The organism is Burkholderia sp. 572 (assembly GCF_040545135.1).
Taxonomy (GTDB): domain Bacteria; phylum Pseudomonadota; class Gammaproteobacteria; order Burkholderiales; family Burkholderiaceae; genus Burkholderia; species Burkholderia cepacia.
The window spans coordinates 274,580-386,725 of record NZ_JBEPLH010000004.1; the positions used below are offsets into that span (position 1 = coordinate 274,580).

At 65.0% G+C, this 112,146-nt stretch carries 106 protein-coding genes, 6 tRNA genes and 1 pseudogene (2 of these 113 only partly in view); 46 read left to right on the top strand and 67 right to left on the bottom strand.

Translation table 11 applies throughout. The annotated features are described in order from the left end of the window. Together ABIC51_RS09895 and ABIC51_RS09900 are read left to right on the top strand one after the other, a co-directional pair. Positions 1-427 carry the 3' portion of a hypothetical protein gene (locus ABIC51_RS09895; protein ID WP_354006457.1) on the top strand. The gene continues 122 nt to the left of window position 1, outside the view, so the window shows 427 of its 549 coding nt (coding positions 123-549); its start codon lies beyond the left edge, outside the window; it ends in the stop codon at positions 425-427. Positions 428-1,158: 731 nt separating this feature from the next. Continuing rightward, positions 1,159-2,397, top strand: a complete 1,239-nt coding sequence (locus ABIC51_RS09900; RefSeq protein WP_354006458.1) for a hypothetical protein — start codon at positions 1,159-1,161, stop codon at positions 2,395-2,397. Positions 2,398-2,668: 271 nt separating this feature from the next. Here ABIC51_RS09900 and ABIC51_RS09905 read toward each other — a convergent pair whose 3' ends face one another. After that, the gene (locus tag ABIC51_RS09905; RefSeq protein WP_354006459.1) at positions 2,669-2,878 is read right to left on the bottom strand and encodes a hypothetical protein; all 210 of its coding nucleotides are present in this window, start codon (positions 2,876-2,878) and stop codon (positions 2,669-2,671) included. Between the two features lie 36 nt (positions 2,879-2,914). Here ABIC51_RS09905 and ABIC51_RS09910 point away from each other — a divergent pair, with 36 nt between their 5' ends. From ABIC51_RS09910 to ABIC51_RS09925, 4 genes are read left to right on the top strand one after another with little or no spacing between them, the layout of a single operon-like run. Beyond that, a complete protein-coding gene (locus ABIC51_RS09910) occupies positions 2,915-3,475 on the top strand; it encodes a hypothetical protein (protein WP_334046166.1) in 561 nt (186 codons plus the stop codon). Next, positions 3,472-3,708 carry a hypothetical protein gene (locus ABIC51_RS09915; RefSeq protein ID WP_354006460.1) on the top strand — a complete coding sequence of 79 codons (237 nt, stop codon included), beginning with the start codon at positions 3,472-3,474 and terminating at the stop codon, positions 3,706-3,708. The genes ABIC51_RS09910 and ABIC51_RS09915 overlap by 4 nt, the downstream gene beginning before the upstream one ends. Further along, positions 3,705-4,085, top strand: a complete 381-nt coding sequence (locus ABIC51_RS09920; protein ID WP_354006461.1) for a hypothetical protein — start codon at positions 3,705-3,707, stop codon at positions 4,083-4,085. The genes ABIC51_RS09915 and ABIC51_RS09920 overlap by 4 nt, the downstream gene beginning before the upstream one ends. Further along, on the top strand, positions 4,082-5,095 hold the full coding sequence (locus ABIC51_RS09925; protein ID WP_354006462.1) for a phage Gp37/Gp68 family protein: 1,014 nt from the start codon (positions 4,082-4,084) through the stop codon (positions 5,093-5,095). Before ABIC51_RS09920 ends, ABIC51_RS09925 begins: the two co-directional genes overlap by 4 nt. Before the next feature lie 5 nt (positions 5,096-5,100). On the opposite strand, the gene ABIC51_RS09930 is transcribed toward ABIC51_RS09925, so the two are convergent. Both ABIC51_RS09930 and ABIC51_RS09935 read right to left on the bottom strand, forming a co-directional pair. Next, positions 5,101-5,334 (bottom strand): hypothetical protein, encoded by a 234-nt coding sequence (locus ABIC51_RS09930; protein ID WP_226112901.1) that lies wholly within the window; start codon positions 5,332-5,334, stop codon positions 5,101-5,103. 55 nt (positions 5,335-5,389) lie between these two features. Next, a complete protein-coding gene (locus ABIC51_RS09935; protein WP_354006463.1) occupies positions 5,390-5,911 on the bottom strand; it encodes a hypothetical protein in 522 nt (173 codons plus the stop codon). Here ABIC51_RS09935 and ABIC51_RS09940 point away from each other — a divergent pair. From ABIC51_RS09940 to ABIC51_RS09950, 3 genes are read left to right on the top strand one after another with little or no spacing between them, the layout of a single operon-like run. Beyond that, complete coding sequence (locus tag ABIC51_RS09940; protein WP_354006464.1) at positions 5,910-6,608, top strand: hypothetical protein; 699 nt, start codon at positions 5,910-5,912, stop codon at positions 6,606-6,608. The genes ABIC51_RS09935 and ABIC51_RS09940 overlap by 2 nt on opposite strands. Beyond that, entirely contained in the window at positions 6,605-6,844 is a 240-nt protein-coding gene (locus ABIC51_RS09945) for a DUF4224 domain-containing protein (RefSeq protein ID WP_060051606.1), read from the top strand. Before ABIC51_RS09940 ends, ABIC51_RS09945 begins: the two co-directional genes overlap by 4 nt. Before the next feature lie 2 nt (positions 6,845-6,846). Continuing rightward, positions 6,847-7,968, top strand: coding sequence for a hypothetical protein (locus ABIC51_RS09950; RefSeq protein ID WP_354006465.1), 1,122 nt, complete (start codon positions 6,847-6,849; stop codon positions 7,966-7,968). A 16-nt stretch (positions 7,969-7,984) separates the two neighbouring features. On the opposite strand, the gene ABIC51_RS09955 is transcribed toward ABIC51_RS09950, so the two are convergent. The 10 genes from ABIC51_RS09955 to ssuD form a co-directional block, all read right to left on the bottom strand. After that, complete coding sequence (locus tag ABIC51_RS09955; protein ID WP_354006466.1) at positions 7,985-8,458, bottom strand: hypothetical protein; 474 nt, start codon at positions 8,456-8,458, stop codon at positions 7,985-7,987. Then, positions 8,448-9,134 (bottom strand): S1 family peptidase, encoded by a 687-nt coding sequence (locus tag ABIC51_RS09960; RefSeq protein WP_354006467.1) that lies wholly within the window; start codon positions 9,132-9,134, stop codon positions 8,448-8,450. Before ABIC51_RS09960 ends, ABIC51_RS09955 begins: the two co-directional genes overlap by 11 nt. Before the next feature lie 144 nt (positions 9,135-9,278). Beyond that, positions 9,279-9,354: transfer RNA gene (locus tag ABIC51_RS09965), tRNA-His, on the bottom strand. A gap of 57 nt (positions 9,355-9,411) precedes the next feature. After that, the gene (gene dusA / locus ABIC51_RS09970) at positions 9,412-10,398 is read right to left on the bottom strand and encodes a tRNA dihydrouridine(20/20a) synthase DusA (protein ID WP_021161571.1); all 987 of its coding nucleotides are present in this window, start codon (positions 10,396-10,398) and stop codon (positions 9,412-9,414) included. Between the two features lie 130 nt (positions 10,399-10,528). Further along, a complete protein-coding gene (locus ABIC51_RS09975; protein WP_011351864.1) occupies positions 10,529-10,774 on the bottom strand; it encodes a hypothetical protein in 246 nt (81 codons plus the stop codon). A 54-nt stretch (positions 10,775-10,828) separates the two neighbouring features. Then, complete coding sequence (locus tag ABIC51_RS09980; RefSeq protein ID WP_027787628.1) at positions 10,829-11,026, bottom strand: hypothetical protein; 198 nt, start codon at positions 11,024-11,026, stop codon at positions 10,829-10,831. A 139-nt stretch (positions 11,027-11,165) separates the two neighbouring features. Further along, positions 11,166-11,381, bottom strand: coding sequence for a TOBE domain-containing protein (locus ABIC51_RS09985; RefSeq protein WP_006476104.1), 216 nt, complete (start codon positions 11,379-11,381; stop codon positions 11,166-11,168). A 57-nt stretch (positions 11,382-11,438) separates the two neighbouring features. Beyond that, complete coding sequence (locus tag ABIC51_RS09990) at positions 11,439-12,398, bottom strand: ATP-binding cassette domain-containing protein (RefSeq protein ID WP_059700123.1); 960 nt, start codon at positions 12,396-12,398, stop codon at positions 11,439-11,441. Then, the gene (gene ssuC / locus ABIC51_RS09995; RefSeq protein ID WP_027787630.1) at positions 12,395-13,207 is read right to left on the bottom strand and encodes an aliphatic sulfonate ABC transporter permease SsuC; all 813 of its coding nucleotides are present in this window, start codon (positions 13,205-13,207) and stop codon (positions 12,395-12,397) included. The genes ABIC51_RS09990 and ssuC overlap by 4 nt, the downstream gene beginning before the upstream one ends. Positions 13,208-13,224: 17 nt before the next feature. After that, positions 13,225-14,382 (bottom strand): FMNH2-dependent alkanesulfonate monooxygenase, encoded by a 1,158-nt coding sequence (gene ssuD, locus ABIC51_RS10000; RefSeq protein WP_027787631.1) that lies wholly within the window; start codon positions 14,380-14,382, stop codon positions 13,225-13,227. A gap of 340 nt (positions 14,383-14,722) precedes the next feature. Here ssuD and ABIC51_RS10005 point away from each other — a divergent pair, with 340 nt between their 5' ends. Further along, positions 14,723-15,151, top strand: coding sequence for a hypothetical protein (locus ABIC51_RS10005; protein ID WP_006484223.1), 429 nt, complete (start codon positions 14,723-14,725; stop codon positions 15,149-15,151). 115 nt (positions 15,152-15,266) lie between these two features. Here ABIC51_RS10005 and ABIC51_RS10010 read toward each other — a convergent pair whose 3' ends face one another. The 3 genes from ABIC51_RS10010 to ABIC51_RS10020 are packed head-to-tail and all read right to left on the bottom strand — an operon-like array spanning position 15,267 to position 17,298. Then, positions 15,267-16,427 (bottom strand): enoyl-CoA hydratase/isomerase family protein, encoded by a 1,161-nt coding sequence (locus ABIC51_RS10010; protein ID WP_175900046.1) that lies wholly within the window; start codon positions 16,425-16,427, stop codon positions 15,267-15,269. A gap of 31 nt (positions 16,428-16,458) precedes the next feature. Continuing rightward, positions 16,459-16,797 (bottom strand): DMT family transporter, encoded by a 339-nt coding sequence (locus ABIC51_RS10015; RefSeq protein ID WP_021161565.1) that lies wholly within the window; start codon positions 16,795-16,797, stop codon positions 16,459-16,461. Positions 16,798-16,800: 3 nt separating this feature from the next. Then, the gene (locus tag ABIC51_RS10020; RefSeq protein ID WP_027787634.1) at positions 16,801-17,298 is read right to left on the bottom strand and encodes a heme-degrading domain-containing protein; all 498 of its coding nucleotides are present in this window, start codon (positions 17,296-17,298) and stop codon (positions 16,801-16,803) included. A 197-nt stretch (positions 17,299-17,495) separates the two neighbouring features. On the opposite strand from ABIC51_RS10020, the gene ABIC51_RS10025 reads away from it, so the two are divergent. From ABIC51_RS10025 to ABIC51_RS10055, 7 genes are all read left to right on the top strand, one after another. Then, positions 17,496-17,572, top strand: a tRNA-Met gene (locus tag ABIC51_RS10025). A 183-nt stretch (positions 17,573-17,755) separates the two neighbouring features. Next, the gene (locus ABIC51_RS10030) at positions 17,756-18,301 is read left to right on the top strand and encodes an NUDIX hydrolase (protein ID WP_021161562.1); all 546 of its coding nucleotides are present in this window, start codon (positions 17,756-17,758) and stop codon (positions 18,299-18,301) included. An 11-nt stretch (positions 18,302-18,312) separates the two neighbouring features. Continuing rightward, positions 18,313-19,077, top strand: coding sequence for a leucyl/phenylalanyl-tRNA--protein transferase (aat, locus tag ABIC51_RS10035; RefSeq protein WP_027787635.1), 765 nt, complete (start codon positions 18,313-18,315; stop codon positions 19,075-19,077). A 33-nt stretch (positions 19,078-19,110) separates the two neighbouring features. Continuing rightward, positions 19,111-19,941 (top strand): arginyltransferase, encoded by an 831-nt coding sequence (locus tag ABIC51_RS10040; RefSeq protein WP_021161560.1) that lies wholly within the window; start codon positions 19,111-19,113, stop codon positions 19,939-19,941. Between the two features lie 99 nt (positions 19,942-20,040). Beyond that, entirely contained in the window at positions 20,041-21,078 is a 1,038-nt protein-coding gene (locus ABIC51_RS10045) for a quinone-dependent dihydroorotate dehydrogenase (protein ID WP_027787636.1), read from the top strand. A gap of 101 nt (positions 21,079-21,179) precedes the next feature. Beyond that, positions 21,180-21,974, top strand: coding sequence for a cystine ABC transporter substrate-binding protein (locus ABIC51_RS10050; RefSeq protein ID WP_027787637.1), 795 nt, complete (start codon positions 21,180-21,182; stop codon positions 21,972-21,974). A gap of 122 nt (positions 21,975-22,096) precedes the next feature. Continuing rightward, positions 22,097-22,789: an amino acid ABC transporter permease gene (locus tag ABIC51_RS10055; protein ID WP_027787638.1), complete on the top strand. Its 693-nt coding sequence runs from the start codon at positions 22,097-22,099 to the stop codon at positions 22,787-22,789. A 52-nt stretch (positions 22,790-22,841) separates the two neighbouring features. Here ABIC51_RS10055 and ABIC51_RS10060 read toward each other — a convergent pair whose 3' ends face one another. The 6 genes from ABIC51_RS10060 to rnr form a co-directional block, all read right to left on the bottom strand. Then, the gene (locus ABIC51_RS10060) at positions 22,842-23,828 is read right to left on the bottom strand and encodes a Gfo/Idh/MocA family protein (protein WP_175900049.1); all 987 of its coding nucleotides are present in this window, start codon (positions 23,826-23,828) and stop codon (positions 22,842-22,844) included. A 101-nt stretch (positions 23,829-23,929) separates the two neighbouring features. Next, on the bottom strand, positions 23,930-24,646 hold the full coding sequence (locus ABIC51_RS10065; protein WP_027787640.1) for a FadR/GntR family transcriptional regulator: 717 nt from the start codon (positions 24,644-24,646) through the stop codon (positions 23,930-23,932). Between the two features lie 279 nt (positions 24,647-24,925). Then, on the bottom strand, positions 24,926-25,621 hold the full coding sequence (rpiA, locus tag ABIC51_RS10070) for a ribose-5-phosphate isomerase RpiA (protein WP_027787641.1): 696 nt from the start codon (positions 25,619-25,621) through the stop codon (positions 24,926-24,928). An 86-nt stretch (positions 25,622-25,707) separates the two neighbouring features. Next, a complete protein-coding gene (locus ABIC51_RS10075; protein WP_027787642.1) occupies positions 25,708-26,580 on the bottom strand; it encodes an N-acetylmuramoyl-L-alanine amidase in 873 nt (290 codons plus the stop codon). A gap of 97 nt (positions 26,581-26,677) precedes the next feature. Next, on the bottom strand, positions 26,678-27,421 hold the full coding sequence (rlmB, locus tag ABIC51_RS10080) for a 23S rRNA (guanosine(2251)-2'-O)-methyltransferase RlmB (RefSeq protein WP_021161555.1): 744 nt from the start codon (positions 27,419-27,421) through the stop codon (positions 26,678-26,680). A 149-nt stretch (positions 27,422-27,570) separates the two neighbouring features. Further along, positions 27,571-30,060 (bottom strand): ribonuclease R, encoded by a 2,490-nt coding sequence (gene rnr, locus ABIC51_RS10085; RefSeq protein WP_027787643.1) that lies wholly within the window; start codon positions 30,058-30,060, stop codon positions 27,571-27,573. 250 nt (positions 30,061-30,310) lie between these two features. On the opposite strand from rnr, the gene ABIC51_RS10090 reads away from it, so the two are divergent. After that, a tRNA-Leu gene (locus tag ABIC51_RS10090) sits at positions 30,311-30,397 on the top strand. A 224-nt stretch (positions 30,398-30,621) separates the two neighbouring features. Here ABIC51_RS10090 and ABIC51_RS10095 read toward each other — a convergent pair. Together ABIC51_RS10095 and ABIC51_RS10100 are read right to left on the bottom strand one after the other, a co-directional pair. Continuing rightward, a complete protein-coding gene (locus tag ABIC51_RS10095) occupies positions 30,622-31,059 on the bottom strand; it encodes a MarR family winged helix-turn-helix transcriptional regulator (protein WP_059682752.1) in 438 nt (145 codons plus the stop codon). Between the two features lie 99 nt (positions 31,060-31,158). Next, the gene (locus tag ABIC51_RS10100) at positions 31,159-32,721 is read right to left on the bottom strand and encodes a DHA2 family efflux MFS transporter permease subunit (RefSeq protein ID WP_175900052.1); all 1,563 of its coding nucleotides are present in this window, start codon (positions 32,719-32,721) and stop codon (positions 31,159-31,161) included. 356 nt (positions 32,722-33,077) lie between these two features. On the opposite strand from ABIC51_RS10100, the gene ABIC51_RS10105 reads away from it, so the two are divergent. The 8 genes from ABIC51_RS10105 (at position 33,078) to ABIC51_RS10140 (ending at position 40,948) form a co-directional block, all read left to right on the top strand. Further along, a complete protein-coding gene (locus tag ABIC51_RS10105) occupies positions 33,078-34,067 on the top strand; it encodes an aliphatic sulfonate ABC transporter substrate-binding protein (protein WP_175855473.1) in 990 nt (329 codons plus the stop codon). A 109-nt stretch (positions 34,068-34,176) separates the two neighbouring features. Beyond that, positions 34,177-34,263, top strand: a tRNA-Leu gene (locus tag ABIC51_RS10110). A 266-nt stretch (positions 34,264-34,529) separates the two neighbouring features. Continuing rightward, positions 34,530-34,616, top strand: a tRNA-Leu gene (locus ABIC51_RS10115). A 371-nt stretch (positions 34,617-34,987) separates the two neighbouring features. After that, positions 34,988-36,235 (top strand): ROK family protein, encoded by a 1,248-nt coding sequence (locus tag ABIC51_RS10120; RefSeq protein WP_146254108.1) that lies wholly within the window; start codon positions 34,988-34,990, stop codon positions 36,233-36,235. Next, positions 36,222-37,775 (top strand): sugar ABC transporter ATP-binding protein, encoded by a 1,554-nt coding sequence (locus ABIC51_RS10125; protein WP_021161551.1) that lies wholly within the window; start codon positions 36,222-36,224, stop codon positions 37,773-37,775. Before ABIC51_RS10120 ends, ABIC51_RS10125 begins: the two co-directional genes overlap by 14 nt. A 40-nt stretch (positions 37,776-37,815) precedes the next feature. Further along, positions 37,816-38,853 carry an ABC transporter permease subunit gene (locus ABIC51_RS10130; RefSeq protein WP_021161550.1) on the top strand — a complete coding sequence of 346 codons (1,038 nt, stop codon included), beginning with the start codon at positions 37,816-37,818 and terminating at the stop codon, positions 38,851-38,853. Positions 38,854-38,935: 82 nt separating this feature from the next. Continuing rightward, positions 38,936-39,880 (top strand): ABC transporter substrate-binding protein, encoded by a 945-nt coding sequence (locus ABIC51_RS10135; protein WP_059700109.1) that lies wholly within the window; start codon positions 38,936-38,938, stop codon positions 39,878-39,880. A 132-nt stretch (positions 39,881-40,012) separates the two neighbouring features. Next, complete coding sequence (locus tag ABIC51_RS10140) at positions 40,013-40,948, top strand: carbohydrate kinase family protein (protein WP_354006468.1); 936 nt, start codon at positions 40,013-40,015, stop codon at positions 40,946-40,948. 22 nt (positions 40,949-40,970) lie between these two features. Here ABIC51_RS10140 and ABIC51_RS10145 read toward each other — a convergent pair whose 3' ends face one another. The 3 genes from ABIC51_RS10145 to ABIC51_RS10155 form a co-directional block, all read right to left on the bottom strand. After that, a complete protein-coding gene (locus ABIC51_RS10145) occupies positions 40,971-42,701 on the bottom strand; it encodes a SulP family inorganic anion transporter (protein ID WP_354006469.1) in 1,731 nt (576 codons plus the stop codon). Between the two features lie 7 nt (positions 42,702-42,708). Continuing rightward, on the bottom strand, positions 42,709-43,335 hold the full coding sequence (locus tag ABIC51_RS10150; RefSeq protein WP_027787652.1) for a ParB-like protein: 627 nt from the start codon (positions 43,333-43,335) through the stop codon (positions 42,709-42,711). A gap of 127 nt (positions 43,336-43,462) precedes the next feature. Continuing rightward, a complete protein-coding gene (locus tag ABIC51_RS10155; RefSeq protein ID WP_175900058.1) occupies positions 43,463-44,005 on the bottom strand; it encodes a GNAT family N-acetyltransferase in 543 nt (180 codons plus the stop codon). Between the two features lie 281 nt (positions 44,006-44,286). On the opposite strand from ABIC51_RS10155, the gene ABIC51_RS10160 reads away from it, so the two are divergent. The 4 genes from ABIC51_RS10160 to ABIC51_RS10175 all read left to right on the top strand — a co-directional run bounded on the left by ABIC51_RS10160 (position 44,287) and on the right by ABIC51_RS10175 (position 49,402). Next, entirely contained in the window at positions 44,287-45,507 is a 1,221-nt protein-coding gene (locus ABIC51_RS10160) for an MFS transporter (RefSeq protein WP_027787654.1), read from the top strand. A gap of 215 nt (positions 45,508-45,722) precedes the next feature. Further along, positions 45,723-46,544 (top strand): TetR/AcrR family transcriptional regulator, encoded by an 822-nt coding sequence (locus tag ABIC51_RS10165; RefSeq protein WP_027787655.1) that lies wholly within the window; start codon positions 45,723-45,725, stop codon positions 46,542-46,544. A gap of 156 nt (positions 46,545-46,700) precedes the next feature. Beyond that, positions 46,701-48,455, top strand: coding sequence for an AMP-binding protein (locus tag ABIC51_RS10170; RefSeq protein ID WP_175900062.1), 1,755 nt, complete (start codon positions 46,701-46,703; stop codon positions 48,453-48,455). 29 nt (positions 48,456-48,484) lie between these two features. Next, positions 48,485-49,402: a DUF1571 domain-containing protein gene (locus ABIC51_RS10175; RefSeq protein ID WP_060172086.1), complete on the top strand. Its 918-nt coding sequence runs from the start codon at positions 48,485-48,487 to the stop codon at positions 49,400-49,402. A 27-nt stretch (positions 49,403-49,429) separates the two neighbouring features. Here the strand turns inward: ABIC51_RS10175 and ABIC51_RS10180 are convergent, their stop codons facing one another. After that, complete coding sequence (locus ABIC51_RS10180; RefSeq protein WP_060084806.1) at positions 49,430-49,714, bottom strand: PXPV repeat protein; 285 nt, start codon at positions 49,712-49,714, stop codon at positions 49,430-49,432. Positions 49,715-50,009: 295 nt separating this feature from the next. Between ABIC51_RS10180 and hfq the strand changes: the two genes are divergently transcribed. Beyond that, positions 50,010-50,594, top strand: coding sequence for an RNA chaperone Hfq (gene hfq, locus ABIC51_RS10185; RefSeq protein ID WP_027787659.1), 585 nt, complete (start codon positions 50,010-50,012; stop codon positions 50,592-50,594). A 77-nt stretch (positions 50,595-50,671) separates the two neighbouring features. Here the strand turns inward: hfq and ABIC51_RS10190 are convergent, their stop codons facing one another. From ABIC51_RS10190 to ABIC51_RS10255, 14 genes are all read right to left on the bottom strand, one after another. Further along, complete coding sequence (locus ABIC51_RS10190; protein ID WP_027787660.1) at positions 50,672-51,379, bottom strand: DUF2968 domain-containing protein; 708 nt, start codon at positions 51,377-51,379, stop codon at positions 50,672-50,674. A 54-nt stretch (positions 51,380-51,433) separates the two neighbouring features. Then, complete coding sequence (locus ABIC51_RS10195) at positions 51,434-52,825, bottom strand: sigma 54-interacting transcriptional regulator (RefSeq protein WP_027787661.1); 1,392 nt, start codon at positions 52,823-52,825, stop codon at positions 51,434-51,436. Positions 52,826-52,842: 17 nt separating this feature from the next. Continuing rightward, positions 52,843-54,717, bottom strand: coding sequence for a TadG family pilus assembly protein (locus ABIC51_RS10200; protein ID WP_060358183.1), 1,875 nt, complete (start codon positions 54,715-54,717; stop codon positions 52,843-52,845). An 11-nt stretch (positions 54,718-54,728) separates the two neighbouring features. Then, positions 54,729-55,058 carry a DUF3613 domain-containing protein gene (locus ABIC51_RS10205; protein WP_059484284.1) on the bottom strand — a complete coding sequence of 110 codons (330 nt, stop codon included), beginning with the start codon at positions 55,056-55,058 and terminating at the stop codon, positions 54,729-54,731. Between the two features lie 22 nt (positions 55,059-55,080). Continuing rightward, entirely contained in the window at positions 55,081-55,968 is an 888-nt protein-coding gene (locus ABIC51_RS10210; protein WP_027787664.1) for a tetratricopeptide repeat protein, read from the bottom strand. Between the two features lie 23 nt (positions 55,969-55,991). Beyond that, a complete protein-coding gene (locus ABIC51_RS10215) occupies positions 55,992-57,002 on the bottom strand; it encodes a type II secretion system F family protein (protein WP_146254112.1) in 1,011 nt (336 codons plus the stop codon). 4 nt (positions 57,003-57,006) lie between these two features. After that, positions 57,007-58,002 (bottom strand): type II secretion system F family protein, encoded by a 996-nt coding sequence (locus ABIC51_RS10220; protein ID WP_027787666.1) that lies wholly within the window; start codon positions 58,000-58,002, stop codon positions 57,007-57,009. Next, positions 57,995-59,359, bottom strand: a complete 1,365-nt coding sequence (locus tag ABIC51_RS10225) for a TadA family conjugal transfer-associated ATPase (RefSeq protein ID WP_027787667.1) — start codon at positions 59,357-59,359, stop codon at positions 57,995-57,997. The genes ABIC51_RS10220 and ABIC51_RS10225 overlap by 8 nt, the downstream gene beginning before the upstream one ends. 3 nt (positions 59,360-59,362) lie before the next feature. After that, positions 59,363-60,643, bottom strand: coding sequence for a fimbrial protein (locus tag ABIC51_RS10230; protein ID WP_027787668.1), 1,281 nt, complete (start codon positions 60,641-60,643; stop codon positions 59,363-59,365). A gap of 45 nt (positions 60,644-60,688) precedes the next feature. After that, a complete protein-coding gene (locus tag ABIC51_RS10235) occupies positions 60,689-62,023 on the bottom strand; it encodes a type II and III secretion system protein family protein (protein ID WP_027787669.1) in 1,335 nt (444 codons plus the stop codon). Positions 62,024-62,089: 66 nt separating this feature from the next. Further along, positions 62,090-63,001, bottom strand: coding sequence for a Flp pilus assembly protein CpaB (gene cpaB, locus ABIC51_RS10240; protein ID WP_175900065.1), 912 nt, complete (start codon positions 62,999-63,001; stop codon positions 62,090-62,092). Positions 63,002-63,086: 85 nt separating this feature from the next. Next, positions 63,087-63,557: a TadE/TadG family type IV pilus assembly protein gene (locus ABIC51_RS10245; protein ID WP_027787671.1), complete on the bottom strand. Its 471-nt coding sequence runs from the start codon at positions 63,555-63,557 to the stop codon at positions 63,087-63,089. Continuing rightward, positions 63,554-64,054, bottom strand: coding sequence for an A24 family peptidase (locus ABIC51_RS10250; RefSeq protein WP_027787672.1), 501 nt, complete (start codon positions 64,052-64,054; stop codon positions 63,554-63,556). The genes ABIC51_RS10245 and ABIC51_RS10250 overlap by 4 nt, the downstream gene beginning before the upstream one ends. 82 nt (positions 64,055-64,136) lie before the next feature. Beyond that, a complete protein-coding gene (locus tag ABIC51_RS10255; protein ID WP_027787673.1) occupies positions 64,137-64,307 on the bottom strand; it encodes a Flp family type IVb pilin in 171 nt (56 codons plus the stop codon). A 678-nt stretch (positions 64,308-64,985) separates the two neighbouring features. Between ABIC51_RS10255 and ABIC51_RS10260 the strand changes: the two genes are divergently transcribed. From ABIC51_RS10260 to ABIC51_RS10275, 4 genes are all read left to right on the top strand, one after another. Beyond that, a complete protein-coding gene (locus tag ABIC51_RS10260; protein ID WP_175900068.1) occupies positions 64,986-66,659 on the top strand; it encodes a collagen-like triple helix repeat-containing protein in 1,674 nt (557 codons plus the stop codon). A 40-nt stretch (positions 66,660-66,699) separates the two neighbouring features. After that, positions 66,700-68,121: a collagen-like triple helix repeat-containing protein gene (locus tag ABIC51_RS10265; RefSeq protein WP_136470426.1), complete on the top strand. Its 1,422-nt coding sequence runs from the start codon at positions 66,700-66,702 to the stop codon at positions 68,119-68,121. Positions 68,122-68,265: 144 nt separating this feature from the next. Then, complete coding sequence (locus ABIC51_RS10270) at positions 68,266-69,954, top strand: ShlB/FhaC/HecB family hemolysin secretion/activation protein (RefSeq protein WP_146254115.1); 1,689 nt, start codon at positions 68,266-68,268, stop codon at positions 69,952-69,954. A gap of 166 nt (positions 69,955-70,120) precedes the next feature. Then, positions 70,121-70,582, top strand: a complete 462-nt coding sequence (locus ABIC51_RS10275; RefSeq protein WP_027787677.1) for a DUF2147 domain-containing protein — start codon at positions 70,121-70,123, stop codon at positions 70,580-70,582. Between the two features lie 116 nt (positions 70,583-70,698). Here the strand turns inward: ABIC51_RS10275 and ABIC51_RS10280 are convergent, their stop codons facing one another. The 6 genes from ABIC51_RS10280 to typA all read right to left on the bottom strand — a co-directional run bounded on the left by ABIC51_RS10280 (position 70,699) and on the right by typA (position 80,380). Beyond that, the gene (locus ABIC51_RS10280) at positions 70,699-71,109 is read right to left on the bottom strand and encodes a transposase (protein WP_027787678.1); all 411 of its coding nucleotides are present in this window, start codon (positions 71,107-71,109) and stop codon (positions 70,699-70,701) included. Positions 71,110-71,253: 144 nt separating this feature from the next. After that, entirely contained in the window at positions 71,254-72,351 is a 1,098-nt protein-coding gene (zapE, locus tag ABIC51_RS10285; RefSeq protein WP_027787679.1) for a cell division protein ZapE, read from the bottom strand. Positions 72,352-72,449: 98 nt separating this feature from the next. After that, positions 72,450-73,880, bottom strand: coding sequence for a dihydrolipoyl dehydrogenase (gene lpdA, locus ABIC51_RS10290; RefSeq protein WP_048020748.1), 1,431 nt, complete (start codon positions 73,878-73,880; stop codon positions 72,450-72,452). 81 nt (positions 73,881-73,961) lie between these two features. Beyond that, positions 73,962-75,236, bottom strand: a complete 1,275-nt coding sequence (odhB, locus tag ABIC51_RS10295) for a 2-oxoglutarate dehydrogenase complex dihydrolipoyllysine-residue succinyltransferase (RefSeq protein WP_060084790.1) — start codon at positions 75,234-75,236, stop codon at positions 73,962-73,964. A gap of 135 nt (positions 75,237-75,371) precedes the next feature. Continuing rightward, positions 75,372-78,236, bottom strand: a complete 2,865-nt coding sequence (locus tag ABIC51_RS10300; RefSeq protein WP_027787682.1) for a 2-oxoglutarate dehydrogenase E1 component — start codon at positions 78,234-78,236, stop codon at positions 75,372-75,374. A 317-nt stretch (positions 78,237-78,553) separates the two neighbouring features. Then, positions 78,554-80,380: a translational GTPase TypA gene (typA, locus tag ABIC51_RS10305; protein ID WP_027787683.1), complete on the bottom strand. Its 1,827-nt coding sequence runs from the start codon at positions 80,378-80,380 to the stop codon at positions 78,554-78,556. Between the two features lie 326 nt (positions 80,381-80,706). On the opposite strand from typA, the gene ABIC51_RS10310 reads away from it, so the two are divergent. The 4 genes from ABIC51_RS10310 to ABIC51_RS10325 all read left to right on the top strand — a co-directional run bounded on the left by ABIC51_RS10310 (position 80,707) and on the right by ABIC51_RS10325 (position 85,643). Beyond that, positions 80,707-81,198 (top strand): MarR family winged helix-turn-helix transcriptional regulator, encoded by a 492-nt coding sequence (locus tag ABIC51_RS10310; protein WP_027787684.1) that lies wholly within the window; start codon positions 80,707-80,709, stop codon positions 81,196-81,198. Positions 81,199-81,285: 87 nt separating this feature from the next. After that, positions 81,286-82,782: an efflux transporter outer membrane subunit gene (locus ABIC51_RS10315; protein WP_060084789.1), complete on the top strand. Its 1,497-nt coding sequence runs from the start codon at positions 81,286-81,288 to the stop codon at positions 82,780-82,782. A gap of 52 nt (positions 82,783-82,834) precedes the next feature. Further along, positions 82,835-84,055 carry an HlyD family secretion protein gene (locus tag ABIC51_RS10320; RefSeq protein WP_059700077.1) on the top strand — a complete coding sequence of 407 codons (1,221 nt, stop codon included), beginning with the start codon at positions 82,835-82,837 and terminating at the stop codon, positions 84,053-84,055. Between the two features lie 28 nt (positions 84,056-84,083). Continuing rightward, positions 84,084-85,643, top strand: coding sequence for a DHA2 family efflux MFS transporter permease subunit (locus ABIC51_RS10325; RefSeq protein WP_021162400.1), 1,560 nt, complete (start codon positions 84,084-84,086; stop codon positions 85,641-85,643). Positions 85,644-85,728: 85 nt separating this feature from the next. On the opposite strand, the gene truB is transcribed toward ABIC51_RS10325, so the two are convergent. From truB to ABIC51_RS10370, 9 genes are all read right to left on the bottom strand, one after another. Beyond that, complete coding sequence (truB, locus tag ABIC51_RS10330) at positions 85,729-86,661, bottom strand: tRNA pseudouridine(55) synthase TruB (protein ID WP_059682794.1); 933 nt, start codon at positions 86,659-86,661, stop codon at positions 85,729-85,731. Between the two features lie 13 nt (positions 86,662-86,674). Then, positions 86,675-87,073 (bottom strand): 30S ribosome-binding factor RbfA, encoded by a 399-nt coding sequence (gene rbfA / locus ABIC51_RS10335; protein ID WP_021162402.1) that lies wholly within the window; start codon positions 87,071-87,073, stop codon positions 86,675-86,677. Between the two features lie 114 nt (positions 87,074-87,187). After that, positions 87,188-90,115: a translation initiation factor IF-2 gene (gene infB, locus ABIC51_RS10340; RefSeq protein WP_027787688.1), complete on the bottom strand. Its 2,928-nt coding sequence runs from the start codon at positions 90,113-90,115 to the stop codon at positions 87,188-87,190. 91 nt (positions 90,116-90,206) lie between these two features. Continuing rightward, positions 90,207-91,682 (bottom strand): transcription termination factor NusA, encoded by a 1,476-nt coding sequence (nusA, locus tag ABIC51_RS10345; protein ID WP_006476166.1) that lies wholly within the window; start codon positions 91,680-91,682, stop codon positions 90,207-90,209. Beyond that, complete coding sequence (rimP, locus tag ABIC51_RS10350; RefSeq protein ID WP_014897219.1) at positions 91,682-92,140, bottom strand: ribosome maturation factor RimP; 459 nt, start codon at positions 92,138-92,140, stop codon at positions 91,682-91,684. Before rimP ends, nusA begins: the two co-directional genes overlap by 1 nt. Positions 92,141-92,599: 459 nt before the next feature. Next, the gene (gene rluB, locus ABIC51_RS10355) at positions 92,600-94,357 is read right to left on the bottom strand and encodes a 23S rRNA pseudouridine(2605) synthase RluB (RefSeq protein WP_175900077.1); all 1,758 of its coding nucleotides are present in this window, start codon (positions 94,355-94,357) and stop codon (positions 92,600-92,602) included. A gap of 60 nt (positions 94,358-94,417) precedes the next feature. Beyond that, positions 94,418-95,455 carry an SMC-Scp complex subunit ScpB gene (scpB, locus tag ABIC51_RS10360; protein WP_175900080.1) on the bottom strand — a complete coding sequence of 346 codons (1,038 nt, stop codon included), beginning with the start codon at positions 95,453-95,455 and terminating at the stop codon, positions 94,418-94,420. A gap of 272 nt (positions 95,456-95,727) precedes the next feature. Then, complete coding sequence (locus tag ABIC51_RS10365; protein WP_354006470.1) at positions 95,728-96,930, bottom strand: pyridoxal phosphate-dependent aminotransferase; 1,203 nt, start codon at positions 96,928-96,930, stop codon at positions 95,728-95,730. A gap of 74 nt (positions 96,931-97,004) precedes the next feature. Continuing rightward, the gene (locus ABIC51_RS10370) at positions 97,005-97,907 is read right to left on the bottom strand and encodes a LysR family transcriptional regulator (protein ID WP_027787692.1); all 903 of its coding nucleotides are present in this window, start codon (positions 97,905-97,907) and stop codon (positions 97,005-97,007) included. 430 nt (positions 97,908-98,337) lie between these two features. Here ABIC51_RS10370 and ABIC51_RS10375 point away from each other — a divergent pair. Both ABIC51_RS10375 and ABIC51_RS10380 read left to right on the top strand, forming a co-directional pair. Next, positions 98,338-98,733: pseudogene (locus ABIC51_RS10375) on the top strand (transposase); the annotation flags it as partial. Between the two features lie 197 nt (positions 98,734-98,930). Next, entirely contained in the window at positions 98,931-99,182 is a 252-nt protein-coding gene (locus tag ABIC51_RS10380) for a hypothetical protein (RefSeq protein ID WP_027787693.1), read from the top strand. A gap of 193 nt (positions 99,183-99,375) precedes the next feature. On the opposite strand, the gene ABIC51_RS10385 is transcribed toward ABIC51_RS10380, so the two are convergent. Next, complete coding sequence (locus tag ABIC51_RS10385) at positions 99,376-99,693, bottom strand: hypothetical protein (protein ID WP_011351791.1); 318 nt, start codon at positions 99,691-99,693, stop codon at positions 99,376-99,378. Positions 99,694-99,850: 157 nt separating this feature from the next. Between ABIC51_RS10385 and ABIC51_RS10390 the strand changes: the two genes are divergently transcribed. The 3 genes from ABIC51_RS10390 (at position 99,851) to ABIC51_RS10400 (ending at position 101,463) form a co-directional block, all read left to right on the top strand. After that, complete coding sequence (locus tag ABIC51_RS10390) at positions 99,851-100,567, top strand: YdcF family protein (protein WP_060172040.1); 717 nt, start codon at positions 99,851-99,853, stop codon at positions 100,565-100,567. 224 nt (positions 100,568-100,791) lie between these two features. Next, a complete protein-coding gene (locus ABIC51_RS10395) occupies positions 100,792-101,070 on the top strand; it encodes a hypothetical protein (protein ID WP_175900083.1) in 279 nt (92 codons plus the stop codon). Positions 101,071-101,205: 135 nt separating this feature from the next. After that, positions 101,206-101,463 (top strand): hypothetical protein, encoded by a 258-nt coding sequence (locus ABIC51_RS10400; protein WP_021162409.1) that lies wholly within the window; start codon positions 101,206-101,208, stop codon positions 101,461-101,463. Between the two features lie 40 nt (positions 101,464-101,503). Here the strand turns inward: ABIC51_RS10400 and ABIC51_RS10405 are convergent, their stop codons facing one another. From ABIC51_RS10405 to ABIC51_RS10425, 5 genes are all read right to left on the bottom strand, one after another. Continuing rightward, positions 101,504-101,794, bottom strand: a complete 291-nt coding sequence (locus ABIC51_RS10405) for a putative quinol monooxygenase (protein WP_027787696.1) — start codon at positions 101,792-101,794, stop codon at positions 101,504-101,506. 525 nt (positions 101,795-102,319) lie between these two features. Further along, positions 102,320-103,528, bottom strand: coding sequence for an NlpB/DapX family lipoprotein (gene bamC, locus ABIC51_RS10410; RefSeq protein WP_059700059.1), 1,209 nt, complete (start codon positions 103,526-103,528; stop codon positions 102,320-102,322). Between the two features lie 140 nt (positions 103,529-103,668). Beyond that, positions 103,669-103,745, bottom strand: a tRNA-Pro gene (locus ABIC51_RS10415). A 161-nt stretch (positions 103,746-103,906) separates the two neighbouring features. Continuing rightward, entirely contained in the window at positions 103,907-104,620 is a 714-nt protein-coding gene (locus ABIC51_RS10420) for a class I SAM-dependent methyltransferase (protein ID WP_027787698.1), read from the bottom strand. Between the two features lie 127 nt (positions 104,621-104,747). Continuing rightward, a complete protein-coding gene (locus tag ABIC51_RS10425) occupies positions 104,748-104,981 on the bottom strand; it encodes a hypothetical protein (protein WP_175899727.1) in 234 nt (77 codons plus the stop codon). An 86-nt stretch (positions 104,982-105,067) separates the two neighbouring features. On the opposite strand from ABIC51_RS10425, the gene ABIC51_RS10430 reads away from it, so the two are divergent. Together ABIC51_RS10430 and ABIC51_RS10435 are read left to right on the top strand one after the other, a co-directional pair. Next, positions 105,068-105,835: a tyrosine-protein phosphatase gene (locus ABIC51_RS10430; RefSeq protein ID WP_279609831.1), complete on the top strand. Its 768-nt coding sequence runs from the start codon at positions 105,068-105,070 to the stop codon at positions 105,833-105,835. Positions 105,836-106,180: 345 nt separating this feature from the next. Further along, positions 106,181-108,391, top strand: a complete 2,211-nt coding sequence (locus ABIC51_RS10435) for a hypothetical protein (RefSeq protein ID WP_175900088.1) — start codon at positions 106,181-106,183, stop codon at positions 108,389-108,391. An 80-nt stretch (positions 108,392-108,471) separates the two neighbouring features. Here the strand turns inward: ABIC51_RS10435 and ABIC51_RS10440 are convergent, their stop codons facing one another. The 4 genes from ABIC51_RS10440 to pheS all read right to left on the bottom strand — a co-directional run. Then, positions 108,472-108,885: a MerR family transcriptional regulator gene (locus ABIC51_RS10440; RefSeq protein ID WP_027787702.1), complete on the bottom strand. Its 414-nt coding sequence runs from the start codon at positions 108,883-108,885 to the stop codon at positions 108,472-108,474. A gap of 62 nt (positions 108,886-108,947) precedes the next feature. Next, complete coding sequence (locus ABIC51_RS10445) at positions 108,948-109,334, bottom strand: integration host factor subunit alpha (protein WP_006486093.1); 387 nt, start codon at positions 109,332-109,334, stop codon at positions 108,948-108,950. A 72-nt stretch (positions 109,335-109,406) separates the two neighbouring features. Next, on the bottom strand, positions 109,407-111,836 hold the full coding sequence (pheT, locus tag ABIC51_RS10450; RefSeq protein WP_175900091.1) for a phenylalanine--tRNA ligase subunit beta: 2,430 nt from the start codon (positions 111,834-111,836) through the stop codon (positions 109,407-109,409). Positions 111,837-111,932: 96 nt separating this feature from the next. Beyond that, positions 111,933-112,146, bottom strand: partial view of a phenylalanine--tRNA ligase subunit alpha gene (gene pheS, locus ABIC51_RS10455; protein WP_021162419.1) — the 3' portion only. Its footprint extends 800 nt past the window's final position; only the last 214 of its 1,014 coding nucleotides appear in the window; its start codon lies beyond the right edge, outside the window; its stop codon occupies positions 111,933-111,935.

A 112,146-nucleotide genomic window follows, 5' to 3' on the forward strand; every position in this document is an offset into this window, starting at 1 on the left:
CGTCAAGATCGTGCGCGACCTGCTCGACGCCATCGAGCCGCAGCAGGACGGAGATCTCCTGCGCCCGATCGCGCGCTGGGTCTACAACGCGGTGCGCGTGAATCTCGACCTGCTCCACGGTATCTGCGGCGAATTCGGTTGCCCGCAGGGCGAAGACGTTGCGGCGTGGCTGCGCGCGCGGCTCACGCAAGCGCCGGCGCCGTTCCAGCAGCGCGTGCAGCCGTGGATGCTGGCGTGCTTCGGCGCCAAGATCTCGGCGGACAAGCTCGAGCGCAATCACCGGTTCTTCGAAGAGGCCGGCGAGCTCGTGCAGGCATGCGGGATGACGCGCGAAGAAGCACACGCGCTGGTCGCCGTCGTGCTGGTTCTCGCCGCCACCCAGCAGTGGGATGAATCAGCACGCTGCGCATCGACCTACTGCACCTAGCTATGGGAAGGCCTAGCTTTCGTCGGGCATATGGAAGGTTCGACGGACAGGCTGCAGGAACTCTCCACCGAGCCCCCAACCGGATTCGTATAGCAGCGCTGGAGAATATCCCGTCGTTGCCGTTGGACTCGAAGATTTACATCTCGCTATCCCGCCGCCAAGGCTGTACGAAATCAACAGCCCCGGCCCTCTGGGCTTCTCAACGTATGTCAGAGATCCCGGAATGTTAACGATCAAGTAGTCGTCATGCGCAAACGCGCTCATCGACGTACTGAGGAGGATCGCGGCAAGCAATGCCGCAATGTACTTGAAAGGACCATGCACGATCGCACCCCCGCGTGTTTCGGTGCGAATCGTAGCACGACCACCTTCCCCCAAGCCGCGCAAATTCCGGTGCCTCGGATGCGCGGCTTTTCTTGTGGGCGGCTTGTATAGCGCCCAGTTTTTTCAATCTACTTCGAAAAATTGAGTCCTCGGGTGACCGCGTCGCCATATGACGCACCGGCTTTCGCATTCGCAGCGCACTCGCCTAGCATCTGCTCCTGGCGCGCCCTATCGGCGGGATCCGAACTACCCACCGTGTCGTGCAGATACACAGCTGCGTCCATGCAAGTCTTTTCCGTTTTGGTGTACATCTGGAACATCGGATAGGCGATTGCAAAAATCATAGCCAGAACGGCGAAGTACAAGATTCTCACCACAGCTCTCCATCATTGGCCGAAGGAATATTCATGACGACTGGGAACGAAAATAGCCCGCTCACGCGAAGCGCGAGCGGGCAAAAAAACGGAACAGCAATCGATGCACGAGGACTGTCCTCCGCAGATAACGGCATGACGGCAGAAAACATTAGGCAACGAAAGAGCCCCGCTCCCGAACTGGCGAGCGAGGCGGCAGATCAGCGGCCGAGTACGGAGAACTCGACCGCCGTGGGCATTGTCGACGCGCAAGCAGCCAGCGGCAATGGGACGAGTTCGAAAGTTGGCCGCGCTGATGCGCTGACGCGTGAATCGATCGAAGCAATCGCGCGCAAATACGCGGGAGCCTACTTCTCCGGCCTGCTGTTTCAGGATGCGGATTCGTTCGCGCGATTCTCCGACGATCTGATCCTCGCCGCATCCCCTCTCGAGCAGCCCGCAGCAGCGCCGAACGACTCGGGCACGGTATCAGTCGCGTGTTTTTCGGGAAGCTACCCGCACGGTACGATTACCTACAGTCAGCTCGCACCCTCGCCAGCGGACGAGCGGGCGGCGTTTCCGCGCTACGCCGAATGGCTGCACCTGCGTACGCATGGCGAATGGTCGAGCGGCGTACCTGAGTGGGCGCGCGACCATTCCGGCCGCATGAACGACTTCACTGCCGCGAGCGCAGTGATCGAAGAACTCGCTGCCGCCCGCGCCGCATCTGCCACCGAGACGGTGACGGAAGGGGCGACTTGCCGGACATGCAGCGGCCGCGGAATGATCGGCGGACCGTCCTACTATGCGCCGGACGAAGGCGGCGAGCCGTGTCCCGATTGCGCCGCCCCGCAGCCCGCGCAGGCAGCAACGCCCGTATTGACGAACGCCATGCGCGCGGTCATCACGAACGAATCCGGAGCATATCAATCTGCCGATGACCTCTACGCTGCGTTGTGTGCGGCGGCCGGCGATGAACGTCCCGCGCAGGCAGACGCTCGGGTCGGGATGACGGACGAGCAGCGCGAAGCAATGCACGAAGTTATAAGAGCGGCTGGCGGATACACGCGTGGGCTACTGGATGCAATGTTTTTTGCAGCCCATCCGGGCCAGCCGGAGCCGCGCGCCAAGGTGACGGACGATGACAAGGAAGACGCCGCGCGGTGGCGCCATTTTTACGGCGGCCATTACATCATCTGCAAGGTCCACACAGACGGAACGGTGAAGAACTTGGGAGGCGGATACGTCGCGAAATACGCCATCGACGCCGCCCGCACCGGAGCCTCATCATGAAAGAGCCGATTCAGTCGCGCGAGGAAGTTGCGGCGCAGCAACCGACTACGACCAGTTCAGTGGCGCACACCGTCGACTAGAAACCAAGTCCGCGCCTCAAGCGCTGCGGCAACGGCCCGGGCTAGCGATGCGCCGCAATTGGGGCACTCATAGTGCTCCTCGAATGGAGCGCTCCTCCGTGTAACAACCGCAACCAATTCGAGATGCCGCGGCTGCAAATCGGCAGATTCGCCATGGATAGCGACGCACTCTCTGCATGGGGTCACGGTCTTCATGAGTACCGGCTTAACCATTCTTCGGAAAACTGCTTCGCGTAGGCGACCGCTTCGGCCTCGGTGTCGAACTCGCCGAGTTTCCGAAAGGCCGCCTCGCGGCTGAATCCCACCTTCGTCACTTCCACCTGCGCGGCGAACTCGTCGTCGTCGGTCAGGCGTGGCGTGCAATTCATCTCATACCCACGCATCAGGAAAACCGTCTTCATCTGGTGCTCGCTGGAAAATACCGGAGGAATCGTAGCATGTCGACGTCGACACGGAACCCGTGGACGACCGGCGAGATACGTCTGCTCGCCCGCCTCTATCCGTCCCACATCCCATCCAAAGCGCTCTACGCGGCGTTTCCGCGACATCCACGGAAGTCGGTGCAGACCTATGCGCGGACGGTGCTAAAGATCTCGCGGCCGCCGCGCGACCACAAGTCGGTCGCGGCGCCGGCATGGAATCACATGCGCGCCATTCTCAAAACGGAACAGCTGTCGGTTCGCGAGCTGGTGAAGCGCTGCGGAGTCTCGCAGCAGCGCGTCAGCGAACTGCTGACGATCCACCGCACCGAGGTGCACATCGTCGATTGGATTCCGCCCGTCGGTCGAGCGCAGTGGCGCCCTGTTTGGGCTGTCGGAAATGCGCCGGACGTGCCGTGCCCGGCTGCGATCAAATCGAAGGCAGCGCGCGCCGCCCGAAGCGCCATGAAGCGCAATCCGTTTCTCACTGCGGCCGGCCTCGTGACGATCCCAGTCGGCGAGCCCGGCCGGATCTTTCAACAATCCATGGACGACACCGACGAGGAGCTTGCGGCATGAGCACCCGAACCATCATCGAGATCAACCACGACTTCCTGCTTCGGCTGCTGGCCGATCCCCTCGCCCTCGCCGACACACTGCGCTCGGTTTGCTGCGACCACCAGTCCGAGTTGAACGAAGACAACGGCCGCGGCCGGCCGCTCGACCTCGGCGACGGCCTCCGCATCATCTACCGCCGGCATCACTCCGAGGATGTGCGGTTCATCACCAAATACGTGGACATCCAGATATGAGCGCTCTTTTCTATGTTCAGGACAGCCGCTCGTTCGTAGGCAACGACGTTCTGTGGTGGGCTCAGGGCGGTAGCGGATACACGACCGATCTGCGCAAAGCGCACGTGTACACGCAGGAAGAAGCGCAGGCACGCCACAACGAGCGCGCGACTGACATCCCGTGGCCGAAGGATTACATCGACTCGAAGTGGCGACCGGCCGTCGATTTCCAGCATATCAAGCGCGACCAGGCGCTCGCTGGCACCGGAATCACGGTGACCAAGCCTCGGAAGCAGCGCGCCGATCTCGTGAACTGCGTCGGCTGCGGCCGGTTCCTGCGAGACGCTGACCGATATTCACTCGACTGCCCACACTGCGGCGCAGACAACAGACCATGAGCGAGAACAGCAAAATCGAATGGACGGACTCGACGTTCAATCCGTGGGAAGGCTGCCAGAAGGTCGGCCCCGGATGCGACCACTGCTACGCCGAAGCACGTAACGCGCGGTTCGGCGGCGGTACGGCCGTGAACTGGGGCCCCGGCGCGCCACGCCGCCGCACGTCGGCCGCGAACTGGCGCAAGCCGCTCGCTTGGAATGCTGCGCACGCCGACTTCTTCGCCGAGCACGGCCGTCGCCAGCGCGTGTTCTGCGCGTCGCTCGCCGATGTGTTCGACAATGCCGTCCCGGACGCATGGCGCGCGGACCTGTTCGATCTGATCTGGAACACCCCGCACCTCGACTGGCTGCTGCTCACGAAACGCATCGGGAATGCCCGGCCGATGATCAGCCGGGCGCTCGAACTCGCCGGGCGCGGCGTCAACACACCGTGGCCGTGGTCGAATGTCTGGATCGGCGCGACGATCGTCAACCAGGAAGAGGCCGACCGCGACATCCCGAAGCTGTTCACGGTGCCCGCGCACGTGCGCCTCCTGTCGATGGAGCCTTTGCTCGGACCTGTCGACATCTCGCGCCACCTCGACTACTGCGAAAAGCTGGACAAGCACGGCATCAGCCGACGCGTCGGCGGTCAACACATCAAGTGCGACGAGCATTGCGGTATTTCCTGGGTCATCGTCGGCGGCGAGAGCGGCCCTGGTGCGCGGCCGATGCATCCCGACTGGGCCCGCTCGCTGCGGGACCAGTGCGCGGCCGCCGGTGTGCCGTTCCTGTTCAAGCAACACGGCGAATGGGCGCCAGGCTCTGGCGACTTCGGCGCGGGCCGTATTGAAACGGCGGCTATCGCGCTTGACGGTCGAGTCGCCGTGGGCGGCTACCGCGTAGATGACTACCCGCGCGGCGCCACGAGCGGCGATGGCTGGTCCATGGTTCACCGCGCAGGCAAGCGCACTGCCGGCCGGCTACTCGACGGTCGCACGCATGACGAATTCCCGGAGGTCATCCGATGACGCAATTACTTTGTCGGCAACCCTTCAAAGTCATACTCCTCGAAGATCTTCGCATCCGTGTCCGCGAGCACGCCGCGCGCCGCGGGCGGCCCTTCGAGATAGATTCCGCTCGCATGCTCCGGCGCAATACCCTTCGGATAAAAGTGGACATGCATTTCCCTCGTGTACTCCGGATGTCCGCGCATGCGCTCGTTCACCATTTCGATGTATTGGACGCGCGTCAAACTGGGCTTTGCCATATCGATCTCCGTGATCGTTGTTCGGGAATCCTAGTATGACCGAACGCCTTCCTTCTTATATCGAGACAGCCGTACTCGTGATCTTGTTTGCCAAGTCGAAGCACAATTTATTCGCTTCTCGAATGGTCCTGAACAATCCATCGAAGTCGGCCGCATCCATCTTGCGATGTCTGGCAATTGCCTCTTCAAGATCATTTCGCAGCTGACGGATGGCGGACCTAAGCATCAGTGTTGGCCTGACGAAGTCCGGCGAAGGGAGATCGTGAAGCGGAATTTCATTAAGAACCCGCTCCATACCGCGAACCTCGTCCATTTCAAAGCGCGCCATTCCGCTGGCAACACGGTGCAATGCTGCGCGATCTGGCAATTCGCGTTGAACATAGCTTGTGACACTCGTCACGCTTTCGGCTATTTCTCGAAGAATAGACGCGACTTCTTTTCGCCTACGTCGCTCGCTCGCGACCTGCAGTCTGCGAGCGCTGTAGCCGGCCCACACAATTGCGACAACCGACGCAACGGCCTGAACCCACGATGCCGTACCTGGATGACACTCAATCCAACCGTCAATGCATACCATGCGTGAACTCCCGATTTTATTTTCCGGCCCGATGGTACGGGCCATCCTCGAAGGTCGCAAGACGCAAACGCGGCGCGTCGTGAAGCTGCCGCACAACAACCCGCTCGGTGTGTGGGAACCGACGAAAGCCGGCGGCGGCTCCGTGAAGTATGTCGGTGGGACGCCCGCGCCAGAGCTGGCCGCGATCTGGCACACGCGTACCGGCGATTGCTACGTCTGTCCGCATGGTGACGTCGGCGACCGTCTATGGGTTCGCGAAACGCACGAGGTGCGACGCATTGGCACCGAGACGTTCGAAGGCGGCCGCTCGGTACGCCGCTATGCCGGCCTGGCTTACCAGGCTGACGACGGCCGCGCCGAGGTCGACATCGATCTCAACACATTCCAGGCGCTCGACGCCAAGGAATCCCGCGGCTGGTCACCGTCCATCCACATGCCGCGATGGGCGTCGCGCATCACGCTTGAGATCACCGGCGTGCGCGCCGAGCGCCTGCAGTCGATCAGCGAGTCGGATGCTCGCGACGAAGGCGTAACGATCGAGGACCATCACATGCGCGGGTACTGCGACGGAGCTTTCCGGCCGCCGAGCATCCGCGCTTTTCACGATCTCTGGGACAGCCTGAACGCCTCGCGCGGGTACGGCTGGGACACGAACCCATGGGTCTGGGTCGTGGCATTTCGAAGGATTGCATCATGAGCCTCTACCTCACCACCCCGGAGCTGGCCGAGCTGGTCGGTTGCAAGCCACGCAGCCACGCGTGCATGAAGCGCTGGCTTGAGCGCAATCACTGGCCGTTCGCGGTCAACATCGCCGGCGTACCGCTCGTCGCGCGCGAGTACTATGACGCCCGCATGAACGGCACCGCCCCCTCGACACCCGCGCGCCGGCACCGTACCGCCGCATCAGAAGAACCGAACTTCGCCGCACTGTAATCATGATCGGACGACGAAAACGGCCGGACGGGTTGCCCTTCCGGCTCTACGCCCATTACGGGAAACACAAGGTCAGCTTCGGCTACAAGCTGCCCAATGGCAGATGGGCATTCCGCCTGTCGGCCCCGGCCCACAACAAGGAAGCCCTCGCCGAGATCCGCAAGCAGGCGATCGAGCGCGCGGAGGCGCTCAACGGGAACGCGATCGAACCTGGCACGGTCGAGGCGCTCGTCGCCCGCTACTTCGAATGGCAGGATGGTTTGCCGCACACCGACGAGCGCCGCAAGGCTCAGTCCACGCTCGACGAGAACCGCGTCGAGTCGAAGCGGCTGGTCAAGGTTTTCGGGAAGATGGCGCCGGCCGCGATCAAGCCGGAGCACGTGTACGGCTACCTCGACAAGCGCGCGCAGCTCGGCGCGCCGGCGAAGGCGAACAAGGAAATCGCCCTCCTGTCCGCAGTCCTCGAATACGGCCGGCGCCGCGGCGAGCTCGAAACGAACCCGTGCCGCGGCATCGAGTACAACCCCACGCGGCCGCGGCAGAGGTACGTGACACAGGACGAAATCGAGCTCGCCGTCGAGGTCGCGCGATCGCGTCGCAGCGTGGGCGACCAGCATGCCAGTTCGACGTACGTGATCCTCGCCCTCTGCGTGAAAGCGGCGTACCTGACCGTCAGCCGTCCGACCGAGATGCGCGAGTTGCACCGCCAGTCGATCACGGCCGACGGCGTCGAAGTGCCGATCGCGAAGCGCAAGGCCGGTGAGCAACAACGCGTGAAGCTGGTCCTGTGGTCACCTGAGCTGAAGGCAGTGATCGACGAAGCACTCGCGCTGCAGCGCACGTCGAGTGTGCACGTGTTCGGCAATACTGCCGGCCAGGTGTACACGCGCAGCGGGTGGAACACGAACTGGTCGCGCTTGATGGGTTATTGCGAGAAGGAGGCGCAGGCGCGCGGCGTGCCGTTCGAACGGTTCGCGCTGCGCGACATGCGCCCGGCGGCCGTGACCGATCGCCAGGAGGAAGGCGACGACCGGATTATCGACGCGACCGGCCATGCGGACGAGCGCATGGTGCGAAAGACGTACGACCGCAGGCGCCAGAGAAAAGTCCGTGCGACGCGTTGATCTCAGTGCGAACGAATTACGAGGCTGCCTTGTTGGCCTCGCAGTACGCATTCCGGCCAATCTTAAGGGCCGCCATGAGCAAAAGCGTTACCGCGCCCGCAAGCACACCCACTGGAAGTGAATATTGCGAAGAGGCAGCTGTCGCGATAATCGTAATCAAATTTTTCACAGTACTGAGCCCCTCTTTGCGTTCATTCTTATACCGTGCTGAATTTGTGCATAGCAGGTCTATGATCTCGCGCTTGACGTAGCCTGTGATCGGCGCGGTATTTTCCGGATCAGAACCTGAAGTTCGCGTCGGGACAACGATACCGACAACCCGAGACTCGCCCAAGAGACTCATCGCCAACGCATCAATCTGCACCACTTCTACTGTGGGGTTACGGACGATCTCCAGTAGTTGGTCCCTCTGGTACGGCGCAACCACGTCAGTGATTGCCTCGTAGAATTCCGCCTCATTGAAGGGCGCATCCAGCGTTTCAGCGCACATCCAACCCCTCCGCCCTCATTAGATCAATCCCATATGAGATTGACGTTCCGAATCCGATTGCCGTATCACCACTGGGGTCGATACCGAAGATTTGTACGCCACCCTGTCGAATCGGGGAAAAACGGCCGGATACAACTCCCACAACTTTGTTCGTAGCTATATCAACAAGCGGGCCGCCACTGGTTCCGCCGTGGATGGTCGCATCTAGCTGAAATTGCTTCGTGCCACTTTCGGAGAGGACTTTTGCACTTACGATTGATGCGCCGAGATGGCGTACATGCAGCGATTGACCCGAGAACGGGAAACCTGCGTAAGCAACCGAAGCGCCGATGAGCAGATGATCTTCTTCAAGGAAGATGTCATCTGGCATTGTGATGTCTAGGTTGGCTTTGACTTTCAAGAGCGCAAGGTCACGCGTCGCATCGAATTGTTTGACCTCGACGTCCAGCAGGTTCATCGCACGTTGACTCAACGGCACGAATGCATTTTGCGGTCCAAACGGGAAATAGATTCCCAAGCTGTCGGTAAGATTGAAGGAATGAGCGCACGTCAAAATATAGCCAGCGCGGTGGCAAATGAACGCACTCCCCAATCCCAAAGCAGCGTGCTTCTGTCTATCGAGGCGCATCAGCATCCCCGTGAGGCCTGCAATCGACTGCGCGAACTGCCTGAGCATTTCCACTCCCCGTTGCGATACAGAAGACGCAAAAAAGCCCGCTCATCGGCGGGCTCTTGCTTCACTATCTTCCAAATTTTGGAATCTCATCTTCCAAAACCTGTAACACATCAGCTTAATTCTGCTGCAAGTGCTTGAATTTGTTGGGGTGGCTGATGGGACTCGAACCCACGACGACAGGAATCACAATCCTGGACTCTACCAACTGAGCTACAGCCACCACTGTTACTGCTTTTTGTTCTTCGCTGCTTTTGTGTTTCAGCAGCGAAGAACAAGATTATACGAACACTTTTGAATCTTGCAAAGCTTTTTTTTCAAAAACTTCTTCGGCCTCGTTCAGATGCGCGCGCGCCTCGTCGAACACGGCCAGATCGCCGCGTGCGAGCTTCTTGTTGTCCGACAGCACACGACGCCAGCCACGTGCACCGGGCATGCCGCGATACAGTCCGAGCGCATGCCGCACGATCGCGCCGAGGTAGGTGCCGCGCTTCAGTTCGGCCGCGCAGTATTCGATCAGCTTCGCCTCCGCCTCTTCGCGCGTCGGCGTCGCTGCCGTCGATCCGTAGAAGCGTGCATCGACCTCCGCGAGCACGTACGGGTTGTGATACGCCTCGCGGCCGAGCATCACGCCGTCGACATGCTCGAGATGCTGCGCAACCTCGTCGAGCGTCGTGATGCCGCCGTTGATGACGATCTCGAGCGAAGGAAAATCGCGCTTCAACCGATACGCATAGTCGTACTTGAGCGGCGGGATCTCGCGGTTCTCTTTCGGCGACAACCCTTTCAGGATCGCATTGCGTGCATGCACGACGAACGTTTCGCAGCCAGCCTCGGCCACCGTGCCGACGAAGTCGCGCACGAATGCGTAGTCCTCGACCGCGTCGACACCGATCCGGTGCTTGACCGTAACCGGCACCGACACCGCATCGCGCATCGCCTTCACGCAGTCCGCGACGAGCTGCGGCTCGTTCATCAGGCACGCGCCGAACGCGCCGCGCTGCACACGCTCGGACGGACATCCGCAATTCAGGTTGATTTCGTCGTAGCCCCACTGCTCGCCGAGCTTCGCCGCGCGCGCCAGATCGTCGCGCTCGCTGCCGCCCAACTGCAGCGCGACCGGCGATTCGTTCGGCGTGAACGCAAGATGCCGCTGGGCATCGCCGAACAACAGCGCGCCCGTCGTGATCATCTCCGTATACAGCCACGTATCGCGCGTCAGCGTCCGGTGGAACGAACGGCAATGACGGTCGGTCCAGTCGAGCATAGGCGCGACGGATACGCGGCGAGGGGGAAGCGAGGACGGTACGGACATGGATTTCGGGCAACAGGCCAGACGGCGCGGAAACAACCCGGCATTTTACCGCAACAGCGGGCAGGCCTGCCCGGCATGCACGCTACCCCTCGCCCAGCTCCGCATCGACCGCCCGCCGCGCCTCGTCCAGCACGCGCTCGATCACGCGTCGTTCGGTCAGCAGGATCCCGTCCACCTTGACGAGCCGCCAGTCGATCCGCACGGCATCGCCCTGCAGCACGCGGTAATGCGCATGCTCGCCGTCCCAGACCTGCTCGGTCTTCACCTCGATCTCGAAGCCGCGGTACGGCTCGCTGAAATCGCCGAGGTCGCTGCCTCTCGGTTCCATCGCACGCTCCGTGGCGACGCAGCGCCGGCCGCCCGCGCGGCCGGCGCCGTGCGCTCAATCGTATTCGTCGGACAAAAAGGATTTGCCATCGGCCGTCAGGTCGACCCGGTCGGCCGCCGCCTGATAGATCAGCCCCTCGTTCAGCAATGCGTAGACGACGTCGTCGAACGCAGCGGGAACCGGCCGGCTTTCACCGAACTGGTCGATCCACTTCAGCGCCTCGATGGCTTCGGGGGAAAGGATGGGGGTCATGCGTGGCCTCCGGCATCGGTGTCGCTCCATCCTAGCACTTCGTCCGGACGTCGAATACCAAGGCAAACGCGCTGCGCAAATGCCGGGCGGCGCCAACGGGCAGGCTGCCCGCGGCGCCGCACCGGCGCGGGACACGCGCTCAGAGGCGTGCGATCGATACTTCGGTCGATTTCACGAGCGCGACGACTTCCGCGCCGACCTTCAGTTCGAGTTCGTCGACCGAACGGGTCGTGATCACCGACGTGACGATGCCGAACGGCGTCTCGACGTCGACCTCGGAGACCACGGATCCGCGAATGATCTCCTTCACCTTGCCCTTGAACTGGTTACGTACGTTGATTGCAGTGATGCTCATCAGGTTGATCGCTCCGAAGAAAAAGATCTCAGAACGGGCGGCCGCTGCCGCCCGGATTTAAACGGCCCAGCGGATCTGCCCGACCGGTCGAACGTTGTCTGCCTCGTGCACCTCGCCCTGTGCGTCCGTACCGGGCCCGCCGGCGAGCACGCGTTTCAGCACGCGGTCCTCCAGCGCCGCAAACGCGGCCGATGCGCGGGCGCGCGGCCGGTCGAGCGGCACCGGCTGATCCAGCGCCACGCGCCCCTGCTCGATGAGCAGGATGCGGTCGCCGAGCGCGACGGCTTCCTGCACGTCGTGCGTGACGAGCAGCGCGGTGAACCGATGCTCACGCCACAACCGCTCGATCAGTGCATGCATCTCGATGCGGGTCAGCGCGTCGAGCGCGCCGAGCGGCTCATCGAGCAACAGCAGTTGCGGCCGGTGAACAAGCGCGCGGGCCAGTGCCACACGCTGCCGCTGGCCGCCCGACAGTTGCGCGGGCCAGTCGTTCGCACGCTCCAGCAGGCCGACTTCGTCGAGCACCGCGCGCGCTTTGTCGCGCGCGCCGCGTCCGAGGCCCAGCATCACGTTCTGCAGCACGGTCTTCCATGGCAGCAGGCGCGCATCCTGGTACATGATCCGCGTGTCGAGCACGCCGCCGCCTTCGCCACGCGTCACGAGCGCGCCGCTGCTCGGCTGCTCGAGCCCGGCGACGAGACGCAGCAGGGTCGACTTGCCGCAGCCGCTGCGGCCGACAATCGCGACGAAGCTGCCGCGTGCGATGCCGAGCTCGACGTCGTCGAGCACCGTGCGTGCGCCGAAGCGCTTGCTGACACCCGACAGCGTCACCGCATCGTCGGGTGCCGGGCTTCCTGCCCGCCGCCGCGCGAGCGGAACGATGGACGCACTGCCGTCACGGTCGAGGATCGCCGCATCCCGCGCGTCGCCGTCCGTGACACGCGCCTGCGCCAGTTCGACCTCGAGGTCTGCGCCGGCAAGCGGGCCGTAGGCGGCCGCCGAAGTCGTCGCATTCATGCCTTTGCTCCTGATTGATAAGCCGGGTGCCAGCGCAGCGTCACGCGCTCGAGCCATTTCGCCAGCACGTCGGCCAGCTTGCCGAGCACCGCGTACAGCAGGATGCCGACCACCACCACGTCGGTTTGCAGGAATTCACGCGCATTCATCGTCATGTAGCCGATGCCCGACTGCGCCGAGATCGTTTCCGCGACGATCAGCATCACCCACATCAGCCCGAGCGCAAAGCGCACGCCGACGAGAATCGACGGCAGCGCACCGGGCAGGATCACGTCGCGGTACAGCGCAAAGCCGCGCACGCCGTAGCTCTTCGCCATCTCGATCAGGTTGGCGTCGACCGAGCGGATCCCGTGGTACGTGTTGATGTAGACCGGAAAGAATACCCCGAGCGCGACGAGGAACAGCTTCGCCTTCTCGTCGATGCCGAACCACAGGATCACGAGCGGAATCATCGCGAGCGCCGGGATGTTGCGGATCATCTGGATCGTCGAATCGAGCGCGACCTCGGCCGCCTTCGACAAGCCGGTCGCAAGCCCCAGCGCGAGGCCGACACCGCCGCCGATCGCGAAACCGAACAGTGCGCGCCATGTGCTGACTTTCACGTTCGCCCACATTTCCCCCGACGTCACGAGCGACCACGCCGCTCGCACGACCGCCACGGGTTCGGGCAGCACGCGGGTCGACAGCCAGCCGACGCGGGCGCCGACTTCCCATGCCACCAGCAGCGCGAGCGGCACGAACCACGGCGCGACGCCGCGCCATGCGCGGGCGGCCAGGGCCGCCCCCGTCGCCGACGTTTTCGTTGTCATCGCAGGCCTCCTGTCACTCAGCTCTGGGCTGCCTTCGGCAGATAGCTGTTGCCGACGATCTCGCCGAACGGGCCGGACAGCGGGCCGGTCGCCTTCGCCGCGCCGTTGCCCTTGATCAGCGGGAACACGAGTTCCGCGAAACGGTACGACTCCTCCAGGTGCGGATAACCGGACAGGATGAAGGTTTCGATGCCGAGATCCGCGTATTCGCGCATGCGCTCCGCGACCTGTTCCGGATTGCCGACGAGCGCGGTACCCGCGCCGCCGCGCACGAGGCCGACGCCGGCCCACAGGTTCGGATACACCTCGAGTGTCTCGCGGCCGCCGCGCTTGCCGCCGTGCAGCGCGGCCATCCGGCGCTGGCCTTCCGAATCCATGTTCGCGAACGCCTTCTGCGCGCGGGCGATGGTTTCGTCGTCGAGGCGGCTGATCAGGCGCTCCGCGTCGCGCCATGCTTCGTCCTCGGTCTCGCGCACGATCACGTGCAGACGAATCCCGAACTTGATCTTGCGGCCGCGGGCTTCCGCGCGGGCCCGAATATCGGCGATCTTCTTCGCAACGGCCTCGGGCGGCTCGCCCCAGGTCAGGTAGGTGTCGATGTGATCGGCGGCGATCTGATGCGCGGCCGGCGACGAACCGCCGAACCACAACGGCGGATGCGGACGCTGCACGGGCGGATACAGCGCCTTGCCGCCCTTCGACTGCAGGTGCTTGCCGATGTAGTCGAACCCGCCGTTGTCGTGCGACGCGGACAGCAGCCCGCGCCAGATGTTCAGGAAGTCGTCGGTGATTTCGTAGCGCGTGTCGTGATCGGCGAACAGGCCGTCACCCTCGAGTTCGGCGGCATCGCCGCCCGTCACGACGTTGATCAGCAGGCGGCCGCCCGACAGACGGTCGAACGTCGCGGCCATCCGCGCCGACAGCCCGGGCGACGCGATACCGGGACGGATCGCGACCAGGAACTTCAGGCGCTGCGTCGCCGGGATCAGGCTCGACGCAACGACCCACGCATCCTCGCAGGAACGGCCGGTCGGCAGCAGCACGCCCTCGTAGCCGAGCGTGTCGGCCGCAACCGCCACCTGCTTGAAGTAATCGTAATCCGCGGCGCGTGCACCTTCGGCCGTACCGAGATAGCGGCTGTCGCCGTGCGTGGGGATAAACCAGAACACATTCATCTGCTGCTCCTGCTTGACTGTCCTTGCCGGAATTTGAAAAAACACCGCCCTGCTCGCGTCGTGGATCAGCGGCGCATGCATGGTGTGCGTTCGAATCGGGATGGTTCGCCGGTCAGGCCGTGCAGCGGGCGAGGACGCGATTGCACGGCTGTTTCTGGGAAATCAGTCTAGGGATCGGTACAGGGCTTTGGAACGATTTTTTTGAGCTTAGGTTTTCCGCTTTCGTGATTAGCACGACGCTGGAGCGAATATCACCGCGGGCGGGCCCTATAATGGCGCACCTATCCGAATAACTCCGCGCGTACAGCCCCGGCCGTGCGCGCCCGCGGTGCACTCATCGATGCAGAAAGTCATCCTGCCATTCCTGTCCGGCTTCCTGGCCGCCCTGTTCTTCCGCGAAGCCACGCTCGCACTCCTTCATACGGCCGACCTGATCGCCGCAACCGGCTTCTCCACGCAGCCGTTCGCGCCGCTCGGCATTCCTGAATTTGTCGCGAATGCGCTGATCAGCGCGTGCTGCGCGATCCCGATGGCGTGGCTGCTGCGCGTCTCGCCGGAACGCGAGGCATCGTGGATCGGCGCGCTGGTGTTCGGCGGCATCGTGCTGACGGCCGCCCGCGTGTTCGCGATCGATCCGCTGCGCGGGATCTGGCCGTCGGGCAACATGATGCCCGTGCTCGCCGCCGGCTTCGCGGCAAACGCGGTATGGGGCTTCGGCGCGCTCGTGTTCATGCGCGCGTTCATGTCGGACGACGCCGGCGACGAGTAACGCGGGCGCAAGCGCCACGCCCTTCGGCCGCCGGGCGGTCGACATCCATGCAAAAGGCCGCCTGCACCTGCAGGCGGCCTTTTCGTTTCCGGCTCGCGCGTCGGTCGGCCCGACGTCAGTCCTGCAGATTCCGCAGCGGATGCGTGTCAGGTGTCCACGGGCTGTCGAACATCGCGAGCACGTCTGCACGATCGATATCGGCGGACGACTTGAAGCGCCAGACCGGCTGGTGGTCCTTGTCGACGATCAGCGCGCGCACGCCTTCGATCACGTCGCCGCGCGCGAACGTCGAGCGTGTGAGGTCGAGATCGCGCCGCAGGCAATCGGCCATCGTCGCGCCGCGTGCACGTTCGACGACTTCCAGCGACACGGCCATCGACAGCGGCGACAACTGTTCGCGCATCGCATGGGTCGCCTTCTCGACCCATCCGTCGACGGCCGCGCAATCCTGCTCGGCGTCGAGCGACGCGAGAATCGCGCCGATGTCCGGCTGCGCGAAATGCCGGTCGATCCCCGCGCGCGCGTCGGCGAGCGCCGACGTGTCGGGCGTCGGCACGACCTTGTGTGCGGCGGCCGCCTCGGCTACGCACGCGACGGCCTGCTCGCCGCTGTCGATGCGCGCGTGGCGCAGCGTGTCGAGCAGCGCCGGCAGCGCGGCATCGGGCAGATAGACGTCGGCGAGCTGCGCGTACAGCGCGCCGGCCGCGTCGAGCGTCGCGCCGGTCACGGCGAGATAGCGGCCGATCGCCCCGGGTGTGCGCGCGAGGAACCAGCTCATCCCGACGTCCGGGAACAGGCCGATACGCGTTTCCGGCATCGCCATCTTCGTCGAGTCGGTCACGACACGCAGGCCGCCCGTGTGGCGCGCCGCCTGCGAAATGCCCATGCCGCCGCCCATCACGACGCCGTGCATCAGCGCGATGTAAGGCTTCGGATAGGTGAAGATCGCGTGGTTCAACGTGTATTCGTCGATGAAGAACGAATCGACCGCATCGCGGTCCCCGCGCTGCCATGCGTCATGGAAGAAGCGCACGTCGCCGCCCGCGCAGAACGCGCGCGGATGCGGGCTGTGCACGACGATCGCGACGACCTCGGGATCGTCGCGCCACGCGTCGAGCGCCTGCTGCATCAGCCGGATCATGCCGACCGACAGCGCGTTCAGCGCCTTCGGGCGGTTCAGTTCGAGAAAGCCGATGCGGTTCACGACATACGCGCATACGTCGGGCTGGGCGGATTCGGCGGAAACGGCAGCGGAAGTGGGAGTGGAATCGGTCATGAGGGCCATCCGGCAAATGGCAGTCGCACGCTCAGTGCGCCTGCATCTTCGAAAACAGGTTCAGCACCACGACACCCGCGATGATCAGGCCGAGGCCGATCACGGCCGGCAGGTCCGGCACCTGGCGATAGAGCAGCATCGCGACGAGCGTGATCAGCACGATGCCGGCGCCCGACCAGACGGCATAGATGATGCCGACGGGCATCGTGCGCAACGTGAGCGACAGGCAGTAGAACGCGATGCCGTAGCCGGCGACGACGAGCGCCGACGGCCAGAAGCGCGTGAAGCCGTCCGCCGCGCGCAGCGCGGACGTGCCGACCACTTCCGCGACGATCGCGATCGCGAGCCATGCGTAACCGGGAAGCTGCATCGCTCAGTTCCTTGCGAGGGCCAGCACGGCGTAGTCGTGGCCGAGCTCGGCACACAGCACCTCGACGACGAATTCGTGATCCGCGCGCTGCGGCAGCCCGGACGCGGTGATCGAGCCGATCACGCCGGCGCCGGCGACGGTCAGCGGAAACGATCCACCGTGCGCCGAATATTCGGCGATCGGCAGCCCGTGCTTGTCCGCCAGCGTCGCGCCCGCCTGCTGCATGCGCAGGCCGATGGCGTACGAACTGCGGCGGAAATGGGCGACGACGTTGCGCTTGCGGCGCACCCAGTCAGCGTTGTCGGGCGTGGCTCCGGCGAGCGCTGCGTAGAACAGCGGCTGGCCGAACGTGACGATGTCGAGCGCGACCGCATGGCCGCGAGACGCCGCGAGCGCATGCATCCGGTTGCCGAGCGCCCACGCGCGGGCCGGGTCGAAATGGGGAAACACGAGCGCCTGTTCCTGCGCGCCGATCGATTGCAGATCGTGAGCGATGTCCATGAATCCGTCGATGCAGTAATGAGAGTTGCAACGGCGCCGATGCGATCGCGCATGGCGTCGCTGGCGAAGAGGCGAAACAAACCGTTCGATTCTAGCGCACGCGCCCGACGTACCGTCCCTACAAGACACGACACGCGATTGTCAGAAAGTGCTTGCACACGTTCGGGTAACTCCTTATAATTCATTTCTTCGACGGACGCGGGGTGGAGCAGTCTGGCAGCTCGTCGGGCTCATAACCCGAAGGTCGTAGGTTCAAATCCTACCCCCGCAACCAACGCCCCGATTCATGCAAAAAGCCCGGCTCAGTGCCGGGCTTTTTGTTTTTCCGTCGCATTTCCCTCCCCTCTTCGCGCATCGGCACCTTCCGCTTCGCGCGACACGCGGCCGGCATGCGCAGGCGTTCAAGAATGCCGCGACCCGGTGATACACTCGCATCACCTCGTCCCTTCCACTCGACATGAAATTCTGCTCCGTCTGCGGTCACGAAGTCATCGCGCGCATTCCTCCGGGCGACAACCGCGAGCGCTTCGTCTGCGATCACTGCGGCACGATCCACTACCAGAATCCGCGCAACGTCGTCGGAACGGTCCCGGTCTGGGGCGATCAGATCCTGCTGTGCCGCCGCGCGATCGAACCGCGCTACGGGTTCTGGACGCTGCCCGCGGGCTTCATGGAAATGGGCGAGACAACGGCCGAAGCCGCCGCGCGCGAAACGCTCGAGGAAGCCGGTGCGCGCGTCGAGGTGCAGAACCTGTTCACGCTGCTCAACGTGCCGCACGTGCACCAGGTCCACCTGTTCTACCTCGCGCGGCTCACCGATCCGGGATTCGAAGCCGGCGAGGAAAGCCTCGAAGTGAAGCTGTTCGACGAAGCCGACATCCCGTGGGACGAAATCGCGTTCCCGACCGTCAGCCAGACCCTGCGATTCTTCTTCGCCGATCGCGCCGCCGGCGACTACGGGGTGCACACCGGCGATATCTTCCGCTCGCTGCGCAACGGCTGAGCCCTCGCCCCATGGTCCCCTGGCTCGGCCCGGACGATCCGTTTCCGTCCATCGAACGCGCGCTCGGCCCCGCGACCGGCGCGCCGGGGCTGCTCGCCGCGAGCGCCGACCTGCTGCCGTCGCGCCTCATCGACGCATACCTGCGCGGCATCTTCCCGTGGTATTCGGACGGCCAGCCCGTGCTGTGGTGGAGCCCCGACCCGCGCATGATCCTCGTGCCGGCCGAGTTCAAGGTGTCGCCTTCGCTGCGCAAGACGCTGAAGCGCGTGCTGCGCGAGCCCGAATGGGAAGTGCGCGTCGACCACGACTTTCCGGGCGTGATGCGCGCCTGCGCGCAGGCGCCGCGCCGCGGGCAGCGCGGCACATGGATCACGGCCGAGATCATCGATGCATACACGTCGCTCTACCGGTCCGGCAACGCGCACAGCATCGAGACCTGGCACGACGGGCGACGCGTCGGCGGCCTGTACGGCGTGTCGTTCGGGCGGATGTTTTTCGGCGAGTCGATGTATGCGGACGCGACCGACGCATCGAAAATCGCGCTGGCCACGCTCGTCGCGCACCTTCGCGAGCAGGGGCTGGAAATGATAGACTGCCAGCAGAATACGTCGCATCTAGCGTCGCTCGGCGGCCGCGAGATCGCACGCAAGGCCTTTGTCGCTCACGTGCGCAGCGCGGTAGCCGAACCGCCGATTCCGTGGCAGTTCGACAAGCGTGTGCTCGCCGCGCTGACGGGCCGCGCCGAAACGGTGCCCCCCTCCGGGATCGAGCGCTAGCGCGGCACTCCCTCCCTGCAACGAGAGCTGCCCATGACTCATCCGACTGAGCTGCCGCTTTCACCGCTTTCGGCGCTGCAATTCTATGCAACGGCGCCCTATCCGTGCAGCTATCTGGACGGCCGCGTCGCGCGCTCGCAAGTCGCGACGCCGAGCCACCTGATCAATTCCGACATCTATACCGAGCTCGTGAAGGCCGGCTTCCGGCGTTCGGGCGTCTTCACATACCGCCCGTACTGCGACGGCTGCCGTGCCTGCGTGCCGGTGCGCGTCCCCGTCGACGCGTTCGCGCCGTCGCGTACGCAGCGCCGGATGTGGAAGCGGCACCGCACGCTCGTCGCGACGGTTTCGCCGCTGCACTACGACGAAGAGCACTACGCGCTCTACATGCGCTACCAGTCCGCGCGCCACGCGGGCGGCGGCATGGATCGCGACAGCCGCGACCAGTACGAGCAATTCCTGCTGCAGAGCCGGATCAATTCGCGCCTCGTCGAATTCCGCGACCTCGACACACCGGGCGGCGAGCCCGGCAGGCTGCGCATGGTCAGCATGATCGACATCCTCGGCGACGGGCTGTCGTCCGTTTACACGTTCTTCGAGCCCGACGACCAGCACACGAGTTACGGCACCTACAACATCCTGTGGCAGATCGAACAGGCCAAGAGCCTCGGCCTGCCCTACGTGTATCTCGGATACTGGATCCGCGAGAGCCCGAAGATGGCCTACAAGGCGAACTTCCACCCGCTCGAAGGGCTGATCGACGGCCGCTGGAAGATACTCGATCCGGATCGGATCGACCTGCCGCCCGTCGACGCGGCACTGGCCCGCGCGCCATTGCCGGGCGGACATTCCGGCTCGGGCTGACGCGCGCTGCGGGGGGCAAGGACGCGAAGCGCGCCCCTGCCGCTCAACTCCCGGTAAAATAGCGGGTTGTCATCCATTCCGGCTGTCCGCCCTATTCCCGTGTTCAGTTCCCTTTATCCGCTGGCCCGCGCATCCCTGTTCAAGATGGATGCGGAAGACGCTCACCACCTCACGCTGCGCGCGCTCGGCGCGGCCGGCCGCACGGGCCTTGCCTGCGCGCTGTCGGCCCGCGTGCCCGACGCGCCGCGCACCGTGATGGGGCTCACGTTCCGCAACCCGGTCGGCCTCGCGGCAGGCCTCGACAAGGACGGCGCGGCCATCGACGGCCTTGCGGCACTCGGCTTCGGCTTCATCGAGGTCGGTACGGTCACGCCGCGCCCGCAGCCCGGCAACCCGCGCCCGCGGATGTTCCGCCTGCCGCAGGCCGAGGCGCTGATCAACCGGATGGGCTTCAACAATCACGGTGTCGACCAGTTCGTGAAGAACGTCCAGGCCGCCCGCTATCGGGGCATCCTCGGCCTGAACATCGGCAAGAACGCCGATACGCCGATCGAGCGTGCCGCAGAGGATTACCTGTACTGCCTCGAGCGCGTGTACCCGTTCGCGAGCTACGTAACGATCAACATCTCGTCGCCGAACACGAAGAACCTGCGCCAGCTGCAGGGCGCGGGCGAGCTCGACGCGCTGCTCGCGGCGCTGAAGGACAAGCAGCAGCGCCTCGCCGACCTGCACGGCAAGCTCGTGCCGCTCGCGCTGAAGATCGCCCCCGATCTCGACGACGAACAGGTCAAGGAAATCGGCGACACGTTGCTGCGCCACAAGATCGAGGCGGTCATCGCCACCAACACGACGCTGTCGCGCGCGGCCGTCCAGGGCCTGCCGCATGCGGACGAAGCCGGCGGCCTGTCGGGCCGCCCCGTGTTCGACGCGTCGAACGAAGTGATCCGCAAGCTGCACGCCGAAGTCGGCAGCGAAGTGCCCATCATCGGTGTCGGCGGCATCTTCTCGGGCGAGGACGCCCGTGCGAAGCTCGCGGCCGGCGCAGCGCTCGTGCAGCTCTATACGGGCTTCATCTACCGCGGCCCCGCGCTCGTCGCGGAGTGCGTGAAGGCCGTCGCCAGCGAACGCGCCGCGTAATATAGGCATAAACAAACGATATTTAGAGGTCGATTGCATTTTTGCTATCATCGGCCCTCATTATCAGAATCAATGACCCGGACAGGGCAAGGAAACACACGATGAAGATTGCGCTGCTGAAGAAGCTGCTGGTTGCCGGCCTGATCGGCACGTCGCTCGCTGCCGCCACCGCGCATGCGGCCGACCTCCTCGACCAGGTGAAACAACGCGGCACGCTGCGGGTCGGCCTTGAAGGCACGTTCCCGCCGTTCAACTCGAAAAACCCGCAAGGCGAGCTCGTCGGCTTCGACGTCGACATCGCGAAAGCCGTGGCCGCGAAGCTCGGCGTGAAGGCGGAATTCGTGACGACCGAATGGAGCGGCATCATCGCGGGCCTGCAGGCCGGCAAGTTCGACGTGATCTCCAACCAGGTCGGCATCACCGACAAGCGCAAGGAAACGCTCGACTTCTCGCCGCCTTACACGTTTTCGTCCGCGCAGCTGATCCAGCGCAAGGACGACACGCGCGAGTTCAAGTCGCTGGATGACCTGAAGGGCAAGAAGCTCGGCGTCGCGCTCGGCACGAACTACATGGACATGGCGAAGTCGGTGCCCGGCATCGACGTGAAGACGTACCCGGGTGCGCCCGAGTACCTGCGCGATCTCGCGGCCGGCCGCCTCGACGCCGCGCTCAACGACCGCCTGATGCTCGCGTACCTGACGAAGAATTCGCAACTGCCGCTGCGCCCGGGCGCGAACGTCGGCTCGGCGAACCCGTCGGGCATCCCGTTCAAGAAGGGCAACCCGAAGTTCCAGAAGGCGATCGACGACGCGATGGCGCAACTTCAGGCCGACGGCACGTTCACGAAGATCTCGGACAAATGGTTCGGCATCGACGTGACGAAACCGATCAAGTAAGCACGCCTGCATTTCCCGCCTGACGGCGGGCCGGAAAGGGCGGCATCCGCGACGATGCCGCCCTTTGTTTTATTCGTCCGGTTTATGATTGCGCTTTCGCGCACGCATTCGATTCGTATTCCATGTCGACAACGTCCCTGCTCGTCCAATCGCTGCCGGTGCTCGCCCAGGGTGCCGTGCTGACCGTCAAGTTCGCCGTGCTGTCGATGGTGTTCGGCCTGCTTGGCGCCGTCGTGCTCGCGATGATGAGCATCCGGCAAAGCGAAGCGCTCGACGGCTTCGAACGCATCTGGGTCAACGCGCTCGCGTGGCTGGCACGCGCGTACGTGAGCCTGATGCGCGGCACGCCGCTGCTCGTGCAGATCTTCGTCATCTATTACGGGCTGCCGAGCCTCGGCATCTCGCTCGACCCGACGCCCGCCGGCGTCATCGCGCTGTCCGCGAACGTCGCGGCTTACATGTCGGAAAGCATGCGCGGCGCGATCAACGGGATCGCGCGCGGTCAATGGCTGGCTGCGTACAGCCTCGGGCTGTCGTGGGGGCAAACGCTGCGCTACGTGATCGGTCCGCAGGCGCTGCGCATCGCGGTGCCGAGCCTGTCGAACAGCCTGATCAGCCTGATCAAGGACACGTCGCTCGTGTCCGTGATCACCGTGACCGAACTGCTGCGCAGTGCGCAGGAAGTGATCGCGGCAACCTATCAGCCGCTGCCGCTTTATCTCGCCGCAGCGGCCGTGTACTGGATCCTGTGCCAGATCCTCGAATGGGTGCAGCGCTGGTACGAAAAACGCCTGTCGCTGCCGTCGCGGCACTGAGCACCGGCCGTTCGCCGGGCCGCCCGCGTGCGCCCGGCGCCTTCCTTCCCGCTTACTCGCCCGAATAGCGCACGCCGAGCGCCGCTCGCGCGGCATCGGTCATCGCGATCATCTGCCGCGAATGATCGTGCGTCATGATCGGGCTTTCGGTCTTGCCCGCGCGCAGCAGGTCGCAGAAGTGTGCGGTCTCGTAGTTCAATCCGCCGCCTTCAGCCGGCGCGTCGAGTTCGACGGTGCGCCCGTCCGCATAGCTGATCGTCGCGCGCACCGGGTTCCACCACTTCTCGTGAATCGTCACGTGGCCGCCGGCTGCGGCGATCAGCGCGTCGCCACGCCCCATCACGTCGAGCCCGCAAAAAAGCTGTGCGATCCCGCCGTGCGCATGCACGCTGTTCAGGCTCGCGAACAGGTCGACACCCGTCGCGCCGACGCGGCCGAGCGTCTGTACGTCGAGCGCCGCACCGAGCCAGTCGACCGCGAGAAAGGCCTCGTAGATCCCGATATCGAGCAGCGCACCGCCCGCGCGATCGAGGCGATAGACGGAATGATCGCCGGGTACCGACGACGACGCGCACCCTGCCCGCACGAGCCGGATCTCGCCGATCGGATCGTCCTGCAGGTGCGCGCGCAACTGACGGTACAGCGGGAAGAACGGCGGCTTCATCGCCTCCATGAAAAGCTGCCCGGCGTCGCGTGCCGCCTGCAGCACGGTGTCGAGCTGCGCCGCGTTCAGCGTCGCGGGTTTTTCACACAGCACGGCCTTGCCAGCGGCGAGCGCGGCCAGCGTGTACTGCGCGTGACTGTCATGGAGCGTCGCGATGTAGACCGCGTCGATATCGCTCGCGAGGAGTGCTTCGAGGCTTGCGGCAGGCGAACCGCCGTGCGCGCCGCAAAAGGCTGCCGTGGCGTCTGCGCGGCGGGCCCAGGCACCGGCGAGCGTGGCGCCCGGCACATGTGCGAGGCTTTGCGCGAAGCGGCGCGCAATGCTGCCTGCGCCGATGATGCCGAAGCGCACCGGGCGATGGTCGTTGTCGTTCATCCTGATCTTCCGTGTCGGTCGTATGACGGTGGCCGGCACGCTGCCGGCCGGACGTCATGATAAACGGCCCGGCGGCACACGGATGAGCGAAACGCGCCGCGTCAGGCGCGCATGGGCACGTCGACGGAGAAGTCGCGCGAGATCTCGTCGGCGCTGAAATCGATCAGCGCGAGCGAAGCGGCTTCGGCTTCGCGCGGATCGCGCCGCTCGATTGCGTCGACCACACGCGCGTGCGCCTTCACCACGACGTCGTGCGCGCCCTCCTTCTGCACGACACGCGGATTCACGAGGCGTACCGCGCCGCGTACGATCGCCGCCATCTGCTGGAAGAACTGGTTGCCGCTCGCCTGGACGATCCGCGTGTGCAGCAACTCGTCCGCCGTGTCGTAGCCGGAATCGCCCGGCTGCAGCACCTTGAATGCATCGAACGCTTCACGGATGCCGGCGATGTCCGCCGCCGTTGCGCGCACCGCCGCCTGCGCGGTCGCGCGCGGTTCGATCAGCATCCGGAATTCGATGACGTCGCGCATGAACTGCGGATCGGGTTTCGCCCGGAAGCGCCAGCTCACCACGTCTTCATCGATCATGCGCCAGTCGCGCATCGGCCGCACGCGCGTGCCGACTTTCGGACGCACGTCGAGCATGTCGCGCGCAAGCAACATCGACAACGCTTCCCGCATCACGGTGCGACTCACATCGAACTCTTTCGACAGCACGTCCTGCGGCGGCAAGATGCCGCCGTACTTGTCTTCGACGATACCCGAGACAAGCCCATCCATCACTTTGGCGACCAGTGACCGGTCTTTGCCCTGCTCCATGACACCTCCCCGTGCGTCGATTTGCGAACACCTGCTCCGCAGTTCCGCCGGCCCTGGTTACGACTGTTCTTATGATCTATAAGTTGATGAGTTCGAGGACATTTCGCTATCTGGTAAACACCTGACAGGGTTATCCCTCTTTTTGACGGGGTGATTTATACGGCTAAAAATAAGGCCCGGGAAGCGCATTGCGCCTACCGGGCCCCGAATTCCACAAGATTTAAACATTCAGTTCATTACAGTACATGGCGCACCGTTACGGACTGCTTTCTATATCTTTCAATTAGCCGAATAAACGATCGTTTCAACGCCGTTTTCCGTGCCGAGCAAGCACAGATTCGCGCCGCGCTCGGCGAACAGGCCGACCGTCACGACGCCCGGCCATGCGTTCACCTGCGCTTCGAAGCCGCGCGGGTCGGCGATCTGCAGCCCCTTCACGTCGATGATCTCGTTACCGTTGTCGGTGATGTACGGCGCACCGTCCTTCGTCACGCGCAGCACGGGCACGCCGCCGAGTGCGGTCACGCGCCGGCCGATCGCCGTGCGCGCCATCGGCACGACTTCGATCGGCAGCGGGAACGCGCCGAGCACCGGCACGCGCTTGCTGGCGTCAGCGATGCAGACGAACGTGTCGGCCACCGATGCGACGATCTTCTCGCGCGTGAGCGCACCGCCGCCGCCCTTGATCATCGCGCCGCCCGCGTCGATCTCGTCGGCGCCATCGACGTACACCTGCAGCGAGTCGACCTCGTTCAGGTCGAACACCTTGATGCCGTGCGATTTCAGGCGTTCGGTCGTGGCGACGGAGCTCGACACGGCGCCGCGATAGCGTGCCTTGACGACGGCGAGCGCGTCGATGAAGCAGTTGGCGGTCGAGCCGGTGCCGACGCCGATCACGGCGCCTTCCGGCACGTTCTGGATCACGTAATCGGCGGCGGCCTGGCCGACGAGGCGTTTGAGTTCGTCTTGAGTCATGGAGTGGTAAAGCTGCGGGATTGCGGAAAACCGCCAGTTTACCGGAGTCGGATGGCGGCCCGCGTTTTTCGGCGTGCGGTGCGGGTTCAGGGCTCACCTGCCGCGGGCGCATAGTCCGCGGGTTGCGTGCCGGCGAAGTACTTGTCGAGCAACGCCTGCGCGATCGCATCGGTTTCGGCGTCCGGATCACCTGCGTAGTCGGCCGGCCTGAAATGCATCTGAAACGCCGCGAACACGCGTCGCGTACGTGCGTCGAGCACGCCGTCGGTGGCCACGTCGTAGCCGTAGCGCGCGAGCTTGAGCTGCAGTTCGCGCACGTCGACCGGCGCATGCGGATCACGACCGGCGAGCCGCGCCGCCACGGTCGCGGCGTCCGGCCACGCACCGACGCCGGCCTGCGCCAACGCGTGCCACGGGAACAGCGGCCCCGGATCGATCTTGCGTTGTGGCGCGATGTCGCTGTGCCCGACCACACGCGTCGGCGGAATCGCGTAGCGCGTGACGATGTCCTTCGACAGCCGGGTCAGTGCGGCGACCTGCTCGGGCGGATACGGCTGCCAGGTGCGGTTCTGCGGATCGAGCGGGCCGCGGTTCACGTTCTCGATGCCGATCGACACCGCGTTCAGCTCGGTCGTGCCCTGCCACTCGCTGACGCCCGCGTGCCACGCGCGCTCCGATTCCGGAACGAGCTGGTAGACGACGGGCAGCCCGCGCTCGATGCGCGGCTGCGGCGGGATCACGTAATGCACGCTGACCGAATCGCCCGTCAGCGTGCGCAGCGATTTCGCCTCGTCGCTTTCGGTGTAATGCATCACGAGAAAGCGGATCCGCGAATCGGCACCACGCGCGTGCAGGCTCGTGTCGGCATAGTAGGTGCCGCGTTCGACGAGCGTCGGCGACGTGCAGGCAGCCAGCAGGCACAGCACGGCGCAGGATGCGCCTATGCGGAACAAGGTCATCGGTCGCGTGCTCCGGAGGGCCGCGTGCCGCACCGGATCGCGGCACGCGTCGTTCGGGTCATTCGAGGCCCGCGCAAGCCGCGCGGGACGGGCTGCGTCAGCCCTTCACGCGCCGCTGGCGCACGGCTTCGTACAGGCACACGCCGCTTGCGACCGACACGTTCAGGCTTTCGACGCTGCCGGCCATCGGAATGCTCATCACTTCGTCGCAGGTGTCGCGCGTGAGCCGGCGCATGCCTTCGCCTTCCGCGCCCATCACGAGCGCGACGGGGCCGTCGAGCTTCGTTTCGTAGAGCGTTGCCGAGGCTTCGTCCGACGTGCCGATGACCCACACGCCGGCGTCCTTCAGCTCGCGCAGCGCACGGGCGAGGTTCGTCACCGTGATGTACGGCACCGTATCGGCCGCGCCGCTCGCCACCTTGGCGGCGGTCGCGTTCAGGCCGACCGCACGGTCGCGCGGCGCGATCACCGCGTGCGCACCGGCCGAATCGGCGACACGCAGGCATGCGCCGAGGTTGTGCGGATCGGTGACGCCGTCGAGCACCAGCAGCAGCGCGGGGCCCTGGATGCCGTCGAGCAGCTCGGACAGGTTCTGCGCGAGCGGGATGTCCTCGACACGCGCGACGACGCCCTGGTGGCGCTCGGTATGCGCGAGGCCCCACAGGCGCGTTTCGTCGGCCGCGATCAGCCGCACGCCCGCTTCCTTCGCGGCGTGCAGGAAGTCCTGCATGCGGCGGTCGCGGCGCGTCTGGTCGTACAGCACCTCCGCAACCGTCGATGCATCGTGCCGCAAACGTGCGGTCACCGCATGAAAACCGTAAAGAACCTTCAGACGTGACATGACTGGAACAACCTTCGATCAAACGTGCGGCCGCGCGACGCGCGCAGCCGCGATCCATGGAAAAGGAAAGCGCCGCGTTGCCGGCCGATGACCGGTGACGCGGCGTCTCTCGATACTGCAGGGCGTGCACATGGCGCCGCCCCGAACGCTCAATACTTCTTGCGGGCGCGGGTCTTCTTCGCGGTCGGCTTCGCCGCCGCACCGCCGCCGCCGTTGCCGGCACTACCGCCCTTCTTCTTCGCGGCGGCACGCGCGGCGCGCGCGTCGTTCACCGCGACGCTCGGCGCGCTCGCGGCCTTCTTGCGGCGCGGCGCGGGTTCTTCCGCCTGCGGCAGAGCACGGACACGCGGGCCGTTACGGTCGATACCGCCGCCAGCCGAAGCCGGCGCGGGCGACGGGCGCGGCGCCTTCACCGGCGTATCGCGCACGAGGCGGAAGTCGATCTTGCGCGCGTCGAGATCGACACGGCTCACCTGTACGCGCACGCGATCCGACAGGCGATAGCGGATGCCCGTCCGTTCGCCGCGCAGCTCGTTCTTGATTTCGTCGTACTGGAAGTAGTCCGAGCCGAGTTCGGTGACGTGCACAAGCCCTTCGATGAAAAGCGTGTCGAGCTGCACGAAGATGCCGAACGACGTGACGCCGTTCACCATCCCGCCGTACTCCTCGCCGAGCTTGTCGCGCATGAAGTAGCACTTGAGCCAGGCCTCGACGTCGCGCGATGCTTCGTCCGCGCGGCGCTCGTTCGCCGAGCAATGCAGGCCGAGCTCTTCCCAGATCGCCGTATTCGGGCGCGAGCGGCCGCGCGTTTCGTCGTCGGCCTGCTGCATCGCACGGGCGCGCGGCGACAGCGCGGTGTTCAGCTCGAAGCCATCCGGCGCCTTCGGCACGTATTTCCTGCCGGACAGGATCGCGTAGATCGCGCGGTGCGTGAGCAGGTCCGGATAACGGCGGATCGGGCTCGTGAAGTGCGCGTACGCCTCGTAGGCCAGGCCGAAGTGACCGATGTTGTCCGGGCTGTAGACGGCCTGCTGCATCGAGCGCAACAGCATCGGCTGCAGCATCTGCGCATCGGGCCGGTCGCGGATCTGCGCCATCAGCGCCGCGTAGTCGCTCGCATGCGGCTTGTCGCCGCCGCCGAGCGACAGGCCCATGCCGCGCAGGAACGCACGCAGGTTCTCGAGCTTCTCCGGCGTCGGCCCCGCGTGCACGCGGTACAGGCCCGGATGCTTGTTGCGCTTCAGGAAATCGGCCGCGCAGACGTTTGCGGCCAGCATGCACTCCTCGATCAGCTTGTGCGCGTCGTTACGCTGGCGCGGCACGATCTGCTCGATCTTGCCCTGCGAGTTGCAGACGATGTAGGTCTCGGTCGTGTCGAAGTCGATCGCGCCGCGCTTCTGCCGTGCGGCGAACAGCGACTTGTAGACGCCGTACAGATCCTGCAGGTGCGGCAGCAGGTCCGCGCGGCGCGCGGCCTCCGGCCCCTTCGTGTTCGACAGCACGGCCGCGACTTCGGTGTACGTGAGGCGCGCAGCCGAATGGATAACGGCCGGGTAGAACTGGTACGCCTTGATCTCGCCGCGCCCGGTGATCACCATGTCGCACGCGAGCACACAACGGTCGACCTGCGGATTCAACGAGCACAGGCCGTTCGACAGCTTCTCCGGCAGCATCGGAATCACGCGGCGCGGGAAGTAGACCGACGTGCTGCGCTCGAGCGCGTCGGCATCGAGCGCGCTCCCAGGCTGTACGTAATGCGACACGTCGGCGATCGCGACGATCAGCCGGTAGCCGTCGCCGCGGCCGACCTTCACCGGCTCGCAGTAGACGGCATCGTCGAAGTCGCGTGCGTCCTCGCCGTCGATCGTCACGAGCGGCACGTCGCGCAGGTCGACGCGGAAACGCAGGTCGGTCGGCCGCACCTTGTCGGGCAGCGCGGCGGCTTCGTCGAGCGCCGGCTGGCTGAATTCGTGCGGCACGCCGTACTTGCGCACCGCGATTTCGATTTCCATGCCCGGATCGTCGATGTCGCCGAGCACCTCGACGACACGGCCGAGCGGCTGCGAATGGCGGCTCGGGAAATCGGTCAGCTCGACGACGACGACCTGCCCGACCTTCGCCTTCTTCACGTTCTGCGTGATCAGGATGTCGTGGCCGATGCGCTTGTCTTCCGGTGCGACGATCAGCGCGCCGTTCTCGTTGAGCAGGCGGCCGATCACGCGCTTGTTCGCGCGCTCGGTGACTTCGACAACGTGCCCTTCCGGGCGGCCGCGGCGATCGTAGCCGACGATCCGCGCGAGCACGCGATCGTTGTGCATCACCTTCTGCATTTCGCCGTTCGGCAGGAACAGATCGTCCTGGCCGTCGTCGCGGATCACGAACCCGTAGCCGTCGCGATGCCCTTGCACGCGCCCGGCGACGAAGTTCGACGGATGGGTCAACTGGTAGTGGCCGCGCTTGTCGAGGCGGATCTGGCCGTCGCGCTCCATCGCGGCGACACGCCGGAAGAACCCCTCGCGCTCCTGACGCTTGATCGACAGTGCTTCGGCGATGTCGTTGGCGGCCAGCGGCGCGTCGCTCGTACGCAGCACGCCGAGAATTTCTTCACGGCTCGGAATGGGGTACGGATATTTGCTCAAGGGTTTGTCGATGATTGTTCTCGTTGCGTTGACTGATGGTGCACGGCATCAACATAGAGGTGTCCTTCAGACAGTTCTATATTGACGGCGGCGGGTCATTCTATCACCCGCCTGTGTCGCCAAATGACGGGGAATGCCGCCGGCAGGCGCGGCGGAGCCCGGTTTGCGGTGCATCGCAAAAAAGTGTTGACACGATTAATTGGGGCGCTATAATTTCGCTTCTTTGCAGCAAGCAGCTACTGCAAAACGTGCCCAGGTGGCGGAATTGGTAGACGCACTAGGTTCAGGTCCTAGCGGTGGCAACATCGTGGAGGTTCGAGTCCTCTCCTGGGCACCATCTGTTTTTAAAAAGGTCGGCTTCTAGCCGGCCTTTTTTCATTTCAAGCCCAGGAAGCAAAGCGCCTGCGCGCTTTGCGCGAGGACTCGAAAGGCTGCGCTTGCAAGCGCAGCCGGGGTCGCGCATGTGTGACCGAGTCCTCTCCTGGGCACCATCTGTTTTTGAAAAGGTCGGCTTCTAGCCGGCCTTTTTTCATTCTCAGCGCCAGGAAACAGGCGCCCGGCTTACTCGCCGATGAACTTGCGCAACAGCCGGGTCAGCTCGTCGAATTCGGCCTTCGAAAATTTCCGCAAGCGGGCATTGAGCACCTTCGGCGCAATCTCCGGAATCTGCGCGGCAACCGCCTGCCCCGCTTCGGTCAGCGCGAGGTTCACCACCCGCCGATCGCTCACGCTGCGCGAACGCTCGACGAGCCCCTTGTCCTCCAGCTTGTCGAGCACGCGCGTCATCAACCCGGTATCGACGCCGAGCAGCTTCGACAATTCGAACGGCGTCGCCGCGCTGCCGGTCCGCAAGGACAGCAGGATGCCCATCTGCTGCGCCGTGATATCGAGATCCTTCAACGCCGCATCCATCTCGGACGTGATCAGGTTGCGCGCTTTCACGAGCACAAACCCCACGCTTTCGGTGTGCAGGAAATTCTTCGGCGTGTAGTGTTCCATCGTGCTCGCTGAGTCGCATATTGTTGACCCACACAATAATTGCGACATCACGATTTTTCAAGACACGCGGCATCCCGCATACGCGCCGCCCGCGCCGGCTCAGTGCCCGCCGGCCGCCGCGGCTCCGGCTGCCACCCCCTTGCCCGGCTTCGTCACCCAGACCAACGGGATGATCAGCACGAAAATCACCGACGACAGCCAGAAAACGTCGTTCAGCCCCAGCATCGTCGCCTGCGCATTCAACGTCGCCTCGAGAAACGTCAGTGCCTTCGGCGCACCGGCATCGAGCGCGCTCTGCACGCCGGCAACCGCGCTCGCGAAGATCGGATTGTTCACACTGCCCTGCTCGGCGAGTTGCGCGTGATGCAGGATCGTGCGGTCGTTCCAGGCGGTGCTCGCGAGCGACGTGCCGACCGCACCCATGAAGACGCGCGCGAAATTGGACAGGCCGGCCGCCGCCGGGATGCGCTCGGGCGGCAGCCCCGACAGGATGATCGACGTGAGCGGCGTCATGAAGAACGCCGTCGGAATGCCCTGCAGCAGCGTGGGCACCACGAGCGTCCATGTATCGACGCCCGTCGTATAGCGCGAGCGCATGAAAAACACGCCGGCAAACCCGAGAAACGCCAACGTGACGAGCACACGCATGTCCGATTTCGGCATCACCTTGCCGACCATCGGCGCGAGGATCACCGCGAAGATACCGAGCGGCGCGGTGACGAGGCCCGCATTGACCACCGGATAACCGAGCGAGCCCTGTATCCATTGCGGCAGGATCACGAGGTTGGCGAAAAATACCGCGAACGCAATCGAAATCGCCACCGTTCCGCCGAGGAAATTTCGTTGTGCAAACAGCCTGAGATCGACGATCGGACGCGCCTCGGTCAACTCCCAGATCAGGAAGAACACGAAGCCGACCACCGCCACGATGGTCAGGATCCAGATCGTCGACGAATTGAACCAGTCGAGATCCTTGCCCTTGTCGAGCATGACCTGTAGCGCGGCGACCCACACGACCAGCGCGATCAGCCCGACCTTGTCGATCGGCAGCTTGCGGGCCGGCGTTTCCCGGTTGCGATAGAGCGCCCAGATCACGGCGGCCGCGAACAACCCCACGGGCACGTTGATGTAGAAGATCCACGACCAGCTGTAGTTGTCCGTAATCCAGCCGCCGAGCGCGGGGCCGGCAATCGGCCCGACGGTCGCCGTCATCCCCCACAGGGACAGGGCGCTCGAACTCTTCTCCTTCGGGAACGACGCCAGCAGCAACGCCTGCGACAACGGCACGAGCGGCCCGGCCACAGCACCCTGAACGATCCGGGCGGCGAGGAGCACGGTCAGGTTGGGCGCGAGCCCGCACGCAGCCGACGACAGCACGAACAGCAGGATCGCGCAGACGAACAGCCTGACCTGCCCGACCCGCTGCGTCAGCCAGCCGGTCAGCGGGATCGACACCGCGTTGGCCGCCGAGAACAGCGTGATGACCCACGTGCCCTCGTCGATGGACACGCCCAGATTGCCGGAAATGGTTGGAATCGCGACGTTGGCGATCGACGAATCGAGAACGTTCATGAACGTGGCGAGCGCCACTGCCAGCGTTCCCAGCATAAAGCGGGCGCCGGTCAGGGGCGCCGGCGTACCCGGACTTTTGGACGGCTTCATCGGATGTCCTTCTGATCGGGCGCCACGCGAACAGCCCCGGCGCCGAGCGAAATTAACTGACAAGTCAGATAAGTGATTGAAAAAAAGCGATCGACGTGCCGCGCGGATGTTGCTCACGCTTACGTCAATCGCTGACTTTGATATTTCTGCGCTGACTATATTTGACTATGCAATCAAATGCAACCCGAAGGCGTCGATCGACCGCACATGCATGGACGCGCCGCGATCACGCGCGGCCCCGCCCTTATGCCCGCCAGCAGGATCGATAGCAGAATTTATCGGTTATCGTCCGCTTGCCCTGTTGGTACGTTAGCCGGCTCGCTTCAATGCAACGAACCAGACAAGGAGCACGATCCATGACGCCGATGAACCGCCGCGCATTCGCGCGCGCGATGCTGGCCGCAGGCCTCACTGCCGCCGGCGTCCGAGTGCGCGCCGAGAACGCACCCGATGTGCTGCGCATCGGCTACCAGAAGTCGTCGACACTCATCACGCTGCTCAAGACGCGCGGCGCGCTCGAGCAGGCGCTGGCGCCGCTCGGCTTGCGCGTGTCGTGGCATGAATTCGCGAGCGGATTGCCGCTGACCGAAGCGCTCAACATCGGCGCCGTCGATTTCAGCGCCGACGTGGCCGATACGGTCCCGGTCTTCGCACAAGCGGCCCATGCGCGCTTCGTGTACGTCGCACAGGAAGCGCCTTCGCCGAAAGCGCAGGCGATCATCGTCAAGCAGGACAGCACACTGCGTACGCTCGCCGATCTCAAGGGCAGGCGCATTGCGGTCACGAAGGCGGCCGGCAGCCATTACCTGTTGCTTGCCGCACTCGCACGCGCGAAGCTCGGGCCGGCCGATGCGACGATCCACTACCTGACGCCCGCGGACGGCCGCGCGGCGTTCGAGCGTGGCAGTGTGGACGCATGGATCACGTGGGATCCCTATGTCGCATCGGTCGACCGCAATCCCGACGTACGGATTCTCGCCGACGGCAACGGACTCGCGTCATACCAGCGCTACTACCTTGCGTCGACCAGCTTCGCCACTGCGCGGCCCGACGTCGTCCAGATCCTGTTCGACCAGTTGTCGCAGGCCGGCACGTGGCTGCGCGACCACCCGCAGGACGCAGCGAATACGCTTGCGCCGATCTGGGGGCTCGACGCGGCGACGATCGCACGCGCGAACGCGCGGCGCAGTTATCTCGTTCGCGCCGTGGTCGCGCAAAACTTCGGCGAACAGCAGAAGATCGCCGACACGTTCCTCGCGGCCGGACTGCTGCCGGCGCGAGTCGACACGAGTCAGGCGCAGCGCTGGAACTTCGACGCGAAACGCGCGATTCCGGTCGGCGCGTGAGAATCCGTCGCACGAGGGGCAACATTTTTATCGCTTTGAATGAAATTGTGTTGACAGGCTGCGCCGACACGCTAGAATAGCGGTCTTCGCATCGCAGCAAGCGAAACGTGCCCAGGTGGCGGAATTGGTAGACGCACTAGGTTCAGGTCCTAGCGGTGGCAACATCGTGGAGGTTCGAGTCCTCTCCTGGGCACCATCTGTTTTTAAAAAGGTCGGCTTCTAGCCGACCTTTTTTCATTTCAAGCCCTGGGAGCAATGCGCTTGCTCCGATCAGCCCGCGCGCACCCGCCCATCACAAGTTCAACGATGCACGTCGGTCGCCCCCGCGATGTTTGCGCACCTCGCTCGATGCCCAAACAAATCCGTCAAATTATTTTCGTTCGCGACCTCAAATCCTGTTGACAGCCGCCAAAGACGCGCTATAATTTCGCTTCTTTGCAGCAAGCAGCTACTGCAAAACGTGCCCAGGTGGCGGAATTGGTAGACGCACTAGGTTCAGGTCCTAGCGGTGGCAACATCGTGGAGGTTCGAGTCCTCTCCTGGGCACCATCTGTTTTTAAAAAGGTCGGCTTCTAGCCGACCTTTTTTCATTTCCGGCTCAGGAAAAACCTCCCCCTCATCTTCGCGAGCAGACCCAGCCGCTTCGATTTGCGCCGCCAGCGCAAGCAAACTGCGACGGCATGCTGCGAATCCGGCGACAACCCACTACCCCGGGTTCATGCCACCACCCACGCCACTTTCCGCCTGAATGACCGGACTTCCGCGATCCATCCTCGATTCCGGACACCCCGCACTACCATCCCCGCTCCCACCTCAAACCGGGATTTCCCTAGGCTGACATGTCGGCGTTCACGCGGTTAAATAAATCAACGTGATTTATTTAATGCGCCGCTGCACGGCGCGCCATGGAAGGAGACGCCATGAGAAGCCCGCACTTCGGCCAGGGCAGCAATTCGGCCAACGTGCGCCGTTACAACGAGCGCCTGCTGCTGAAGACGCTGCGCCGCGCAGGCAGCGCGTCAAAGGCCGACCTCGCCCGCCTCGCGAACATGACGGGCACGGCGGTCGGCAGCATCATCACATCGCTCGCCGACGCGAAGCTGATCGAATTCGCGGGCCGCACCGAAGGCCAGCGCGGTCAGCCGGCTTCGCTGATTCGCCTCGACCCGCGCGGCGCGTTCGGCATCGGCGTCCATCTCGACCGCATGCGCATCGAAACGGCGCTCGTCAACTTCGCGGGCGACGTGCTCGGCCGCCGCTCGCACGACACGCTGCTGCCCCCGCCCGCCGACGTGCTCGAGATCGTCCGCCACGACATCGAAGCGATGCAGGCCCTGCTTCCCGACCACGAGCGCGCCCGCCTGACCGGCGTCGGCGTCGCGCAGCCCTACAACCTCGGCGCGTGGATGCGCGAACTCGGTCTCGCACCCGACACGTTCCGCGCGTGGGAAGACGTCGATTTCGCAAGCGACCTCGGTCGCATGCTGTCGCTTCCGGTATTCGGCGAAAACGACGGCAACGCGGCCGCGATCGCCGAGCTCTTCTACGGATACGGCCGGCAGTGCGACGACTTCGTCTATCTGTTCATCGGGCCGGCGATCGGCGGCGGCATCGCGATCGACGGCGACTGCCTGCGCGGCGTGACCGGCAACGCGGGCGACATCGCCGTGATTCCCGTGCAGCCGAGCCGGCTCGCTTCCGCGCCGCCGCCGCGAGGCCCGTGGGACATCCTGCTCGCGCGCGCGTCGCTGCATGCGCTCGCGCGCCATCTGCGCCATCACGGCGAGACGGTCGACAACCGGGCCGATCTCGAAGCCTGCATCGCTCGCGGCCTGCCCGCCGTCGACGAATGGATCGACGATTGCGTCGACGCGCTCGCACCTGCGTTGCGCGCGGTGCTGTGTGTGGTCGATGCGCCGGTGGTCGTGCTCGACGCCGATACCGACGCAGGCCTGCTCGACGCGGTGACAACGCGCCTGCGTGCCGCGCTCGTGGCCACCGCGCCCGAAGCGCGCGGCACGCCGGTGCTCGTACGCGGCACGTTCGGCGCCGACGCCGGCGCGATCGGCGCGGCCACGCTGCCGATGTATTTCAACTTCTCCCCGCGGGCCGGCATCCTCAAGGGCGCCCGCACCGACTCGCAGGAGGTCAACCATGTCGCGATCTGAGTCGCCCCGTCCGCTGCTCGAGATGCGCGGGATCAGCAAGACGTTCCCGGCCGTGCGCGCGCTCGACAACGTGAGCCTGACCGTCTATCCCGGCGAGATCCACTCGCTGATGGGCGAAAACGGCGCGGGCAAATCGACGCTGATGAAAATCCTGTCGGGCGCATACCGCGCCGACGCCGGCGGCGAGATCCTGATCGACGGCGAACGCATCGACATCGACGGCCCGCTTGCCGCGCGCGATGCGGGCGTCGCGGTGATCTACCAGGAGCTGTGTCTGTCCCCGAACCTGAGCGTCGCGGAAAACATCTACATCGGCCGCGAATTGCGGCGCGGCAACCGGCGCTGGGGCACGATCGACCGCGCGGCAATGGCACGCGGCTGCGAGGACGTGCTCGCGCGCCTGGGCGCATCGTTCGGGCCCGACACGCTCGTCGGCACGCTGTCGATCGCGGAACAGCAGCTCGTCGAGATCGCGCGCGCCGTGCACACCCGCGCACGCATCCTCGTGATGGACGAGCCGACCACGCCGCTGTCGTCGCGCGAGACCGAACACCTGTTCCGCCTGATCCGCCAGTTGCGCGAGGAAGGTCTCGCGATCATCTACATCAGCCACCGGATGGCGGAGATCTACGAATTGTCCGATCGTGTGTCGGTGCTGCGCGACGGCACGTATGTCGGCACGCTCGAGCGCGCCTCGCTGTCGGCCGAGCGTCTTGTCGCGATGATGGTCGGCCGCGACATCTCCGGCTTTTACAAGAAGGAACACGCGCCGTACGACCCCGGCCACCTGCTGCTGTCGGTACGCGACATCGCCGACGGCGCGCGCGTGCGCGGCTGCAGCCTCGACCTGCACGCCGGCGAAGTGCTCGGCATCGCGGGGCTCGTCGGCGCAGGCCGCACCGAGCTCGCGCGGCTGATCTTCGGCGCGGAACCGCGCGTGCGCGGCAACGTGAAGGTGGGCGAACGCACGTTCGGCGCGCACTCGCCGCGCGACGCGATCGACGCCGGCCTCGTCTACCTGACCGAAGACCGCAAGCGCCAGGGCCTGTTCCTCGACATGAGCGTACGCGACAACATCAACATCTCGGTCTGCAACCGCGATGCGCGGCTCGGTGCGCTCGACCTCGCGCGCGGCGCCGAACGTGCACGCGACGCGATTGCATCGCTGTCGATCCGCGTCCCCCACGCGAACGTCAACGTCGGCGCGCTGTCAGGCGGCAACCAGCAGAAAGTGCTGCTGTCGCGCCTGCTCGAAACGAAGCCGCGCGTGCTGATCCTCGACGAACCGACGCGCGGCGTCGATATCGGCGCGAAATCCGAGATCTACCGGATCATCAACGAACTGGCCCGCGCCGGCGTGGGTGTGATCGTGATCTCGAGCGAACTGCCGGAGATCATCGGCGTCGCCGACCGGGTGCTCGTGATGCGCGAAGGCGAGATCGCGGGCGAGCTCGGCGGCCACACGCATACGCCCATCACGCAGGAAGCCATCATCGCGCTCGCCACCGGCTCGCAGGCCGAACTCGCCGACGCGCACTGAGCCCGCCCTTTCAGTTCACTCTTACATTCAGGTTACCGACATGATCAACCCGACCAAGCAGCGGAACCTCGCTTCCGCGACGGCCCATCCGGTGGGCAACCGTACGCCGCTGTTGCGCGGCGCCGATCACCGCGCCCGCATGCAGTCGCTGATCCGCACCGCCGGCATGCTGCCGGTGCTGCTGGTTCTGTGCATCGGCTTCGGCTTCCTGACCGACGGCTTCTTCACGCTGCAGAACCTGTCGATCGTCACGCAGCAGGCGTCGATCAACATCGTGCTCGCCGCCGGCATGACCTTCGTGATCCTGACGGGCGGCATCGACCTGTCGGTCGGCTCGGTGCTCGCCGCCGCGGCCGTCGCGGCGCTGCTCGCGTCGACCATTCCGGGCTGGGGCTGGCTCGGCGTACCGTTCGCGCTCGTCGTCGGCCTCGTGTTCGGCGCGATCAACGGCGGCCTGATCTCGTTCCTGCGCCTGCCGCCGTTCATCGTCACGCTCGGCGCGATGACGGCCGTGCGCGGCGTCGCGCGCCTGATCGGCAACGACACGACCGTGTTCAATCCGCAGTTGCCGTTCGCGTTCATCGGCAACGGCACGATCCTCGGTGTGCCCTGGCTCGTCGTCATCGCGTGCGCGGTCATCGCGATCTCGTGGTTCATCCTGCGCCGCACGGTGCTCGGGATGCGCATCTATTCGGTGGGCGGCAATCCGGAAGCCGCGCGCCTGTCGGGCATCAACGTGCGGGCGATCCAGATGTTCGTCTATGCGGCGTCGGGCCTGCTCGCCGGGCTCGGCGCGGTGATGTCGGCCGCGCGGCTTTATGCGGCAAACGGCCTGCAGCTCGGCCAGTCATACGAACTCGACGCGATCGCCGCGGTGATCCTCGGCGGCACGAGCTTCGTCGGCGGCGTCGGCTCGATCGTCGGCACGCTGATCGGTGCGCTGATCATCGCGGTACTGACGAACGGCCTCGTCCTGCTCGGCGTGTCCGACATCTGGCAGTACATCATCAAGGGCCTCGTGATCATCGGCGCCGTTGCGCTCGATCGCTATCGCCAGCGCGACTCGGCGCGCACCTGACCCTTCCCGTCGATTCAACCTTGCGGCGCTGGCCGGTTCGCCTGCGCCCGTTCACCAACAAACCTTTCGGAGACACAACGACATGCTCAAGCACAAAGCCGCCCTGACCGCCGTCGCCTGCGCACTCGCCTTCGGCGCTTCCGCCGCACACGCGGCCGACAAGCCGCTCAAATCGATCGGCGTCACGGTCGGGTCGCTCGGCAATCCGTACTTCGTCACGATCGTCAAGGGTGCCGAAGCACGCGCCAAGCAGCTCAATCCGAATGCGAAGGTCACGGCCGTCTCGGCCGACTACGACCTGAACAAGCAGTTCACGCAGATCGACAACTTCATCTCCGCGCACGTCGACATGATCCTGCTCAACGCGACCGATCCGAAGGCGATCGAGCCGGCGGTGAAGAAGGCGCAGGCGGCCGGCATCACGGTCGTCGCGGTCGACGTCGCCGCGGCGGGCGCAAACGCGACCGTGCAGACCAACAACGTGAAGGCCGGCGAACTCGCGTGCGACTACATCGCGAAGAAACTCAACGGCAAGGGCAACGTGATCATCGAGAACGGCCCGCAGGTATCGGCCGTGATCGATCGCGTCAACGGCTGCAAGGCCGTGCTCGCGAAAAACGCCGGCATCAAGGTGCTGTCGAGCGACCAGGACGGCAAGGGTTCGCGCGAAGGCGGAATGAATGCGATGCAAGGCTACCTGACGCGCTTTCCGAAGCTCGACGCGGTGTTCACGATCAACGACCCGCAGGCGATCGGCAGCGACCTCGCCGCGAAGCAGCTGAACCGTCCGGGCATCGTGATCACGTCGGTCGACGGCGCACCCGACATCGAAGTCGCGCTCAAGTCCAACACGCTCGTGCAGGCGTCGTCGAGCCAGGATCCCTGGGCCATGGCGCAGCAGGCGGTCAACGTCGGCTACGGGATCATGAACGGCCAGAAGCCGGCCAATCCGATGATCCTGATCGAGCCGACGCTCATCACGCGCGACAACGTGAAGACCTACAAGGGCTGGAGCTCGCCGCGCTGATCGCGCCGCCTGTCCGCCCGCGCAACCGGGCGGTGCCGGGCCGTGTCGCCATGCGCGACGGCCCCGCACTGCCCGCCTTTTCGGATCAACCGCTGTACGGCCGTGCGCAACGCCACGGCACAAGGTTTCGACATGACGACGACGTTCCCCCGCCTGATCGTATTCGGCGAAGCGCTGACCGATTTCATCCGCGACGACGCGCAGCACTGGCACAGCATCGCCGGCGGCTCATGCTGGAACGTCGCGCGCGTCGGCGCGCGACTCGGCGTGCCGACGGCCTTCGCCGGCACGGTCAGCCGCGACATCTTCGGCGACGAACTGATGCGCAAGAGTGCCGACGCCGGGCTCGACCTGCGCTTCATCCGGCAGGTCGATCGTGCGCCGCTGCTCGCGATGGTCGTGTCGAAGCAGCCGCCCCACTATTTCTTCATCGGCGAGAACAGCGCCGATCTCGCGTTCGATCCGGCGGACCTGCCCGACGGTGCGCTCGATGCGGCCGAGATCGTGCACGTCGGCTCGCTCGGCGTCGTGCGCGAGCCGCTCGCGGCGCGCCTGATCGAAGTCGCGCAGGCCGCGCGAACGGCCGGCAAGCGAATCTCGTTCGACCCGAACTTCCGTGCGCCGATGGCCGCGCCGTCGTACCGCGACACGCTGCGCCGGCTTGCCGGGCTCGCCGACTGGATCAAGGTGTCCGACGAGGATTTGCGCGGGCTGTTTCCCGAACTCGATGAAGCCGCCGCGCTCGCGCAACTGCGCACGTGGGCGCCCGACGCAACGATGCTCGTCACGCGCGGCGCATCGGGCATGCAGCTCCTGCATCGCGACACCGCGCTGTTCCAGCCCGCGTTCCCGACCGAGGTGGCCGACACCGTCGGCTGCGGCGACGCGAGCATCGGCGGCTGGCTCGCAAGCCAGCTGGCGCGTCCCGATGCGTCAGCCGCCGAGCATCTGCGCTACGCGGCCGCGTGCGCGGCGGTCGCCTGTGCACATGCAGGCGCCTATGCGCCGACGGCGGCCGAAGTGACCGACATGATCGATCGCACTACCGACACTGCAGTTTCGCAATAGCACCTACCGGTGCACCGCACCGTCACGCGGCGGTCGGTCCGCCACTGCCGTCCGGCGGCGTCCCGGCCTGCAGCAGTTGCAGGCTCTCGTCGACGCTCAGTTCGGACATCGCATCGTCGTGAAGCGTATCGTCGGCCGCGCGGCGCAATGCATGCAGCGTGTGCACCTTGAGCCGCACGAGCGCGAGCCGCAACCCGCGCGCCGCGCATTCGGCCGCAAAGGTGCGCAACGATTCGATCGTCGTGCCGTCGACATCCGGCGTTTCCTCGAGGCTCAGCATCACGGTATGCGTGTCCGGCGCGGCCTTCATCAACGCACGCACACGGTTCAACATCCGGTCCGCATTCGCGAAGAACAGCTGCGCCTCGGGCCGCACGATCAGCACGCCCGGCACCGGCTTCGCGTCGGCGTGGCTCGCGACGTCGACGAAATCATGGCTGTCGCGCAGCCTGCCGAGCACGCTGACGTTCGGCTCGGACAACTTGCGCAGCGTCAGCAACAGGCTCACGCCGATGGCCGCGAGCAGCCCGTGCAGCACACCGAGCACGAGCACCGCGAGCAGCGCGGCGATCACGACGAGCCGGTCGCGACGCCAGTCCCAGTACGGCCGGAACACCGACGGATGCAGCGAGTGGCTGACCGCGAAGATCACGATCGCCGCGAGCACAGGCTCCGGCGTGCGCGCGAGCTGCGGCAGCAGCAGCCACACGATCAGCGCGACCACGGCCGCCGCCCACAGGCCCGCGAAGCGCGACTGCGCGCCGGCCGCTTCGTTCGCCGAGGTCGCCGAATAACCGGCGCCGACCGGCATCCCGTGCAGCAGACCGGACACGAGATTCGCACAGCCGAGCGCGACGAGGTCGCGGTTCGGCGACACGCTGTCGCCATGCTTCAGCGCGAAGTTGCGGATCGATCCGTACGACTCCGCATACAGGATCAGCATCAGCGCGAACGCAAGCTCGACGGTCTGCATCCATGCGTTACGGTCGAGGGTCGGCAGGCCGAACTCGATATGCCGGAAGTCGATGTGGCCGACGATCGCAATGCCGTATCGCCGCCAGTCGACCGCATAACCGGCCGCGATCGACAGCACGATCACGACGAGCGTCGCGGGCACCCGCGTGCTCCGTCCGAGTGCGAACAGCAACGCCAGCGCGGTCGCGCCGAGCACGACGCTCGCGAGATTCGCGTGCGGCGCACCGCTGATCAGGTCGAGCGCGACATGCGGCGCATCGCTGTGCTGCACGGAAATCGCGAGAATCTTCGGCAACTGCTTGATGACGATCGTCAGCGCGAGGCCGAACGTGAAGCCGCGCAGCACCGGCCGCGCGACGAAATCCGACATGCCGCCGAGCCGCGCGGCACCCGCCAGGATGAACAGCACGCCCGTCATCGCGACGAGCGCCGCCGCCAGCGCGAGCTGCGCGGCAAGCGCCATTCCCGACTCCGCGAGCACGGTCGCCGCGAGCACGGCAGCCGACGACGACGTCGACGACACGATCGCGAAACGGCTGCTGCCGGTGAGCGCATAGACGACGAGCCCCGACAGCAACGCGATGAGACCGGCCTGCGGCGGCAGGTTGGCCAGCCCCGCGTACGCGACCGCCTCGGGGATCAGCAAGCCCGCGATCGACAGGCCGGCCAGCGCGTCGAGGCCGATGCGCCGCGTCGGCGGCGGCGCGGCCGCGTCGAGCGCGGAGAAATGCTCGGCATGCTGCGGGCCGGCATCGGGGCGGATCGGGGCGGTCGTCATGAGGTGCTCAGGGCCTGACGGCGATGACGCCCGACCAGCCGGGCAGATAGCGTGCATCCTGCTCGTGTGCGCGATGCAGCGCGATATCGAGCGCCTTCGCGAAGTTCTTGCGGATCTGGTCGAGCGACACGTGCTGGCGCAGGTAGTCGGCCCACAGGAATTCGCTGAACGGCGTCGCGTCCTTCGCGTAGCCGCCGGCGGTGCGCAGCTCGCCGGCGAGGCTGCGGTACGGATCGTCCACGAGCCCCGTCAGCACCTTCGGCAGATTCGCGTAGTCGCGGCGCGTGCCGTCCGCGCCGAACGGATGCACCCACTGGTTGTGTTCCATCATCCGCCAGAAGATCGTGTCGTCGAGCCACGACAGGTCCTTCAGCAGCATCGCGTTCACGCGCGCCTCGCCTTCCTCGATCAGTGCGAGACCGAGATGATGATGATCGGTGATGTAGTGCAGCCCGCCCGGGCCGAGCACGGCCGGGAACCAGTGCGATTCGATCGCGGTCTTGCGCGCGCGCTTGCTGAGCCCCTTCCAGTGCTTGCGCTTCGCCTTGACTTCGCGATAGCCGACCGTCATCTGCGTGGGACGCAGTTCTTCCAGCTTGACGGGAATCAGGTGAACATCGGTGCCGAGTGCCATGGTCGTACCCCATGTTGCGAAATTCCGGCAACGATACTCCTGAACGCACGAGCCGTTAATACGTCATGACCTCGATACGCATCCGGTTGACGATCCACGACAACTGCCCGTGTACGCGCGCGCCGCGCTACACGCGCAGGTCGTTGCGTTCGAGACGATGTCGAATGTAGGGAATGCCATCGTGCACGACGCTCACCCGGCGCATCCCGAGCTTGCGCGCGACGTTCAACGAGCCGCCGTTGGCCTCCGCGATATCGGCGATCACGCGCGGCAGGCGCACGGTGTCGAAGGCGTGGCGCACGACGGCCGACGCGGCCTCGCTCGCGATGCCGCGCCCCCATGTTGCACGCACCAGCCGCCAGCCGATCTCGACGTCGCGCGCGCCATCCGCATAGTCCGGAATCAGCAGGATCCAGCCGATGAACGCATCGGGTGCGGCCTTCTCGAAGATCGACCAGTAGCCTAGGCCCGGCGGATAGTCGCGCGTGATCCGGTGCGTGACGAAGCGCCGGTGCTCGACGGGATCGTGCCACGGGCCCGCGATGTGCCGCGTGACCTCGGGATCGCGATCCATCGCGATGCAGGCATCGAGATCGCCCAGTACGCGCGGACGCAGCCACAGCCGCGCAGTTTCGAGCACGGGCAGCGTGGCGGCGGAAGGTTCAGTCATCTGGACTCCTGATTCGGTGACGATGCTCACCGGACGCATTACAAAACAGATACAAACAGCCTTCCGGAATGATACAGAGGCCTGCCGCCGGTTTCGCGCAGCGCCGTTGCCGAATCCGAAACAGTTCATTTCCTAGGGATTATTCCCGATTCGGCGTTATCGCGCCCCACATCGCCAAGCGCCGCGGCCTACACTCGATCCATGCCCCCGCACCGCGCGCAAGCCGGGCCGGCATCCGCATGCACATCGTAAGCGCGCAAGCCAACGAGGAGACTTCGGACATGAGCTGGACCCGCGAACAACGCAACGTGACGATCGCCGCCTACCTGGGCTGGACACTCGATGCGTTCGATTTCTTCCTGATGGTCTTCGTGCTGAAGGACATCGCCGCCGAATTCGGATCGACGATTCCCGCCGTCGCGTTCGCGCTCACGTTGACACTCGCGATGCGTCCGCTAGGCGCGCTGATCTTCGGCCGGCTCGCCGACCGCTTCGGCCGCCGCCCGACGCTGATGGTCAACATCGCGTGCTACTCGCTGCTCGAACTCGCATCGGGTTTCGCGCCGAGCCTGACCGCGCTGCTCGTGCTGCGCGCGCTGTTCGGCGTCGCGATGGGCGGCGAATGGGGTGTCGGCTCCGCGCTGACGATGGAAACCGTGCCGACCCATGCACGCGGCTTCGTGTCAGGGCTGCTGCAGGCCGGCTATCCGAGCGGCTACCTGCTCGCGTCCGTCGTGTTCGGCCTGTTCTACCAGTACATCGGCTGGCGCGGGATGTTCATGGTCGGCGTGCTGCCCGCGCTGCTCGTGCTGTACGTGCGCGCCCACGTGCCCGAATCGCCGGCGTGGAAGCAGATGGAGAAACGCCCGCGCCCGAGCCTCGGGGCCACGCTGCAGCAGAACTGGAAGCTCACGATCTACGCGATCGTGCTGATGACCGCGTTCAACTTCTTCTCGCACGGCACGCAGGATCTCTATCCGACGTTCCTGCGCGAACAGCATCATTTCGATCCGCATACCGTGTCGTGGATCACGATCGTGCTGAACATCGGCGCCATCGTCGGCGGCCTGTCGTTCGGCTCGATCTCGGAGCGGATCGGCCGGCGTCGTGCCATCTTCATCGCTGCGTTGATCGCCCTGCCCGTGCTGCCGCTGTGGGCGTTCTCGAGCGGCCCGGTCGCCCTCGCCGCGGGGGCGTTCCTGATGCAGATCTCGGTGCAGGGTGCGTGGGGCGTGATCCCGGTTCACCTGAACGAGATCTCGCCCGACGAGATCCGCGCGACCTTCCCCGGCGTCGTCTACCAGCTCGGCAACCTGCTCGCGTCGGGCAACGCGACGATGCAGGCCTCGCTCGCCGTTTCGCACAACAACAACTACAGCTTCGCGCTCGCGCTCGTGGCCGGCATCGTCGCCGTCGTGATCGCCGTGCTGATCCTGTTCAGCCGCGAGCGGCGCGGCATCGACATGACGCAATCGGTCAATACGCGTAGCACGGTCGCCTGATCCCGCGCATTGCCGCATTGCACCATCGCGCGTGCCCCGCCCTGTCGAAGGCACGCGCGATACTTTCCGCATTCGCACATCGAACTAGAGGAATTTGTCCAGATTCCCCGCTTGCCCGCTCCGCTCGCCCTTTTTTATCTTAATAAAAACGACTGTTTGAATCAGATAATCAAATCACCAGTTCGCGGCCGGGCGACCGGCATGGGAGGCGGGACATGGCAGTAAGTCAGGAGGGGCGGCCATCCGCGGGACGGCCGTCCGGGGCACGGTCATCCGGCACTCGGCAGACCGGCGGGACGAAGGCGCGCATCCTCGATGCGGCCGAGGACCTGTTCATCGAGCATGGCTTCGAGGCGATGTCGATGCGCCAGATCACCTCGCGCGCGGCGGTCAACCTCGCCGCGGTCAACTACCACTTCGGCAGCAAGGAAGCGCTGATCCACGCAATGCTGTCGCGCCGGCTCGACCAGCTCAACCAGGAACGCCTCGGTATCCTCGACCGCTTCGATGCGCAACTCGGCACGCACATCACCTGCGAGCACGTGCTCGGCGCGATGTTCATTCCCGCGCTGAAGGCATCGCGCAATCCCGAACGCGGTGGGCCCGGGTTCCTGCGGCTGATCGGCCGCGCGTACACCGATCCATCGCCGTTCGTGCGCAACTTCCTGACCGCGCACTACGCAAGCGTCGCGGGCCGCTTCTTCGACGCATTCCAGCGCGCGTTGCCGCACCTGCCGCGCACGGAGCTCGGCTGGCGGCTGCACTTCGCGATCGGTGCACTCTCCGGCGCGCTCGCCGGCGCCGAAACGGAAAGCCTGATCGACGAGTTCTCGCAAGGCCGCACGATGAACGACGTGCAGATGATCGCGCGGCTGTCGTCGCTGATCGTCGCCGCGCTGAAAGCGCCGATGCCCGACAGCGCGCAACTGTCGATCTTCGCGGCCGTGCTCGACGATGCAGGCGCAAGCGAGGCGTTCGGGCTGCCGTCGTCGGGCGCGGCCACCGCCGATACGGCGACCCTGCATTCCACGAACTGAGCGCGCGAGGCCGCGCGCGGCTTCCTGTTCACGATTTGATTGAAACGCGCGGTCATGCGGAGCGCCGAGGCGCCCCGTCGATCGACCGTGCGGCACGGGGCACGGGCCGGCGCTGAAGCGCCGGCCTTCGCCGAGAGCAAAGACCGGAGACATGTCATGTCATCTTCCGCAGCAACCGCAGCGGCCCAGGTTCCGCCGAACACCGACGGCATCTGGTACGCGTCATATCCGCCCGGCGTCCCGCACGACATCGACGTCACGCAATACGCATCGCTCGTGCAGTTCTTCGACGAATGCACGAGCCGCTTCGCCGAGCGCGTCGCCTATGTGAGCGCGGGCGCATCGATGACCTATCGCACGCTCGCGCAGAAAGTCGACGCGTTCGCATCGTATCTGCAAAGCCTCGGCGTCAAACCCGGCGACCGCGTCGCGATCATGCTGCCGAACACGTTCCAGTACCCGGTCGCGCTGTTCGGCACGCTGAAAGCCGGTGCGATCGTCGTCAACGTCAATCCGCTCTATACCGCGCGCGAACTCGCGCACCAGCTGAAGGACAGCGGCGCGCAGACGATCGTCGTGTTCGAGAATTTCGCGCGCACGCTGCAGGATGCGCTGCCGGAAACGCAGGTGAAGAACATCGTCGTCACCGCGCTCGGCGACCTCCTCGCCGACGGCTTCAATGCGAAAGGACGCCTGATCAATTTCGTGCTGAAGCACGTGAAGAAGCTCGTGCCGGCCTACCACCTGCCGCAGGCCATCCGGTTGCGCTCCGCCCTCGCGCTCGGTGAGCGAAGCAAGCCGCAACCCGTGCAGACGACGCGCGACGACCTCGCATTCCTGCAATACACGGGCGGCACGACGGGCGTCGCGAAAGGCGCGATGCTCACGCACGGCAACCTGATCGCGAACCTGCTGCAGGCGAAGGCCTGGATCGCCGACCAGGTATCGGGCGACGTCGAAACCGTGCTCACGCCGCTGCCGCTGTATCACATCTATTCGCTGACGGTGAACGCATTCATCTTCATGGGGCTCGGCGGGCGCAACATCCTGATCGCGAACCCGCGCGACATGACGATGGTGATGAAGATCATCCGCAACGAGACGTTCACCGGGATCACCGGCATCAACACGCTGTACAACGCATTCCTCGACAACGAGGAATTCCGCAAGCGCGATTTCTCGAAGCTGAAGCTCGCGATGGCGGGCGGGATGGCGATGCAACGCGCGGTCGCGGAACGCTTCCAGCAGGTGACGGGCCGGCCGGTCGTCGAAGGCTACGGCCTGACCGAATGCTCGCCGATCGTCACGATGAACCCCGTCAACCTGAACGACATGGCCGCGTTCAGCGGTTCGATCGGCCTGCCCGCGCCGTCCACCGTCGTGCGCTTTCGCCGTGAGGACGGCACCTGGGCGCCCGTCGGCGAGCCGGGCGAGCTGTGCGTGCGCGGCCCGCAGGTGATGCGCGGCTACTGGCAGCGCCCCGACGAGACGGCCAAGGTGATCGACGCCGACGGCTGGCTCGGTACCGGCGACATCGGCGTGATGGACGAACGCGGCTTCATCCGCCTGATCGACCGCAAGAAGGACATGATCCTCGTGTCGGGCTTCAACGTGTACCCGAACGAGATCGAGGAAGTGCTGGTGATGCATCCGGGCATCAGCGAAGCCGCGGCGATCGGCATTCCGGACGAGGTACAGGGTGAACGGATCAAGGTGTTCGTCGTGCGCCGCGACCCGTCGCTGACTGCCGACGATGTGCTCGCGCACTGCCGCAAGAACCTCACCGGCTACAAGATGCCGAAATTCGTCGAGTTCCGCGACGCGCTGCCGCAGACGAACGTCGGCAAGATCCTGCGCCGCGCGCTGCGCGACGAGGAACTCGCCAAAATCAAGGCCACGAAGCAAGGTTGAACGATCCGTCGCCCAGGGAGACGCCGTCGATGAACGAAGGAAAGAAGCACCACGCGCGGCATGCCGCCGCCGTGGCAGTCGCCTGCCTGCTGTCGCTCGGACAGGCGGGCCTGCATGCACAGGAAACGGCCGACGCCGCAAGCGCGGCCGCGGGCATCGCGCTGCCGGCGGACCTCGCGAAAGTCGCCCGCGAGCCGGTCGCGCAGCAGGCGCGCTGGCTGCGCACGGCCGCACAGCGCGGCACGCTCGCGCAACTCGACGACGCGACGCTCACGGCGCTCTTCAAGGCACTCGATCCGCTCGCCGTGCCGCTCTATATCCGTAACGGCCCCAACGGCTATCCGTCGTACCAGTTCACGATGGTGCGCCAGGAGCGCATCAGCGGAAAGTGGTCCGATACGCCCGACCGCATGCTCGTGAAGACCACCCGCGAGCCGCTGCGCGTCTATGCGAAATGGCTGCCGGGCGGTGCGCATGCCGGACAGGAGACCATCTACGACACGACGCAGCGCAAGGACGAGATGTACGGGCACCTCGGCGGCCTGCTCGGCAAGATTCCGCTGTGGACGGCGCTCGACGGCGCACTCGCACGCGCGCAGTCGAATCACCAGGTGAAGGATCTCGGTACCGAGTTCATCACGAACCTGTACCTGACCGAAGGGAAGAAATACGTGGAAGCCGGCGTGCAGCGGCCGACCGATGTGGAAGCCAGGACGATCGGCGGCGTGCGCGTGGTCGCGCTCACCTACGAAACACCGACCGGCCGGCCGCAGTTCTACGCGAAGAAGGAAGTCCTCGGGCTCGATCTGCACGCGCCCTATTTCCGGACCGTCGAGTCCTATGACAACGACGGCAAGATCTTCGAGCGGATCGTCATCGAGAAAATCGCGCCGGCGACGCTCGACGACACCGCATTCGACCCGAAAAACCCCGACTACGCGTTCTGATGCGCGCCGGCGGGGCTGGCCTCGGGCTCAATCGTCATCGTCGCCGCCATGGTGCCGGTGCCAATGCTTGTAATAGTGCTTGCGCCACTTGCGATAGCGATCGTCGTCCTCGTCGCCGTAGTAGCCGTATCCATAGCCCGGATAGGCGACCACGGCCGGCTGCGGCGCCACATAGACCGGCGCCGGCTCGACATAGACCGGCGCGACCGGTACGCCGATGCCGACCGACAGGTCGACATGCCCCGCCATCGCACTGCCGGAAGCCAGCAACGCCATGACCCCGACCCACCCTGCCCATCGTCTCTTGTCCATGTTCTCAATCCCTGATATACCGGCCCGCCCGGCTCGCGCAGCCAATGTACGCGTCGGGCGGGAACCAAGGTGATACGGCGCTGCGAGAGTCGTAACGCGGCGTAACGAAATGACATTGACCGTTCGGCCGAATCGCGAAAATACGCTGGAACGTCTATAGTGGGTTACGGTTCGACACAATCACGACTGCGCGTTTCCCGATTGAACAGGGTAGAATCCCGCCAAACACCTTGTGGACGCACACGCCACACACACGCACAACATATTCTCTGACGCAGGCTCCTGCCGCACCTCAATGGCCAATCCCGCAGAATCCCATCCGCAAAACGACTTCATCAATTCGGCGCGCAAGGAACGTAAGCGTGTTGAAATCTATCTCGTCAACGGCATTCGTCTGACGGGGTGTATCGAGTCGTTCGACCAGTACCTGGTGATGCTGCGCACCCCCGTGGGTCTGCAAGGCATCTACAAGCGCGCGATTTCCACGATCCAGCTCGACACGGGCGGCTCGCGCCCGGGCGGCAGCGGCGGCCCCCGCGGGCCGCGCACCGGCGGGCGCCCGGGCGGCCGTGAAGGCGGCGGTCACAGCCCGTACGGCTCGCACGGCGGCCCGCGTGAATCGCGCGGCGACGGCGGCGGCTACGGCTCCCGCGAACCGCGTGAAGGCTATGGCTCGCGCGAACCGCGCGAGGGTTACGGCTCGCGTGAGCCGCGTGAGGGCTACGGCGCCCCGCGCGAACCCCGTGAACCGCGCGAAAGCTACGGCGCACCGCGCGATGCCGGCGACGCATCCGGCAACGCTTCGCCGTCGGATTCCCGCGGCGGCAACGGTCCGGTGATCGTGACGCGCCGCCGGCGAATCGTGCCGGACGGCCAGTAAAACAAAAGGGCAAGCCAACCGGCTTGCCCTTTTTACTTGTGCGGCCGGCGCGGCATGTCGCCGCACCGCTGCCGGGTTCAGCGTGCCGTCGTCGGCAAACCGGCGTCGGCCTCCCGCTGCAACGAACGCACCTGCTGCTGCAACGCCCGCAGTTGCGACTGAAGCTCGGCCTGCTGCGCCTGCAATGCGGCCGTCTCGTTACGTACGCTCTTCTGACGATCCGCGACTGCCGCCTGCTGCTGGCGTGCGATCGAGATATCCGCCTGCAGACGCCGCGCGCGATCCTGCGTGACCTCGATCTGCTTGTCCATCTGCGCCTTCTGCGATTCCAGCTTCGCTGCCCGCAGTTCGTTTACGGCCAGCCGCTCCGCCTGGTGCGAGAAATCGCGGTAGATCGCTTCCGCACGCGATTCGTCGTAAGTCTTGATCACGCGCCAGAACGCCTTCTGCTGGAACAGCGCGACGAAATACGCACCGTCCTTTACGTTGAACAGCAGGCTCGCACCGTAGCTGCCGTTGTAGCTCGTGCGCATTTCCGTCAGCGAGTGCGCCTGGATCTGGCGCTGCAGGTCGTCGACCGTGCTCGGCCCCGTCGACTCACCTGCCTGCGGCTGCACCGACGTCTGGACCTGCGGATCGACCACCGGAATCGCGGCCACCGGCGCCGACGCCTGCTGTACTGCCGGCGACCCGCTGTCCGCCAGGCTCTGCGCATACGCGCCCTGCATGCCTCCCACCACGGCGAGCAACACGCACGCCTTTCCCAACCCCGTCATATGGCTCATGAAGTTCTATTCCCGCCCGTGTCGTTGTAATTCAGCGCGATTTTATCTCATTAATTACTCACTTTCGCGGGTCTCGGGCTCCTCGTCAAAGATCTGATATTTGCGCATTTTTTCCCACAATACCTTGCGGCTGATACCGAGCTGCTGCGCCGTATCCTGACGCCGCCAGCCGTTGGCGTCGAGCGCCGCAATCACGCGGTTGCGCTCGTTCATGTCCCACTTGCTGCGATCGACGAAGACCTCGGCCGCGCTCTCCGCCGGTACCGGCTGCGCCGAACTGCGCGCATGCGCGATCAACCGCTGCAACCGCGCGGCATCCCACCCGCCCGTCTGCCGCACCGTCACACCGACGCGCTCGGCGAGGTTGCGCAGTTCGCGCACGTTGCCGGGGAAATAGCTGTCCGCGACAGAGTCCGTCAGCCAGTACGGCAGATCGGACAACTGCGCGAGCCGTGCCTCGCCGACGACCTGTGCGACGAACGACTTGAACAGCGCGATCTTGTCGACGGCGCCGCGCTCTTCCAGCGACGGAATGCTCAGCTCGATCACCGCGAGCCGGTAGTAGAGATCGGCGCGGAACAGGCCATCCTTCACGAGTTGCGGCAGCTTCTTGTTGCTCGCCGCGACCAGGCGGAAATCGACCTTGACCGGCGACGTTGCGCCGACGCGCAGCACCGCGCCGTCCTCGAGCACGCGCAGCAGCTTGACCTGCTGGTACAGCGGCAGATCGCCGACTTCGTCGAGGAACAGCGTGCCGCCGGCCGCCTGTTCGAAATAGCCTTTATGCGCAACAACCGCGCCCGTGAACGATCCTTTCGCGTGACCGAAGAACAGCGATTCGAACAGGCCGTCGGGAATCGCACCGCAGTTCACCGGCACGAATTCGCCGTGCCGGTAGCGCGAATGCTTTTCGTGCAGCAGTTGCGCGATGCGCTCCTTGCCGACGCCGGTTTCTCCGTGCAGCAGCACGTTGGTGTCGCAGTCGGCGAATGTATCGACTTCGTGCAGCAGTGCCTGCATCGATTCCGAGTGCGCGACGAGCTCGGTCGGATGCGACGTTTCGGCCGTATGCGCCCGCAGCTGCGTGACGAGCTTGCCGATCATGCCGCGCAGCTCGGCGCACGTGAAATCGAGCGGCAGGATGTGCGAATACTCGGGCGGATACTGCGAAGCGTCGTGATCGCGCGCCGCGCCGACCCAGACGACCGGCATGCCGATATTGGCCTGCCAGTCGCGCAGGAACGCTGCGCCGATTTCGATCATCGTCACGCTGATGATCGCCAGTGACGGCCGCAATGCGGCGCGCTCGGGCGAGATCTCCGCGTTGTCGGCGCGGATCACTTCGACGTCGAAGCTCGCCATGCACCGGGCGACGCGGTCGACAATGTCCGCCTTGCCTTCCCAGACGTACAGGTCGAGCTCTTCGATTGCGGGCGTGGTTCTCATCGGATGGTCTTGCTTCTCTAATTGCTGACTGTTTGCGCGACGCCGCAGGTCAGCGACATCTGATGCACCGTGGCGGCGCCAAGCTGGACGCCGAGCAGGTCCAGCAGCGGATCGATGATACCGTCGAGCGCGGTCAACAGCGGGCTCAGAACGGTGGTCAGGACCGACAACAGCGACGAAATGAAATCCGGCGTGATCGTGACCGAGATGAGCCCGAACAGCAGACTCACGGTCGGCGTGATCTGCGCGTTTTTCAGGCCCGCCAGCGCATTGTTCACCGCCGAACCCAGCGCATTCGTGTTGGTCGTCCAGTAGTACGACGGATCGCTGCCACCGCGTCCGTAGAACGTATTGGTTGCCGGATTACCGGCCAGATCCACCGACACGTTGGAAACGGTCGCGGACACCTCGACTGCACCAGCCAAAACCAGGACGTCAAGCACCTTGGCTGGCGACGTGCAGCTATAGTTTGCCGGCAGGTTCAGCAGATTGCCGGACGTGAGCGGCGGCTGGCCGATGCAGAGATTGGCAACGCTCGGTTGCGCGGAAATCGTCGCGGAATTCGGGGACGTCAGGCAGTTGGTCGACAACAACGTCGCGCTTCCGGCGCCCAGCTGCACGTAGAGCGGCAGATAGACGTTCGCGGAAACCACGACCGGCAGCGGGTTCACGCCCAGGTTGACGACGAGATACAGGCCGACCTGCGCATTCGTCGCGACCGTCCGCCACGCGCCGTTTTTATCCTTCCCGCCTTCGCCGACCGCGATGGTCGGTGGGCTGATGACCTGCGCCTGCAGTTGGACGATTGATACCGAGCTGCCGTTCGGCAACGTCAGCGGCACATTGGCGCCGATCACCACGCCGGGCTTGCCGGCCTGTGAGATCTGGGCCATCGCCATCACGAGATCGAGCACGTTAACGGTCGCGTCTGCCGCCGCCTGCGTGTTCGCGAGCCCCAGCGTCAACAGCGACGTGGCGCCCTGTCCGGTCAGGCTCGCGACCTTGATCGCCGTGTTGCTGAGCAGGTTCAGGCCGAGCAGGTTGGTCAGTGCACCGGTTGCGCTTGTCTGCAGCGTCGTACCCAGCGTGGTCGACTTGTTGACGGCCGCCACCATCGCGTTGAGCAAGGTGCCGACCGACGCGTTGGCATTGACGAGCCCGCCGATCGTCCCGTTGCCGACCGACAGCGACTGCAGCGCGACGGCGATGTCGCCGAGCTTGACGTTCGCACAGGCGAGCCCCTGGTACGACACGAGATTGAGGTTCAGCGGCGTGCCGCTCTGCCCCTGCAGCAACGAGCCCAGCAACGCGTTCACCAGGCCGGGGTTCCCGCTTGGCACGCCCGAGCAGCCGACGCCGCCCACCGCGGCCAGCGTCGCGCCGATAGAAAAGGTATCGATGTTGGTCGCCTTCGCGGTCGACGTTGCAGTCACCGTACGTGTCGGCCCGAAGAAGAAATACGGCAGCGTCTTGGAGACCGTCACGCGCACCGCGTTCAACTGCGTCGCGAGCGGCACCGTCGATTTCGACGAATAGAAGGAACTCGCCGTTCCGGTCGCCGACGGTGCCCAGTAACCGCATTCGGCCGACAGCGACGTGGTGCCGCTGCCGTCAATCGTGAAGCCGTTTGTCGACGCGTTGCTCGTGGCCGCGGAGGTCACGTTCGCACATGTATCGTCGAGCTTCTGAACCGCAGCGAGTGCAGCAAGATCGGCCACGCGCTGCATGTCACGGCGCGTGAAAAAGACGTTGCCGATGTCGATCGAACCGAGAATCACCATCGACAGCAGTATCCACACGGCCGCCGTGACGACGACCGAACCCCGCTGCCGCCGCGGCGACGCGCGACCTGGTCCGGCCATCCGACTCGATGCATGTCGAGCAGTGCTCATCGCTGCTCCGCTCAATACGATTGCGATGAACTCTGTCCGCCGGACGATCCGTTGCCGTTCGTATTGACCGGCGACCCCATCGATTCCGGAATCTTGTGCTTGAACGATTCGAGATAGCGTTGATAGGAAAGCGATGCGGCATCGCCCAGTACCGGCAAGGCCGGGCCGGCCGCGCGCCCGTCACGCTGGAATGCAAGCAGCGCGTTGGTTGCATGACCGATTTCCGACGCGTCGGGCGCCGGCTGATCGCTATACGCCGCGGTTGCGGCCCCCATGAGCACGAGAAGCGCGACACCTTGGCACACGCGTGCCACGCGACCTGGATTCTTGTTGTTCGTCATGTCAGTTCCCCCTATGCCCTTTTCATTGTGCAAACCGCTGCAGCAAAGGCGCAGTCGGATCGAATCCCTGGATGTTCGCAACCGGCGACGGACGCTTCGCGACATTCGAGCCCGACACGTCGACCACGCTTCCCGAACCGGTCGGCGTCAAAACGGAAGCCGAAGCCGGTGACTGGGACGCACGACGCCAGGTACGTGCCGCCGTGGCGATCTTCGTCGCGTCGTTGCGGATATCGTTGCGAACGTCCATCGACAGCTTCTGCTGCGCCATCAGCTTCTGCGCATCGTGGGTTCGGCCCGAGGCGAGCAGGTACAGCACCAGGTTGCTGATGATCTTCGGATTGCTCTGGTCGAGCTCGGCCGCCTTCATCAGCGGAATGCGCGCCCCCTCGATATCGCCGCAACGCAGCTTCGCGTAAGCGAGATCCGAAAGCGTCGATGCATCGGTCGGCGCCAGCACGGTTGCCTGCGACAACGCCTGCGCGGCGCGCGGAAAATCGCCCGCGCCGCCGGCAATCAGCCCGAGCCCGCGATAGCCGCGCGCGGCGAGCGTTGTGTTGAGCAACTGCGTATAGACCGCAGTGCTCGCGGCAGGCTGGTCCGTCATGCGCAATGCATCGGCGCGCAGCAGGATCGTTTGCGGCGACGCACCGTACTGTTTCTCGTATGCGTCGATATGCGCCAGCGACGCGTAATACAGCCCTTGAGCCTGCATCCGCTCGATCAGGCCGAGATACATGCCCGGCGTATCCGGCGCCGCCTGCTTCTGCGCCGCCGCGTCCATCAGCGCCGCGCGTTCCGCCTGCGGGCCGACGCCGTACCCGCTTTCCTTGAATGCCGAGCACGCGCCGAGCAAGCCCACCATTGCCAACACGCCCACCACTTTCACAATTTCATCGATGCGTCTCATCTTGCTTCCTTTGCATCCCGGCATCAGGGCTGCGCCTGGCTCAGCGCGCGCAACACGGAGATCATTCCCGGTCCGGCCGTCACGATCAGCAGTGCCGGCAGCAACGTCAGGATCATCACGCCCGTCATCTTTACCGTCAGCTTGCCGATCCGTTCGCGCAGCATCGCACGGCGCGCCTCGCGCAACCGGTCGCCGAACTGCTTGAGCGGCTCCTGTACCGCGCCGCCGTGCTTGTCGACCTGGATCAGCAGCCGCACGATCGCACGCAGATCCTCGTTCTCGAAACCGGACGACAGCCGCTGCAGCGATTGCTCGCGCGTCCGGCCGGCAGCGAACTGCCGCTGGGCGATTTCCATTTCCAGCGACAGCACGGGCATCATCCCCTTGAAGTCGTTCGTCAGGACCTGGATGCTCTGGTCAAGCGACAATCCGACGCCTTGCAGCAAGCGAAGCATGTCGACCAGCAGCGGCAGTTCGTCGATCACCGCCTGCCGGCGCTTTGCAGCACGACGTCGCAGGTACAGCTTCGGCAACATGAAGCCGGTGACGAGCGCAATGCCCCCACCCGCCCGCCATTGCGCGCCGGTCAGTTGAGAGCCCATCAGCATGAGGAAAAGCAACGGCACGACAATCGCACAGGCGAGTCGCGCGCTCAGGAACAGTCCGCGGGTGCGCGTGTCGGCGTAGCCGCACTGCTCCAGCAGCAGCCGATCTTCGTCGGCGACAAGATACCGGCCCAGGCGGGTATCGAGCAGGCGCGCCCCGACCATCGACAGACGGTCCAGCCATTGCACAAGATACGATCGCCTGTCACCCGCATTCCGTCCTAACGGATTCTGCCGGGATTCATCGGACTCCTGTGCAGCGCGCGTACCCGCTGCCTCCAACGTCGCTGAGCGCCGCTCGAGCGCGCTGGCCAGCGTGCGATCGCTGCGCGTCTGCGCACTTGCGCGGCGTACTGCAAGCAGCGCCAGCAGCACGACGCCGAGTGCGCCGAGTGTCAGTGCGAGCGAACCGAGTTGATTGGCTGTCATGCCGTCACCTGAGCTTGGCCATGTGGTACAACCAGATCCCGCCCGCGAACTGCAGCATGAAGGCGATGAACAACAGCTGACGTCCCGTGTAATCGTTCCACATCGACTGGAGATAGAGCGGATTCGTCGCGATCACAAAGCTGCCGATCGCGATCGGCAACATGACCAGCACCCATGCGGACAGTCGCGTTTCCGACGACATCGCAGCCAGTTCCCGTTCGGCCTGCTCGAGATCGCGCATGAACGTCGACATCCGATCGAGCATGACGTCGGCGCGGCCGCCGTACCGGACCGAGAGCCGCAGCACCGAACCGACCAGTTCGAATTCCTTGGTTTGATAGACGCTCGCGATGTGTCCCATCGCGCGATCGATCTCGACACCCGTGCGCAACATCCGCGATACGTGGTCCAGACAACCGCGCAACGGCGCCTCCGTCGTCAGCAGTGCCGCCTGGAACGCCGCCGGCACGCTGTTGCCGAGCGTGACGAGACGCACGATGCCGTCGAGAAACGACGGCAACTGGCGAACGATCGTCAGGCGACGCCGCTGAATGCGGGACACGAGCCAGAACACGAGCAGCGACGCGCCGCACACGAGCGCGGCGACGCAAGCCAGCCAGCCGCCCCGATTACCGGCGACGAGCCCGAGCGCGACCAACCCCAGCAGCGCGAGAAGCGCCTTGCCGCGCGCATCCTCGATGCCTGCACGGCTCGCCACGTTGACGAGGTATTCCGTACCGATCTCACGCCACTGCGCCCAGCGCGAAGCCGGCGCAGCGGACTGCGCGCGGGCCGCACCGGGCACAGACGCGACATTCTGGACCGGTCTCGCGTCAGGCTGAAGCGCACCCGCCGCTCGCGCGGCCGGCTCGATGCGGCTGTCGATGAAGCGCTGCACGTCGGCGCGGCCGCGTTTCACCTCGCCATGCCGCCACAGCATCAACGCGGCGGCAACGCAAAGGAGTGCCATTGCAAGCGCGCCAGCCATCAGGCTATACATTGAAACCCCCGCCCCCGCGGCCGAATCCGCCACCGAATCCGCCGCCACCGCTACCGCCAAAGCCCGCGGCCTGCAACGACTGACGGAAACGCGCGAGCTTCGGCGAATGCGGATGAATGCCGAGCGACTCCCAGTTGTCGACCTCTTCGCCCTCGGGTGTCACGCGCGCTTCGTAGCGATAGAGTTCCTGCGTCGCGATGATGTTGTCCGACAGGCCGGTCACTTCGGTAATCGAAAGAATCCGGCGTCGACCGTTCGACAGACGGCCGATCTGCACGATGAAGTCGATGGCATTCGCAATCTGCCGACGCAGGCTCGATTCCGTTCCCTGGAAACCTGCGAAACCGGCCAGCATCTCAAGACGATACAGACACTCGCGCGGCGAACTCGCGTGGACGGTGCCCATCGATCCGTCGTGCCCCGTATTCATCGCCTGCAGCATCTCGAGCACCTCGCCGCCGCGTACTTCGCCGACGATGATGCGATCCGGCCGCATCCGCAGCGTATTGCGCAGCAGGTCGCGGATCGTCACGACGCCGTTACCGTCGAAACCGCCCGGGCGGCTTTCGAGACGCACGACATGAGGGTGATTCAGCGACAGTTCTGCCGTGTCCTCGATCGTCACGACCCGCTCGTGCTCGGGAATGTAGAACGCCAGCGCGTTGAGCAGCGACGTCTTGCCGGAACTCGTGCCACCCGACACGAGGATGTTGCAGCGCGCCTCGACCGCCGCTTCCAGCAACGTACCGATCTCCGTATTGAACGTGCCGTTGGCGAGCAGGTCGGCAGGTTTCAGCGGGTCCTTGCGGAATTTCCGGATCGATACGACCGGCCCGTCGATCGACAGCGGCTCGATCACGACGTTGACGCGTCCGCCGTCCGGCAGCCGCGCGTCGACCATCGGGTTCGATTCGTCGAGACGTCGGCCGATCGGCGCGAGGATGCGGCGCACGATCCGCAGCAGGTGCGCGTTGTCGGTGAAACGGATCGGCAGCTTCGCCAGGATGCCGTGGCGCGACACGTAGATGTCGTTGTAGCCGTTGATCAGGATGTCCTCGACGTGCGGATCGGCGAGCAGATCCTCGATCGGACCGAACCCGGCGAGCTCTTTCGTCAGCGCCTCCGCGATCGCCCTGACCTCGGTCTCGTTCAGCGGAATGCGCCGTAGACGCACGAAGCTGTCGATTTCCAGATCGACGAACTGGTTGATCGCCTGGCGCGACCAGCGGCCGAATTCGGCGCCGAGTTCCTCGATGCGCGTCAACAGATGCTCGTGCGCGGCATTCTTGATGTCGTGAAACTGCTGCGACTGGGAGAACGGCGCTGCGCCGTCGGCAAATTGGATGTCGTGTGCCATCGCTTACGATCGCCTGGACGAAGGTTGAATGAAACGCTTGAGGGCGGACAGGCCCAATGCACCGCGCTGGCCGGCGGAGATCGGGCCGGCCAGTCGATCTGCGAGCGGCTCGAGGGCACGCACATACGGATCGCGTTCGGCCGTTTCGACGATCAGCCGCCCCTGATTGGCCGCCTGGCCGATGGCCACGCGACGCGCCGGCAGCGTCGCCAGCAGCGAAATGCCGAGCCGCTCTGCGATCTGGGCCGGTGTCAGGCTCAGCGTCGCGTCGTACTGGTTGACGACGAGACGAATCTTGCCGATGTCGACGCCCGCATCGCGCAGCCCTTCCAGCAGGTCCACCGCAGAGACGATCGATGCGACGCCCTGGTCGCACACGAGCCACGCTTCGTCAGCCACGGCAGTGATCTGCGCAACGAATTCATGATTCGTGAATCCGCCGAGATCGACGATCTGCTGGTCGAAGAACGCACGCAACCGGTTCAACAGGCCGACGCAAGCCGCATACGACACGTCGCGCAGGTCGGCGAGATTGGGCGGCAAGGTGGTCAGCGCGACGCCGCTCGCGTGACGCGTCAGCGCCGTGTTGACGAAGGTCCGGTCGATGCGCCGCAGGTTGCGCACGGCTTCGACGAAATGGAATTCGCAGCGCGTGTTGAGGAACAGCGCACTGTCTCCCGCGGGAAGCCCGAGGTCGACCAGCGCCGTCTGCCGCGCGTGAGGCGCGGCGACTCCGAACGCAGGCGTGCCCGCTTCCGGGGTGCCCGAACCCGTACGCTTGTGCAGCCACACCGACAGATTCGCGGCGAGCGTGCTGACGCCCATCCCCGCGCGAGCGCCGAGCAACGCGACGAGTTTGCCGTGCCGGTTGGCCGGTTCGGTACCGGTATGCTCGAGCAACCCGCGGGTGATCCGCAAAGCGTCCTCGGCACTACCGGACACGTCGATGAAATCGCGTACGCCGGCCCGCAGTGCCGCAAGCGCGCTTTCCGGCTCCGAAAGCGTGCCGAGCGCGACGACCGGCAGGCCCGGATGGGCAAGCCGCACGGCGGCCGCAGCAGCGCTCGCCGCGCCCTGCGCACGAGAAAAATCGATGAAGACGATCGCAGGATTGAGCCCCGTGATGCGCTGGCTCAGCGCACCTGGGTCAAGCGACAACGCTTCCACCGTGCCGGCCGACACCAGTGTCTCGCCCAGCCAGCGGGCATGTTCATCCTGCTGCGATGCGCACACGAAATAATCGGTCACGGCAGGCTCAGCCAACGATAGGGTTCTCGCGTTCATGTTGAACACCCCCGGTTACATTTCGCGCGACATCTCGTCCCGCATTCATTTCGAAAATCCGGGCGCTGCATCGGGTGATGCGATACCGCCAAGATACGACCGCCACACCGGCCCATCGCGCTGTTCGGACAGTTCGCCCGGCGTAGTCGGCAACGGCGCGCCCTTCGCGATCGGCGCAACGAGATGCGGCGTCACGATGATCACCAGTTCCTTGTCGTTCTGCTGATAATTCAGCGACTTGAAGAAGGCGCCGATGATCGGCAGATCGCCCAGGACCGGCACCTTGTTGATGTTCGACATCGTTTCGCGGTCGATCAGGCCGCCAATCACGAAGCTTTCCCCGTCACCCAGCTCGACCGTCGTATCGGCGCGACGGGTCGTGATCGCCGGCACCGATACGCTGTTGATCGTGACGCCATGCTGGAAGTCGAGTTGGCTCGATTCCGGCGCCACCTTGAGCGCGATGCGGCGCTGGCTCAGCACGGTCGGTGTCAGGGTGAGGCCGACGCCGTACTGCTTCCAGTCGATTGCCGTGGAGCCAAGCGCCTGCGGCACCGGCACGGGGATCTCGCCGCCGGCGAGGAAGCTCGCGCTTTGCCCGGACAACGCCACCAGGGTCGGCTGCGCAAGTACCCGGGCAAGGTTGTTCGCCTCGAGAATCGAAATATTGCCGAAGATGCCGCGGCCCGCCGAATTCACCACCAGGTTGAACGCGGACGCGATCGGAATGCCGGCAGTCGCCTGGAACGCCGCCGTTCCGCCACCAGTCACCGACTGGAGACCGCCCGGCGCAAATGCGCCGAATGCGAATCCGTTGCTTTGCTTGAAGAAATTCAGCCCGGCTTCCTTCAGCACCGAGCGGCTGAATTCGACGACCCGCACGTCGACTTGCACAACGCTCCGGTTACCGACTGTCGACGTATCGATCACGGTCGCATCTTTGCCGCCCATCCGCTTGCCGACTGCAACTGCCCGCTCATGCGCGTCGAGCGAAGCCGCCGAGCCCGACACGACAGCGGCACCGCCATACGCCTTCACGGACGGTCCCGCGCCGTCCAGCACGGCCTGCGCGGCCGCATCGACGACATTGACATTCCACACCGTCGGCTCGTCGCGCCCCCGCTCCCACAGCATCACGTTCGTCGAACCGGGAGCCTTCGCAACCAGCAGTACGTTGCCGGCGCGACTGCCCTTCATGACCAGCACGTCGACGACCGAAGGATCGCCCACCGCGATCCGCTGCAACGTACGGCCGGTAGCGACCTGCCGCTGCGAGCCGACCGCAAGATCAATCGACCCGTTTGCGCCGGCAGCCTCGGCCAACACGGCGAAGGTCATGGCCCAGATGGCAATCGCGTATGCAATCAGTTTTTTTGTCATTGTTTCGGAGACCGTCGTACGGCCTTCTCCCTTCCGTTACTGCTGTCGATGACCGTGCTTGGATTGTCAATAAGCGACCGTTTCGGTCCGCCCACCCCGGATCACTTCAATGCTGCTTCCGCCTTCGCGCGCGACGATCGGCGCACGCGGGGCACGCGGCGGCGCCTGCACGCGGGGTGCGGTGCGCGCACGCCCACCCGACAGTTCATCGAGCCATACGCCGGCGGCCGCCTGGCCGGAAGGCGTCAGATCGCCGGCCGTGCGGATCGCAACCGTCTGTGCCGCGACCTCGTCGTCGCGCGGATTGCGGAGCGCGAGCGTCAGGCGGCCGCTCGCTTCCGCGAGCGTCAGTGCATCGACCTGTGCCGTCGGCACCGCGAGCACGGCGGTCCGTACCGCACCACCCGGGCCACCGCTACCGTCGCGGTCGGGCGTCGCGTCGCCGAACGACAGGATCCGCAGCTTCGACATCAGCAGTCGCGCCTGTGAATTGGGAATTTCCGATCCGGCTTGCGCCATCCCCGAGTTGTCGCGTCGCAAATTCAGGAACACGTCGACAAAATTGCCGGGGCGCAACCGGTTTCCGACCGCATTCGTCTCGTCGACCTTGATGGCCACGGCCCGCTCGCCGGGCGCCACCTGGCTCGCCAACCCCGACGTCAAGCCGCCCTCGACGACCGGCGCGGCGGCAAGGATGTCGTTCGCCGGGATGCGACCGACCAGCAGCGACGGATCGCTGAATCCACCAGTCGGCATCATCGGTGCCGACGCCAACTTCAGCGCATCGACCGGAATCGGTTGACCGGCCGGCAACAGACGCGTCGCCACGACCACCGGCACCGTCTGGACCATTGCCGCGGCAGGCACCGCGGCCGGCGGATGGGCCGGAGCGCGGCCGAGCATCCACGCATAGATCCCGAGCAGCACGGCGAGCGCAATCAGCAGCCCGGCGATGATCTTCGTCAAGTTGTTGCCCATGGTGAATGTTGAGTGCCGTAAATGTTGTTATGTCGACATGTGAACGCCGCTTGCGCCTGTTGCCGCGCACTGGCCGGCGTCCGTTTCATAAAATGGTCGCCGGATTGATCTGCACGGTTGCCGTGCCGGTCAACTGCGTCGGCGTAACGAGCCCGAGCAAGGGCAGCGACGGAACCAGCGGATTGGTCTTGTACGGATACGTCACCGTGACCGTCACGCAATACATGGTCGCGTCGTAACTGCATGCCCCCGACACGGGTGTCGGAATCTGAACGTTGGCCAGCCACGACGTCAGCCCGATCGCGGTCGACTGTGCCGCCTTCGCCCGGTCGGTCAGCGCCTGCGCCCCCGACCCGTTGGACTCGTAGACATAATTCAGCGCCGTGCGCGCACCTTCGGTCGCAGCAAGCGTCAAGCCTTGCTGAACCGCGAAGATCAGCCCGAACGTCACGATCGCGTACATGATCAGGAAGAACAGCGGAAACACCAGCGCGAACTCGACCGCCGTCGCCCCCTTCTGACGCCGCCATGACCGTAGCTGGTACTGTCGCTTCATTGCAGCCCCCCGGTAACGACGAGATAGGCCAACCATATCGCTGCCGGAGCGACAAGACAGGCTGCGTAAGGTGTTGCCCGCCGTGCGCCGAGCGAGAGCGTCGGCGAACCGCGCGACCACAGCGCGCCCAGCGACGTATGGGTCAGCGTCATCAGCGCGAGGACATGTATACCGGCCGCAAGACTGGCGACAACCCACAGCCATGGCAGTATCGACAAACCGCACCACGCGCCGAGAACCGCAAACACCTTTACGTCCGCCGCGCCCATGACGCGAAATGCAAAAAGCGGGAAAAAGCTCACGAAACCGACGAGCATGCCGATCAATGCCTGCTCGACTGAAACACGAAACGGATTTGCATCAACCAATGCGCTGCCAAGCGCCGCCAAAAGCCCGACGACGACAAGCGGATTCCGAACAAGCCGAAATCGAATATCACCGACGGCAACGAGCGTCGCCCAGGCAAAAAAAATGCTGGTGCTGAGAAGATGTGCCATATCGCGATCGACCGACCAAGTCGACGTAAGGGCGAGCGGTCCGCAAAAACGGACCGCTCGCCGCCCACCGGACTACCGAGGATCAGCCGCCCGGCAACGAACTGGCAATCGTGGAGAACAGCGTCGAGATCTTGGTGCCGATAGTGGTGACACTACCGATGATCAAGGCCGCAATCAGACCCGCAATCAGACCATACTCGATCGCGGTAACCCCGTCTTCTTCCTTAAGGAAGCGCTTGATGAGTGCTTTCATTTTATTCCTCGTGCCTGTATTTACGTTCTTTGGCCTTTTATACGTATACATCCCCGCATATCCGGCCGGTTGCCCCGCGCTGTTCGCCACATCTGCTGTAACGACAACCAGGTGCACTTTCTTTATAGATTGCCCCGAGGGGCATGGCTCACCATTTGATGCAAGTTAACATTCGCGATAGCAACCCTCCTCGAACGTTGTGTACCGAACCGTACATTTCCTTACATCTGCTCCGGATTCTATATCCGATCCTATTTAAGTTCCAACCTCTTTTAACGACTTGGATCGAAAAAAATGACCGTGAGCACAGCGTATTTGTACGGCGTTTCGGTACGACTTACACATAGGATTTACGATAGGTTAGATGTGCACACCTAATCCACCTGTAAAACAGTTGCCTCGTCCACCAAGCCTGCGCGGCCTCCCACGTTACGTCGCACGCGTAACGCCAATGTTGTGACGTTACGTTACGAAACGATCGAAATCGTTCTCATTCGTCTGCACTTAAACAGATTCAACAATCTTTCAATTCCCATAACTTCCTTTTCCGACAAGGAATTGCCCCGTTTAAAACCTGTTGCCGAACCGTCGGGCATCGAAATGGCACGACAGTTGCAGAGTAGTCCTCGCACCACTCAACACAACGCAGTTCACAACACATTTTAATGCGAGGACAAAATGGACATTAAGGTTATCCCTCATGGCGTGTTCCGGACGACTCTGATCGCGGCCACCGTTGCAGCCATGCTTTCCCTCTCCGCGTGCGGCGGCTCGGGTTCCATCAGCCAGGGTCTTGGCGGCGGCTCGAGCTCGGGCGGCGGCGATACGATCTCCACGTCCGGCACGAGCGGCACATCGGGCACGTCGGGCTCGAGCGGAACTTCGGGTACGAGCGGCACCAGCGGCACCTCGGGTACGAGCGGTACGTCCGGCACAAGCGGGACCTCCGGTACCAGCGGTACGTCGGGCACGAGCGGCACGTCCGGTACTTCCGGCACGTCGGGCGTGTCGTCGAACCCAGTGGGAACTGTCCTCGCAAGCAGCAGCAACATCTTGACGGGTGTCGGCGGAACCGTCTCGGGCCTCGGTTCCGTCATCGGCAGCCAGACGCTGCCGGGCGTCAACCCGGCCACCACACAAGCCGCGGGCGGCATCGTGCAAAGCGTCGGCGGCGCAGTGACCGCACTCGGCAATGGCCTCGGCAACGGTCTCGGCCAGCTCGGCGCGACGAAGGATCCGGTCGGCACCACGCTCGCCAGCACGGGTGGCGTGGTCAACCAGCTCGGCAGCGCAGTCACGCAAACGGGGACCCTGGTCTCGAGCCTCGGCAGCGGCCCGCTCTCGCCGCTCGCACCGGTCACGGGCGCCGTCGGCGGCCTCGTGTCGACGCTCGGCGGTGCCGTCTCGAACGGCGGCAACACCCTCACCAACGCACTGTCGACCGGCCCGATCCAGCAGGTCACGCAGACGGTCAGCTCGGCCATCACGCCGATCACGACGATGGTCGGCCAGACGACCCAGACGATCGGCACGGCAACCGGCCTCGGCGCGCCCGTCAACACGCTGCTCGGCACGGTCGGCAACGGCCTGAACCAGGCCGGCGCCCTGCTCGCGTCGACGGGCGGCAACCCCGTCACGACCGGTCTTGGCAACACGGTCTCGTCGACGGGCAACACCGTGAAGGCCGTCGGCGGCCTGCTCACCGGCGGCACCGGCGGCGTAACCAACCCGCTCGCGCCGCTCACCGGCCTCGTCTCGACGGTCACCGGCGCACTCGGCGGCGCAACGGGTGGCGGCAGCGGCCCGCTCGCACCGGTCACCGGCCTCGTCTCGACGGTCACGGGCGCGCTCGGCGGCGCAGCAGGCGGCAGCAGCGGCCCGCTCGCACCGGTCACCGGCCTCGTCTCGACGGTCACGGGCGCGCTCGGCGGCGCAGCAGGCGGCGGCAGCGGCCCGCTCGCACCGGTCACTGGCCTCGTCTCGACGGTCACGGGCGCACTCGGCGGCGCAGCAGGCGGCAGCGGCGGCCCGCTCGCCCCGGTCACCGGTCTCGTCTCGACGGTCACGGGTGCACTCGGCGGCGCAACAGGTGGCAGCGGCGGCCCGCTTGCCCCGGTCACGGGTCTGCTCGGTACCGTGACGGGCGCCCTCGGCGGCGCAACAGGCGGCGCCGGCGGCAGCAGCCCGCTCGCCCCGGTGACGAACGTCGTGTCCACGGTAACGAGCGCGGTCGGCGCCCCGGCATTGACCGGCGGCACGGGCGCCGTCACGAACTCGGGCTCGGCGTCGAATCCGCTCGCACCGGTCACGTCGCTGATCGGCGGCCTGCTCGGTGGCACGCACGGCAAGTAAACCAACATCCATCAATCGACAAGACAGCGAGGAGTCAATCATGTCCCAGCAACGTTCTCTCACGACAGCCGCCCTGCACCAGTGGCGCGTGCCCCTCACGGCCTTCGCCGCAGCCTGCCTGCTGGCCGCCTGCGGCGGCGGCGGCGTGAGTTCGCCGCCGACCAGCAGCAACAACAACCCCAGCAGCACGAGCGGTACACCGAGCACGAGCGGCACCAGCGGCACGTCCACCGGCACCAAGGGCGTCGTCAGCACGGTTGGCCAGACGGCCACCGACCTCGGCAGCACGGTCGGCAACATCACCGTGCCCGGCCTCGGCGACGGTGTGACGAAGGGCGTCGGCAGCACGCTCTCCAGCACGGGCACGATCGTCGGCGCAGCTGCCGATGCCGTGAGCAACGGGCTGGGACAGATCGGTACGACTAAGGATCCGGTCGGCACGACCGTCGCTGGCCTCGGCAACGTGGTCGGCGCGACGAGCAACACGGTGTCCGGCCTGAGCTCGACGGTCAAGGCGCTCGGCACGGGGCAACTCGCGCCGCTCGCGCCCGTCACAACCCCGGTCGGCACCGTGCTCGACACGGTGGCCAATGGCCTGACGGCTGCCGGCACGACGATCGGCTCGACGCTGTCGTCGGGCGCCGTGCAGCAAGTGACGCAGCCGCTCAGCTCGGCGATCACGCCGCTCGTGATCACCGCGGGCCAGGTCACGCAACAGGTCGGCACGACGACCGGCCTCGGCCAACCTGTCTCGGGCCTGCTCGGCCAGGTCGGCGGCGCGATCAGTTCGGCCGGCAAGCAGGTTGGCGGCACGTCGAGCCAGCCGCTCGTCGGCGACGTCGGTCAGCTCGTGACGGCGGTCGGCAACACCGTGACCAACGCGGGCGGCCTCGTCAACCCGAACGGCCCGAACGGCGCGGCGCCGATCCCCGGCCTGATCACGAGCCTCGTCGGCGGCTCGACGGCGACCGTGCAGAACGGCACGTCGTCGGGTTCCGGCTCGACGAATCCGCTCGGCGGCCTGCTGTCGGGTCTCGGCTCGACGCCGCTCGGCTCGCTCACGGGTGCACTCGGCGGCGCGACCGGCGGTTCGGGCAGCAGCCCGCTCGCGCCCGTCACGGGCCTCGTCTCCACCGTTACCGGCGCACTGAGCGGTGCGGCGGGCGGTAGCGGCGGCCCGCTCGCCCCCGTCACGAATCTCGTGTCGACGGTCACGGGCACGCTCGGCGGCGCAGCGGGTGGCGCAGGCAGTGCAAACCCTCTCGCGCCTGTCACCGGTTTGCTGAATACTGTCACCGGAGCAGTTGGCGGCGCAGCGGGATCCGGGGGAGCGAGCCCGCTCGCGCCGGTCACGTCGCTGGTCGGCAGCGTCACGGGAACGACAACGTCGGGCGGCGGCTCGACGGGCCTGCTGGCACCGGTAACGGGGTTGCTGGGTACGCTGGGTAGCGTTGGCAAGTAAGGAGGACGGTCGCACCTTCGCAGCCGGAGCGGATGGTGCGACCGTACAAACACAACCGGCATTGCGGCACGCGGCGCGCGGCACCCTGGTGTCGCGCGCCGGCATTACAAAGAAGACGAAAAGCAAGGCCTACGAGGAAGAACAATGAAATCCAGACTCGACAGATGGATGATGCTGCTCGCCGCCATCGCGGCAGCCAGCACGGCACAGGCACAAACGCGCGTCGGCGGTAACCCGCTCGACTCCCTGCCCCAGATCAACGCGCCGAAAACCGGCCCGAACGTAACCGTGCAGGTCGCGCCCCAGGCGCCGCAACTGCAGGAGTTGCTGTCGCGCCACCTGACACCGACGACATTCCAGGTCGAAGGCGTAAAGTCGGTACCGTTCGAGGAAATCTCGCGTCGCTTCACCCCCCTCGTCGGCAAGGACATCACGATCGGCGATCTGATCGAAACCGCCAACGGCGTGACGAAGCTTTACCAGGAACGCGGTTACGCGCTGTCGTTCGCGTTTGTTCCCGCGCAGACGTTCGAGAACGGTGTCGTGCGCATCACGGTTGTTGAAGGTTATGTGTCGGACGTCAAGGTCACCGGCAAGCCCGGGGCAATGGAATCGAAGATTCGCGCGATCGCAGCGCATATCACCGACGATCGCCCGCTGCGCCGCGCAACGTTCGAGCGCTACGTGAACACGTTCGGCCTCTTGCCCGGCCTCACGGTGAAGGCGAACGTACCACCGCCGCAAACCACCGACGGCGCCACGACGCTCGAACTTGCCGTCGACCGCAAGGCATTCAACGTCAGCACCGGTATCGATTTCAACCACCCGGGCGTACAGGGCCTCATCACCGCGACCGAAAACGGCCTCACGAAGTTCGGCGAGCAGCTGAGCATCTCCGCACTGGCGCCGCCGGGGCGTGACAAGCAGACCTACTTCGCGTTCAGCGGCGCGGTGCCTGTCGGCAGCAGCGGCCTGATCACGCGCCTCGATGCAAGCACCTATCGCGGCAAGCCTACTGACAATCCGGGCCTGCCGTCGTCCGTCGAACGCACCGTCAAGAACGAGAAGCTTGGTCTTTCGGCATCCTATCCGATACTGCTGAACAACCAGCGCAGCCTGCTCGGCACTGTGTCGGGTTATGCCGCACACAACGAAGACCGCTACCAAAGCCAGATCAACGGCAATACCCTCGAAAACCGGTCACAGGTCCGCGTGATGCAATTGCAGCTCGACTACACGAGCGTCGAACCGAAGCAGGTGCGAAAACTGAGCGTCAACGTCGCCAAGGCATTCGACATCCTCGGTGCATCGAAATCGCAGACTGGCGTGGTTAACGGTGTGGGGATTACATACGCCGACCCGACGTCGCTGACCTTCGTCCGTACCGGCGCGACCTTCACGCAAACCAACGAATGGCCGTTCCGGATCGGCACGTCAGTCTCGCTGACCGGGCAATACAGCCCTGACTCACTGCCGACGTCCGAGCAGATCTCGTTCGGCTCGACGCGCTACGCGCTCGGCTATCAGCCGGGCGAAGCGTCGGGCGACTCGGGATGGGGGATGTCGCTGGAGGTCAACCGCGGCTTCACGCCGGGCTGGACGTATATGAAGTCCGTGACGCCGTACATCGCCTACGACATGGCGCGTGTGTACCTGCATTCAGGCACGCCGTCGCCCAACCGCATGTCGTCGGTCGGCATCGGTGTGCGTTTCACGGACAGCCGCTTCTACAGCCTCGACCTGAACGTCGCGAAGCCGGTGGGTGACGCGCCAGTCGAAAGCGCATCACGCAGCCCGCGCATCAACGCCGCATTCTCGTATCAGCTCAACTGATCGGTCACCAAACAGCCCGCGCCATGCGGGCTGTTTCGATTAGAGTCCCCTCTATCAAACGTGGCGCGCGGTTTCACGTATTCTGGCGAAGCTCGCAACATGCCCGCCCCATGCAGACGGTCGTGCGGGCAAATCGAACACGACATGCAAAACAAGGAGGATGACAATGATTCAACTGACCCGCCCGTTGCGTGCAATCGCCATCACCGGCGCACTGCTGGCTTGCGCCGCCCCCACGTTCGCACAGGCAGACAGCCCCATCGGTATGTGGCAGACGATCGACGACAACACCCATCAGCCGAAGGCACTCGTGCAGATCGCCGAGGACGGCGACGGTGCGCTGACCGGCAAGGTCGTCAAGGGCCTCGGCGCGAACGATACGCCTGATCGCCGCTGTACCGCCTGCACGGACGAGCGCAAGGATCAGCTGATCAAGGGCATGACGATCATCAAGGCGATGAAGAAGGAAGGCGACCACTGGGACGGCGGCAACATTCTCGACCCGGAGAACGGCAAGGTCTACAAGTGCAAGATGACGCTTGAAGACGGCGGCCAGAAACTCGTCGTGCGCGGCTATATCGGCGTATCGCTGCTCGGCCGGTCGCAGACCTGGGTTCGCCAACAATAACGTGGCGCGCGCTGAAACGCGCGGCTTTATGAAAAAACCGGCCTGACGAATTCATCGTCAGGCCGGTTTTCTTTTGGTGCGCGCGTCGGCACAAACAACGCAGTAAACAGCGGACATCAGGCTGCGTGCTTCATCGCATCCGGCGCATAACTGCTCGGTGAGCGACCCACGGGTACCACGCCGCTACGCGCTTCCGCCGCCTTCGATTGCGTATGCTTGCGCATCCGCACCGACAATTCGTTGCACAGGTTCACGCCCGAGTCGCCGTAGAGTTCACGCATCACGCTCATCAGCGTGCCCGTCTCATGCCAGACCTTGAAGCGGCGATGGCACGTCTGATACGAAGGGTAACGGCGCGGCATCGCCGACCACGTTGCGCCGCTGTATATGACCCAGAGCACGCCGTTCATCACGGCACGGGTATTGGCTAGCGGCCGGCCGCGCAACTCGGTGCGCGGCTGCATTTCGGGCAGAAGCGGCGCGACGCGGCGCCACTCGTGGTCGGTCAGATCGCGATACGGTGTCATGGACATCTCCAGCCTTGGTAACCATGACACAACGATATCGGCTCACCTCAACCGTGAATATAAGACAAGTCCGAAAATACCCCGAGATCGCCTGAATTTGACCGGAATTGACGTTTGAATACCGCCAATTGCCGGAAATCGCACTCAGGTCAGCGACGTATCGACGATGCGGCGCGGTGTTTCGAGATACTCCTTCGACTGCATCTCGACGATGCGCGAGACCGTACGCGCAAACTCGTTGGCCATCGGACCTTCGACGTACAACTGCTCCGCCGGCACCGCCGCGGACATCAGCAGCTTGACCTTGTGGTCGTACAGCACGTCGATCAGCCACGTGAAGCGGCGCGCTTCGGACGCCATCCGCGGCGACATCTGCGGCACCTCGGACAGCACGATCGCGTGGAACCGGCTCGCGAGTTCGAGATAGTCGTTCTGCGAGCGCGGGCCGCCGCACAGCGTCGCGAAATCGAACCACACGACGCCGTCCGCCTTGCGCAGCGCCTTCAGCTCGCGCTTCTCGATATGCAGGAGCGGGCTTTCATCGGGTACCGCCGCGAGCTTGCCGAACGCATGGCGCAATTCGCGATCGGCGTCCGCGCCGAGCGGCGTGTGATACATCTTCACCTGCGCGAGCGTGCGCTGGCGATAATCGACGCCCGCGTCGACGTTCAGCACGTCGAGCTTGTCCTTGATCAGCGCAATCGCCGGCAGCATGCGGTCGCGATGAAGACCGTCCGGATACAGGTCGTCGGGATCGTAGTTGGACGTCATCACGAACTGCACGCCGTTGTTGAACAGACGGTCGAGCAGACGGTACAGGATCATCGCATCGGCAATGTCCGACACGTGGAACTCGTCGAAGCAGATCAGACGGTAGCGCTTCGCGATACGCCGCGCGAGTTCGTCGAGCGGATCGGCCTGCCCTTTCAGTTCCTCGAGCTCGCGGTGTACCTCGCGCATGAATTCGTGGAAATGCAGGCGCGTCTTGCGCTGCACGGGCACGACCGCGTAGAAGCTGTCCATCAGGAAGCTCTTGCCGCGACCGACGCCGCCCCACATGTAGACGCCGCGCGGGAGGTCGGGATGATTGATGAGCTTCTTGAATGCGTTCGAGCGGCGCGCCTTGTACTCGACCCACTCGTCGAAACATTGCTGCAGGCGATCGACGGCCGCGCGCTGCGCGGGATCGGACTGATAGCCGCGCGTGGTCAGCTCGCGCGTGTAGTATTCGGTGACGTTCATCGGGCAAACCGGAAAAAACGAAGGCGGACGGGAAACCCCGCCCGCCCTCGTCATGAGACGGCTGCGCCGGCCGATGGCCGGCCGGCGCTATACCGCGCTCAGCTGTTCAGCGAGCGCTTGTCGACGGCGAGCGCCGCTTCGCGCATCACTTCCGACATCGACGGGTGCGGATGGCAGATACGGGCGATGTCTTCCGACGCCGCCTTGAATTCCATCGCCACCACGGCTTCCGCGATCAGGTCCGACGCGTTCGCGCCGATCACGTGCACGCCGAGCAGTTCGTCGGTCTTCGCATCCGCGATCATCTTCACGAAACCGTCCGGCGCGTTCATGCCGAGCGCGCGGCCGTTGATCGAGAACGGGAACTTGCCCGACTTGATCTCGCGGCCTTCCGCCTTCAGCTGCTGCTCCGTCTTGCCGACCCATGCGATTTCCGGGTACGTGTAGATCACCCAAGGAATGCAGTTGTAGTCGATGTGCGGCTTCTGGCCGTCGATCACTTCCGCGACCAGCACGCCTTCGTCTTCCGCCTTGTGCGCGAGCATCGGGCCGCGCACCACGTCGCCGATCGCGTAGACGTTCGGCACCGCCGTGCGGCAGTGGTCGTCCACGTCGATGAAGCCGCGCTCGTTCGCCTTCAGGCCGATTGCCTCGAGGCCGAGGTTGTCGGTGTTCGGCACGCGGCCGACCGACACGATCAGGCGGTCGGCGTCGAGCGTCTGCGCGTTGCCGTCCTTGTCCGTGTAAGCGATCGACACGCCGTCGGCGGTCGTCTTCACTTCGCCGATCTTCACGCCGAGATGGATGTCGAGGCCCTGCTTCTTGAACAGCTTGGCCGCTTCCTTCGCGAGCGCTTCGTCGGCTGCGCCGAGGAATGCCGGCAGCGCTTCGAGCACCGTCACTTCGGCACCCAGGCGACGCCACACCGAGCCGAGCTCGAGGCCGATCACGCCTGCGCCGATCACGGCGAGCTTCTTCGGCACCGAGTCGAACGTCAGCGCACCTTCGTTGTCCGACACGATCTTGTTGTCGACCGGGATGCCCGGCAGGTGACGCGCCTTCGAACCCGTCGCGATGATCACGTTCTTCGCGGTGACGACTTCGGTTTCACCCTCGCCGCTCACTTCGATCTGCACGCCGGCGTCGGTCTTGCCGGTGAACTTGCCATGGCCCTTCAGCCAGGTGATCTTGTTCTTCTTGAACAGGAACTCGATCCCGCTCGTCATCTTCTCGACGATCGCGTCCTTGCGGCCGAGCATCTTCGCGACGTCGATCTTCACGCCGTCGACCGTGATGCCGTGGTCGGTCAGGTGATGCGACGCGTTCTCGAACTCTTCCGACGACGCGAGCAGCGCCTTCGACGGGATGCAGCCGACGTTCAGGCAGGTGCCGCCGAGCTTCAGCGCGCCGGCCGGGTTCTTCCACTTCTCGATACAGGCAACGGTCTTGCCGAGCTGCGCGGCGCGAATCGCGGCGATGTAGCCGCCGGGGCCGGCGCCGATCACGACGACGTCAAATTCCTTGGACATGACAATCCTTTCTACTTGTACGCCTGCACGTTCGCGCGCGAGCGCGAACGTGCAGAACGGGTCGATGCAGTGAGACTCGGCTTACAGGTCGAGCAGCAGGCGTGCCGGATCTTCCAGCGCATCCTTCATCGCGACGAGCGACAGCACGGCTTCGCGGCCGTCGATGATGCGGTGGTCGTACGACAGCGCGAGGTAGTTGATCGGACGGATCACGATCTGGCCGTTTTCAACGACCGGACGCTCCTTCGTCGCGTGCACGCCGAGGATTGCCGATTGCGGCGGGTTGATGATCGGGGTCGACAGCATCGAGCCGAACACGCCGCCGTTCGAGATCGAGAACGTACCGCCCGTCATTTCCTCGATCGACAGCTTGCCGTCCTTGGCCTTCTGGCCGAATTCGGCGATCTTCTTCTCGATCTCGGCGAGGCTCAGCTGATCCGCGTTGCGCAGGATCGGCACGACCAGGCCACGCGGCGAGCCGACGGCGATACCGATGTCGAAGTAACCGTGGTAGACGATGTCGTTACCGTCGATCGACGCGTTCACGAGCGGGAACTTCTTCAGTGCGTGGACAGCGGCCTTCACGAAGAACGACATGAAGCCGAGCTTCACGCCGTGTTCCTTCTCGAACTTGTCCTTGTACTTGTTGCGCAGCTCCATGACCGGAGCCATGTTGACTTCGTTGAACGTCGTCAGGATCGCGTTGGTCTGCTGCGATTCGAGCAGACGCTCGGCGATACGCGCACGCAGACGCGACATCGGCACGCGCTGTTCCGGACGGTCGTTGAGCCACGTCGTCGCCGACGCCGGCACCTTCACTTCCGGCAGCGACGGCTTCGCCGCGGCCTTTGCCGGTGCGGCAGCCGGAGCGGCCTTCGGTGCGCTGCCTGCGGCCAGCGCGTCGCCCTTCGTGACGCGGCCGTCGCGGCCCGAACCTGCGACGTCGCCTGCCGACAGGCCCTTCTCGGCCAGCAGCTTCGATGCGGCCGGCGATGCCGTACCCGAGCTCGATGCCGTTGCGGTAGCCGGCTGTGCTGCCGGTGCGGCTGCAGCAGGCGCTGCGGCCGGCTTGACTTCGGCCGCGCCCGCCGCGGCTTCGGCTGCACCTGCCTTCGCTTCCGTATCGATCGTAGCGATCAGTTGATCGGCAACGACGGTGTCACCGTCGTTCTGCAGCACTTGCGCGAGCACGCCCGCGGCCGGTGCCGGCACTTCGAGCACGACCTTGTCGGTCTCGAGTTCGATCAGGATTTCGTCCTGCGCGACTGCTTCGCCCGGCTTCTTCTTCCACTGCAGCATGGTGGCTTCCGAAACCGACTCCGAAAGCTGGGGGACTTTGACTTCTACGATAGCCATGTGATTTTCCTGGATGCTTAATCTGGGGTGTGACGAGGTTCGTGCGATTCCTTCGGCCGGTGCGGCGCGCAGCGCGCCCGGCGGGCCAAAGGAGACGGGAAAGCGCGCTGCGCCTTCCCGTTTCGCTTCCGTCGGTTATTTCGCGATCGATGCGCTCTTCAGGCGGCCGAAAGCACCTTCGATGAGGGCCTTCTGCTGCTCGTAGTGCTTCGCGTAGTAGCCAACCGCCGGCGAGGCCGAAGCCGGACGGCCGCTGTATGCCAGCTTCTGCCCTTCCTTCATGCCTTCCTTCAGGTGGTGCTCGACGTAGAACCAGGGGCCCTGGTTCTGCGGCTCGTCCTGCACCCAGACCACTTCAGTCGCGTTCTCGTACTTCTTCATTTCGGCTTCGAACTGCTTGTGCGCGAACGGATACAGCTGCTCGATACGGATGATCGCGACGTCGTTCGCCTTCGCTTCGCGGCGATGTGCGACGAGGTCGTAATACACGCGGCCCGAGCATGCCAGCACGCGCTTGACCTTCTTCGCGTCGATGCCGCCGTCGGTTTCGCCCAGCACCGGCTGGAACGAACCCTTCGCGAGCTCCGACAGGTCCGATACGGCTTCCTTGTGGCGCAGCAGCGACTTCGGCGTTGCGACGATCAGCGGCTTGCGGAACAGGCGGATCATCTGGCGACGCAGCAGGTGGAAAATCTGCGCCGGCGTCGTCGGTTGAACGACCTGCATGTTGTGATCGGCACACAGCTGCAGGAAACGCTCGATACGCGTCGACGAGTGTTCCGGACCCTGGCCTTCGTAGCCGTGCGGCAGCAGCATCGTCAGACCCGACACGCGACCCCACTTCACTTCGCCCGACGAGATGAACTGGTCGATCACGACCTGCGCACCGTTGACGAAGTCACCGAACTGGGCTTCCCACAGCACGAGCGTGTTCGGCTCGGCGGTCGAGTAACCGTATTCGAAGCCCAGCACCGCTTCTTCCGACAGCACCGAGTCGATCACCGTGAACTTCGCCTGACCGTCGGCGATGTTCTGCAGCGGCACGTACGTGCCGTCGTTCCAGCGCTCGCGGTTCTGGTCGTGCAGCACCGCGTGACGGTGCGTGAACGTGCCGCGGCCCGAGTCCTGGCCCGTCAGGCGCACCGAGTAGCCCGATGCGACGAGCGACGCGAACGCGAGGTGTTCACCCATGCCCCAGTCGAGCGGCTGGTCGCCACGCGCCATGTTGCGGCGGTCGTTGATCACGCGCTCGACGAGCGGGTGAACCTTGAAGTTTTCCGGGACCGTCGTGATGCGTTCGCCCAGGCGCTTCAGTTCGGCGAGCGGCACGGCCGTGTCGGCTGCATCCGTCCACTTGCGGTTCAGGAACGGAACCCAGTCGACCGCGTACTTGCTCTTGTAGTTCGACAGGACCGGATCGACCGTGTGGTGACCGTCGTCCATCGCCTTGCGGTACGCCTTCACGTAGTTGTCGGCGTCTTCCGCGGTGATCACGCCCTGCTGCACGAGCTTCTCGGCGTACAGCGCACGGGTGCCCGGGTGCTGTGCGATCTTCTTGTACATCAGCGGCTGCGTGACCGCCGGCGTGTCCTGCTCGTTGTGACCCAGCTTGCGGAAGCAGACGATGTCGATCACGACATCCTTGTGGAACTGCATCCGGTAGTCGATCGCGATCTGCGTCGCGAGGATCACGGCTTCCGGATCGTCGCCGTTCACGTGCAGCACCGGCGCCTCGATCATCTTGACGACGTCGGTACAGTACAGCGTCGAGCGCGCGTCGCGCGGGTCGGACGTCGTGAAGCCGATCTGGTTGTTGATGACGATGTGCAGCGTGCCGTGCGTGCCGTAACCGCGCGTCTGCGCGAGGTTCAGCGTTTCCATCACGACGCCCTGGCCAGCGAAGGCCGCGTCGCCGTGGATCTGCACCGGCAGCACCTGCAGGCCGTCTTCGTCGCCGCGACGGTCCATCCGCGCCTTCGCGGAACCTTCGACCACCGGGTTCACGATTTCGAGGTGCGACGGGTTGAACGCGAGCGACAGGTGGACCGGGCCGCCTTCCGTCGACACGTCCGACGAGAAGCCCTTGTGGTACTTCACGTCACCTGCCGGCAGGTCGTCGACGTGCTTGCCTTCGAATTCGGCGAACAGGTCGGCCGGCATCTTGCCCAGCGTGTTGACCAGCACGTTCAGACGGCCGCGGTGCGCCATGCCGATGATGATTTCCTGCACGCCGCGCTTGCCCGCGTGCTGGACGACTTCGTCCATCGCCGCGATGAAGCTTTCGCCGCCTTCGAGCGAGAAGCGCTTCTGGCCGACGTACTTGGTATGCAGGTAACGCTCGAGGCCTTCGGCGGCCGTCAGGCGATTCAGGATGTGCTTCTTCTCGTCTGCCGAGAAGTTCGGCGTCGCACGGGTCGATTCCAGACGCTCCTGCCACCAGCGCTTCTGTTCCGGGTCGCTGATGTACATGTACTCGGCGCCGATCGTGCCGCAGTACGTGTCACGCAGGCCCTTGACGATGTCGCGCAACGAAGCCTGGTCGAAACCGAAATACAGGTTGCTTGCGCTGTACGTCTGGTCGAGGTCGCCTTCGGAGAAGTCGTAGAACGCGGGTTCGAGTTCGGGAATGGCGGGACGTTCGCGACGCTTCAGGGGATCGAGATTGGCCCATTGCGAGCCAAGGAAGCGATAAGCGCTGATGAGGGACTGCACGTGCACTTGCTTGCGCGCTGCAGCAAGGTTGGTGCTGCTTTCGCGCGGGATGAAGGCATTGGCCTTCGCACGCTCGGCGAACGATTCGACGATCGGGAAATGAGCGACGTCATTGGCATTCGAGCCGTCCGTTGCAGGCACGTTCTGCAGCGCGTCGAAATACTCTCGCCAGTTCTCCGGCACCGATGCCGGATTGTTGAGATATGCATCGTACAGTTCTTCAACGTACGAAGCATTGCCGCCGAACAGATAGGAGTTCAGCTGAAACTGCTTCATTACATCTGACATTTTACGCTCACCTTTCTTCGAGCTTCTCGAGAAATAGCGGGTTACTCAACCTTCCGCGACACGGCCTGACCGTTTAGCGGATTGCGAATCAAGTCTTGCTTGGAAGGACCTAAAACTTGCGTGCGCGCAGCATATCACAGAACCGATACCGGAGTTCACGGCGAAATGTGCCTGAAAGCACCGCGCGACGGGGTTTTGCCGGATTGCCACAACCCGCGGGAACAGTGTTTTGCAGCGCCCCCGATTGCACATCGGGCAGATGCAAAAAAGGCCACCCGAAGGCGGCCTTTCTCGTCCTGCACGGGAACGATCGATGCTTAGTCGACCGCGCCTTCGCGGCTCGCGCGGCGACGCTCGTGCTCCTTCAGGAAGCGCTTGCGCAGGCGGATCGACTGCGGCGTCACTTCGACAAGCTCGTCGTCGTCGATGAATTCGACCGCGTACTCGAGCGACATCTGGACCGGCGGCACCAGGCGCACGGCTTCGTCGGTGCCCGACGCGCGCACGTTGGTCAGCTGCTTGCCCTTGATCGGGTTCACGACGAGGTCGTTGTCACGGCTGTGGATGCCGATGATCATGCCCTCATAGAGCGCATCGCCCGGCTTCACGAACATGCGGCCGCGATCCTGAAGCTTCCACAGTGCATAGGCCACGGCAGCGCCGTCGTCCTGCGAGATCAACACGCCGTTGCGGCGCTCGAAGACCGAACCGTCCTTGACCGGTGCGTACGAGTCGAAGATGTGGCTCATCAGGCCCGTGCCGCGCGTGAGCGTCAGGAATTCGCTCTGGAAGCCGATCAGGCCACGCGCCGAGATCTTGTACTCCAGACGCGTGCGACCACGGCCGTCCGATGCCATGTCGAGCATCTCGCCCTTGCGGCGGCCGAGCTCTTCCATCACGCCACCCTGGTGCTCGTCCTCGACGTCGACGGTCAGCAGTTCGTACGGCTCGTGACGCACGCCGTCGATTTCCTGCATCACGACGCGCGGACGCGACACGGCCAGCTCATAGCCTTCACGGCGCATGTTCTCGACGAGAATCGTCAGGTGCAGTTCGCCGCGGCCCGACACTTCGAACACCGTTTCGTCGCCGGTGTCCTTCACGCGCAGCGCGACGTTGTGGTTCAGTTCCTTCATCAGGCGGTCGCGGATCTGGCGGCTCGTGACGAACTTGCCTTCGCGGCCGGCGAGCGGCGACGAATTGACGAGGAAGTTCATCGTCAGCGTCGGCTCGTCGACGGTGATCATCGGCAGCGCTTCCGGCGTATCGACCGCGCAGATCGTTGCGCCGATGCCGACGTCTTCAATACCGTTGATCAGCACGATGTCGCCCGCTTCGGCGGATTCGACCTGCACGCGCTCGAGGCCCGTGAACGACAGCACCTGGTTGATCTTGCGGTTCAGCACTTCGCCTTCCGGGCCGAAGCGCATCGCGACCGGCTGGCCCGGCTTGATGCGACCGCGCGTGATGCGGCCGACGCCGATCCGGCCGACGTACGTCGAATAGTCGAGCGACGTGATCTGCAGTTGCAGCGGCGCGTCCGGATCCGCCGGACGGACCGGCACGTGCTCGAGGACTGCCTCGAACAGCGGGCGCATGTCGCCTTCGCGCGCGGCCGGGTCGAGCGACGCATAGCCGTTCAGGCCCGATGCGTAGACGATCGGAAAATCGAGCTGCTCTTCGGTTGCGCCGAGCTTGTCGAACAGGTCGAAGGTCTGATTGATGACCCAGTCGATCCGCGCACCCGGACGGTCGATCTTGTTGACGATGACGATCGGCTTCAGGCCGAGCGCCAGCGCCTTCTTCGTGACGAAGCGCGTCTGCGGCATCGGGCCCTCGACCGCGTCGACGAGCAGCAGCACCGAGTCGACCATCGACAGCACACGCTCCACCTCGCCGCCGAAGTCCGCGTGCCCCGGCGTGTCGACGATGTTGATGTGCGTGCCTTCGTACTCGACCGCGCAGTTCTTCGCGAGAATCGTGATCCCGCGCTCTTTTTCGATGTCGTTCGAGTCCATCACCCGCTCCGCAACCTGCTGGTTCTCGCGGAAGGTGCCGGACTGGCGGAGCAGTTGGTCGACGAGCGTGGTCTTGCCGTGGTCGACGTGGGCGATGATGGCGATATTGCGAAGGGCGCGGGTCATAGAAACCTGGAAATCGTTTGAACGCGCAAAAGCGCCCGCTCGTTTTTCACGGGCGCGCGCATTGCAGCTTGGAAAGCCGCAAATTATAGCACGTGAGAATGTCGGTAACCGACGGGCACGTTGCAACGCAGCAGGCAGGCCGGCGCACCCTCCTCTCGAACGCGCCAATCCGTCGAAGCCCGTGTCGCCGTCGGGCACAAAAACCTTATTGATATGAGGGATTTTTGAGATGCAAAGCGCGCCCCTTGCCGTTCGATTAACATTTGCCGCGGCAAGCAACTGTGCCTATACTGCTGCCTAGTCAACTATTGCAGCTTCAGGGTTTTATGTCGGATTCTTCTACCCCATCCCCCGTTTCGCCGCTGTCCTCGTACCAGATGAACGACAGCGTCGGTTATCTGATGTCGCGCGTGAAGTCGGTGATGACCAACCTCGTCACGCAACGCACGCAGGAAGAGCTCGGCATCACGGGCACGCAGGCGAGCATGCTGTTCATGATCGCGGTCGGCAAGTGCTCGACGGCCGCCGAGCTTGCCCGCGAGTACGGGATCGACGCGAGCGCAGTCACGCGGCTGCTCGACCGGGTCGAAAAGCGCGGCCTGCTGTCCCGCGTCCGCAGCATCGAGGATCGACGTGTCGTGCGCCTCGAGCTGACCGACGAAGGCCGTGCGCTCGCCGAACGGCTGCCGCCGATTTTCCGCAGCGTGCTCGACCAGGTGCTGGACGGGTTCACGCCGGAAGAAGTCGGGTTCCTGAAGAGCATGCTGCGTCGCATTCTCAGCAACTATTGCGAGACCGCCGGCGGCAGCATCACGTAATAGTTGCCATAACAATTACTTTTGACAGATTAATGTAAGGAAATCCTTGCAGTGTCCATCATTCATTCCGAGTCAGGGATCAGCGCGATGAAATCCTCCCCGTTGTCCGTGCGCGCCGGGTCGTGCCGCACCGCCGTCGCCGTCGCGGTCGCCGCACTGGCGCTGGCGGGCTGCGCGAACTACATCGGCATCAAGAGCGACAAGCAGATCGCCCCCGCGTCGCAATTCGAATCCGCCCAGAGCCTGCCGGCCCAGGGCGGCCAGTGGCCGGCGCTCGACTGGGCCAGCCAGTTCGGCGATCCGCAGTTGCCGAAGCTGATCGACGAAGCCCTGCAGGGCAATCCGTCGATCGCGCAGGCACAGGCGCGCATCGCAAAGGCGTCGTCGTACATCGAATCGTCGCGTTCGAACTTGATGCCCAAGGCGGAAGCCAGCTATTCGTGGACGCGTGAGCTGTATTCGTCGAACGCGCTGTTCCCGCCGCCGTACGGCGGCCAGTGGTACAGCGAGAACAACGCGCTCGCGAGCGCGTCGTGGGAACTCGACCTGTGGGGCAAGAACCGCGAGCGCCTGCACACTGCCGTGTCGCAGGAAAAGGCGGCCGAAGCCGACATGCAGCAGGCACGCATCACGCTCGCGTCGTCGGTCGCACGCACCTACAACTCGCTCGCGCAGCTCTATGCGCTGCGCGATATCGCCCAACGCGAGATCGCCAACCGCGAGACGGTCGGCAAGATCACCGACGGCCGCGTGTCGGCCGGCCTCGACACCAACGTCGAACGCCAGACGGCCCGCGGCAATATCGCGACGACCCAGGCTTCGCTGTCCGATCTCGATGGGCAGATCACGACGGTGCGCTACCAGCTCGCGGCACTGCTCGGCAAGGGCCCGGATCGCGGGCTGCAGATCGCGGCGCCCGTGATGAACCCGAGCGGCGATGTCGCACTGCCCGGCAACCTGCCGGCCGATCTCGTCTCGCGCCGCCCCGACATCGTCGCCGCGCGCTGGCAGGTCGAAGCCGCGATGCACGACGTGAAGGAAGCGAAGGCCGAGTTCTACCCCGACGTGAACCTTGCGGCCGGTTTCGGCTTCGATGCGTTCGGCTGGGGCAAATTCCTGAACTTCGCGAGCCGCCAGGCGCAATTCGGCCCGGCGATCCACCTGCCGATTTTCGACGCCGGCGCGCTGCGCGCGCAGCTCAAGGGCCGCTACGCGGACTTCGACCTGTCGGTGGCGAACTACAACCAGACGCTGATCAGCGCGCTGAACGACGTCGCGACGCAGGTCGCGTCGATCCGCGCAGTCGATCGCCAGATGGGCGATGCGCAACGCGCCCTCGACGCATCGACGCGCGCATACGACCTCGCGGTCATCCGCTACAAGGCCGGCCTGTCGCCGCAGCTGCAGGTGCTGACCGCGGACAGCAACCGCCTCGCATCGGAGCAGACGGTGACCAACCTGAAGATGCGCCGGCGCGACATGCAGCTTGCACTGATCAAGGCGCTCGGCGGCGGGTTCGACGCGACCGGCACGCCGCTTGCCGCGCCCGATGCCGACAAGCCGACAAAACAGGCCGCCAACTGATCCGGCGCCACCACTACGCAGACACTCGAAATAACGGACGGAGAAAATCGCCATGAGCGACCAACAAAACGCCGCCAGCGCACAGCCGCAGAACAACGGCAAGCGCAAACGGATGATGACGCTGCTCGTCGCGGTCATCGTGATCGCGGCCATCGCGTATGGCCTGTACTACTTCCTCGTCGCCCGCTTCCATGAAGGGACCGACGACGCGTACGTGAACGGCAACGTCGTGCAGATCACGCCGCAGGTCACCGGCACCGTGATCGCGGTGAAGGCCGACGACACGCAGACGGTGAAGGCCGGCGATCCGCTCGTCGTGCTCGACCCGGCCGACTCGCAGGTCGCGCTGCAGCAGGCCGAAGCCAATCTCGCGCAGACGGTGCGCCAGGTGCGCGGCCTGTTCGTCAACGACGACCAGTATCGCGCGCAAGTCGCACTGCGCCAGTCCGACCTGTCGAAGGCCGAGGACGACCTCCGTCGCCGCGTGGCCGTCGCGCAGACGGGCGCCGTGTCGCAGGAAGAAATCTCGCACGCACGCGACGCCGTGCGCGCCGCCCAGGCATCGCTCGACGCCTCGCAGCAACAACTCGCGTCGAACCGCGCGCTGACCGCAAACACGACGATCGCATCGCATCCGAACGTGATGGCCGCAGCCGCGAAGGTTCGCGACGCGTACCTGGCGAACGCGCGTAACGTGCTGCCCGCACCGGTCACCGGCTATGTCGCGAAGCGCTCGGTGCAGGTCGGCCAGCGCGTGTCGCCGGGCACGCCGCTGATGTCGGTGGTGCCGCTGAACGCAGTGTGGGTCGATGCGAACTTCAAGGAAGTCCAGCTCAAGCACATGCGCATCGGCCAGCCGGTCGAACTGACGGCCGACATCTACGGCTCGTCGGCGGTCTATCACGGCAAGGTGGTCGGCTTCTCGGCAGGTACGGGCTCGGCGTTCTCGCTGCTGCCGGCGCAGAACGCGACGGGTAACTGGATCAAGGTCGTGCAGCGCCTGCCGGTGCGGATCGAACTCGATCCGAAGGATCTCGCCAAGCACCCGCTGCGCATCGGCCTGTCGATGCAGGTCGACGTGGACATCAAGGACGAACGCGGCGACCAGCTCGTGAACGCACCGAACACCGTCTACGAGACCAATGTGTTCGCGAAGTACGGCGACGAAGCCGACGCCGAAATCGCCCGCATCATCGCCGAGAATGCCGGCGGCAACGCACCGGCGCCGGCTGCGGCTGCGGCGAAGTCGAATGCCGTCGCGAAGATGATGTAACCGCTCCGACTCCGGAAAGACAACCGACATGGCACAGGCACCTGTCTCTCACCCGCCCTTGCAGGGCGGGCAGCTCGTGATCGGGACGATCGCGGTATCGCTCGCGGTGTTCATGAACGTGCTCGACACGTCCATCGCGAACGTCGCGATCCCGACCATCTCGGGCGACCTCGGCGTGTCGTCCGACCAGGGCACGTGGGTCATCACGTCGTTCGCAGTCGCGAACGCGATCTCCGTGCCGCTGACCGGCTGGCTGACCGACCGCTTCGGGCAGGTTCGCCTGTTCCTCGCGTCGATCATCCTGTTCGTGATTTCGTCGTGGATGTGCGGGCTCTCGCCCAACCTGCCGTTCCTGCTTGCGTCGCGCGTGCTGCAAGGCGCGGTGGCAGGCCCGATGATTCCGCTGTCGCAAGCGCTCCTGCTGTCGAGTTATCCGCGCGCCAAGGCGCCGATGGCGCTCGCGCTATGGGCGATGACGACGCTGATCGCGCCCGTTGCCGGCCCGATCCTCGGCGGCTGGATCTCGGACAACTACTCGTGGCCGTGGATCTTCTACGTCAACATCCCGGTCGGCATCGCCGCCGCCGCCGCGACGTGGGCGATCTACCGCAATCGGGAATCGGCCGTGCGCCGCGCCCCGATCGACGGCGTGGGCCTCGCGCTGCTGGTCGTCTGGGTCGGCTCGCTGCAGATCATGCTCGACAAGGGCAAGGATCTCGACTGGTTCGCGTCGACGACCATCATTGTGCTCGCGCTGACCGCGGTCATCGCGTTCGCGTTCTTCGTCATCTGGGAACTGACTGCCGAGCACCCGGTCGTCGACCTGTCGCTGTTCCGCATGCGGAACTTCACCGGCGGCACCGTCGCGCTGTCGATCGGGTACGGCCTGTACTTCGGCAACCTCGTGCTGTTGCCGCTGTGGCTGCAGACGCAGATCGGCTACACGGCGACCGACGCCGGTCTCGTGATGGCACCGGTCGGGCTGTTCGCGATCCTGCTGTCGCCACTCACCGGGAAGTACCTGCCGCGCACCGATCCGCGCTTTATCTCGACGGCGTCGTTCCTGACGTTTGCGCTGTGCTTCTGGATGCGGTCGCGCTACACGACGGGGGTCGACGAATGGTCGCTGACGCTGCCGACGCTCGTACAGGGCATCGCGATGGCCGGCTTCTTCATCCCGCTGGTATCGATCACGCTGTCGGGCCTGCCCGGCCACCGCATTCCCGCGGCATCGGGCCTGTCCAACTTCGTGCGGATCATGTGCGGCGGCATCGGCACGTCGATCTTCCAGACGGCCTGGGACCATCGCAACAATTTCCATCACGCGCAACTGGTCGAGCAGGCGAACGTCTACAACCCGACGTTCAACCAGGCCGTCACGCAGATGGGCAACCTCGGGCTGACGCGGGACCAGGCACACGGGCTGATCAACAATCTGGCCACGCAGCAGGCCGCGCAGCTCGGCGTGAACGACCTGTTCTACATCTCGGCGGCGATCTTCGTGCTGCTGATCGGGCTGATCTGGATCACGAAGCCCGAGCGCTCGGGCGGTGGCGATGCAGGTGCCGCGGCATCAGCTGCACACTGAACACGCTGCCTGGACGCAAACAAAAAGCCCCGCTTCGTGAAGCGGGGCTTTTTCATTCCGACGGGCACGCGTTCGCGCGGCTGCGTCAGGCTGCCGTGACGACGAGCCGCTCCGGCGCCAATACGCCGTTTGCCTTGCGGGCCACGCCGAGCAGGCGAGTCGCGTCGTAGACGCGCACGCGCCCGCCTTCGGCCGCATCGATCGGGTCGAGCGACGACAGCGGCAAACGCTGCCCGTGCAGGAACCGCTTCGCGCTGGTTTCATCGAGACGAACCAGCGGAAACGTCGACAGCAACGCATCGACCGGCTGAAGCCATGCATCACGTGCCGCTTCGTCGGCATCGGACAGCGCATCGAGCGTTACCGCATGCTCGAGCGTCAGCGCGCCGACGCCCGTGCGCCGCAGCATCGTCAGATGCGCACCGCAACCGAGCGCCTCGCCGATATCCTCTGCCAGCGTGCGCACATAAGTGCCCTTGCTGCAGGTCACGCGAAACGTCACGTCAGGCAGGTCGCACGCGAGCAGGTCGAGGGCGAGGATCGTCACGTTGCGGCCCTCGCGCTCGACGGTTTGCCCCGCGCGCGCATATTCATACAGCGGCTTGCCATCGCGCTTGAGCGCCGAATACATCGGCGGCACCTGCACGATCTCGCCGGTGAAGCGCACCAGCGCGGCTTCCACCGCCGCACGGTCGCATTCGACGGGGCGCGTGTCGATCACCTCGCCTTCCGCGTCGCCGGTAGCCGTACGCTGGCCGAGACGCATCGTCGCTTCGTAGGTCTTGTCCGCTTCGAGCAGATCCTGCGAGAACTTCGTCGCCTCGCCGAAACACAGCGGTAGCAAACCCGAAGCCAGGGGATCGAGCGTACCGGTGTGACCGGCTTTCTTCGCGAGCAGCAGGCGCTTCGCGCGAATCAGTGCATCGTTGCTCGAAAGGCCGACCGGCTTGTCGAGCAGGAGGACGCCGTCCAGCACGCGCCGGGGCACGCGCGGACGTTGGGATGCTGCAGTCGTCATAGGCCGGTCGAGCTCAGTCGTCCTTGGTAGCCGCGTCGGCCTCGTCGTCGTCCTTCGCGCGCGTCGAGTTCGCTTCCTTGATCAGGCGCGACATTTCCACGGCCTTCTCGATCGTCTGGTCGTAGTGGAAATGCAGCGTCGGCACCGTATGGATGTGCAGGCGCTTGAACAACAGGTTGTGCAAGTGACCCGACGCGTGGTTCAGCGCTTCCTGCGTCTTGGCCGGATCGCCGGTCAACGCGGTGAAGTAGACCTTCGCGTGCGCATAATCCGGCGTGAGTTCGACGCTCTGGATGGTCACGATGCCGATGCGCGGGTCTTTGACCTCGCGCATGATGAGTTCGGACAGATCGCGCTGAATCTGGTCAGCGATCTGCACGTTGCGATTGGGGGAAGTACGTTTCCTGGACATGATCGATCCGTGATCCGTTTATCAGGATGAAGCGGCGGCCAGTGTTGGCGCGCCACCATGAAAATGGGCGGGACAGGCCCAAGCCTGCCCCGCCCATGAGCCGATGCGCGAGGATTACAGCGTACGCGCGACTTCGGTCACTTCGAAGACTTCGAACTGGTCGCCTTCGATGACGTCGTTGAAGTTCTTCACCGACATACCGCACTCGAAGCCTTGCTTCACTTCCTTCACGTCGTCCTTGAAGCGCTTCAGCGATTCGAGTTCGCCCGTGAAGATCACGACGTTGTTGCGCAGCACGCGAACCGACGACGAGCGCTTGACGATACCGTCCGTGACCATACAGCCGGCGACCGTGCCGACCTTCGGCACCTTGAACACCTGGCGCACCTCGACCATGCCGGTGACGACTTCGCGCTTCTCCGGCGCCAGCATGCCCGACATTGCCGCCTTCACCTCATCCACTGCGTCATAGATGATGTTGTAGTAGCGGATGTCGATGCCGTTCGCTTCGGCCAGCTTGCGCGCCTGTGCATCCGCACGCGTGTTGAAGCCGATGATGACAGCCTTCGATGCCGTTGCGAGGTTGACGTCATTTTCGCTGATGCCACCCACCGCGCTGTGCACGATCTGCACGCGCACTTCGTCGGTCGACAGCTTGAGCAGCGACTGTACGAGCGCTTCCTGCGAGCCCTGCACGTCCGCCTTGATGATGAGCGGCAGGTTCTGCACTTCGCCTTCGCCCATCTGCTCGAGCATGCTTTCCAGCTTCGCGGCCTGCTGCTTCGCCAGCTTCACGTCGCGGAACTTGCCCTGACGGAACAATGCGATTTCACGCGCCTTGCGCTCGTCCGGCAGCACGATCACTTCCTCGCCCGCGCCCGGCACTTCCGACAGACCCTGGATTTCGACCGGGATCGACGGGCCGGCTTCCTTCGTCGGCTTGCCATTCTCGTCGAGCATCGCGCGCACGCGGCCGTAGGCCGTACCCGCCAGCACGATGTCGCCGCGGTTCAGCGTACCGGACTGCACGAGGATCGTCGCGACCGGGCCCTTGCCCTTGTCGAGCTTCGCTTCGATCACGATACCCTTGGCCGGCGCTTCGACCGGTGCCTTCAGCTCCAGCACTTCGGCTTGCAGCAGCACGTTCTCGAGCAGATCGTCGATGCCCGCGCCCGTCTTTGCCGACACCGGCACAAACGGCGAATCGCCACCGTATTCTTCCGGCACGACGCCTTCCGCGACCAGTTCCTGCTTGACGCGATCGGGGTTCGCTTCCGGCTTGTCGATCTTGTTGATCGCGACGACGATCGGCACACCACCCGCCTTCGCGTGGGCAATGGCTTCCTTCGTCTGCGGCATCACGCCGTCGTCGGCTGCCACCACCAGCACCACGATGTCGGTCGCCTTCGCGCCGCGTGCACGCATTGCCGTGAACGCTTCGTGACCCGGCGTATCGAGGAACGTGATGACGCCACGCGGCGTATCGACGTGATACGCGCCGATGTGCTGCGTAATGCCGCCCGCTTCGCCTGCGGCAACCTTCGCGCGGCGGATGTGGTCGAGCAGCGAGGTCTTGCCGTGGTCGACGTGACCCATCACCGTGACGACCGGCGGACGCGGCAGTTGCTCGGCGTCGGTACCGGTTTCGCCTTCGACGAGCAGCGCTTCCGGATCGTCCAGCTTCGCGGCAACCGCGCGATGGCCCAGTTCCTCGACGACGATCATCGCCGTTTCCTGGTCCAGCACCTGGTTGATCGTGACCATCTGGCCCATCTTCATCATCACCTTGATGACTTCGGAGGCCTTGATCGACATCTTGTGCGCGAGATCGGCAACCGACACGGTTTCCGGCACGTGCACTTCACGGACGATCGGCTCGGTCGGCGCCTGGAAGGACGATGCACTGTCCTGGTGACGGCCACGACCCTTCGGGCCGCCGCGCCAGCCGCGGTCGACGCCGCCGCTCGAATCGCCGCGCGTCTTGATGCCGCGACGCTTCGACGCGTCGTCCTGCCAGCCGCCCTTGCCTGCGCCCGGCTTCTTGTTGCGGTCGCCCGCGCCTGCCGGCGCCTGCGTCGTTGCCGGTGCCGCACCGGCCGGCTTCTTCACGGCCGGGCGCGCCTGCGCACCTTCCGGCTTTGCCGGCTTGTGCAGCGTGCCCTTCGCTTCGGCCGGCTTCGGCGGCTCGACCGGCTTCGGCGGCTCGACAGCCTTGACGACGGCCTTGCGCGGTGTGTTCATCATCTCGCGAATCGCACGCGCTTCGGCTTCTGCCGCCGCACGGCGCTTGCTGATCTCTTCCTGCTCGGCACGCGCCTTGTCCGCTGCCTCGCGGGCAGCGTCTTCAGCCTTCTTCGCCGCTTCGCGCTGCGCCGCACGTTCGGCGGCTGCGCGCGCCTCGTCCTGCGCGGACTGCGCCGATTGCGGAGTCTCCGCTTCCTGTTCGGCAGCAGCAGCCTGCTGTGCCGCTGCCTGCTGCTGTGCCGCCGCAGCTTCGGCCGCGGCACGCTTCGCCGCCGCTTCTTCCTCGGCGCGACGGCGCTCGGCTTCGGCCGCTTCCTCGCGGGCACGACGCTCCGCTTCCTCGCGCTCAAGGCGCTCCTGACGCTCGCGCAGTTCCTGCGCCTGCTTCTCGAGCAGCTCGGCCTCGCGGCGCGCTTCTTCCTCGCGACGCTTCAGTTCTGCATCGTCGTCCGCTTCGGCGACCTGCGCCTGACCCTGTTCCGCACCTTCGGCCACGTCGTCGCGCTTGACGAACGTACGCTTCTTGCGGACCTCGACCTGAATGGTGCGAGCCTTGCCCGTCGCGTCAGATTGCTTGATCTCCGACGTATGCTTGCGGGTCAGCGTGATCTTGCGCTTGTCGCCGTCGGTTGCGCCGTGCGACTTGCGCAAATGATCGAGCAGACGCGCCTTGTCCGTTTCGGACAGCGCATCGTCTTCACTCGCTTTCTGGACGCCCGCTGCCTGCAGCTGTTCGAGCAGCACACCAGCAGGCATTTTCAGTTCCGCGGCAAATTGGGCTACGTTGTTACTCGCCATTCATTCCTCTTAGTGCAAGGACCGATTCCTTGCGGTTAGCATCGGGTCAGGCCATACGGCCGCCATCAAATCAGTGCGCCATGGTCATTTCTCACTGGAACCAGTGTTCACGTGCTTTCATGATCAACGCCTTAGCGGCATCCTCTTCCATCCCGGTCATGTCGACCAGTTCATCCACAGCCAGCTCGGCGAGATCGTCGCGCGTCTGCACGCCGTGTTCGGCCAGCTTCGCGAGCAGCTCCGGCGTAATGCCGTCGAGGCTCTTGAGATCCAGCGCTGCGTTCTCGACCTTTTCTTCGTTCGCGATCGCCATCGTCAACAGCGCGTCGCGTGCGCGGTTGCGCAGTTCGTGCACGGTGTCCTCGTCGAACGCCTCGATTTCGAGCATTTCGTTGAGCGGCACGTACGCGATCTCTTCCAGACTCGTGAAGCCTTCGTCGATCAGGATGTCGGCAACTTCTTCGTCGACGTCGAGACGCGCCATGAACAGCGCACGCAGCCGGTCGCGTTCTTCACCCTGCTTCAGGGCGGATTCGTCCGGCGTCATGATGTTGATCTGCCAGCCGGTCAGTTCGCCAGCAAGACGAACGTTCTGACCGCTGCGGCCGATCGCGACAGCCAGCTCGTTCTCGTCGACGACGACGTCCATCGAGTGCTTTTCTTCATCGACGACAATCGACTGGACAGCTGCCGGCGCGAGCGCGCCGATCACGAACTGGGCGGGATCCTCCGACCATAGCACGATGTCGATGTTTTCGCCACCGAGCTCGTTGCGCACGGCCTGCACACGGGAACCGCGGATACCGACGCAGGTGCCGATCGGATCGATCCGCTTGTCGTACGCGATGACGCCGATCTTCGCGCGCACGCCCGGGTCGCGGGCAGCCGCCTTGATCTCGAGCAGGCCCTGCTCGATTTCCGGCACTTCCATCTCGAACAGCTTCATCAGGAACTCGGGCGCCGTACGCGACAGTTCGATCTGCGGGCCGCGCGCGGTGCGGTCGACCTTCGCGATGTACGCACGCACGCGGTCGCCCACGCGCAGGTTTTCCTTCGGGATCAGCTGATCGCGGCGCAGCAGCGCCTCGACACGGCCCGATTCGACGATGAAGTTGCCCTTGTCGAGGCGCTTCACCGTACCCGTCATGATCTTTTCGCCACGTTCGAGGTAATCGTTCAGGATCTGCTCGCGCTCGGCGTCGCGCACCTTCTGCAGGATCACCTGCTTCGCGGCCTGCGCGCCGATGCGACCGAACTCGATCGACGGAACGGGTTCCTCGACATACTCGCCGACTTCGACGTCGGGCTTCTGCTCACGCGCTTCGAACAGCAGGATCTCGCGATCCGGCTCCTGCAAGCCTGCCTCGTCGGGCACGACGAGCCAGCGACGGAAGGTTTCGTGCTCGCCGCTTTCGCGATCGATATGGACGCGGATTTCGGCGCCTTCGTCGAACAGCTTCTTGGAAGCAGATGCGAGCGCGGCCTCGAGGGCGCCCAGCACCACATCCTTGTCGACGTTTTTCTCGCGCGCCAGCGCATCCACCAGCATCAACACTTCGCGACTCATTATTTGCGGCTCCTAAAGTCAACTTGCGGAATCAGGCGGGCTTTGTCGATATCGGCCAGCGTGAAATCCAGCATGGCCGCCTCGCCCTTCTTCCTCTCAAATTCCAAACCGATCGTTTCGCCATTCGGCGCGTGCAGAATGCCCCGGTACGTCTTGCGCCCGTCCAGCGGCTTTTTCAAGGTCACGGAAACTTCGCTGCCGGCGAAGCGCTCGAAGTCGGCCAGCTTCTTCAACGGGCGGTCGAGCCCCGGGGACGAGACTTCGAGCCGTTCGTAATCGATGTTTTCGACCGTCAAGACGTGCTGGAGCTGACGCGTGACCTTTTCGCAATCTTCGAGCGAGATGCCGGCAGGCTGATCGATATAGATGCAAAGCATGCCGCGCCCAGTGCGCTCGAGATCCACCAGCTCGTAACCGAGCCCGGTGACCGTGGTTTCTATCAGTTCCGTCAGTTGCACAGTGTCCTCTCAGGTGTTCGCGCCCGCCGCTCGCGAATTCACCCGCGGGCGCGCGCCTTAGCCGGCGCAGGAAGCGCTACCCGAGATGCCTAACCGTTTCAGCAAAAAAAAATGGGCGGAACGCCCATCTTCTTACTGGTGGTCGCACCTGAGCCGCACATTGAATCCGTACGCCCAGCGACTCCGCGATTATAGCGATTTTTGGCGCAAACGCCAAGCCAGCCGGTAAAAGCAGCGTGTCGCCCGCCTTTACCGACCCAAAAATGCGAAATCGGGTTATCCGATCAGCCAGCACCATCCTGCCAGGCCGGAGATCGGTCATGCCGGCTGCGACGCAGCGGCACGCAATATATATACAGTCGAAAGCGATCGGCGCAATACGCCGTGCCGGCAAAATCGGCGGGATGCCGATCGGGCCGGCACGCCGGCGGCTTTGCGCCGCCGTGCGCCAATATGTGTTTAGCGGCTGCGCGTACGACTGCGCTGCTGACGCTGGCCGCCGCCGCGCGGACCGCCGCCGTTGCCGGCGCCGTCAGCCCGATTACCGTTCGGATTGCGATTGCCGCCACCCTTGCTGCCGCCGCGCTTGGCGCCCGCGCCTTCGCGCTTGGGGCCTGCGCCGTACGACGCACGGTTGCCGTCGACATCGCGGCCGCCACCCGCTCGATTGCCGTCGCGACCACCGCCCGCGCGGTTGCCATCGCGGCCGCCGCCGGCACGATTGCCGTAACCCGACGGCGCAACCGGCAGGCTGCCGTAGCCGCTCAGGCCCGGCAAACCCGGCCCGCCGCGCCGACCGCCGCCGCGACGCGGCTGATCCAGCTGCCCGTGAGCCGTCAGCACCGGCTCGCGGCTGATGAAGCCCATCGATGTCTGCATCGGATCGGGCTGGCGACGCTCGGCCTGGCCGGCACCGCCGCGCTTGCCCTTCTCCTCGGACGGCGCCTTCAGGCCGACGGTCGCCATCAGCTTGCGCACCTGCGTGTCGTCGAGCTCCTCCCAGCGGCCGCGCTTCAGACCGCGCGGCAGCGGAATCGGACCGTGACGCGTACGGATCAGGCGGCTCACCATCAGGCCGACCGCCTCGAACATCCGGCGCACTTCGCGGTTGCGGCCTTCGGCCAGCGCGACGTGATACCAGTGGTTCGTACCCTCGCCGCCGCCGTCGCGGATGCGCAGGAAGTTTGCCGGGCCGTCATCGAGCTCGACACCATGCAGCAGCTTCTGACGCATGCCTTCGGCCAGCTCGCCGACGACGCGCACCGCGTATTCGCGCTCGACGCAGTAGCGCGGATGCATGAAGCGGTTTGCGAGGTCGCCCGAAGTCGTCAGCATCAGCAGACCTTCGGTATTGAAGTCGAGGCGGCCGACAGCGAGCCACTTCGCCGTCTTCATCGGCGGCAGTCGGTCGAACACCGACGGACGGCCTTCCGGATCCGCGTGACTGACGATCTCGCCCGTCGGCTTGTGGTACAGCAGCACCCGCGGCGGCTTGTTCGGCAGCTTGCGCTTGACCGGCTTGCCGTTGATCCGCACCTGGTCGGTCGGCATGATGCGCTGGCCGATGTGTGCGGGCTCGCCGTTCACCGACACGCGACCGGCGACGATCAGCTCTTCCATCTCACGGCGCGAGCCCATGCCCGCTTCCGCCAGCACCTTGTGCAGCTTCGGCGCGTCGTCGTCCGGCGACAGCACGCGCTTGTTCGCCGGCTGGTTGCGGCCACGACGCAGCATCGGCGCACGCACGCCGCTACCGCCCGCGGAATTGTCGGCGTCGAATGCCGGCGACGTCACGTAGGCAAACAGTTCGTCCTGGGACGCATCGCCTTCCGTCTTCGCCGCACCACCTTCAGCCTTCGATGCGCCGCCGCGACGGCCCTGGCCGCCCTGGGCCTTGGCCGCGCTTTCGCGCTTGCCGGCCGGCTTGCGACCGCCCTTGGCCGCGCCTTCCTTGCGCGGCGCACGCGCCGGCTGCTGCGCGTCGGCGGCTTCGGCCGGCTGCGCGTCAGCGTCTTCGCCACCCTGCGGCTCGCCTTCGGCGCCCTTCGACTTGGCCGCCGCGCGACGTCGCGCGATCAGGCTGCGCGGGCCTCGCCGCAGACCGCGGCGGGGACGCTCGTCGCCACCCTCGGCCGGAGCGCCCTGCTCCGGTGCATCGTCGGCACGCGCTGCCTGCACGGCAGGCGCGGACGATTCAATATCGTGGATATCTGTCAAAACAACCTCAAAATGTCAGGTCTCGCGCCCGGCGCGGGCGCGGCAAGAAGTTGGCCGCGTTCAGGCGCGACGCTGTTCGGGTTCTGCTTCGTCGTCCGGCAGCGCGTCGACACCGATGGGTGCACTGGCGCTTCGTACGGCATCGGCGAGACTGTCGGACGTGTCGTCCAGCATCTCGCCGTCCGCGGGACGGGAACGGGAACGGGAGGCGTCGGCCTGACCAGCCTCGCCGGGCATGTCGCCGGCCGCTTCCGTTCCGTCTCCGGCAACCGCTTCGGCGGCCGGCTTGCGATCTTCCTCGCTCCAATCCGCGCGCAGCGGCTCGGGCTGCACACCGGCCGGCACTACTTCGGCGCCAGCCTGTTCCAGTTGTTCCGCTTGCCCGCGATCAGCTTCGAGCGTATCGCGGCTCGCGATTTCCTGCGTCGGCACGACGTCCACCGCGGTATCGCCCGGCAATCCCGCCGGCTGGCCGGCGGATGCCTCGTCCGCCTGCGGCGCGTCGCCCGCTGCGTCGTCGGCAATCGACATGTCTCCGTCGAAATCCATCGCCTGCTGCGCCAGCAGCGCAGCCTCGATGTTCGCGGCCGGCTCTTCGAGCGCCGGCAGATCATCGAGCGCCTTCAGGCCGAGGTCGTCGAGAAACTGCTTGGTCGTCGCATACAGCGCCGGGCGCCCCGGCACGTCACGATGACCGATCACTTCGATCCAGCCGCGATCCTCGAGTTGCTTGACCACCTGCGTATTGACCGTGACACCGCGAATCTCTTCGATGTCGCCGCGCGTGACGGGTTGCCGGTACGCGATGATCGCGAGCGTCTCGAGCACCGCGCGCGAATATTTCGGCGGCTTCTCGGGATGCAGGCGATCCAGATAGTGACGCATCGCCGGCTTGCTCTGGAAGCGCCATCCGGTCGCCAGCGCCACCAGTTCGACGCCGCGGCCGGACCAATCCTGTTTCAGATCTTCGAGCAACGTGCGGACCGTGTCAGCCGACACGCCGTCGGCAAAGAGCTTGCGCAAATCGCCGAGCTTCAGCGGTTCCTGCGCGCAGATCAAAGCAGTCTCGAGGACGATCTTCGCCTCTTGGGTATTCATGCAGCTAGGCCAGACCCTGTGGTCAAACGAACCGGATCAACAAACAGACGAAAGGAACGGAAGACGCGCTCGCCCGATTCTGATCGGTCATATTGATGGGAGCACGAACCGGGGGCGGCGAACCAACTTCAGGCCAGGCCCAAACCGGACGGAACAGCACGGCTCAACGACGGAACCGCGTGACTGAGCGCCATATTACGCAAAATTGCCCGGTGCGTAAAGATGAGCCGAACCGGCTGCCGCCAGCGCGCCGAATCCGCTCCGGCCCCGCTTCAGCGGGTGGCCGCTCCGCGCGCGAGGAAGCTGCGCAACCGCTCGACGCCCGCGTCGAGTCGTGCCGGATCGCATGCGTAGCACCAGCGCACGAACCCTTCGCCTTCCGGACCGAATGCACGCCCGGGCGCAAGGCCGAGCCCTGCTTCACGCACCAGCGTCTTGCAGAACGCCAGACTGTCGGCCGCGCCCGGCAGGCGCAGGAACAGGTACATCGCGCCCGGTGGCGGCGGCACCTCGACGCCCGGCAGCGCGCGCAGCGCGGCAACCAGGTGATCGCGCGCGTCACGCAGCGCCGCGACGAACGACCGCACGAACGGCTCGCCATCGCGCAGTGCGACCTCACCCGCAGCCTGCACGAAACCGGGCGCGCACGACGTGTTGTATTCGACGGGCTTCGACAGGTCGCCCATCACCGCTGCCGGCGCAATGAGCCATCCCAGGCGCCAGCCCGTCATCGCCCACGCTTTCGAAAACGAATTCACGACAACGACCCGCTCTTCGCGCGACGCGATGTCGAGGAACGACGGCGCGCCGTCCGCGCCGAACGCGAGCCGCTCGTACACCTCGTCGGCAACCAGCCAGATGCCGTGGCGGCGGCAATGGGCGAGCACGGCCCGCTGGTCGTCACGCGACATCGTCCAGCCAGTCGGATTGTTCGGCGAGTTGATCAGCAGCATCCGCGTATCGGGTGTCAGCGCCGCAAGCAGCCGCCCGATCTCGAGCTGCCAGCCTGCCTCGCCATAGCCGAGTGGCACACATTCGACCCGCGCCCCAAGAATCTTCGGAATCTCGACGAGATTCGGCCACAGTGGCGTGACCGCGACGACGCGCTCGCCCGGACCGACCAGCAGCTGCGCGGCCAGCATCAGCGCACTCACACCCGAACTCGTCACGGCCACGGTGTCGGCCGCCGTCGCACCGTGACGGGCGCTGACGTAGGCCGCGATCGCGTCGCGCAACGGCGCGGTACCGAGGTTGTGCGTGTAGAAGGTTTCGCCGTCGCGCAGCGCCGCCGCCGCGGCGTCGCGAATGAAGTCCGGCGTCACGCGATCGGATTCGCCGAACCAGAACGGCAGCATGTCCGGCACGCCGAAGCCGGCGTTTGCCACTTCCCGGATCAGCGACGGACGCAACGCGTGCACCACATCGCGCGCCGCCAGCGCGCCGGACACCGAAAGAGAACCAGCAGAATGCGCCATCGAGCACCACCGTCGAGGAACACGATCCGCGTAGTGTACCGGCCCCAAGCCGGACCGACGCACGTCGGCGCGCGTCAGTCGAGGTCCTCCGCCCTCGCCGGCATCTGCCGCACAAGCTCCCAGATCGCCTGAGCGGCAGGCGACAACGACCTGTCGCGGCGGCGCACCAGCTCGACCGTGCGTTCGGTGCGCGGCGTGAGCGGCCGCGCAACGAGCGTCGAGCCGGCCGGCAGCGGCAGCGAGAGCCACGGCTGCACACTCACACCGACGCCGGCCTCGACGAGGCCGAACACGGTCGCCGAATGCCCGAGCTCCTGCATGACCGTCGCGTTGACACGATGGGTGGCCAGCGCGGCATCGATCAGCGGCCGGCTTCCCGACGCATGATCGAGGAGCACGAGGCGCTCGCCGTCCAGCGCCGTCCAGGGCACCTCGGCGCGCGCCGCGAGCGGATGGTCGGCGCGCGCGACAAGGCAGAACGAATCGGTCATCAGCGGTTCGCAGACGAGATCGCCAACCGTGAGCGGCCCGATCACGACGCCGAAATCGACCTCGCTCGACTTCACCTTGCGCAACACATCGCTCTGCACGTCGTCGCGCAAGCCCAGCGTCACGAACGGGAACTGGCGCTCACACGACGCAACCACGCGCGGCATCAGCCGGCATGCAATCGTCGGGCTGGCCGCGACGATCACGCGACCCCGGCGCTGCTCGCCGATTTCGCGAATCTCGCGCAGCGTGTCGTCGAGATCGTCGAGCAGACGAGACACACTCGCGATCAGGTTCGCGCCGACATCGGTCAGCTGCACGTCGCGCGTCGTGCGGTCGATCAGCTTCAACCCGAGCTCGGCCTCGAGCTCGCGCACGCAGCGGCTGACCGCGGACTGCGTGAGCCCGATTTCGTCGCCCGCGCGACTGAAGCTACTGAGCCGCGCTACCTCGATGAAGACGCGAAGCTGGCGCAGCGTGACGTTCATTTCCTGACCTCATCAATCGTCGATATCGATGCACGATTTTAATGCGCGAATCCGGCGTCGACGTGCGAATCAGGCATCTGCCCCCATGTTTCGCTGCGGTGCAATACCTACGCGAACGCACGCGGTGCGGGCGAACTGCACAAGATTGGTGATTGTCCCGATTTGCTGGCGGGTTATTTTGGCGTCTTATACGCCCCTAGCTGACTTAGCCGTTAGCTCGCTGCCAAGCGGCTCTCGAGGGAATTACCTCCGACATGGCACGCTTCGTGCATCACCTGGCGCACAGGGCGCAGGTTTCGTCGGACGGAAGAGCAGAAACGCCGCTGCCGGCCAACCGGACGCCCCCACCCGGCACTCGACGATCGAGTGCTTGAAGAGTGCGCGGCGCAGGGCAGCGCACCGGAGTTAGCTTCGCTGAGGTGAGGACATGATGCTGTTCGACGATTTGAGAGATAACGAGTGGGCGCTGGTCGAAGGTCTGTTTTGCTCGGAACCCGCACGGAGTGAGCGGCGCGGCCGCCCCCGCGTGGAAGCCCGCTCGGTGGTGAACGCCGTGCTGTGGGTGCTGTCGACGGGCGAAGGCTGGTCGAAGCTGCCGGGCCGCTATCCGTCGCCGCCGACTTGCCGCCGTCGCTTCGACGAATGGCAGGCGGACGGCACGCTCGCCGAAATCGTGAAGCGACTCGGCACGAGCGGCCGGCAGATCTCCCTGCGCGGGCGCATCGGCGCGAGTGCTGCGAAGCCGCCCGCCCCGCCGAGCCGCGACCGGCTGCGCGGCGCCTTCTGGACCAATCCGGAATCCTGGCGCGCGCCCGTCAAGATGGCGTAACGAATGCTCGATCGGGCGGCTTCGGCCGCCCGGTTTCTTTCCGCAACTCGATCTGTTCGCGACGCCTGCGGTGCCGTCGATTACCGTTGTCGTGGCGCGATACATCTATTTACCAATATTTACAGCAAGCCTGCACTCCCGCGCTTACCTTAGCGACATATCAACAAGCCGCGTGGCTTGAGGGGAGCCCCGCCATGAAACCAATGTCACTGCTCGTTGCATGCGGCATTGTCATTTCCCTGGCGTTGTCCGCTCCAGCCCGCGCCGACGATCGCGCGAAGCCGCCCCATCGCCAGCAGGATCACCGGAACACGCTCCGCCAGCCACCCTCCGCCAACGCGTCCGGCCGGCAGACCGTGCCGCGCGGCGACCTGCGCGGCGACATCGCCAGCAATGCGCGAGCGCGCATCGGCTCGCAGCCGTCGGACGTACCGCGTCATCCGTAGTCCTGCCAATTTCAGGATTTCACCAAAGAAAATGCCCGCTGCCGGGAACTGCGCCGCATGCGGCGAGTCACAACGTTGCCATGAGCACAGCGTGGCAACAGCAAAAGTATCCGGTACGCCCGTATCCTCGCGATACGGGCTTTTTTTTGCATCGCCTGCCGCTCGGCGATGCGTGCCGAGAAATGATCGGCCGCTACAGGCGGCTTTCGAGAATCGCCACGGCACTCGCTTCGCTCAATGCGTAGTCGGCCATGCGGCGATCGGTCCAGGAAAGTAATTTCTCGTCGCGCTCGAGGCGCGAGAACTCGGCTCGGCCGCTTTCGGTCAGCACGGCAATGTCGACCGGTGCGTGAAAGCCCGGCGCGGGGGCAACGGTTTTCTGCCTGACCGTGTCCATCAGCCCAAGCGAACGGAGATACTCGAACACGCCCGGGCGGCGCGCCCACGGTACCTGGCGGTACTGCACTCGTCTCAATGCGTCGAGCACCGCTTCGTTGGAATACGTGGCCATCTCGATTCTTTCTTAAAGTGCAGCGACAATGCGAAGCGGCGCGCCGGGCGGGGTCTCCACCCACCGATACCGCCACCGATTCTGGAGGCCGACGTTCGGCGTCGCGTCAGGGCTGGATCGTCAGCCGTCCATAAAAAGACACCATACCCCAATCAAATTGATTCTGTTCGATTCATTTGTACTTCTCTTCATCTGTTTCATGCTCTGCCGCAAGCGGCGGCAAATCATCTCGATGGCCGCCGCTGCGCTGTTCTGGCTGCTCGCGACAGGCTGGCTCACCGCGCCGCTGATCGCGTGGACCGAGGCGGGAGTCGTACCTGTCGAGCACCCGGACATGCATGGGCGGACCACACTGATTCTCATCGGCGCCGGGACACGGCGCACCGACGCCGGGCTGCAGCCCCCGCCTGACGGAGCCGCCCGCATCCACAAGGTCGCGGCGCTCTACCACGCGTGCCGGCAGCAGGCCGCACACTGCACCGTGGTGATGTCGGGCGGCGACCCGCAGCATCACGGAGAAACCGAAGCGGCCGTCTACGGGCGCCAGCTCGTCGCGGAAGGCATTGCTCCCGCGGACCTTGTTCTGGAACCAGATAGCCGCACAACCTACGAAAACGCGAAATTCACTGCACCTATACTACGCTCACAGCATGACGACGCACGCATTCTCGTCACTTCGTCATATCAGATGCGCCGCGCATTGCTCGATTTCCGCCACTTCGGGATCGACCCGCAGCCCGTTTATGCGAATCGCCGGCGCGCGCAAACGGGCTGGCTGCCGCGCTGGCGCAACCTGGCCAACGCCGAACAGGCGCTGCATGAACTGGTCGGCATCGCGCAGTTCCACGTCTATCGATGGCTCGGGTGGTTCTGACTGACGGCTGCGGGAAACCCGAGCGGGAATGAATGCGGCGGCGACGATGGCAGGCGCGTGACGAAGTGTGCGAAGTGTTGCGCGACTTCAACGGGGCCTTGCGTCCCGCCGCGATCCGATGCACATTGATCCGTCACTTTTGTTACACTCGACACGCACTCGATTGCAGTCGCCAGACAAAACGGCAACACTCGGGTTCATCACCACTTAGCGGAGGTAAAGCAATGAAGAAGACGTCCCTGGCTATCCTGGTAGCGATGTCGGCGCTGACTGGCGCAGCGTATGCGCAAGAGAGCACGGAAATCAAGACGATTACCGATCCGGCCAAGATCTCCGAGATCGAGCAGCGCGCACAGGCGCTGCAGCAGCAGCAAGCGGCCGAAGCCACACAGCCGGCGATGCAGGAAGAGCATCACCACGGCAAGAAGGCTGCTCACCACAAGGCTGCCGCGAAGAAGGCCGGCAAGAAGGCTGCCAAGGCCGCAGACGCTGCCAGCCAGTAAGTTCGGCGGTACCGCACAAGAAAAAGCCGAATCCGGGCAACCGGGTTCGGCTTTTTTGATTGCGGCGCGCGTGCGCTGTGCTAAAGTCGCGCACCGAATTTTTCCACCCGTGCGCACCCCGGTGCGGAGGACAGCATGAGCAACATTCAACTCGACATCGAGTGGACCGAAGCCGCCACTCGCCAGATCAAGCAACTGATGCCCCGCGGCTCGGCCGACGCATTCCTCGCGCTGCCGCCGATCGAGTGCCTGCCGATGGAGGGCGACGTGCTCTTCCTCGGCCCGCAAGGCAAACAGCAACCGTTCATCGTCGCCGAGCGCCAGTATCATCACGACGGCGACGCCGACTGGACGATCATCCTGATCCTCGACGTCCCCAACACGTCGCACTGACGCACCCCGCGACCGGACACGTCCGGTCGCCCCACCCGGCTCAGACGAGCTTCGACAGCACGCGGATTTCGGAACGCTCGATCCAGTCCGCGGCCGCTTCGCGATAAGCAAGAATGTGCGCGGAACGCGCATGGGCAGCAAGCGCCTCCTCGCTTTCCCAACGCTCGACGAATACGAACCGCGCGGGCTCCTTCAGATCCCGATGCAGGTCGTACTGCAGCGCGCCCGCTTCGTTGCGGGTCGGCTCGACGATCCCTTCGAGCTGGACGCGCAACTTCTCCTCGGCGCCCGGCTTCGCCACGATCAGCGCCACGACTGCAATTTCCGCCATTCCGCCCCCCTCATCTCGAAAAGTCCGAGAATACGCGAATCGTGTATCGGCTGCGCCGGCACGGCCCCGCACGACGGCCAAAAAAAATAGCCCGCGCTTCAGAGAAGCGCGGGCGAAACCGTCGCCCTACGAGGATAGGCGACGGGGCCATCGGGATCCGCACGCTGGCGCGGATCATCATCAGTTGCGCCGACACTTGTCGCATCGGCATTCGAAGACGTCGATACCGTTGATCGCGCGCTCGCGGCGCACCCCCGGTATCTGACGCCATCCTCCCTGTTTCAACGATTCCAACATATAAAGCAGGTTGCGTGCCAGCCATCACATGCGAACCACCTCATTGATTTATAAGGACAAAATTTTTGCAGACGACAATACGGCACGTGTTCTGCCGCCGTAACGCGCGGATGTTACGTAACGTCACGAGAAGGGACTGAACACCCCTCTCATGTGCGCGCCGGCGAGCGGCCATGAAAAAGCCCGCCATGTGGCGGGCTTTTCATTGGTGCGGAGAAACCGCGGAAATCAGCGGAGCTGATTCACGAGCAACCCCATGATCTGGCGAGCCGGCGACGATGTGTCGATCGCACCCGAATCGTCAACGACCGCCACGCGCGTCTGGTCGGCCGTGAGCGCCTTCACGTTGACACGGTACTGCTTCGCCTGCTTTTCCTTCTTGCCGTGGAACAGCTGGCTCCAGAAGCCCTGCTCGGCCGAAGTCAGATCCTTCGGATCGACATAACGCACGAAATACAGGCCCTTCGTGCGATCGCGATCGTCAACCGTGAAGTTCGCACGATCGAGCGCGAGACCGACGTGCAACCACGACCGGTCGTACGGCTCGCCAAGCGTGACTTCCGACGGCACGGCCGCGTCGGCCGCATCGTTGCCTTGCGCCGACGTGCGGGAGACGTTTTGCGCGGCAATCGCGGCAGCCGCCTTCGACGACGCGTCGGTGTCCGCCTTCTTGTCCTTCGGAATCGTGTTGTCCTTGATGTTCGCGATCGGCGGCTCGCCGTTCTTCGCGCGCTGCTCGTTCTGTGCGAGCACGGCCATCAACCGCTTCAGGTATTCGGTCTCGAGCGCCGGATCGTTCGGCTTCGGTTCCCACTTGCTCGAATCGTTGTTCGCGCCCGTGATCGCTTCGCGCATCCCCTTCTGGCTGATGAACACGTAGGTGCCGCCATTCGGCGCCGCATCGAGACGCGTACGGTACTTGTTGCGCTCAGCCGTCACGTACGAGTTGCCCATCGCCTTCGAGATCACGCTGCGGATCAGGCCGTCGTTGATCTGCGGATGGGTTTCGTTCCAGTCGGTTTCCATCACGCCCTTGTCGCGCTGGTCGACGACGAGCAGGAAACCCTGCTCCTGCCAGAAGCGGCGGACCTGCGTCCAGACGTCGGCCGGCTGCTTGCCGTCGATCACGAGCCAGCTCTCGGTGCCGTCGCGCTGGATATGCATGCCGGCTACGGCCGGAGCAACGGTGTCCAGCGCAGGCGCCGCCTGCTGGACCTGCTGAAGCGCGGACAGGGAAGTCGCGCCGCCCTGGGGCGGCAGCGAACGCTGATCGGCCGTCTCGTCGAGCATGTTGGGCGGCACTGCGAGCGACGCTTCCTTCGATTTCGAATCGCTCTTGTAGTCCACTTTCGTGGGCGACGACGTACCGCAACCGGCGACGAGCGCGCCGGTGGCGAGCACTGCAGCGAACCGCATGGTAAGACGAAGATCAGTCATGTTCGGGGAATCCTCTTCCGCTAAATCACGGCGCTTTCCGTGGATCAACCTTGCATTTTACCGGGGCCGCGCCGCGATGTGCAAAAAAGCGACCGGCAAGAAAAAACCCGCGTCAGCCCAAGCTGACGCGGGTTCTTGTCTGGTCGGGGCGAGAGGATTTGAACCTCCGACCACCTGCACCCCATGCAGGTACGCTACCAGGCTGCGCTACGCCCCGAAAGAAAAAAATTATAACAGACAGTTTCCCGATTTAGAACGGGTCACATGCATTTTGTGAATGTTCTTGCGAAATTTTTTGGCGTGACGCCTCCGATGCAGCCAACGACGCGCATGATATGGCGACCTTCGCACCGGCCGCACGGCCCCCGCGCATCGCATTCAAAGCTTGCGCGCGATACAGATGACCGTCAGGCCGGCGACGCGGTTGAAGCGAAACATCGGCAACTCGATCCGACAGATCGTCTTGAGCAAGCCGTTGACGAACGGATGGTGACGGCGCAATTGCGACGCCGGCTCGCGCGGATGCCGACGCGCCCGCTCCCCCAGCCGCAGCGCTGCCGCAAGCGGAAACGTGAGGCCGAAATAATAGGCGCCGTGCTCGACGTCGAGCCCCGCGCGGCGCACCACGTCCTCGAGACTGCCGAGCGTATATCGGCGCTTGTGCTCGAGAAAATCGTCATGGCCGCTCCAGAGGAACTGGAACGCGGGAACCGTGATCAGGAACCGGCTTCCGGAAGGCGCGCCCGCCACATAACGTGCGAGTAAACCGACGTCGTCGTCGACATGCTCGAGCACGTCCATCAGCAACACAAGATCGGCATCGAATCGTTCGACGGAGCGCCGAAAGTGGATGGGCTTGCCGGCCGCCTCCGCGTCGGTATCGTCGGCGTAGCTCGTATCGACACACCATGCCTCCGACGCCTGCGTACGCTCGAGCAAGTGCTTCGAGAAGAAGCCGGAGCCTGCACCGACATCGAGTATCCGGTTCGCGCCCGATGCGCCCAGGAACCGGCGGATCGCACTCGCCTTCGACGCGTAGTACCAGTGATCGCCCACGCCCGCACCCAGTACGTCGACTTCCTTGAGATCCATGACGCTTCCCCGTGATGGCTACTTGTGCTTTGGTCGATACAGCCACTGTCGCCGATCTTACCTCGCCGCTGCCACCGATCCTACCCGTCGACGACGCACATCCGCTATCGGTATCCCGCATTCCGCCCTAATCGAAAAGGACGATGGCCGGTTCGCCGCAAATCGCTACCGTGCGCTTACCCGGTGCGAGACCGATGCGCGCGGGCGATCCGTCCGACTGCATGCCGATCGATCCGGCCCGCCCCGGCTTTGCCGCGTCGCGTGCGAGACACGAGGCGGCGTCGGTCACCACCGCGGTCGCGACCGCTTGCAACCTTCTCCGACAAAGGACATTGAATGCATCAGAAAAACGAAATTTCACGTCGACATTTTCTCCGGCTGGGTGCCGGCACGATAGGTGCGGCGCTCGGGAGCGCGTCATTTCTGTCGGCATGCGGGGGCGACTCGATTTCGGTCGCGCCGGTCGCGACGCCGCGGCTGGGTTCCGCATCGAATTTTCGCGACACGGCCGGGCCGGACGGAACCGGCTATGTAACGATGAGCGGCGCGAAGATGAAGAAAGGCGTGATCTATCGGTCATCCGCGCTCGCGTTGTCCGCCGCCGACATCGCCACCGTCGGCACGCTCGACATCAGGCAGGTCTGCGACCTGCGTACGCCCGCCGAGATCAAGACACAACCGGATGCGCCGCTGGCCGGTGCCACATGGCAAAACCTCAACGTGCTCGGAGCCGCCAGCATCACCCCGATCCCGACGACCGGCGCCACCGCAACAGCGTTCATGTCGAGCATGTATCGTGCGTTCGTCACGTCGGACTCCGCGCATGCCAGCTATCGTGCACTCTTCACCGGCTTCGCTGCCTCCGGCGAAAACCTGGTGTTCCACTGCACGGCCGGCAAGGACCGCACCGGCTGGGCCACCGCCATTCTGCACACGATCCTCGGCATCTCCGGGCAGACGATACTCGCCGACTACCTGTTGACCAACGCCTACAGCGCGTCGGAAATCTCTGCGTCGATCGCCCAGGCACAAAAAGCCGGCGGGCAAAATGCGGCAGACATGATGACCGCGCTGCAGGGCGTGCACGCTGACTATCTGCAGGCGGCATTCGATCAGGTCACCGCGTCGTACGGCTCGATGGCGTCGTATATCGAGAACGGCCTGCAACTCGACCAGGCAACGCTGAACGCCATCCGGCAGCACATGCTGGCCTGACCCACCCGCGGGCCGCTTCGACGGGGCCGGATCGCATCTGCGCTTCGATCGCAGCGGCCGCTGCACCTCGTATCCGGCGGAACCCTTACCAGCCAAGGCCTGGGCGGGTTTTCCCGGTTACAACGAAAGCCGCCTGAGGCGGGCCGTGAGAACCAAACGACCGTTTGATCCGCGCGCCCGACCACCCCGAATCCGTTGTCCCGCAGCACGCTGGCCCACTCTGCCCGGGCGCCCGTTGTTTGGTAACGCCGCTCTAGCGTGCTATGCCACACTGCACGGCATCGACGCTCGCGCCGTGTAGTGGCGCGCACCGCCGTCGATCACGACAAGACATGGAGACAGACGATGCGGAATGCGGTCCGGCGCGGCCATCGCTCGCCTTTGGCAATTTTCGACTGGATTTCCGGCCCGCAACGCGCGGCCCGGCCTATCTCGCCCGGAACATCCCGCGTGTTCGGCTGCGGCATGCTGGCGCTTGCGCTGCTTTGTACCGGTTGCGCGGAATCGTCGGCGCAGCGTGACGGCAACACGTCGGTCGCGTCGACGAAGATCGAACGCACCAAGGCCGAGCGGCTCGCCCGCGAGCAGCAGCTTGCACGTACCGTGCCGTCGCTCGCATCGATCAGCCTGACGCAACCGCGCCCGTTCACGCTGCGCGACTCGGGCCAGAACGGTGCGATGACGTTCCTGCGCGACGTCGATTTCCGTATCGTCAACAACCTCGGCTTCTTCATCCATCAGTTGTCCGCCACGCTGGTGCCGACGCAGGCCGGCGCGCCGATCGTGTTCGACGATCCGACGAGTTTCGAGATCGACGTGCATGAAGGCACGGTCACGCTCGACAACGCGAAGCTGACCGCGCTCTTCAACACCTACATCTTCGGCTACCGCAACGCGCCGCTGCGCAAGCTCGCCGTGTCGGCCGGCGACGGCGTGATTCACCTCCAAGGCGAGATGCAGCGCGACGGCTGGGTGCCGTTCTCGCTGACCGGCACGCTCGCGATCCGCGACGGCAGCCAGCTCGTGTTCCATCCTACGGGGGTGCGCGTTTCGGGCATCAACGCGCAGCCGGTGATGCGCGCGGCCAACGTGAAAATGGCCGACTTGCTGAAAGTCCAGACGCCGATCGCGCAACTCGCCGGCGACGATCTCGTGATGTCGGTCGACAAGCTGATGCCGCCGCCGCGCCTGAAACTCACGATCACCGCGGTGCGCGTGACACCGGCCGGCCTCGACCTGAAGCTCGACGACGGCACGCACGCCGGCTTCGCGATGCCTGCGAATGCGCCCCAGCAAGCCATGTACATTCGAGGCGGCGACGTGAAGTTCATGCGCTCGATGCCGATGAACGCGGACATCCTGATCGGCCCGGTCGACCCGGCGAAGCGCGACCAGACTTTCGTGTTCGACCTGTACCACTATCGCGACCAGGTGTCGGCCGGCTACTTCAATTTCGACGAAAGCGGTGCGATGGCGATCCGGATGCCTTCGTACACGGGCCCGGCCAGCGGCGCGCTGCTCGGCAACGCGGCCGCGCGCCTGAACGACAGCTTCCTCGCCGCGCAGCAGACTGCGCTGCGTGACATACGCCAGCACTGGGAAGCCTACGCACTCGCGGCGAACGCCACGCACCCCGGCATGCAGAAGGTCGCCATGCGGCGCACGTCGACCACGCCGTTCAACGAGCGGCACGTGTCGAACCGCAACCCGACGATCCATCTGCGCAACGTCGATTTCAACCTGTCCGGGGATATCGGCTTTCACGTCGAGGATCTCGACGTGGAACTCGTATCGAAGCGGCCCGGCGAACCCGTCGATCTCGACGACCCGAACCAGTACGACATCCGGATTCTCGGCGGCACGGTCGTCGAATCGTGGAAGGCGATGTCCGCGCTCTTCAACGACTATCTGCTCGACTACTCGCCGCGCTCGCTCAACGACCTGCAGCTGAGCGCGGACGGCACGAACCTGCGTGTCCAGGGCGGCATCAAGCTGTGGAACCATGTGCCCGGCGTCTGGCTGCCGACCGACATGAAGGGCTCGCTGTCCGTGCTCGACGACCGGCATCTCGCGTTCAAGCCATCCCAGGTGTCGGTGCTCGGGATTCCGCAGGCGAAGCTGCTGCGTTCGCTCGGCATCGAGCTCGCTTCGCTGACGCCGTTGCAGCGTCGCGGCGCGGAACTGCGCGGCGACACGCTCGTGCTCGACCAGTACACCGTGTTCCCGCCCCCCGTGCTGAACGGCAAGCTCGGCCAGGCAACGGTCGAGCGCGACGGGCTGCGCCTCACGTTCAGGCGTCTGGCGGGCTCGCCTGCGCCGCAACGGCCGCAGATCGATGCGCCGAGCTATATGTGGATGGAAGGCGGCGACATGAAGATGTTCAACGTGCTCGAACTGAACGTGCGCGCGCTGATCAGGAATTCGGCCGAGGCCGGCCCGATGCGTTTCGACCTGTACGGCTACCGCAGCCAGGTCGCGCAAGGTTCCGTGCGGATGCTGCCGGACGGCACGCTGGTCGTCGACATGGGCCAAAAGAATCCGCTCGCATCGCGTTGATGTGCATGCGCGACGCGCAGCAAAAAGCCCGGTGGCACGTCGCCAACCGGGCTTTTCATTTCATCCTTCGTACTTCGCGCTCAGTCGTGCTTCAGTCCGTCGATCACGTCGAGCAGCGCCTGCCGCAATGCAATTACGTCGACGGTTGCGCCCGGCTTGCCCGGTGTGCGCGCATCGGCGGCCTGAGCCTCCGGCTCGACGGGCGCCGGCGCGGCCCGCTCGCCGCCCGGCGAATCGAGCCGGTTGCGCGCGCCGTTGATCGTGAATCCCTGCTCGTACAACAACTCGCGAATCCGCCGGATCAGCAGCACTTCATGGTGCTGGTAATACCGACGATTGCCACGCCGCTTCACCGGCCGCAGTTGAGTAAATTCCTGTTCCCAATAACGCAGCACATGCGGCTTGACCCCGCACAGCTCACTGACTTCACCGATCGTGAAGTAGCGCTTCGCGGGAATCGGAGGCAAGACGACTTTCTCAACCGTAGTGGTCATCGTCGGTTAACCGTCGGTAAAGGGTGCGCGGCGGCCGCGCGGAGACGTCAGCGCGCGGGGGCTTACTCCGCGCCGTTTTCGACCAGCGCCTTCAGCTTCTGGCTCGCGTGGAAGGTTACCACCCGGCGGGCGGCGATCGGAATCGCCTCGCCCGTCTTCGGATTGCGGCCCGGACGCTGCGGCTTGTCGCGCAGCTGGAAATTACCGAACCCCGACAGCTTGACGCTTTCGCCGTTTTCGAGCGCGTCGCGAATCACCTCGAAAAACGCCTCGACCATGTCCTTCGCTTCACGCTTGTTCAGCCCGACGCTGTCGAACAGCAACTCCGCCAGTTCCGCTTTCGTCAGCGTGGGCGTCTCGGTGGACGCCGGCGCCGAAGCATCGCGGTTCATGGCGCTGCGTTGCGCCGTCAGGAGGGCTTCGAATTCACTCGAGGTCATGTCGTTCATATCTGCCATACAGCGCGTTAAATCAAAACTTACGATCGGAAAAGGCCGCCCGCGAGCGGGCGGACCTCCTCCTTAGCCGCGCAGGCGCGCACCGGCGCGAGCCATCCGCTCGACCAGCGCCCGGATCGCCTGATCGACGACCTCGTCCTGTAGCGTGCCAGCCGCGTCCTGCAGCGTCACGCGGAAGGCAAGGCTCTTCTCGTGCGCGGCAAGGCCACCGGAAGTATTTGATTTTGCACGAAATTCGTCGAAGAGTACAACCTTCTGAACGAATCGGCAGGCCTCTTCGGCAAGCGCCTTCTTCATTTCGTCGAAAAGTGCCTGAACCTCGACCGCCTGATCGACGACAACGGCGATATCGCGACGAACCGGCGGGAATTTCGACACCTCGGTCGGCGTGGCCAACGCACGCGCAATCAGCGCGTCCGCGTCGATTTCGAACATCACCGGAGCGTGCGGCAGCTCGTACTTCTGCATCAGGCGCGGGTGCAACTCGCCGATCCAGCCAACCGCACGGCCGTCGACTTCGATTCGCGCGCTGCGCCCCGGATGGAGGGCCGGATGCTCCGCCTTCACGAAGCGTGCGGCTGCCGGCGCGAGCAGCGCCTCGAGATCGCCCTTCACGTCGAAGAAATCGACCGCACGGGTCGCCACGCCCCACTGCTCGTCGAGCACCGGGCCATAGGCAAGCGCACCGACGCGCTTCGGCTGCACGTAGCCCTCGACCGTCAGCTCGCCGGCCTTCGCCGACGCATCGGCGAGGAACACACGGCCAGCCTCGAACACGCGCACGCGATCTGCACGGCGGTTCAGGTTGTGGCGCAGCACGGAAATCAGGCTGCCGAACAGCGTCGTGCGCATCACCGAGAGCTGGCTCGCGATCGGGTTCAGCAGGCGGATCGGCTGGTCGTTGCCCGCGAAATCCTGCTCCCACTCCGCATCGACGAAGCTGAAGTTGACGGTTTCCGCATAGTCGCGCGCGGCGAGCGCGTGACGGACATCGTGGATCGAACGCCGCGTCTCGTTGGTCGCGCGCATTTCGCTCGTCGCGACCGGCGGACGCGCCGGGATCTTCTCGAAGCCGTAGATCCGCGCGACCTCCTCGATCAGGTCTTCCTCGATCTCGATGTCGAAGCGATGGGACGGCGGCGTGACGAGGAACGCGTCGTCTTCACGCTCGAACGGCAGGCCGAGGCGCGTGAAGATGCTGGCGATCTCGTCGGCGCCGATCTGCACGCCGATGATGCGGTTCGCGCGCGACACGCGCATCTTCACCGGCGCGCGCTGCGGCAGGTTCACGGACTGATCGTCGACCGGGCCGGCCTTGCCGCCGCAGATCTCGAGGATCAGCTGCGTGATGCGCTCGACGTGCTCGACGGTCGTCGCGTAATCGACGCCGCGCTCGAAGCGATGGGCCGCATCGGTCGAGAAGTTGTACTTGCGCGCGCGGCCGCGGATGCTGTCCGGCCACCAGAACGCGGCTTCCAGGTAGATGTTGGTCGTATCGAGCGTGACGGCCGTGCTGTCGCCGCCCATGATGCCGGCCAGGCTTTCGACCTGGCGGTCATCCGAAATGACGCCGACCGTTTCGTCGAGTTCGACCGTGTTGCCGTTGAGCAGCTTCAGCGATTCGCCGCGCTTGCCCCAGCGCACCTCGATGCCGCCGTGGATCTTGTCGAGATCGAACACGTGCGACGGGCGGCCGAGCTCGAACATCACGTAGTTCGAGATGTCGACGAGCGCCGACACGCTGCGCTGGCCGGAGCGCTCGAGGCGCTCGACCATCCACTGCGGGGTCTTCGCACGCGCGTTCACGCCGCGGATCACGCGACCCGAGAAGCGACCGCACAGATCGGGAGCGGCAATGCGCACCGGCAGCGTTTCGTCGAGTTCGACGCGCACCGGGCGGATATCGACCGGCGTCAGCGGCGCACCGGTGATCGCGGCCGTCTCGCGCGCAATGCCGAACACGGACAGGCAGTCGGCCTTGTTCGGCGTCAGCTTGATTTCGAAGATCGTGTCGTCGAGATTGAGCGTCTCGCGGATGTCCTGGCCGACCGGCGTATCTTCCGGCAGCACCAGCAGGCCGCTGTGATCCTCGGACAGCTTCAGTTCACGTGCCGAGCACAGCATCCCCTGGCTCTCCACGCCGCGCAGCTTCGACAGCTTGATCGCGAACGGCTTGCCACCCTCTTCCGCCGGCGGCAGTTCCGCGCCGACCAGCGCGACCGGCACCTTGATGCCGGGCGCGACGTTCGGTGCGCCGCAGACGATATTCAGCGTCGCGCCGGTGCCGGCATCGACCTGGCAGACATTGAGCTTGTCCGCATCCGGATGCTTGACGACTTCGAGCACGCGGCCGACGACGATCTTCGACGTCGGCGGCGCAGCCTTGCTCAGCGATTCGACTTCGAGCCCCGCCATCGTCAGCGCGTGCGACAGTTCGTCGGTCGTCAGCTGCGGGTCGACAAAGGTTCTCAACCAGGATTCAGGGAATTGCATGGATGTCTACGTTCGAAACAGGTTAGATCGACGCCCGGGCCCCGTCGGATCGTCCGTCGGGGCGTGCACGGGCACAGGTCGGCGCGGCGCGCGGCGTTACGCGAACTGGCGCAGGAAACGCAGGTCGTTCTCGAAGAACAGCCGGAGATCCTGGACGCCGTAGCGCAGCATCGTCAGGCGCTCGAGGCCGCTGCCGAACGCGAAGCCGATGTAGCGCTCGGGATCGAGGCCCATGTTGCGAATCACGGTCGGATGCACCTGCCCCGAACCGGAAATCTCGAGCCACTTGCCGGCGTTCTTGCCTTGCTCG

Excerpts from the sequence above, each read along its gene's own strand:
- ABIC51_RS09900 (WP_354006458.1), top strand. The coding sequence starts at position 1,159 with ATGACGACTGGGAACGAAAATAGCCCGCTCACGCGAAGCGCGAGCGGG.
- ABIC51_RS09905 (WP_354006459.1), bottom strand. The coding sequence starts at position 2,878 with ATGAAGACGGTTTTCCTGATGCGTGGGTATGAGATGAATTGCACGCCA.
- ABIC51_RS09910 (WP_334046166.1), top strand. The coding sequence starts at position 2,915 with ATGTCGACGTCGACACGGAACCCGTGGACGACCGGCGAGATACGTCTG.
- ABIC51_RS09915 (WP_354006460.1), top strand. The coding sequence starts at position 3,472 with ATGAGCACCCGAACCATCATCGAGATCAACCACGACTTCCTGCTTCGG.
- ABIC51_RS09920 (WP_354006461.1), top strand. The coding sequence starts at position 3,705 with ATGAGCGCTCTTTTCTATGTTCAGGACAGCCGCTCGTTCGTAGGCAAC.
- ABIC51_RS09925 (WP_354006462.1), top strand. The coding sequence starts at position 4,082 with ATGAGCGAGAACAGCAAAATCGAATGGACGGACTCGACGTTCAATCCG.
- ABIC51_RS09930 (WP_226112901.1), bottom strand. The coding sequence starts at position 5,334 with ATGGCAAAGCCCAGTTTGACGCGCGTCCAATACATCGAAATGGTGAAC.
- ABIC51_RS09940 (WP_354006464.1), top strand. The coding sequence starts at position 5,910 with ATGCGTGAACTCCCGATTTTATTTTCCGGCCCGATGGTACGGGCCATC.
- ABIC51_RS09935 (WP_354006463.1), bottom strand. The coding sequence starts at position 5,911 with ATGGTATGCATTGACGGTTGGATTGAGTGTCATCCAGGTACGGCATCG.
- ABIC51_RS09945 (WP_060051606.1), top strand. The coding sequence starts at position 6,605 with ATGAGCCTCTACCTCACCACCCCGGAGCTGGCCGAGCTGGTCGGTTGC.
- ABIC51_RS09950 (WP_354006465.1), top strand. The coding sequence starts at position 6,847 with ATGATCGGACGACGAAAACGGCCGGACGGGTTGCCCTTCCGGCTCTAC.
- ABIC51_RS09955 (WP_354006466.1), bottom strand. The coding sequence starts at position 8,458 with ATGTGCGCTGAAACGCTGGATGCGCCCTTCAATGAGGCGGAATTCTAC.
- ABIC51_RS09960 (WP_354006467.1), bottom strand. The coding sequence starts at position 9,134 with ATGCTCAGGCAGTTCGCGCAGTCGATTGCAGGCCTCACGGGGATGCTG.
- dusA (WP_021161571.1), bottom strand. The coding sequence starts at position 10,398 with ATGCTCGACTGGACCGACCGTCATTGCCGTTCGTTCCACCGGACGCTG.
- ABIC51_RS09975 (WP_011351864.1), bottom strand. The coding sequence starts at position 10,774 with ATGGAACCGAGAGGCAGCGACCTCGGCGATTTCAGCGAGCCGTACCGC.
- ABIC51_RS09980 (WP_027787628.1), bottom strand. The coding sequence starts at position 11,026 with ATGACCCCCATCCTTTCCCCCGAAGCCATCGAGGCGCTGAAGTGGATC.
- ABIC51_RS09985 (WP_006476104.1), bottom strand. The coding sequence starts at position 11,381 with ATGAGCATCACTGCAATCAACGTACGTAACCAGTTCAAGGGCAAGGTG.
- ABIC51_RS09990 (WP_059700123.1), bottom strand. The coding sequence starts at position 12,398 with ATGAATGCGACGACTTCGGCGGCCGCCTACGGCCCGCTTGCCGGCGCA.
- ssuC (WP_027787630.1), bottom strand. The coding sequence starts at position 13,207 with ATGACAACGAAAACGTCGGCGACGGGGGCGGCCCTGGCCGCCCGCGCA.
- ssuD (WP_027787631.1), bottom strand. The coding sequence starts at position 14,382 with ATGAATGTGTTCTGGTTTATCCCCACGCACGGCGACAGCCGCTATCTC.
- ABIC51_RS10005 (WP_006484223.1), top strand. The coding sequence starts at position 14,723 with ATGCAGAAAGTCATCCTGCCATTCCTGTCCGGCTTCCTGGCCGCCCTG.
- ABIC51_RS10010 (WP_175900046.1), bottom strand. The coding sequence starts at position 16,427 with ATGACCGATTCCACTCCCACTTCCGCTGCCGTTTCCGCCGAATCCGCC.
- ABIC51_RS10015 (WP_021161565.1), bottom strand. The coding sequence starts at position 16,797 with ATGCAGCTTCCCGGTTACGCATGGCTCGCGATCGCGATCGTCGCGGAA.
- ABIC51_RS10020 (WP_027787634.1), bottom strand. The coding sequence starts at position 17,298 with ATGGACATCGCTCACGATCTGCAATCGATCGGCGCGCAGGAACAGGCG.
- ABIC51_RS10030 (WP_021161562.1), top strand. The coding sequence starts at position 17,756 with ATGAAATTCTGCTCCGTCTGCGGTCACGAAGTCATCGCGCGCATTCCT.
- aat (WP_027787635.1), top strand. The coding sequence starts at position 18,313 with ATGGTCCCCTGGCTCGGCCCGGACGATCCGTTTCCGTCCATCGAACGC.
- ABIC51_RS10040 (WP_021161560.1), top strand. The coding sequence starts at position 19,111 with ATGACTCATCCGACTGAGCTGCCGCTTTCACCGCTTTCGGCGCTGCAA.
- ABIC51_RS10050 (WP_027787637.1), top strand. The coding sequence starts at position 21,180 with ATGAAGATTGCGCTGCTGAAGAAGCTGCTGGTTGCCGGCCTGATCGGC.
- ABIC51_RS10055 (WP_027787638.1), top strand. The coding sequence starts at position 22,097 with ATGTCGACAACGTCCCTGCTCGTCCAATCGCTGCCGGTGCTCGCCCAG.
- ABIC51_RS10060 (WP_175900049.1), bottom strand. The coding sequence starts at position 23,828 with ATGAACGACAACGACCATCGCCCGGTGCGCTTCGGCATCATCGGCGCA.
- ABIC51_RS10065 (WP_027787640.1), bottom strand. The coding sequence starts at position 24,646 with ATGGAGCAGGGCAAAGACCGGTCACTGGTCGCCAAAGTGATGGATGGG.
- rpiA (WP_027787641.1), bottom strand. The coding sequence starts at position 25,621 with ATGACTCAAGACGAACTCAAACGCCTCGTCGGCCAGGCCGCCGCCGAT.
- ABIC51_RS10075 (WP_027787642.1), bottom strand. The coding sequence starts at position 26,580 with ATGACCTTGTTCCGCATAGGCGCATCCTGCGCCGTGCTGTGCCTGCTG.
- rlmB (WP_021161555.1), bottom strand. The coding sequence starts at position 27,421 with ATGTCACGTCTGAAGGTTCTTTACGGTTTTCATGCGGTGACCGCACGT.
- ABIC51_RS10095 (WP_059682752.1), bottom strand. The coding sequence starts at position 31,059 with ATGGAACACTACACGCCGAAGAATTTCCTGCACACCGAAAGCGTGGGG.
- ABIC51_RS10100 (WP_175900052.1), bottom strand. The coding sequence starts at position 32,721 with ATGAAGCCGTCCAAAAGTCCGGGTACGCCGGCGCCCCTGACCGGCGCC.
- ABIC51_RS10105 (WP_175855473.1), top strand. The coding sequence starts at position 33,078 with ATGACGCCGATGAACCGCCGCGCATTCGCGCGCGCGATGCTGGCCGCA.
- ABIC51_RS10120 (WP_146254108.1), top strand. The coding sequence starts at position 34,988 with ATGAGAAGCCCGCACTTCGGCCAGGGCAGCAATTCGGCCAACGTGCGC.
- ABIC51_RS10125 (WP_021161551.1), top strand. The coding sequence starts at position 36,222 with ATGTCGCGATCTGAGTCGCCCCGTCCGCTGCTCGAGATGCGCGGGATC.
- ABIC51_RS10130 (WP_021161550.1), top strand. The coding sequence starts at position 37,816 with ATGATCAACCCGACCAAGCAGCGGAACCTCGCTTCCGCGACGGCCCAT.
- ABIC51_RS10135 (WP_059700109.1), top strand. The coding sequence starts at position 38,936 with ATGCTCAAGCACAAAGCCGCCCTGACCGCCGTCGCCTGCGCACTCGCC.
- ABIC51_RS10140 (WP_354006468.1), top strand. The coding sequence starts at position 40,013 with ATGACGACGACGTTCCCCCGCCTGATCGTATTCGGCGAAGCGCTGACC.
- ABIC51_RS10145 (WP_354006469.1), bottom strand. The coding sequence starts at position 42,701 with ATGACGACCGCCCCGATCCGCCCCGATGCCGGCCCGCAGCATGCCGAG.
- ABIC51_RS10150 (WP_027787652.1), bottom strand. The coding sequence starts at position 43,335 with ATGGCACTCGGCACCGATGTTCACCTGATTCCCGTCAAGCTGGAAGAA.
- ABIC51_RS10155 (WP_175900058.1), bottom strand. The coding sequence starts at position 44,005 with ATGACTGAACCTTCCGCCGCCACGCTGCCCGTGCTCGAAACTGCGCGG.
- ABIC51_RS10160 (WP_027787654.1), top strand. The coding sequence starts at position 44,287 with ATGAGCTGGACCCGCGAACAACGCAACGTGACGATCGCCGCCTACCTG.
- ABIC51_RS10165 (WP_027787655.1), top strand. The coding sequence starts at position 45,723 with ATGGCAGTAAGTCAGGAGGGGCGGCCATCCGCGGGACGGCCGTCCGGG.
- ABIC51_RS10170 (WP_175900062.1), top strand. The coding sequence starts at position 46,701 with ATGTCATCTTCCGCAGCAACCGCAGCGGCCCAGGTTCCGCCGAACACC.
- ABIC51_RS10175 (WP_060172086.1), top strand. The coding sequence starts at position 48,485 with ATGAACGAAGGAAAGAAGCACCACGCGCGGCATGCCGCCGCCGTGGCA.
- ABIC51_RS10180 (WP_060084806.1), bottom strand. The coding sequence starts at position 49,714 with ATGGACAAGAGACGATGGGCAGGGTGGGTCGGGGTCATGGCGTTGCTG.
- hfq (WP_027787659.1), top strand. The coding sequence starts at position 50,010 with ATGGCCAATCCCGCAGAATCCCATCCGCAAAACGACTTCATCAATTCG.
- ABIC51_RS10190 (WP_027787660.1), bottom strand. The coding sequence starts at position 51,379 with ATGAGCCATATGACGGGGTTGGGAAAGGCGTGCGTGTTGCTCGCCGTG.
- ABIC51_RS10195 (WP_027787661.1), bottom strand. The coding sequence starts at position 52,825 with ATGAGAACCACGCCCGCAATCGAAGAGCTCGACCTGTACGTCTGGGAA.
- ABIC51_RS10200 (WP_060358183.1), bottom strand. The coding sequence starts at position 54,717 with ATGAGCACTGCTCGACATGCATCGAGTCGGATGGCCGGACCAGGTCGC.
- ABIC51_RS10205 (WP_059484284.1), bottom strand. The coding sequence starts at position 55,058 with ATGACGAACAACAAGAATCCAGGTCGCGTGGCACGCGTGTGCCAAGGT.
- ABIC51_RS10210 (WP_027787664.1), bottom strand. The coding sequence starts at position 55,968 with ATGAGACGCATCGATGAAATTGTGAAAGTGGTGGGCGTGTTGGCAATG.
- ABIC51_RS10215 (WP_146254112.1), bottom strand. The coding sequence starts at position 57,002 with ATGACAGCCAATCAACTCGGTTCGCTCGCACTGACACTCGGCGCACTC.
- ABIC51_RS10220 (WP_027787666.1), bottom strand. The coding sequence starts at position 58,002 with ATGTATAGCCTGATGGCTGGCGCGCTTGCAATGGCACTCCTTTGCGTT.
- ABIC51_RS10225 (WP_027787667.1), bottom strand. The coding sequence starts at position 59,359 with ATGGCACACGACATCCAATTTGCCGACGGCGCAGCGCCGTTCTCCCAG.
- ABIC51_RS10230 (WP_027787668.1), bottom strand. The coding sequence starts at position 60,643 with ATGAACGCGAGAACCCTATCGTTGGCTGAGCCTGCCGTGACCGATTAT.
- ABIC51_RS10235 (WP_027787669.1), bottom strand. The coding sequence starts at position 62,023 with ATGACAAAAAAACTGATTGCATACGCGATTGCCATCTGGGCCATGACC.
- cpaB (WP_175900065.1), bottom strand. The coding sequence starts at position 63,001 with ATGGGCAACAACTTGACGAAGATCATCGCCGGGCTGCTGATTGCGCTC.
- ABIC51_RS10245 (WP_027787671.1), bottom strand. The coding sequence starts at position 63,557 with ATGAAGCGACAGTACCAGCTACGGTCATGGCGGCGTCAGAAGGGGGCG.
- ABIC51_RS10250 (WP_027787672.1), bottom strand. The coding sequence starts at position 64,054 with ATGGCACATCTTCTCAGCACCAGCATTTTTTTTGCCTGGGCGACGCTC.
- ABIC51_RS10255 (WP_027787673.1), bottom strand. The coding sequence starts at position 64,307 with ATGAAAGCACTCATCAAGCGCTTCCTTAAGGAAGAAGACGGGGTTACC.
- ABIC51_RS10260 (WP_175900068.1), top strand. The coding sequence starts at position 64,986 with ATGGACATTAAGGTTATCCCTCATGGCGTGTTCCGGACGACTCTGATC.
- ABIC51_RS10265 (WP_136470426.1), top strand. The coding sequence starts at position 66,700 with ATGTCCCAGCAACGTTCTCTCACGACAGCCGCCCTGCACCAGTGGCGC.
- ABIC51_RS10270 (WP_146254115.1), top strand. The coding sequence starts at position 68,266 with ATGAAATCCAGACTCGACAGATGGATGATGCTGCTCGCCGCCATCGCG.
- ABIC51_RS10275 (WP_027787677.1), top strand. The coding sequence starts at position 70,121 with ATGATTCAACTGACCCGCCCGTTGCGTGCAATCGCCATCACCGGCGCA.
- ABIC51_RS10280 (WP_027787678.1), bottom strand. The coding sequence starts at position 71,109 with ATGACACCGTATCGCGATCTGACCGACCACGAGTGGCGCCGCGTCGCG.
- zapE (WP_027787679.1), bottom strand. The coding sequence starts at position 72,351 with ATGAACGTCACCGAATACTACACGCGCGAGCTGACCACGCGCGGCTAT.
- lpdA (WP_048020748.1), bottom strand. The coding sequence starts at position 73,880 with ATGTCCAAGGAATTTGACGTCGTCGTGATCGGCGCCGGCCCCGGCGGC.
- odhB (WP_060084790.1), bottom strand. The coding sequence starts at position 75,236 with ATGGCTATCGTAGAAGTCAAAGTCCCCCAGCTTTCGGAGTCGGTTTCG.
- ABIC51_RS10300 (WP_027787682.1), bottom strand. The coding sequence starts at position 78,236 with ATGTCAGATGTAATGAAGCAGTTTCAGCTGAACTCCTATCTGTTCGGC.
- typA (WP_027787683.1), bottom strand. The coding sequence starts at position 80,380 with ATGACCCGCGCCCTTCGCAATATCGCCATCATCGCCCACGTCGACCAC.
- ABIC51_RS10310 (WP_027787684.1), top strand. The coding sequence starts at position 80,707 with ATGTCGGATTCTTCTACCCCATCCCCCGTTTCGCCGCTGTCCTCGTAC.
- ABIC51_RS10315 (WP_060084789.1), top strand. The coding sequence starts at position 81,286 with ATGAAATCCTCCCCGTTGTCCGTGCGCGCCGGGTCGTGCCGCACCGCC.
- ABIC51_RS10320 (WP_059700077.1), top strand. The coding sequence starts at position 82,835 with ATGAGCGACCAACAAAACGCCGCCAGCGCACAGCCGCAGAACAACGGC.
- ABIC51_RS10325 (WP_021162400.1), top strand. The coding sequence starts at position 84,084 with ATGGCACAGGCACCTGTCTCTCACCCGCCCTTGCAGGGCGGGCAGCTC.
- truB (WP_059682794.1), bottom strand. The coding sequence starts at position 86,661 with ATGACGACTGCAGCATCCCAACGTCCGCGCGTGCCCCGGCGCGTGCTG.
- rbfA (WP_021162402.1), bottom strand. The coding sequence starts at position 87,073 with ATGTCCAGGAAACGTACTTCCCCCAATCGCAACGTGCAGATCGCTGAC.
- infB (WP_027787688.1), bottom strand. The coding sequence starts at position 90,115 with ATGGCGAGTAACAACGTAGCCCAATTTGCCGCGGAACTGAAAATGCCT.
- nusA (WP_006476166.1), bottom strand. The coding sequence starts at position 91,682 with ATGAGTCGCGAAGTGTTGATGCTGGTGGATGCGCTGGCGCGCGAGAAA.
- scpB (WP_175900080.1), bottom strand. The coding sequence starts at position 95,455 with ATGAATACCCAAGAGGCGAAGATCGTCCTCGAGACTGCTTTGATCTGC.
- ABIC51_RS10365 (WP_354006470.1), bottom strand. The coding sequence starts at position 96,930 with ATGGCGCATTCTGCTGGTTCTCTTTCGGTGTCCGGCGCGCTGGCGGCG.
- ABIC51_RS10370 (WP_027787692.1), bottom strand. The coding sequence starts at position 97,907 with ATGAACGTCACGCTGCGCCAGCTTCGCGTCTTCATCGAGGTAGCGCGG.
- ABIC51_RS10380 (WP_027787693.1), top strand. The coding sequence starts at position 98,931 with ATGAAACCAATGTCACTGCTCGTTGCATGCGGCATTGTCATTTCCCTG.
- ABIC51_RS10385 (WP_011351791.1), bottom strand. The coding sequence starts at position 99,693 with ATGGCCACGTATTCCAACGAAGCGGTGCTCGACGCATTGAGACGAGTG.
- ABIC51_RS10395 (WP_175900083.1), top strand. The coding sequence starts at position 100,792 with ATGAAGAAGACGTCCCTGGCTATCCTGGTAGCGATGTCGGCGCTGACT.
- ABIC51_RS10400 (WP_021162409.1), top strand. The coding sequence starts at position 101,206 with ATGAGCAACATTCAACTCGACATCGAGTGGACCGAAGCCGCCACTCGC.
- ABIC51_RS10405 (WP_027787696.1), bottom strand. The coding sequence starts at position 101,794 with ATGGCGGAAATTGCAGTCGTGGCGCTGATCGTGGCGAAGCCGGGCGCC.
- bamC (WP_059700059.1), bottom strand. The coding sequence starts at position 103,528 with ATGACTGATCTTCGTCTTACCATGCGGTTCGCTGCAGTGCTCGCCACC.
- ABIC51_RS10420 (WP_027787698.1), bottom strand. The coding sequence starts at position 104,620 with ATGGATCTCAAGGAAGTCGACGTACTGGGTGCGGGCGTGGGCGATCAC.
- ABIC51_RS10435 (WP_175900088.1), top strand. The coding sequence starts at position 106,181 with ATGCGGAATGCGGTCCGGCGCGGCCATCGCTCGCCTTTGGCAATTTTC.
- ABIC51_RS10440 (WP_027787702.1), bottom strand. The coding sequence starts at position 108,885 with ATGACCACTACGGTTGAGAAAGTCGTCTTGCCTCCGATTCCCGCGAAG.
- ABIC51_RS10445 (WP_006486093.1), bottom strand. The coding sequence starts at position 109,334 with ATGAACGACATGACCTCGAGTGAATTCGAAGCCCTCCTGACGGCGCAA.
- pheT (WP_175900091.1), bottom strand. The coding sequence starts at position 111,836 with ATGCAATTCCCTGAATCCTGGTTGAGAACCTTTGTCGACCCGCAGCTG.